Below are 115,343 nucleotides of genomic sequence, written 5' to 3'. Positions count from 1 at the left end.
ATTGGCGTGGGAGCCGGCCCCTTCGTATTCGACTCCTGGGTCCAAGACGATCAGGCCGTCCTGGTGCGGAACCCCGATTACTTCCGTGAGGGCTGCCCGTACCTGGACAGTGTGATCTTCAAGCCAATCATCGATCCCACCCAGCGTTACAACGCCTTCAATGCCGGTGATCTCGACATCGCCTTCGACCGCTTCCCGCAGAACATTGTGGACGCCAAGGAGCGGGGGGTGAACACCGCCACCAGAATCGACAACCACGGCGGCTATTGGATGTTGAACAACCAAAAGGAGCCCTTCAACGTCCGAGCCTGCCGCGCCGCGGTGTCCTACGCCATCGATTACGACACCGTAAACGAGGTCGTGTGGGATGGGATCAACATCATGAACCGCAGCCTCATGAGGCCAGGGTCACCGTGGACCGACCCCGCCCCGGAGGCACAACTGCCGGGCTATGACCCCGATGCCGCCGCGGCCGCCCTCCAAGAGTGCGAGGCCGAACTGGGCGGACCGTTGGACTTCGAGACCTTCTGTACAACCTCCCCGGAAAACGTGCTGCTGACCGAGACGTTCGTGGCCATGTGGGATGCGGTCGGCATCTCGGCAACGGCCAAGTGCGTCGAGGTCGGCGAAATGGTGACCGCGGTGTTCACCGGCGAGGCCGTGGCCAACCCGTGGGCCGTGCCGGTGGGTGACCCCGATTACATGTACGACATGTATTACGGCGACTCCCCCGAGGACGGCGTCTGCGGGGAGGGCATCTCCAGCCGCAACTGGCCGAAGGTCTGCCACCCGGAACTCGACGAGGCGCTGACGGCAGGCCGCCAGGGCCTTACCTTCGAGGACCGCTACGAGGCCTACAGCAGGTTCCAGCGCAAGTTCGCCCAGGAAGTGCCGCTGATCCTCACCACCAAGACCGAGGTCGGCTACTACTGGATCGACGAGGTCTCGGGCGTCTTCCAAACCGAAACCGGCGCCCTCCTCCTCGGCTTCACCGCCAAGGGCTGATTTCACGAACTCTGTCTGTGGTGTGAGGAGGCGGTGACGGCCGTTGCCTCACACCACAGGCCGGCAGAGTTCATGCCGTGGAGGTTGACCTAGGTGAGAACCATCGGGCGAAGCATCATCCGGATCATTCCGGTGCTGGTGATCGTCAGCTTCTTCGCCTCCTCCTTCGTGGAGTTGTTGCCCGGTGATCCTGCCATTCGACTATTGGGCCAGGAGCGAGCACAGGCCCCGGGTGCCCGTGAGCGGGTGACCGAGCAGCTTCGGCTGAACGACAACGTGATCGTCCGCTACGGCAAGTGGCTGGGCGACGTCGCCACCGGTGACCTGGGGGAGTCGGTCAAGACCGAAGGGCTGAAGGTGACCGACACCATCCGTCAGCGCCTGCCCATCACCTTGGAGTTGACCGTGGTGGCCCAGATGCTCGCCCTGCTTCTGGCCATCCCCCTGGGGGTGGTGGCCGCCTATCGGGCGGGCCGTCGACTGGACCGATTCTTGAACTCGGCCTCGTTCGCGGCGATCTCCCTGCCTCAGTTCCTGGTGGGGATCTTGCTGATCTTCGTCCTGTTCAATCAGCTCGACCTGCTCCCTCCCCAGGGATGGGTCCGACTCACGGAATGGGACTGGTGGAATCACATCCGCCGCCTCATCATTCCGGTGGTGGCCTTGTCGCTGACGGAGATCGCGGTGTTCCAGCGCCTTTTGCGGGCCGACATGATGGCCACCCTGCAGAACGACTTTGTGCTCACGGCCCGGGCCAAGGGCATGTCCCCCACCCATGTGCTGTTTCGCCACGCACTGCGACCTTCGTCGTTCTCCCTCATCACGCTGGCCGGGGTCAGCACCGGGCGGCTCATCGGGGGCACGGTGATCATCGAGCAGCTCTTCCAGCTCCCCGGCATCGGGCTGAAGATGATCGATTCCATCACCGGCAACGACCTGGTGGTGTTGCAGGGGCTGGTGCTGGTGGTGGCGGTGGCCTACGTGTTGCTGAATCTCCTGGTGGAGATCGCCTACGCCCTGCTCGATCCGAGGATCCGACGTGGCTGACCCCTCTGCCGTGATGGCCGATCCTGTCGATGCGATCGGTGATGTGGGCGATCCCGAAGGGGCTCGCCGACGCCGCTACGCCGCCGAAGGTGGCATCCGTCTGGCGGTCGGTCTGGTGTTGCTGTTGTTGCAGCTCCTTTTGTGGTACGACAGCAACGCCTGGCTGCAGGTCATTGCCACCCTGGTGGCGTTCTTCGGACTCGTCACTGGTGTCGGCATGCTGATCCGGGCGGCTTTTGGCTCACACACCGATCCGGCCACGTGGATGTCGGTGGCGTGGTTGGCGGTGCTGTTGTTCTTCGTGTTCTTGCAGGTGGCCGGGTTCTTCGACAGCCTGGACGCCGACTTCCAGAACCGGGAGCAACCCCCCAAATTCACCACCGACGAACCACTGGGCACCGATCAGCTCGGCAAGAGCATCCTGACCCAGAGCATCCGGGGTGCCCGGGTGTCGCTGATCGTGGGGTTGGGGGCGGTCACCATCGGATTGATCGTGGGCACGGTGATCGGGCTGACCGCCGGCTTTTTCCGTGGTCCGACTGAAGGGGTGTTCAACATCTTCACCGACGCCCTCTTGGCTTTTCCGGCTCTCATCTTGTTGTTCTCCATCGTGGCCATCTTCGGAGGCAGCGGGGAGGGAACCTGGGAAGTGATGAAGATCACCCTGGCCTTGGCCGTGCTGAGCATTCCCACCGTGGGCCGATTGGCCCGGGCCAACACGCTGACCTTCGCCGCCCGGGAGTTCGTGACCGCGGCCAAGGCGATGGGGGCTTCGAATCGGCGAATCATCTTTCGTGAGATTCTTCCCAACGTCTCGTTGCCCCTGGCCTCCTACGCCTTCATCATCGTGGCGGTGCTGATCGTGGCCGAAGCCTCGCTCAGCTTCCTGGGGGTCGGCATCAACCAGATCACCAGTCCGACGTGGGGCAACATGATCTCCGAGGGTCGTGACCCCAACCTGCTGGAAGAGGCCCCGCACATCGTGTTCGTACCCGGTGTGCTCATGTTCCTCACCGTGCTTTCCCTCAACCGCATCGGCGAAGCCCTCCGCGCCATCTGGGACCCCCGCGAAGCCAAGCTCTAGGGCAGTTCGGCGGCAGCAGCCCTAGAGGGCGCGCCACCTGAGCAGGGTCACGCATATGCAAAAGAGCGGAAAATTATGGAAAGTACATAAGAGTTGAAGTTCTGAGAGCTGAGGAGTAGGGTTGGGGCGTGGAAGCGGTGACTTTCGCCGATCTGGCGCCGCTGGTGGCTCTCGTGCTGGGACCGGTGCTCGCCTTGGCTGTGGCCATGATGCGGTACCAGCACGTCGACAGCGCCAAGATGCGTGACCTCATTGCCGAGTCCAACCAGGAGTTGCGTGACCTCATTGCCCAGTCCAACCAAGAGCTGCACAGGCGTATTGATCGATCTGATCAGGAGCACCGCGAGTCGATTGCCCAGTCCAACCTGGAGTTGCGTGACCTCATTGCCGAGTCCAATCAGGAGTTGCGTGACGTCATCGCCCAGTCCAACCAGGAGCACCGCACGGCAATCGAGCAGGTTCGCACCGAGAGCAACCAGAACTTCAAGGAACTGAGCCGGAGCCTCGGGGATGTGCGAGAGCGTCTTGGTCGCATCGAGGGCCACTTGAGGATCTGGCCACCGCGGGGCGACGGAGACGGCGAGGCCGAAGCAGCCTGACCCCCCTGAACCTCTTATCCCACAATTCCGCCTATCCTCCCGGTGTCGCCTCGGGGGCGACAGCTTGCTCTTGCATGGTGGGGGTGGGCGTTCCTAAGGTGGTCGGACGCATTGGGGCAGTGCGCCTCGATGTCTCACTGATCAGAGGGGGAGAACCCACTATGAGGTCTCGCTGGGTGAAATTGCTGCTGGCGCTGTTGGCGCTGGCTCTGGTTGCCGCCGCTTGCGGCAACGATGACGACGACGGCGGCGTGGTGGCCGGGACGCAGGCTCCCGACGCCACCGATGCACCGGATTCGGGCGGCGGGGACGGCGACGCCGGTGATGCCGGTGATTCCGGTGACTCTGGCGGGACCGGAGACGGGGACGCCGGCGATTCCGGTGATGCCGGCGATTCCGGGGACGGCGATACCGCCGAGCCCGAACCCGATCCCGACCCGGGTGACGACGGGGCCATGATGGGCGGCTGCGAGGCCACCGTCCCGGGCAGCGAGATCACCATGGGCATGTTCTCGGAGACCGCGGGGCTCGACCCCACCGTTTCGTCCGGTTCGGGCACCACCGGGATGATGGAGCTGGCGTCGCTCTACGACGTACTCGTCATCTACGACCAGGTCAACAAGGAGTACGTGCCCCACTTGGCCGAATCGTTCTCGGCCAACGACGACCGCACCGAGTGGTCGCTCACCCTGCGTCCGGGCATCACCTTCCCCGACGGCACCCCGCTGGACACCTCGGTGGTGCAGTTCACCATGGAGCGCTTCCTGCGCGAGGGGGGCCGCAATCAGGGTCGGGCGTACGTGGCCTGGATCGAGGAGTTCGAGATCATCGACGACCTCAACATGGTGTTCCACCTCGACCGGCCATGGGGAACGTTCCCCTACGCGCTGGCCGACGAGACCGGCATGATGGTCAACCCCACAGTGGTCAACGCCATCGGCAACGAAGAGTTCAACCTCAACCCGGTGGACGCCGGCCTCGGCGCCTACAACATCTCCCGCTACGCGCCCGGCGAGGAGATCGTGGTCACCGCCAAGGACGACTACTGGGGCGGACCGGTGTGCGTCGAGACCATCCGCTTCATCCGCATTCCCGGCGCCCCGGCCACCTATGACGCCTTCGTCAACGACGAACTTGAGGTGGCCTTCCTGCGGGAGCCCCGGGTGATCTCCGAGGCTCGGGAGAACGGCGATTCCGAAAACGGCCATGTGTTCCTCCAGAATGCGGGCGGCGTGGTGTTCATCAACAACGGCGTGCGGGGCTCCACCCCGCCCACCACCGATGTGCGCCTGCGGGAGGCCATCGGGCTGGCCGTCGATCCCAACGTGATGGATCAGCGGGCCAATGAGGGGACCGGCAAGCCTGGCTTCTCCCTGCTGTCCACGGAGTCCATCTACTGGGACGACGAGCTGTTCGCCCCGGTGGAGTCCAACCTGGAGCGGGCCCAGGCCCTGGTCCAGGAGGTCAAGGACGAGACGGGCTGGGACGGCAGCATCCGGCTCATTTGCCACAACGCCCCCAGCCGCATCGACTGGGCCATCGCCGCCGAAGCCCTGCTGGAGGCCGCCGGGTTCGACGTGCAGGTGGACAACGACGGCACCATCCAGGACCTGATCGGCGCCGTGTTGGTCAACGCCGACTTCGACTTGGCCTGCTGGGGCTTCAACATCTCCGACGAGACGCCGTTCATTCCGGTGCTGCAATTCCGGTCGGACGCCGCCAACAACCGCATCGGCTATGCCGATCCGAACATGGACGCTGCTTTGGACAAGCTCCAGGTGGCCGTCGGCAACGACGAAATCCAAGCGGCATTGGCGGAGATCTGGGCGGTGTGGCAGCAGAGCTGGCCCAGCGCCATCTACGAGACCATCGAAGAAATGATGATCTGGAAGCCGCATGTGAAGGGCATCATCGGCACCCAGGCCAGCGCGCTGTTGTTCCACGACGCCTACCTGGACCAGAGCTGATTCCTTCTCGTTGTCGGCCCGGCGGGACACGCCCGTCGGGCCGACAACACAAACTGTTGGTCGGGGGTTGATCGGACGTGCTGCGCACCATCGGGCTGAAGCTGGTTCGGCTCGTGCCCGTGCTGTTCATCGTGAGCGCGGCCACGTCCCTGCTCATCGAGCTGGTGCCCGGCGACCCAGTGCTGGCCATCATCGGCATGGAGAGCACCGCCGAGGACTACCAGCGCATTCGCACCGAGCTGGGACTGGACCAGAATGTGGCCAGCCGCTACATCGACTGGTTGGGCGGCATCGTCCAGGGTGACTTCGGAGAGTCGATCACCCGCGCCGGATTCGGCGTGGCCGACCTGCTCAAGCAATCGTTTCCCGTCACCATCCAGATCGCCCTGACCGGCATGCTGATGGCCCTCATCATCTCGGTGCCCATGGGCTCGTGGGCCGCTTACCGGGCCGGCACCCGGTTCGACCGATTCAGTAGCGGTTCGGCCTTCGCCATCATCTCCGTTCCCAGCTTCCTGGCCGGCCTCCTGTTGATATTCCTGTTCGTGTTCCACGTCAGCATCCCCCGCTACGGGGTGCTGGTGTTGGGCCTGGCCTGGGCGTTGTGGCTGCTGGGCCGGGCGGTGCGCAGGCGCAGTGAGGGGGAAGGGCGAGTCTTGCTGCAGGCGGCGGCCGCGCTGGTGGTGGCCGGACTCACGGTCTGGCTGGCCAACAAATGGCCGTCGTTCAACCGCCAGGGCTTCGACCGGTTGACCTCGGATGAAGGGGTGCTGGAGAACCTGCGGGACTCGTTCTTGCCCTCCCTCACCGTGGCCCTCACCGAGATCGCGGTGTTCATGCGGCTGCTGCGAGCCGACATGCAGTCCACTTTGCAGGAGGACTACATCCTGTCGGCCCGGGCCAAGGGCATGCCCCCGGTGCGCATTCTGGCCCGAGACGCCCTGCGACCGTCGTCGTTCTCACTCATCACCCTGGCCGGGGTGGCCTTCGGTCGCCTGATCGGCGGCACCGTCATCGTGGAGTCCATCTTCAACTTGCGGGGTATGGGCAGCCTGATCGTCAACGATGGGGTGAACACCGGGGACTTCCCGGTGGTGCAGGGGGGCGTGCTGGTGCTGGCCACCTTCTACGTGGCGCTGAACGGCATCATCGACATCTCCTACAACTACCTGGATCCGAGGCTGCGCCGTGCCCGCTGACACCCTGCTCGTTCCCGATGACGGCTACGTGGCCGGGGCGGTGATGGACCCGTTGGGTCGCGCCCAGCGCCTCCGTCGGGTGGTGGTCGGTGTGGTCGGCGGGGTGGCCGCCGTGCTCATCGGCCTGATGTGGCTCCACCGGTGGGTGGACGACGTGAACGCGGGCTACCGGGTGGTGCTGACCGCGGGCGGTCTGGTGTTGCTGTTCATCGGGCTGGACAGTGCGGGCAAGCTGAAGTGGGGGCCGCTGTTCGAGACCGGCTTGTGGCTCTCGGTGATCTGGGTGGTGGTGGTGGGCCTGTCGGCGGCTTTGGCCGACTTCCTACCGCTATCGGAGGCCAAGGACGCCTCGGCCACCATCTTCGACGGAACCCTCACGCTCCAGCGGCCCGATCTGTTGTCCGCCCATCCCCTGGGCACCGACCGCCAGGCCCTCGACGTGCTGGGCGGCATCGTGTACGGGGCCCGGGTGTCGTTGCAGGTGAGCGTGTTGGCCGTGGCCATCGGCATCTTGGTGGGGGGCACCATCGGCGTGGTGGCCGGGTTCTTCCGGGGGCGGCTGGACACCGGCATCGGTGTGCTCACCGATTCGCTGTTGGCCTTTCCGCCGCTCATCTTGTTGTTGGCCCTGGCCAGCGTGATGGACCGCAGCCCCCGCAACATGGCCATCGCCTTGGCCGTGTTGGGCATTCCCACCTACATCCGGTTGGCTCGGGTCAACACCATGGTGTTCGCCGAGCGGGAGTTCGTGCTGGCGTCGAGGGCGATGGGATCGACCCGCCGCCGCATCATCTTCAGGGAGTTGGTGCCCAACGTGGCCCTGCCCATCTTCAGCTACGCCTTCATCATCATCGCCGTGCTGATCGTGGCCGAGGCCTCGCTGAGTTTTCTGGGCCTCGGCATCCAGCGACCCGACCCCACGTGGGGCAACATGATCGCCGCCGGTCAGGACGATTTCGACCGCATCCCCCACTTGGTGTTCGCCCCCGGCATTGCCATGTTCCTCACCGTGTTCGCTCTCAATCGGGTGGGTGAGAAGGCCCGAGAACTCTGGGATCCCCGCCAGGCCAAGCTCTAGCGCGGTGTCGGCGGCGACGTTGGCGACGGGTGCCTGGTGGCGGCCCTTTCGCCACGTGGACGATGTGGCCGTCTGCCACGTCGACCTGGCCCCGAATGAAGGTCACGAGGCCCAGGCGTGGGCGTGGCTCGACGACCAGGAGCGGTTCCGGTGCCGGGATTTCGGACATCCCGGTCCTCGTCGGCGGTTCGTGCTGTGCCGGGCCGCGCTGCGGGCCGAGCTGGGCCGCCACTTGGAGGTGGCCAACGACCGCCTGGGGTTCGCCGCCGGTGAGCACGGCAAACCACTGGCCACCGTCGATGGGTCCGCCGCGTTTGCGAGTTTCAATTTGAGCCACAGCGGCCTCCATGGGCTGTTTGCCGTGGCCCCCTTCGGCCAGGTGGGGGTGGACGTCGCAGACCGGGCCCCCCGCCGCAACCTCGACGGCCTGATTCGAGCCATCACCAGCCCCGACGAGCGAGCCGACTTCGAGGGCGGCGACCGGAACGACCGTGAGCACCGTTTCTTCCGCCTTTGGACCCTCAAAGAGGCGTTGATCAAGGCCCACGGAGCAGGCATCTCCTCGGTGGGGCTCGCCAACGTGGAGATTCCCGAGGCCCTGCGCCGGGGCGCAACCGGAGGAATCGCCCAATTCCCCCCGTGTCGGCCAAGCCGATGGCACCTCCACGACCTGGGCACCGTCGACTTTGCCGCCGCGCTGGCCTACGACGCCACGTAGCGCGACCCACTGCATCGGTTGCCCGGCAGGGCCAGGTTCCCTACAGTGTCGGGACCAACTTCCATGAGGGGGACATGACCATGCGTTCACGGCTGATGCACTTGTTGGCGTTGCTGCTGGCCTTTGGCCTGGTGGCCGCGGCATGCAGTAACGACGATGACGGCGGGACCGTTGCCGGTCCCGATGAGGAGGCCACGGCCGCACCGTCGGGGGGCGACGACGGTGGATCCGATCCCGCGCCGGCTGAAGACGACGAGCCCGCCCCGTCGGATGACGACGGTGACGACGGGGACAGCGGAAGTGGCGTGTCGGCCCCGATCGAAGAGGACGAAGACGTGGCCCCCGCCGTTCCCACCGAGGAAGAGCTGGCCGGCGGCTGCGAGGCCACGGTGCCGGGCACCAAGATCAACTACGCGGTGTACTCGCAAAACGCCAGCATGGATCCGACGGCTTCCAGCGGCTCGTTGGTGGGTGGCACCCAGCTCGTGAACGTGTGGGACATCATGATGACCTTCGACCCCGACGCCGGCGTGTACAACCCCCACGTGGCCGAGTCGATGACCCCCAACGACGACTTCACCGAGTGGACCCTGGTGATCCCCTCGGGCGTCACCTTCGGTAACGGCGACACCCTGGTGGCCCAGGACGTGGTCGACTCTATGACGCGCTTCCTGGACGGCCGGGGCAACGGGGTCAACAACACCATTGAGGGGTCGTTGCGCCTCATTGACTTCGAGGCCACCGAGGTGGTCGACGACAACACCGTCGTCTTCCGCCTGATCCAGCCTTGGTCCACCTTCCCGCTGGTGCTGGGCGACGAAGCGGGCATGATCGTCAACCCCCGGGTGATCAACCAACTGCTGGAGGAAGAGGCGGCCAACGCCACCGACGAAACCAGCGCCGAGCGTCTGGTGCGGAACCGGATGGCGGTTTCTCCCGAGTTGATCAACGCGGCCAGCTACGGTCCCTACGAGGTGGCCGAGGTGGAGCCCAACGTGCGCACCGTGCTGCGGGCCCGGGACAACTACTGGGGCGGCCCGGTGTGCATCGAGGAAATCGAGTTCACCTTCCCCGGCAGCTCCACCGCCAACTGGGAGTCGTTCCAGGCCGGTGACTTCAACGCCGCCTTCTTGCGTGATCCCCGGGTGTTCGCCGATGCCCGCGAGGCCGGTGCCGTGCTGAACACGGAAATCCAGAACGGTGGCGGGGTGTTCCTCATCAACAACGGGGTCATCCGGCCCAACGAGGATGGGGAGATGGTACCGGTCGACGTGATCGGCGCCGACCTGCGGATTCGCCGGGCCATCCACCACGCCATCGACCGCCAGGTGATCAACGAACGCGGCTTCGAGGGCGACGGCATCATGACCAACGCTTTGGCCCACGAGGGCACCCTGATGTGGTCCCCCGAACTTCAGGAGTGTGCTGACCAAGAACCGGCCTACGACCCCGACGCGGCGGCCGCCATTGTCGAGGAGGTCAAGGCCGAGACCGGCTGGGACGGCTCGCTGCTCATGGTGTTCACCGATCAGGATCCCTCCCCGGCCATCGGTCAGGCCGTGGAAGGCATGCTGGAGCGGGTCGGCTTCGACGTGACCGCCGAGTACGGCGGCATCACGACGGTGCTGATTCCCCGGGTGATCGTGCAGGCCAGCTTCGAGTTGGCGGGCTGGGGCCTCAACAACGACGGCGCCGTGTGGGTCTCGTCGCTGAACCAGAACTTCCACTCCCAGAGCCGATCCAACCGGATCGGGTTGCGCAACCCCGACATGGACGCCGCCCTGGAGCAGCTCTACCGGGCCGATTCCCTGGAGGATCGGCGGGCGGCGCTGGCCGGTGTCCAGTGCGTGTGGAAGGACATCTTGCCCACCATGATCACGTGGGTGAGCGAGGAAGGACTGGCGCTGGACCCGAACATCAAGGGGGTGCAGCGCTCCATGACCACGCTGTTCCTGTTCGGCAACGCCTACATGGAGAACTGAGCCCAACGGCACCCAGCCCTGAGTCACCAGGCTCTCGAGGAGGAAGAGCACCGTGTTGCGAGCGATCGGCTTGAAGCTGGTCCGGCTCGTGCCGGTGCTCTTCCTCGTTTCCCTGGCCACCTTCTTCATGGTCGACCTGATCCCCGGCGACCCGGCGGCGGCGTCCCTCGGAACTGAGGCCACCCTGGAGGATCTGGAGGCGGTGCGCAAGGCGCTGGGCCTCGACAAGCCCATCACCGAGCGTTACTCCGATTGGCTGAGCGGGGCGGTGACCGGGGACTTGGGGGATTCGCTGCGGCCCCCCCATCAGCCGGTCGCCGAACTGTTGCGAACCAACGCCGGTCCCACCATTCGGTTGGCAGCCATGGCCTTGGGCATGTCCCTGGTCATCTCCGTCTTCTTGGGGGTGTGGTCGGCGCACTCCTCGGGGAAGCGGGCCGACCGCCTGGTGAGCGGAACGATGTTCGGCTTCATCTCGATTCCCCCGTTTCTGGCCGGGTTGTTGTTCATCTTCTTCTTCGTGTTCCGACAGTCGGTTCCCCGGTGGATATGGCTGGTGGTCGTCGGGCTGGTGGCGGTGCGCCTGCTGTACTTGGCGGCGGCTCGATGGTGGGAAGACCGCTCCGACGCCTCCGGCTGGGTGGGGTACGCCGTTGCCGCTCTGGTGGTGACCGGGATCCTGTTGTGGGTCTTCGTCCAGTGGCCCGACTTCCCCCGGACCGCATCGCACCGCTACGACGACGGGTGGCGGGAGCAAATCCGCTCGTTGTTCCTGCCCGCGCTCACCCTGGCCATCACCGAGATCGCGGTTTTCACACGCCTGCTGCGGGCCGACATGCTGTCGACGCTGCAGGAGCAGTTCGTGCTGTCGTCCCGGGCCAAGGGGATGCCCACGTGGCGCATCCTGTTTCGGGATGCGCTGCGGCCATCTTCGTTTTCGCTCATCACCATCGCGGGCATCACCCTTGGCCGGCTCATCGGGGGCACGGTCATCATCGAGACCATCTTCGGCCTGGACGGCCTCGGCAAGCTGATTGTGGCCTTCGGGGTACTGCCCAAGAACTACACCATCGTGCAGGGGGGAGTGCTGGTCTTTGCCGTGGCCTACGTGCTGTTGAACGCGGCCATCGATATCTCCTACCAGTATCTGGATCCCCGAATCAGGCGGGGCCGTGTCTGACCCCCCCGTGCCGGTGGCGGAGGCGTCGGCGGTCGAGCCCGAGATCAGGGCTCGCAGCGCGCAGCCCCGCTCGTTCTGGCTGGCGCCATTTCTGCTGGTCGGCGTGGCCCTCATCTGGGTGGGCACCGCGATGCTCACCGATACCACCGCGGAGATCCGGGTGCTGTTGGTGTTGGCCGGCGTCGTGGGGGCCTACTTCGGGTTGGACGCCCTGTGCCAGCGTCGCTGGGGGGCGGGCTTCGACCTCTCGGCGTGGCTGTCGGGCATTTGGCTGGTGATGATCGCATTGTCGGCCATCACGGTTGCCTGGCTGCCCCTGCCGGAATCCAAGTTGGTTATGAACACCTTCGACGAGGGCCTTCGACAGCGCCCCGATTTGTTCTCCCGTCACCCGCTGGGAACCAACGGTCAGGCGCTCGACATCCTGGGCGGGGTGATGTGGGGGGCGCGCACATCGCTCATCATCAGCCTGGGGGCGGTGGCCATCGGTTTGCTCATCGGTGGGATCATCGGCGTGGCCGCGGGCTACTTCCGCGGGTGGCTGGATTCGGGGGTGGGCATTCTGGCCGATTCCATGCTGGCCTTCCCCCCGCTCATCCTACTGGTGGCGGTGGCCACCATTTTCGACCAGAACCAGTGGACCATGGCCCTGGAGCTGTCCCTGTTGGGTGTTCCCACCTATATCCGCCTGGCCCGGGCCAACACGTTGACGTTCGCGCAGCGGGAGTTCGTGCTGGCCGCCCAGGCCATGGGCTCGGGCAATCGCCGGGTGATCTTCCGGGAGTTGACGCCCAACGTGGCCCTGCCGCTGGTGTCCTACGCCTTCTTGGTGACCGCCGTGCTGATCGTGGCCGAGGCCTCGCTGTCGTTCCTCAACGTGGGCATCCAGCCGCCCGAGCCCACGTGGGGCAACATGATCCGCGGCGGTTTCGAACGGTTCCAGGAGCACCCCCACATCGTGTTCGTGCCCGGCATCGTGATGTTCCTCACTGTGTTCGCCCTCAACCGAATCGGCGACAAAGCCCGCGAACGCTGGGACCCCCGCGACGCCCAAGTCTGACCCTCAGCCAACCTGACGAGCGACTCCTTGGCGGTCGAGTACGGCGTCGGCCCACTCCAGGTGCTCCTGGTCGATGGGGCCTTCCTCAGCTTCCCAGGACGCGATCAGCCCGAGCATCGCCTCACGGCGTTGCTGCCGCATCGCTTCGGTGGCGTCAGCGTCGATTGGCGCGCACATGTTCCGAGAGGCTGAGGCCGTGGCCAGCACGCTTGCGGGCCGCTTCAACTTCAGTATGGTCAGGCGGCTCTGGTAGGTCCGCGCTGGCCTCGGCGAGGAGACCGGCCAACTCGAGGCTCGCTCGGATTTCTTCGCCAAGGCTCGGCGAGGGCGGGGGATCGGACATTGGTCAGGGGAGATTCTGGGTGAGGTGGGTGCGGAATTTCTTGACGTTGGCGATTTTGATGGTTTCGTAGCCGCGGACGAGGTCGGCGGCCTCGGCGATGGCCAGGGCGGGGGCGAGGCCGTCGGGGGTGGTGGCCGGGGCGGTGGCCGTGCGGAGGGCGGCCAGATACTCGTCCGGCAGGGCCCGCTCCACCCGGCGCACGTGGGCCCGGCCGAAGGGGTCGAACGGGGTGCCCCGCAGCTTCTTGCCCTTGGCCAGGAGCACCATGACCGGTCGCCAGCGGCCTGCGTGCAGGGCGATCTTGTTCTTGAAGCCCAGCGCCCGCAGCGCCGGTGGGTGGAGCCGCCAGGCCACCCGGTCGCCCGGTTGGGCCAGGTCGGCCACCGGGGCGTGGCCGTCACCGTCGAGCAGCAAGCGGGCCACCTCGTACTCGTCCTTGTAGGCGGTGAGCTTGAACAGACCGGCGGCCACCGCAGTGGTGAGCGCGGCCGAGCCGGGGTTGACTCGGCGTTCGACGGCGGCGAACTCCTCCACCTGGTCCAGGTACCGCTGGGCCAGCGCCTGGTTCTGGAACCCCACCAGCTCGGCGGCGTACAACGCCAGGCTGTCGGCCAACACCTCGTTCTCCTCGGCGATGTCGACGATCCGCTCGGCCAGATCGGGGGCCAACCCCGCGGGAGGGCCCGACGTCTCATCGGAGTCGGGTTCGGCCTCGGCTGCGGCGGTCTCCGGGTTGCGGCTCGCTTGGGCTGCGGCGGCGGCCTCCACCAGGGCCGGGTCGATGACCCACCACCGACCCCAACGGAAGGCGGACCGGTTCATCTCCACGGCCACCCCGTTGAGTTCGATGGCCACCTCCACCGCTTCGGGGGCGATGGGCAGCAACCCGGCCTGGATGGCCATGCCCACCACGAACACGTTGGCTCCCACGGCGTCGCCCACCAGCGCCTCGGACAGGTCGGTGGCCCCGGCCCAGTGCTGGGCGTCGGGCCGGGTTTCCGCCCGGACACGATCCAACAGCTCCTCGGCGGTGGGCATCGCGATTTCGGGATGGGCGGTCTTCTCTCCCGGCGGGGTCACGTCCAGCGACCCCACCACCGAGGTGCGCTCGGGATGGGCGGCGTTGAGGCCCACCGGCGAGGCGGCCACCAGCAGGTCGAAGGCCAGCAGTAGATCGGCCTGATTGTCGCTCAGCCGGTTGCTGCCCGATTTGGCCCCGTACTTGATGCGGATGTCGCTCACCACCGGACCGGCCTTCTGCGACAGCCCGATCTGGTCCAGTCCGGTCACGTTGGCCCCGTCGATCATGGCCGCGGTGCCGATGAGCTGGCAGGTGGTGACCACCCCGGTGCCGCCGATGCCGGTGATGTGTACGTTGCACTCGCCTTCCAGCATCACCGGCAAGGCGGGCAGCGAGTCGGGGGGCACGGCAACTCCGGAAGGGGGCCCCGCTCCGGCGGACAGAGCCCCCGCCCCGTTGGCCTCACGGGAGCGTCGTCCCCCCACCCGAGCGAGCCCGCTCGACCCCGCACGCCCCGCGGTCCGCAGGGCCCGTCGCCAACGGGTGACGGTCGGCCGGGTCACGGTGACGAAGGCCGGGCAATCCCCCTCCAGGCACGACAGGTCGATGTTGCAACTGTCCTGGTCGATGGTGGTCTTGCGCCCGAACGGGGTGTCGATGGGCTGCACCGACAGGCAGTTGGAGATCTCCGCGCAGTGTCCGCAGCCCTCGCACACCCGGTGGTTGATGGCCACCCGGGTGGGGGCGTCCTCGATGCGGCCCCGCTTGCGATCCCGGCGCAGCTCGGCGGCACACCGCTGGTCGTGGATCAACATGGTGACCCCGGACACCGCGGCCAGCTCCCGTTGCACGTCGGCCAGCTCGGTGCGGTCCCGCACCTCCACCGGGCGGGGCAGGTCCAGGCGGCGGGTGCGGGCCGGGTCGTCGGAGGTGATCACGATGCGGGCCACCCCTTGGGCCAACAGCACCCGGCACACCCGGTCGAGCGGGATCCCCCCGGCGGGATCCTGGCCCCCGGTCATGGCCACCGCCCCGTTCCACAACAGCTTGTAGGTGATGTTGACCCCGGCGGCCACCGCGGCGGTGACCGCCAGTTGCCCAGAGTGGAAGTAGGTGCCGTCGCCCAGGTTCTGCACCAGGTGCGGGGTGTCGACAAAGGGGGAGAGGCCGATCCACTGGGTGCCCTCGCTGCCCATGCAGGTGAGCCCGGTGATGTCGCCGTAGCGCTCCTCGCCGCCCAACAGGATCATGGTGTGACAGCCGATGCCCGCTCCCACCAGGGTGTCGGGGTCGGTGACCGTGCTGCGATTGTGGGGGCACCCCGAGCAGAAGTAGGGCTTGCGGTTGACCGACAGCGGGATGCGTTCGCGGGTGGGCGCCGGCGGGAGGAGCCGGTCCTGCAGGCGCACCAGGCGTTGGCGCAACGGTTTGAGGAGGTCGTCGGCGTGGAGGGCGCCGCTGCTGCTGACCAGCCGGTGATCGTGCTCGTCGAACTCGCCCACCACCAGCGGCCGGTGGGGGGCGTTGTAGAGGGCGTCTTTGACCAGCAGCTCCACGTTGGGGGTCTTCTCCTCGATGACCAGGATCTCCTCGAGGCCGACGGCGAACTCCCGGATGGTCGACGGGTTGAACGGCACCGGCATCCCCATGCGCAACATCCGGATGCCGGCGTCGGCGATGTCGGCGTCGTTGCGCAGCCCCATGATGGACAGGGCCTCCCGCACCTCCCAGTAGGTGATGCCCGAGGAGATGATCCCGATCCAGGCGTCGGGCGAGTCCACCGTGACCCGGTTGAGCCGGTTGAGGGCGGCGTACTCCAGGGCCAGACCGGTGCGGACCTCCACGATCTCCCGTTCGATGTCCAGGGTGTAGGGGGTGAGCAGGCGATGGTCGGGCTGGTGGTGGTAGGGGACACCGTCCAGCAGCGGGATCACCGGCGAGAGCGGCTCGGGGTCGAGGGCCACGTTGGCCGATCCGTCGGCCACGTTGGCCACGATCTTGAGGCCCACCCACAACCCGGTGGTCCGGCTCATGGCCACCGCGTGGCGGCCCAGCTCCAGGGTGTCGGCCGGGTCGCCGGGGTACAGCACCGGGATCTGCAGGTCGGCCAGCACGCCCGCCGAGGTGGACGGCAGGGTGGAGGACTTGGCGTTGGGGTCGTCGCCCACCAACAGGACGGCCCCGCCCACAGGGTGGGCTCCGGCGAACACCCCGTGGCGGATGGCGTCGGACGCCCGATCCACCCCCGGTGCCTTGCCGTACCAGAACCCGACCACCCCGTCATAGCGGGCATCGGGGCGGGAGCCCGCGAATTGGCTGCCCATCACCGCGGTGGCGGCGTACTCCTCGTTGACCGACGGGCGCAACACCACCGGCAGCTCGGGCGCATCCCTGGCCGCTCGGGCGAGGGCGGCGTCGAGACCCCCCAGGGGTGAGCCGGGATAACCGGCGGCAAAAGCCGCCGTGTTCAAGCCGGCCTCCCGGTCGGCCCGGAGCTGCACCAGGGGCAGCCGGGCCATGGCCTGGATACCGGTGAGAAAGACGGTGCCCCGGTCCTTGGTGTAGCGGTCGGAGAGCTGATAGCCGCGGGGGGATTCGATGGTCGTCATCTGCCGCCAGTCTAGGGGTCGGCCTGCGGGCTGATGTCGGGGAGTTGTCGACGGGGCGCCGAGGCCGCTCAGGTGGCCGGGGTCCGGGGGGCGAACACCGGGCGGGTGCCGATGATCTGGTCGGTCTCCAGGCGGGCCAGTTCGTCGTCGTCCAAGCCGAGCAGCCCGCCCAACACCTCGGCGTTGTGCTCGCCCAGGAGGGGGGCGGGACGGGAGAACCAGCGCTCGGGTTGGCGACCGAAGCGCATCGGCAGGGCGGGCAGGCGATGGGTACCCGCCAGCGGATGGTCCACCGCCTCGTAGAAGCCGCGGGCGTTGACCTGGGGATTGCGGTCCCCGCCCCGGCTGATCTCCAACACCGCGGCGGGCACGCCGAACGAGATGAGGCGATCCACCACCTCGGTGGACGACTGCTCGGCGCACCAGCGGCCCAGACGCTCGTCGAGGGCGTGGCGGGCGGCGAACCGATCAACCAAGGCCGCCGAGGCCGACAGCGCCTCCAGCCCCAGCTCGGGCACCGCGTCCAACAACCCCTGCCAGTGCCGGGTGGTCTCCACCGACAGGGCTACGTGCTCACCGTCGGCGCAGGGGTACACCCCTTGGGGGCAGGCGTCGGGGTGATGGTTGGTGTCTCGGGTCATGAGGTGGCCGGTGGCGGAGTACTCCACCACCTGTTCGGCGGCTGCGTTCAGGGCGGTCTCCACCATGGTGGCCTCCACGAAGCTGCCCTGGCCGGTGCGTTGGCGGGCGTGCAGGCCGCAGATGAAGGCGTAGGCGGCGTGCAGACCGGCCAACGGGTCGGACGGGCCTCGGGCCAGTTGGGGGGCGGTGTCTGCGTACCCGCTCAGCCAGCACATGCCGCTCACCTGCTCCATGGTCTGGGCAAAGCCCACCCGGTCGCGCCACGGCCCGTCGAGGCCGAAAGCGGGCATCCGCACCATCACCAGCCGGGGGTTCAGCCGGTGGACGGTGTCCCAGTCCAGCCCGAACTGGTCGATCACCCGAGGGGAGAAGTTCTCCACCAGCCCGTCGGAGACGGCCATGAGGCGGTGCAGCAGGGCCATGCCCTCGGGTCGGGTCAGGTCCAGGGTCACCGACCGCTTGCCCACGTTGGCGTGGTGGAAGGTGGGGCCGAACTCCCACCACAGATCGTCGGCCGGGGTGCGGACGGAGCCGAAGCGCATCCCGTCGGGCCGCTGCACCGATTCGACGTGGATCACGTCGGCCCCCAGGGTGGCCAGCACCAGACCGGCGTAGGGGCCGGCCCAAAAGGCGGTCATGTCCAGCACCCGGACCCCGTCGAGGGGAAAGGCGTCGGGCGAGGCGTCCGGATCGGGGGGCTCACGCCGGGCGTCGGGCGAGTCGGTCGGCTCGTGGGTTGGTGGGGGCGGTTGGGTCCGGGGCCTCGGGCCGGAGGTCGTCTCATCCAGCACCTCGACGTTGTGTTGGCCCAGTCGGGGGGCGGGTCGGAACGGCACCGACGGGTGGGACAGGTTGGCGTAGGGCACCCGGGGCTGGATGAACCCACCTCCGGGGTGGGACACGTACACCCCTCGCTGGGCGAACTGGTCGAGGTCGGGCAGATTGGCCCCGTTGCCGATGGGGGCCACCGGTATGCGCAACAGCACGGCCTGCTCGACAACCTCGGCGGTGGTGCGGGCCGAGGTCCATTCCCGGATGGCCTCGGCGATGGACGCCCCGGCGGCGATGCGCCCACCCATGGTGGACAGTTGGGGGTCGTCGGCCCACTCGGGGTGGCCCACCAGGACAGTGAAGTCGTGCCACTGCTGGCCGGTGAACACGCAGAACCCCACGAAGCCGTCCAAGGTGGGTTCGATCGACGGCACTTCCGGCAGGGCTCGGGTGTCGTACTCACCGGTGAACGACCGCCACAGGGTTTGCACGTTGGTGCAGGTGGGGGTGATGGTCTCCAAGAGCGACAGGTCCACGTGATCGCCCCGTCCGGTGCGCCGGGCCCGGCGCAGGGCCGCGGTGGCGGCCACCGCGGCGGTCACCCCGCCCATCCACTCCCCGATGCGGCCCCCGGCGTTGAACGGGATCCGCCCCGGCCGTCCCCGGGTGGCGGTCGATCCGGCGATGGCCATGAGGGTGAACTCGTTGGCCGGACGACGGCTCCACGGTCCTCCCCGGCCGAAGTTGGACACCGACACCATGGTGGCGTCGGGCCGCCGGTCGGCCAGCGCCTCCCACCCCAAACCCAGGGACTCCAGCCCGCCGGGCTCGGACCGCTCCACCACCAGTTCGGCGGTGGCGTACAGGTCCAACAGCCGGTCGCGCCCGGCCTCGGTGCGGTAGTCCAGCACCACCCCCCGCTTGGTGGTGTTCAGGAACGAGAACAACGGGCCACCGTCGCCCACGGGCGAGAACGACGCCGAATGGCCCCGCAGCGGATCACCGGCGGGCAATTCCACCTTCATCACGTCGGCCCCGGCGTCGGCCAGCAGCTTGGTGGCGTAGCCGCCGGCGATGCCGTGGCTCAGATCCACCACCCGAACCCCGTCCAGCGCCGGTCGCCCAACCATGAAATCGCCACGTTAGCGGCTGACCACCGCCCCGGAGCCCGACGAATGCCCACAAGGGCCGGCGGAGCACTACCGTTCGCGGCCGATGACCGATGCAAGCAATGGTGCCGTGGATCAGCCTCGGATCGAGGCCGCCGTCCGGGAGATTCTGGTCGCCATCGGCGAGGATCCGAGTCGCGACGGCCTGTTGGACACCCCGGCCCGGGTGGCCCGCATGTACGCCGAGATCTGCGAAGGACTGCACCAGGATCCCACCGCCCATCTGACCCGCCAGTTCGAGGCCGACCACGACGAGATGATCCTGGTGCGCGACATCCCCCTCTACTCGCTGTGCGAGCACCACCTCATCCCGTTTCTGGGCAAGGCCCACGTGGGCTACATCCCCAACCAGGACGGCTGCATCACCGGGCTGTCCAAGCTGGCCCGGGTGGTGGAGGGGTATGCCCGGATGCCCCAGGTGCAGGAGCGGCTCACCACCCAGATCGCCGACGCGGTGGAGACGGCCCTCAACCCCCGGGGCGTGCTGGTGGTGGTGGAGGCCGAGCACTTGTGCATGTCGATGCGGGGCATCCGCAAACCGGGGTCCAACACGGTGACCTCAGCGGTGCGGGGCCTGTTCCGCACCGACATCGCCACCCGTGCCGAAGCGATGCGGTTCATCGACCGCCGATGACCGCGGCCTCCGTCGAATTGGCGGCCCACCGCTAGGGCGGCCCGCGTCGGCGGCGGTACGGTGAGACGGTGGAGTCAGCCATGACACGACCGATGGTCATGGGCATCGTCAACGCCACTCCCGACTCCTTCTCCGACGGCAACCGCTACCCGACCCCCGACGCTGCCGTGGCCCGAGGCCTTCAACTCTTCGAGGAGGGGGCGGCCGTGGTGGATGTGGGCGGCGAGTCCACCCGACCGGGTGCCTCCCCGGTGTCGGTGGAGGAGGAACTGGCCCGGGTGGTGGACGTGGTGGCCGGCCTGTCGCCCCACGGCCGGGTCTCCATCGACACCACCAAGCCCGAGGTGGCCCGCGCCGCAGTGGGCGCCGGGGCCGATGTCATCAACGACGTGTCGGCATCGCTGCACGAGGTGGCTGCCGAGTTGGGGGTGACCTGGATCGCAGTACACCGACAGGGCACCCCCGCCACCATGCAGATCGCCCCCCACTACGCCGACGTGGTGGCCGACGTGAGCCAACACCTGGCTGCGGCACTCGAGCGGGCCCGGGCCGCCGGGGTGCCCGACGTGTGGATCGACCCCGGCATCGGTTTCGGCAAGACCACCGAGCACAACCTGGAACTGCTGGCCAACCTGCGACGGCTCACCGGCCTGAGCGCCCCGGTGGTGGTGGGGGCCAGTCGCAAACGCTTCATCGGGGAACTGCACGCCCGCAGCGACGGCCGCGGGAATGGCTCCGAGGGCGACGAGGTGCCCACCTCCGATCGGTTGGAGGGTTCGCTGGCCGCGGCCGCCTGGGCGTTTTCCCAAGGAGCGGCCGTGGTCCGGGCTCACGACGTGGCCGCCACCGTGGGGGCAATGAAGGTGGTGGCGGCGTGAAGGGCAAGTGGGCGGAGGGCATTTGCCCGAGGAACTTCCGCTGGATCATGAAGGGCCGATTGGCCATCTGCGAGCGACCCGGTGGCCGAGGGGAGAGCCATCGCCGGGTTCGGCGCACCGAGGAGATCCTGTGGATTCGCGAGCAGGGCTTCACCCGAATCGTGTCGCTGATCCCCTCCACCCACAACCTGCACAGCTACACCGAACAGAATGTGGCCTGGAGCCACTGGCCCCTGGCCGACAACGAGGACTACCCCACCCGCCTGGGACCGCTGTACACCGAGATGCACGGGCTGTTGAGCCAAGGTGAGAAGCTGTTGGTCCACCGACGGCGGGTGGGCGACGAGGTGTGCGGGTTCATGGCCGGCTATCTGCTGTGGTCGGGCATGGTGGCCACCGAGTCGCAGGCCGTGGTGGTGACCGAGAAGATGACCGAACGTCCGTTCGGGGCGCTGGGGCGTCACATGGTGAACATCTCCGCCGGACTGCCCAAACCGAAGGCTCGACTCCGGTTGGTGGAAGACCCCGAGAAGGCTGACAGCGGCCCGTCCGGAGATGACTGAGCACCGCCGCGCGGGCCGGGCCGGGGAGGAACCGGTGACCACCGGGGATCGCCTGGTGCTGCGGGGCCTTCGGGTCATGGCCCTGTGCGGGGCGCTCCTCGAGGAGCGGGACCGGGTGCAGCCCTTCGAACTGGATGTGGACATCGGGGTGGATCTGGCCCCGGCCGGTCGCTCCGACGAATTGGGCGACACGGTGGACTACGGGAGAGTGGGCGACGCCATCGTGGCCGCGGCCACCGGCGAGCAGTTCACCTTGATGGAGGCCATGGCCCAGCGGGTGGCCGAGGCCTGCTTGGCCGCCGACCGGCGCGCGGGCTGGGTGGCGGTGGAGGTGCGCAAGCTGCGGCCTCCCGTGCCCCACCCGCTGGCCGCCAGCGGTGTCCGCATCACCCGTCACCGTGGCTGACCGGGCGGGCGCCGCCGCGGCCGGCCGAGCCCCGCACCGGCACCGGGGGCCGGCGGTATGACCAGGGCGTTCTTGGGTCTGGGAACCAATTTGGGCGACCGGCTGGGTCATCTGGTGACCGCGGTGGCCGCCATCGAGGACGCCGTGGCCGTCTCGGGGGTGTACGAGACCGACCCGGTGGGGGGTCCCGATCAGGGTCGGTACCTCAACGTGGTGGTCGAGTTGGACACCCGGCGGTCGGCCCGGGAGTTGTTGGCGCAGGGCCAGGCCCTGGAGGCCGACGCCGGGCGAGTGCGGGAGGTGCGGTGGGGTCCCCGTACCCTGGACGTGGATGTGCTCTGGGTGGACGGGGAGACGGTGGACGAGCCCGACCTTGAGGTGCCCCATCCCCGCATGTTCGAGCGGGCGTTCGTGATGGTGCCGCTGGCCGAGCTGGCCCCCGACCTGGCCGGCGGCTGGGCCGGTGATCACGACGGGGTCCGGCGGCTGGGGGACTGGCAAGAGCTGGTGGCTCGGGGCCTGGAGGCGGGATCGTGACCACGCCCTGCGAGCGCCCCGGGGCGGGTCGATGACCGGCGGGACCGACATCGCAGTGGTGGAGCGGGCGGCCGAATTGTGGCAGCACGTCGAGGGAGTGCGGCGGGCCGGCGGATCGGTGGGCCTGGTGCCCACCATGGGGTATCTGCACGAGGGGCATCAGTCGCTGGTGGCCTGTTCGGCCGCCGACAACGACGTGACGGTGGTGAGCATCTTCGTGAACCCCCTGCAGTTCGCCGAGGGGGAGGACTACGGCACTTATCCCCGGGACCTGGACCGGGACCGGGAGCTGTGCGCCGCCGCTGGGGCCGATCTGGTGTTCGCCCCGTCCACCGAGGAGATGTACCCGCAGGCCCCGATCACCTCGGTGGTGGTCCAGGGACTCAACTCGATCCTGGAGGGCCGGTACCGGCCCACCCACTTCGACGGGGTCACCACCGTGGTGGCCAAACTGTTCTCCATGCTGGGGCCGGGTCGGGCGTACTTCGGGGAGAAGGACTACCAGCAGCTTGCCATCGTCCGGCGGATGACCGCCGACTTGTCGCTGCCGGTGGAGGTGGTGGGGTGCCCCACCCTGCGGGCCCCCGACGGGCTGGCCCTGTCCAGCCGAAACGTGTACCTCACCCCTGAGGAGCGACCGGCGGCCACGGTCCTGTGGCGTTCGCTGCAGGCCGGGCGAGACGTGGTGACCGCGGGAAGCCGGGATCCCGACGAGGTGGAGGCGGCCATGGCCGCGGTGGTGGCCGCCGAGCCCCTGGCCACCGCCGACTACACCGCGGTAGTGGACGCCACCACGCTGGCCCGCCCCGAGGTGCTGGCCGGCGAGCTGCGCCTGCTGGTGGCCGCCCGCCTGGGGCGGGCCCGCCTGATCGACAACCTGGGGGTCGACGGTGACCCGGCCTGAGCCCGTTTCGACCACTCCCCCCGAGCGTGACCCCTACGCCGACGGGGTGAGGTCCAGCGTGGATCCACCGGCCTCGGCCGTACATGCCGCGGTGGAACTGGCGTTGGCCGAGGACGTGGGCCACCCGGGCGACCTCACGTCGTTGCTGTTGCCACCGGCCACCATGACGGCCAGGATCGTGGCCCGAGCCGCAGGCAAGCTGGCGGGGCGGGCGTGCGCCACCGAGGTGTTCGCCCAGGTGGACCCGGCGGTGTCGGTGTCGTGGCAGGCCAACGACGGCGACCCGGTGGCGGCCGGCCAAACGCTGGCCACCGTTCGGGGGCCCCAGGCCTCGGTGCTCACCGCCGAGCGCAGCGCCCTCAACTTCCTGAGCCACCTGTCGGGGATCGCCACCGAGGTGGCCCGGTACGTGGCCGCAGCCGCGGCGGCGGGGCCCGCCGGGGCCCGCATCCGCGACACCCGCAAGACCACCCCCGGTTTGCGGCTCCTGGAGAAGGCGGCGGTGCGGGCCGGGGGCGGCCACAACCACCGCATGGGGCTCTCCGACTGGGTCATGTTCAAGGACAACCACCTGGCCGACATGACCATTGCCGACGGGGTGGCCGCCGCCCGACAGCGTTGGCCCGACCGCCCGGTCTACGTGGAGTGCGACCGCATCGACCAGGTGGACGACGCCCTGGCCGCCGGCGCCGACGCCCTGTTGCTCGACAACATGACGCCCGAACAGGTGCGGGCCTGTGTGGCCCGAACCGCCGGGCACGACTGCCTGCTGGAGGTGAGCGGGGGGATCACCCCGGAAACGGTGGCCGAGTACGCCGCCACCGGCGTCCACTACGTGTCGGTGGGCCGCCTCACCAACTCGGCCCCGGCGTTGGACATCGCCCTCGACGTGGACGAAGCTCCCCGCACGGCTTCAATCGCCCCGAGCCGCGATTGAAGCCCATCGGGAGTTCACATGCTGCTGGCGCTCGACATCGGTAACACCCAAACGGTGGTCGGACTGTACGAGGCCGAGCGCGTCGAGGATTGTCGGGCCGCCGACGGGCTGATCGAGCACTGGCGGCTCACCACCGTCCACGAGCGCACCCCCGACGAGGTGGCCGTGCTGCTGCGCAGCCTGCTGGACAGCGTGGGGGTGGACATGGAGGCCGAGCTGACCGGGGTGGCGGTGTGCTCGGGGGTGCCCCGAGTCCGCGAGAGCGTGCGGATGATGGTGGAGCGCTATCTGGAGTTCGAGCCGGTGGTGATCGAGCCCGGCACCCGCAGCGGCATCCCCATCCTCTACGACAACCCCCGGGAGGTGGGCGCCGACCGCATCGCCAACGCGGTGGCGGCCCACCACCTCTACGGGGGTCCCGCCGTGGTGGTGGACTTCGGCACCACCAACAACTTCGACGTGATCTCCGAGGACGGTCAGTTCCTGGGCGGGGCCATCGGACCGGGCATCGAGGTCAGCCTGGACGCCATGGTCGGTCGGGCGGCCGCCTTGGGGCCGGTGGCGCTCACCGAGCCCCGCAGCGTGATCGGCAAGACCACCATGGAGTCGATCCAGTCGGGGGTGATCTACGGCTTCGTGGCCCAGATCGACGGCATGGTGGGCCGCTTCTCGGCCGTGCTCGACGGCGAGGTCGTGGTGGTGGCCACCGGCGGCCTGGCCCATCTGATCGCCCCGCTGTCGGAGACCATCCAGTACACCGAGCCCTACCTGACCCTGCACGGGCTGTGGCTGGTCCACCAGCGCAACCAACGAGACGAGCGGTGACCCCTCCCTACCGCTTCGAGACCACCGCCACCGCCGCCGACTGCCGCCAACGCCACGGCGACATCGAACCGGGCACCGAGACCGGCCAAAAGGTGGTGGTGGCCGGTCGCATCATGCTCCGGCGGGTCCAGGGGCGGCTGGCCTTCGCCACCCTGCAGGACGCCACCGGTCGCATCCAACTGTTCGCCCCGGCCAAGGTCACCCCCGACCACGAGGGGTTCTGCGCCTTGTCGCTGGGGGACTGGGTGGGGGTCACCGGCGAGGTGATGAAGACCCGCACCGGGGAGCTCTCGGTGAGGGTGGAACAGTGGGTGCTCCTGGCCGAGGCCCGGCGGAGCTTCCCCGACAAGTGGCACGGGTTGAGCGACCCCGACACCCGATTTCGCCAACGCTACGTCGACCTGTGGGTGACCGAGGAGGCCCGGGAGACGTTCCGGTTGCGGTCGGAGATGATGGCCCGGACCCGCCGGTGGCTGGAGGACCGGGGGTTCATCGAGGTGGAGACCCCCGTGTTCCACCCGGTACCCGGCGGCGCCCTGGCCCGCCCCTTCGCCACCCACCACAACGCCCTGGACATGGAGCTGTATCTGCGAATCGCCCCCGAGCTGTACCTGAAGCGGCTGGTGGTGGGCGGCCTGGAGCGGGTGTACGAGATCGCCCGGGTGTTCCGCAACGAGGGCCTGTCCACCCGGCACAATCCCGAGTTCACCATGCTGGAGCTCTACTGGGCCTACGCCGACTACGGCGACATCATGGAACTGGTGGAGCAACTGGTGGCCCATCTGGCCGTGACCCTCAAGGGCGACACCACCTTCACCTACGGCGGGCGCCAACTGGACGTGACCCCCCCGTGGCGCCGGGCCCGGCTCACCGATCTATTGGCCGAGCACAGCGGCCTGGAGGTGGACCTTGACACCCCGGTGGCCGAGTTGCGGGCGCACTGCGCCGCCCGGGAGATTCCGGTGGAGGACCGGTGGGGGCCGGGCAAGCTCATTTTGGAGCTGTACGAGAAGACCACCGAGGCCGAGCTGTGGGGGCCGGTGTTCGTGTGCGACTACCCCCAAGAGGTGTCGCCCCTGGCCCGGGAACACCGGGAGCGCCCCGGCTGGGTGGAGCGCTTCGAGGCCATCGTGGCCGGGCGGGAGTTGGCCAACGCCTTCAGCGAACTCACCGATCCCGACGAGCAGCGCCAACGCTTCGAGCAGCAGGCGGCCGACAAGGAGGCGGGCGACGCCGAGGCCATGGCGGTGGACGCCGATTACCTGCGGGCGCTGGAGTTCGGGCTGCCCCCCACCGGCGGCCTGGGCATCGGCATGGACCGCCTGGCCATGCTGTTGGCCGACGCCCCCAGCATCCGCGAGGTGATCCTCTTCCCCACCCTGCGCCCCGAAGCCCCCTGAGTTCCCCACGAGGGCTCGGTTGACGGGATTGGGTGGTCACCACCCGTCGCCGGTGTAGGCCGCTCGCACTGCGGGGTTCGTCCGGATCTCGGCCACCGTTCCCTGGGCGATGATCGTTCCTTGGTCCAGGCAGTACACCCGATCGCAAATGGCGGTGATGAAGGCCAGGTCGTGGTCGATGATCACCACCCCACAGCCGATCCGGGTGGCGATGGCTCGAATCTGTCCCACCATCTGCTGGGATTCCGCCTCCGAGAAGCCCGACGTCGGCTCGTCGAGCAGCAAGAAGCGGGGGCGCGAAACCGCCGCCCGGGCCAGTTCGAGCCGCTTGGACGAGCCGTAGTCGAGACTCCGGGCCCTGGTACCGGCCACGTGGCCGAGCTGATTCAGCTCGAGCATCTCGGCGGCCAGAAGCCGGGCCTGGGCGGCCGAGGCGCCGTGGGCCAAGGCGACGACCTCCACGTTCTCCCGGACGGTCAGGTCCCCGAACAGGCGGAGGTTCTGGAAGGTGCGGGACAGCCCGGCTCGGGACCGCCGGTAAGGGGCCAGGTGGTCCATCGGCCGCCCGCCCACCGCCGTGCGGCCCGCCGCGGTGGGCACCAAGCCGCTCATGACGTTCACCATGGTGGTCTTGCCCGCGCCGTTGGGCCCGATGAGGCCGCATATCTCGCCTCTGGCCACCGCCAGGTGGGCATCGGACAACACCACCAGCTCGTCGATCTTGTAGGTGACGTCGACCATCTCCAGCCGATCCTGGCCGGCGCTGCCCGGCAGCGGGCTCACCGCCGGTCCGGTCGGGTCGCCGGTGGACGGGGATCGGCCCTGGGCCCGATTCCCGTTGAACCGGCGCAACAGGTCGGTGATCTCCCGGTCGTGCAGCAACCCGTTGGGCCGCAGGATCATGAATCCCACCATGGCCAGGCCCAGGCAGATGTCGGTGAGGCCCGGCCGGATCACCACGTCGAAGGGGCCGGGGTCCACGTCGGGCCCCGACAGGGTTCGGGTGCCCTCCATGAGCGCGGTCACCACCACGGTGCCCACCACCGCGCCGGTCACGCTGTTGCGTCCCCCCACCACCAGCATGGTCAGCGTCAACAGGGTGTAGTCGACGAAGAACCGCTCCGGGGACACGGTGCCGGTGAGCCAGACCCGCAAGCATGCGCCCACCGCCACCAGCGCCACGGAAGCCATGAGGGCGGCCATTTGGTGGCGAGCCGGATTGACGCCCAGCGCCCGGGCGGCCAGATCGTCTTCCCGACCGGCTCGGGCCAGCCGACCGAAGCGGGATGATCGGTAGAGGAGGGCCACCACCAGCGCCAGGCCGAAACCGGCGTAGGCGTGGGAGCGGCCGGCCATGGCCGTGCCCGGACGGAAGCTGATCCCGCCGCGATTGCCACCGGTCAACTGCGTCCAGTTGATGGCCACCTCGTAGGCGGCGAACAGCACGGCCAGGGTGATCACGGTGGCGGCGATGTCTCCGGTGGAGGTGCCCGACCGGATCATGCCCAGGCCGACCACGAAGGCCACCACCAGGGCTATTGTCACCGCCACGGCGATGGCCGCGTCGACGGGGAGCGAGGCTTCGGACGCTCCGAACGGGGCGTCGCCGATCAGCCGCTGTTTCCACTCCACGTCCACCGCCAAGACGGCAAAGGCGTAGCCCGCCACTGCGCCGAAGCCCACGTGTCCGAACGACAGGACTCCGGTGTTTCCGATGAACACCTGCATGCCCACCACCACCGTGGCGTTGATCAGCAGCGTGGTGAACAGCGTGTCCCGGGCGGCACCTCCGCCCGCGGTGTAGGCGAATCCCAGGCCGGCCACCGCGGCGAACAACACCGCGGCGCCGACCAAATCGACCAGGGCCTGCCCCGCTCGCCCCGTCCCCGGAGGCGTCCCGGGCCACCCGACTCGCCCACCGGCGGGGCCAAGAGCCGTGTTCATGGTCGGGTCGATGATCCGACCGTCAAGAGGCCCGAGGGTCGGAAGATGAACAGGACGGCCACCGACACGAAGATCACTGCGTTCACCATGCCGTCGGCGCTGTCGGGCAAGTGGGTCACCAGCAGGATTTCGGCCAGGCCCAGCAGGAGGCCTCCGATCACCGCCCCCTGCAGGCGGCCCAGCCCGCCGATGAGGGCGGCCAGCACCCCTTTCAGCATGGGAATGAGACCGGCCGACGGGGCGGCCCGCCCGGTTCTCATCAACAGGAACACCGCGGCGATCCCGGCCAGCAATCCGGCGAGGGCGAACGCCGCCCGGATCACCAGGTTGGAGCGCACGCCCAGCAGCCGGGCGGTGTCGAAGTCCTCGGCCGCGGCCCGGATGGCCATGCCGTACACGGTGCGCTGCAACAGCCAGACCGTGAACCACAAGCCGGCCCCCGCCGCCGCAATGGTGGCCAGGTCGATCACCTCCAGGCGGACGCCGCCCACCGACACGGTGGCGGTGATCCAGCCGGGTCGGGGGAACTGCCTCGATGAGGCCGACACGAACATCACGAACGCGGCCTGCACCACGAAGTGGACGCCGAAGGAGGTCAACAACATGGTGAAGTCGCTGCTGGAACGCACCCAACGGAAGGCCACGAACTCCACCAGCACCGACGCCCCGACGGCGCAGACGACGATGGCCGGTGCCAGCATCCACCAGGATGCGCCGGTGAGGGTGAGGCCGTAGGCCACGTAGGCGCTCACGGTGATCAGCTCCCCGTGGGCGAAGTTCACCATGCGCATGACCCCGAAGATGAGGCCCACACCCAAGGCGATCAGGGCGTACTCGCCGCCCCGGCCCAACCCGTCCACCAACTGCTGGACCAGTTCCGTCACGGCAACGGCCTTTCGACGGGGTTCGCCGGGTCGGTGCCCAGAAACGACTCGAACAGATCGTCCCGGGCGGCGAAGTGCCGGGCCGGTCCCCGGTCGGCGATCCGCCCGGTGCGGATGATGCAGGCCGAGTCGGCGGCGGCCAGGGCCCGCCGGGCGTTTTGCTCGACCACCATCAACGTCATGCCGCTGCGCTTCAGCTCACCGATGAGCTCGAAAACCCGGGTGGCCATCATGGGGGCCAGCCCCAGCGTGGGCTCGTCCATCAAGAGCAGCTCCGGCGACGCCATCAGGGCCCGAGCGATGGCCAACTGCTGGGCCTCGCCGCCCGACAGCACCCCCGCTCGTTGCGAGCGCTTGCGACCCAGCACGTCGAACCGTTCGATCAGCTCGTCGGCCCGGATGCGCCGCAGTCGGCGGGGCAGGAAGCAGGCCCCCATCAGCAGGTTCTCCTCGACCGTCATGGTGGTCAGGATCCGGCGATGCTCGGGTACCAGGGCGATGCCCAGGCGAACCCGCTGCTGGGGGGCCAGCCCGGTGATGTCCCGCCCCCGCCAGCGGACTCGGCCTCCACTCGGAGGGTGCAGCCCGATGATGGCGTGCAGCAGGCTGGTCTTTCCGGCCCCGTTGGGACCGATGAGCGCCACCGTCTCACCGGACCCAACCGACAGGGAGATGCCGTAGAGGGCCCGAATCGGCCCGTAGGAAACCTCGACCGATTCCACGGAGAGCAGCTCGTCGGCCACCGGTCGGTCCCCGTGGCCGTCGGTGTCGATGCCGAAGAGACTGCTGACCGTCACGTTGCCCCCGGCCTACTCGAAAGTCTCGTACACCTCGGCCAGCGAGGGCCCGCCGTCGACCACCTCGTGGACGTACACCGGCGTGTTCGGGGTGCCGCCCCCTCGGTAGGTGAGCACGCCGGTCAGCCCGTCCACGCCGGTGCCCGCGATCATGGCCTCCCCCACGGTGACGGGATCGAGGGAGCCGGTTTCGGTGACCGCTTGGGCGATGACCAGGATCGAGTCGGCGGCCAGCGCGGCGTACGAATCGCTCTCCAGCACCGAGCCCTTGGCCTGCTCGAAGGAGTTCAGGAACCGGACCATGCGGCCGTCGGGCGCGGGGAAAGTGTGTGAGGTGTGGAAGACGCCCTCCACCCCTTCGGTGAAGTAGCCGCCGGTGGCGGTGAAGGCATCGGCCACCAGCATTTCGGACTCGACGCCGGCTTCGGCCAACTGCCCGCCCAGGATGGCCACCTGGAAGGCGATCAGCGCCGAGTAGATCACGTCGGGCTGGGGTTCGAGGGCGGCGATCTCGTTCACCTGGGCGGAGAAGTCGGTGGTCTCCACCGGGACGAAGGGGTAGTCGCCCAGCACGTTGCCGCCGAGGGCTTCGTATTCCTCGGTGAACACCTCCACCAGGTAGCCGAAGTACGGACCGGGGACGCTGAACGTGGCCGCGGTCTGCCATCCCCGATCGAGGGCGAACCGGGCGGCCGCCTTGGCTTGGGCCGTGTCGGTGAACGAGGCCAGCAGGCTGAGCTGCGCGGGATCGGCCAGCAACGGCTCGGTGGACGACACCGAGATCAGCGGCACCTTGCCCGCCGTCACCTGCAGGATGGCCTGGTTCACGTCGAAGAAGGCGGGACCCAAGATGGCGGTGACGTCGTCGTCCAGCAGCTCCTGGGCCACCCGACCCGCGGTCTCGGGGTCGCCTTCGATGTCGCGGATCACCATCTCCACCGGGCGTCCGTCCACCCCGCCGACACAGTTGACCAACTCCACGAAGTACTCCGCCGCCTGGGATCCGGGAATGTCCACGAAGCCCCCGAGTTCGGAGAAGTCGGCGGCGTAGCCGATCCGCAGGGTGTCCCCCTGGGGGGCGGGTGCGCAGTCGTCCAGATCAGCGGCCAGCACCTCGTCCACGTCCAGCGGTCGACCGGTCGACGCCGCCGTCGGCGGGGCCTCGGCCGGGGGTGGGGCCTCGGCCGTCGGCGTGGCCTCCGTCGTCGCCTCGGTCGGTGGGTTGGTGGCCACCGGGGTGGGCGAGCTGGTGTCATCGTCGTCGCCGCAGGCGGCGGCGAGCAGGCACAAGCTCACCAGGATGGGTAGTAGTCGTTTGCCGAACATGGTCAGTCCTTTCCGGGGCTGGGATTGGCAGTCGAGGTGCCGATCAGGAAATCGAGCACCAGTTGGTTGAAGCGGTCCGGGTTCTCCACGAACATGAAGTGGTTGCCCCCTTCGTGGCCACCGATCACCTCGAAGCGGGCACCGGGGGTCTGCCCGGCGGCCCACTTGGTGGCGGTCATGGGCACAAAGGAGGCTTCGCCCGCGATGTAGAGGCTGGGACGGTTGATCCGGGGCAGCACGTCGCGCCAGTCGGCCAGGATGTCGGAGAAGAACTCCCGAGCCGACAGGGGTCCGGGCATTCGCCGGTTCTCCTCCAGGATCCAGGCCTTGTCCTCGGGCGTGATGGATTCGGTCACCATGTGTTCGAGCAACGACGGCATGATCTGCGCCTCGGCGCCGTTGGCCAGACCGTTGAACAACTCGAAGAAGTCGGCTGCGGGCATGGTCGAGCCGTAGTCGGCCACCTGCTCGTCGGTGAAGGCGGGATTGTGCACCGGGTGGGTGCTCATGTCCACGAACACCGCCCGGTCGATCCCGTGGCCGCAGAAGAGGTCGAAGTACGACCACAGCACGCAACAGCCCATGGAGTGGCCCAGCACGTGGGCTCGACCGTCGGCCACGTCGGCGATCAGGGTGTGGAGATCCATGGCGTGGCGGGACATGCGGTAGCCGTGGTCGGGCGCCTCCGAGTTGCCGTGGCCCCGGGGATCGAGGGCCAGCACCCGGAAGTGCGGACGGAAGGCCTCGATCTGGCGTCCGAACAGCGCGGCGGTCTGGTTCCACCCCGGCAGCAGCACCAAGGCCGGCCCGCTCCCGGCTTCGATGTAGTTGAGGCGGACGCCGTCGTTGGTGGTCACTGTTCCCATGGGTTCTCCTCTCGGGGGGTGGGCGGCTCGGTGGCCAGGTGCTCCTGAATGCAGGCCCACAGCCGGTCCAGGTCATGGCGGGTGGTCCAGGTGGCGCCGATGGCCACTCGCAGGTAGGGCCGTCCGTCGATCTCGGAGACGGTCACCAGGAAGCGACCGCTGCTGTTCACGGCTTGGGCCAAGGCCAGCGTGGCTGCGCTCCCGGCGGTGTGGGCGAACGACACCAGGGCGAACGGCGTGGGGGCGATGCGGTGGAGTCGGGGATGGCGGTCGATGCGCTCGGAGAGCTCGGTGGCCCACTGGGTGTGGCGGCGGATGAGGCCCCGGAGTCCCTCGGCGCCGAAGGCTCGGAGCACGAACCAGAGCTTCAAGGCCCGGAAGGGCCGACCCAGGGAGATGTCCCAGTTTCGGTAGTCGATGACGTGGCCCGATCGGGAAGCGTCGTTGTGCAGGTAGGGAGGTTCGATGCCCATGGCCCGGTTGAGCGGCGTGCGGTCGGCCACCCACAACACCGAGCAGTCCAGGTTGGTGGCCAGCCACTTGTGGGGGTTGAAGGTGTAGCTGTGGGCCCGGTCGATCCCGTCGAGATGAACGCGGAACTCCTCGCAGATCATGGCCGATCCGGCGTAGGCCGCATCCACGTGGTGCCAAAGGTGGTTGGCGTCGGCGACGCGTCCGAATTCGCCGATGGGATCGACGGCGGTGGTGCCGGTGGTGCCCAACGCGGAGACCACCACCGCCGGTACCAGGCCCAGGAGACGGTCCCGTTTGATCGCCTCGGTGAGGGCCTCCGGCGTGGCCGCGAAGTGTTGGTCCACCGCCAGCGACCGCACCCGGGTGAAGCCGGCCAGGCGGGCCCCCTTCTCCACCGAGGAGTGGGCCTGACCGGAGGCGTAGACGGTCATCTGCTCCACGTCGGCGCCGGTGCGCCGGCGGCAGTGGTCGCGAGCGGCGATCAGGGCAACCAGGGTCGATGTGGATGCCCCCGAGGTGAGGACGCCCCCACCGGCGGAGGTGGTCTTCCACCGCTGGGGCAAGCCCATCAGGTCGACCAACCAGTCGAGCACGTGGGACTCCAACTCGGTCAGTGCCGGGGATGTGGCCCACATCATCCCCTGCACCCCCAGTCCGGCCGCGGCCAACTCCCCGAGCACCGAGGCGGGGGAGGACATCGCCGGGAACCAGGCGAACCAGCCCGGGTGTTGCCAGTGGGCCAGCCCCGGTCGGATCACGCGGTCGAGGTCGGCCAGCACCGCCGAGAACGGCTCGGGGGCCTCGGGTGCGGCCGCGGGCAGTTCAGCCCGGACCTCGCCGGGGGCTACCGCCGCGCCCACCGGGTGTCGACTGAGATCGGCCAGGTACCGGACAATCCAGTCCACCAGAGCGTGCCCGTTGCGGCGGAACGCCTCGAGATCCAAGGGGTCGGCCGGGGTTTCGGGGAGCAGTTGAGGGGCGATGGCCATCGAATGCCTCGTGTGGTGTGCGGGTGACCCCCATGGCATCCGGCGGGGAGGGGGTGCGCAATCCCCTGGCGGCCCGGCGGCATCCAACACGCGGCCCCCGTTGTCCGCTTTGCGCACAACTTGCCGAGTCGGACCGGATTATCCGTTTTGCGCACAGAGTTCTTGGGTCCGAGCCGGCGTGCGATTAGGTTCACCTCATGCGCACGGGTGCCTGCCTGCAGCAGTACTCCAGCATCGACGCGCAAGCCGAGCAGCTCACCGGGTTCGACCAGCACTACGAGCAAGTCGACTCGGGGGCCTTTTCGGGGGCCTTCATGTCGGTTGACGGCGACCGGGTGGGCGTGTTCATCGAGCGCACCAACCGGGCCCTGCACCAGTACGGGGCCGGTCCCGACGATCAGATCAGCGCGGTCGTGTTGTTGGAGTCCCCCAACGGCACGATGTCCAACGGCGCCCCCTTCGGGGTGGAGGACGTGCTGCTGGTGGGGCCGGGCGGGTCGTACGACGCGGTGGTCGGCCAAGAGGCGGTGCCCGCGGTGTTCAGCCTCTCATTGGCGTTGAGTCCGGCATTGCCGTTGCAGCGGTTGGCCGCCCGGCTTCAGGGCAAGGTGCGGCTGGTGTCCGACAGCGCGCTCAGTCATCGCTTCCGGAGCACCGCGGCCGGGGTGTTGCGGTCGTGGGACGCGTCCCAACAGTCGGCCGAGGTGCCGGTGGAGGTTGTGCAGGGGTTGATGTTGGACCTGCTGACCACCCCGGCGGCCGCGGGGGGCTCCTCGTGTCGCAACCTGGAACTGTTTCGGCGCACCAAGTCCATCATGGTGGACAGCCTGCGGGAGCAGATCGCCATCTCCGAGGTGGCCTCCCGAGCCGGGGTGTCACGCCGCAGCATCGAGCAGGCCTTCCAGGACAGCGTGGGGCTGAGCCCGAGTCGCTTCCGCAAGCTGCTCCGACTCAACAACGCCCGCCGACTGTTGGAGCAGGGAAGCCACCGGGTGACCGAGGCCGCCATGGACAGCGGCTTGTTTCACCTGGGGCGGTTTTCCGCCGAGTACTTCGACCTGTTCGGCGAGCCTCCTTCCCACACCGCCCGCCGCAGCCGCTGATTCCTGCTGGGGGGCCTCGCCTCGGCGTCGGGGGTCGTTCCGAGCGTGGGGAGGTACCGGCGGCGCCGGGGGTCAGCGGTCGCCGAGGGGGACTCGGGCTCGTTCGATGAGGTGGTCGGTGGCCACCTGCAGGGCGGCGGTGGCCGTGGTGGGGGCCAGCGAATTCAAGCTGGCCGACGCCTGGTGGACGTAGTGGCGGGCCACGTCCAGGGCCTCCTCCACCCCGCCGCTGGCCCGCACCAATTGCAGGGCGGAGCGTACGTTGGCGTCGGAGGCCGCCCCGCCCAGAAGCTCCGTCAATTGGGGGCCACACGGCGAGTCCAGGGCCCGGATGACCGGCAGGGTGTAGATCCCCTCGTGCAGATCGTTGCCCGAGGGCTTCCCCAGGTGCTCGTCGGTGGCCACGATGTCCAAGATGTCGTCCACCACCTGGAAGGCCAGGCCGTAGTAGCGGCCGAATTCGGTGAGGGCGTCCACCGTGACCCGATCCAGCCCGCCCACCAGGCCGCCGATCCGACAGGAGGTGGCCAACAAGGAGGCGGTCTTGCCCTCGATGGAGTCGGTGTAGGAGGTCTCGGAGCGGGCCGGGTTGCCGGTGTCCTGCAACTCCCGCACCTGACCCTCGCACAGCTTGCCGATGGTGGCGGCCAGCAGCCCGGCCACCTCGGTCCCCAGCGAGGCGGCCAACTCCGAGGCTCGGGCCAACAGGAAGTCACCCGCCAGGATGGCCCGCAGATTCCCCCACTTGGCGTTCACGCTGGCCACGTTGCGACGCACCTGGGCCTCGTCCATCACGTCGTCGTGGTACAGCGAGCCCAGGTGCACCAACTCCACCGCCACGCCCCCGGTGAGCACGTCGTCGGTGGCCGGTGTGGGCGGATCCTGGCCGATGGCGGCCGCCGCGATCACGAACCCCGGGCGCACCCGTTTGCCCCCGGCCCGGATGAGATGACCGGCCACCTCGGTGAGGAACGGGTCCTGGGTTTGCACCGACGCTTCCAGCCGCAACTCCAGCCGATCCAGGTCGCGCCCCATGGTGGGGACCAAATCGAGGGGGCTGCGAGCCACGATCCCAGCGTAGTGCGGTGATGTCGGTTTTCCCCATCCAGGTCGGGGCCCGCCGGTGCGGGCCGGGGGGTGGGCGAGGCCTTGGGAACGTGGTTTCGGGCGGGGGATGGTTACACTGCCAACTGAACCCACAGTGGGGAGCCTCCGAGGGAGCCCCACCGGGAGAGTGCCTTGGGAGATTGCCGTGTTCGAGAGATTCACTGATCGAGCCCGCCGGGTGGTCGTGCTGGCCCAGGAGGAAGCCCGCCTGCTCCACCACAACTACATCGGCACCGAGCACATCCTTCTGGGCCTGATCCACGAGGGCGAGGGGGTGGCGGCCAAGTCGCTGGAGTCGCTCGGCATCTCCCTGGAGGCGGTGCGCAACCAGGTGGAGGAGATCATCGGCCAGGGCGGCTCGTCACCATCGGGCCACATCCCGTTCACCCCCCGGGCCAAGAAGGTGTTGGAGCTGTCGCTGCGGGAGGCGTTGCAACTCGGCCACAACTACATCGGCACCGAGCACATCCTTCTGGGCCTGATCCGAGAGGGCGAGGGGGTGGCCGCCCAGGTGCTGGTCAAGCTGGGGGCCGATCTGTCACGGGTGCGCCAACAGGTGATCCAGCTCCTGTCGGGATTCGGCGGCCCCCAGGGATCGGGGTCCGGGGAGAAGGCCACCACCTCCCCCGGCGGCAGCGGGGACAGCAGCGCCTCGGGATCGCTGGTGCTCGACCAGTTCGGCCGCAACCTCACCAAGCTGGCCAAGGACAGCGGCCTGGATCCGGTGATCGGTCGCCAGCGGGAGACCGAGCGGGTGATGCAGGTGTTGTCCCGGCGCACCAAGAACAACCCTGTCCTGGTGGGCGAGCCCGGCGTGGGCAAGACCGCCATCGTGGAGGGCTTGGCCCAGAAGATCGCCGCCGACGACGTGCCCGAGACCATCAGCAACAAGCAGCTCTACACCCTGGACCTGGGCGCCCTGGTGGCCGGCTCCCGCTACCGGGGGGACTTCGAGGAGCGGCTCAAGAAGGTGCTGAAGGAGATCAAGACCCGGGGCGACATCATCCTGTTCATTGACGAGCTGCACACCCTGGTGGGGGCCGGAGCCGCCGAAGGGGCCATCGACGCCGCCTCCATCCTCAAGCCCATGCTGGCCCGGGGCGAGTTGCAGACCATCGGGGCCACCACCCTGGATGAGTACCGCAAGCACCTGGAAAAGGACTCGGCGCTGGAGCGCCGGTTCCAGCCGGTGAAGGTGGAAGAGCCCACCATCGCCCACACCATCGAGATCCTCAAAGGGCTGCGGGACCGCTACGAGGCCCACCACCGGGTGACCATCACCGACCAGGCCCTGGTGGCCTCGGCCAACCTGGCCGACCGTTACATCTCCGACCGCCATCTGCCCGACAAGGCCATCGACCTGATCGACGAGGCCGGCTCCCGACTGCGGATCAAGCGGATGAGCACCCCCAGCGACTACAAGGACTTCGAGAACCAGCTCTCCCAGGTGGTCACCCAGAAGAAGAACGCCGTGGAGCAGCAGGACTTCGAGGAGGCCGGGCGGCTGCGCGACAAGGAGAAGGAGCTGCTGGCCGGCAAGGAGCAGATCGAAGAGGAGATCCGGGCCAAGGGCGTGGAGCTGTTCGACGAGGTGGACGAGGAGGCGGTGGCCGAGGTGCTGTCCATCTGGACCGGCATCCCCGTCTACAAGCTCACCGAGGAGGAGACGGCCAAGCTCCTGCGCATGGAGGATGAGCTGCACAAGCGGGTGGTGGGCCAGGAGGACTCCATCAAGGCGGTGTCGCAGGCCATCCGCCGCACCCGGGCCGGGTTGAAGGACCCCAAGCGGCCCAGCGGGTCGTTCATCTTCCTGGGCCCGTCGGGGGTGGGCAAGACCGAGCTGGCCAAGACGCTGGCCGAGTTCTTGTTCGGCGACGAGCAGGCGCTCATCTCCCTGGACATGTCCGAGTACATGGAGAAGCACACCGTCAGCCGGCTGGTGGGCTCGCCGCCCGGCTACGTGGGCTACGAGGAGGGCGGGCAGCTCACCGAGGCGGTCCGCCGCAAGCCCTTCTCGGTGGTGCTGTTCGACGAGATCGAAAAGGCCCACCCCGACGTGTTCAACACCCTCCTGCAGATCCTGGAGGAGGGTCGCCTGACCGACAGCCAGGGCCGGTCGGTGGACTTCCGCAACACCGTGTTGATCATGACCTCCAACCTGGGAACCCAGAGCCTGCGCAAGGCCAACCTCGGCTTCACCAAGGCCGACGAGGCCATCACCTACGAGCGCATGAAGGAGAAGGTCACCGACGCCCTGAAGGACCACTTCCGTCCCGAGTTCCTGAACCGCATCGACGAGGTCATCGTGTTCCACGAGCTGACCCAGGAAGAGGTGACCAGGATCGTCGACCTGATGATCAAGCGCCTGCAGAACCAGCTCGAGGCCCAGGGCATCGGGTTGGAGCTCACCGAGTCGGCCAAGGTGCTGTTGGCCCTGCGGGGTTACGACCCCACCCTGGGGGCCCGACCGCTGCGCCGGGCCATCCAGCGGCTGGTAGAGGATCCCCTCTCCGAGCGGCTGCTGTGGAAGGAGTTCCGGGCCGGGGAGACGATCCTGCTCGACGCCGAGGACGATCCTGACGAGCCGGGCTCGCAGCGGCTCAGCTTCCGGGCGGTCGAGGGCTTCGAGCCGCCACCGGTGGAAGAACTGGCCGGCGCGTAACCAGTGAATCGCAGGCTTCCGCCCTGGCGCACGGCGGTCCTCCTCCTGGCCCTGGTGGTGGGGCTGACCGCCTGTCAGGTGGACATCGAGGTGGGCATCGGCTTCAACGAGGACGGCTCGGGGGTGGTCACCGTGGACGTGGCCCTCGACCAGGAGGCGGCCGCTCTGGCCCCCGACATCACCTCCTCGCTGCTCACCGGCGACATCGAGGACCCGGCCTCGGGGTGGACCTACAACGGCCCCCGCATCGACGGCCAGGGCCGGACCAGCTTCTCCGCGTCCAAGAGCTTTGCCTCGCCTCAGCAGCTTGAGCTGGTGCTGGCCGAGATCTTCGGCTCGCCGGAGGTGTTCCGGGATTTCACCTTCGAGCGGTCCACGTCGTTTGCCCAAACCGACTATGCGGTCGCCGGGGTGGTCGACCTGTCGGACGGCTGGGAGCTGTTGACCGACCCCGAACTCACCGACCGCCTCGGGGGCGAACCCTTCGGGGAGCCGATCGGCGATCCCGCCGCCGCGCTGTCGGGGGTGTCGGTGATCCTGACCCTGGATCTGCCGGTGGGGGCCGAACAGCAGGAGGTGTTGGCCCTGGGGCAAGGGGCAGTGAGCGTGGAGATGACCGCCCAAGAGGAGAGCGGCACCGCGGTGATCCTGCGGTGGGTGGCCTGGGCGGCCTTCGCCCTGGTGGGCCTGTCGGTGTTGATCGCGGTGGCGGGCTACCTGCTGGAGCGACGGGCCCGCGAGCGCCGAACCGACCCCACCATCTCCGAGGAGTCGCCCGTCCGCACCACCGGCCCCTCCCCCGAACAGCCTCCCTCCCGCCGGCTGCGCCAGGTGGTCCTGAACCCGCTGGGGGTGCTGCTCGAACCGGGGGCGGAGCCGGCAGAGTTGCTGGCCTCCTTCGCCGCCCAGCGTGGGTCCGAGGCCGACGAAGAAGAGGCTCAGCGACTCCACCACCAGGCGATTCTGGGCCGTATCTCCCCGGCCGAGCTGTGGACCGGATTGGGACTGGACGACGACCCCGCCGAGCTCACCGAGCAGTTCCTGGCCCAGTACACCGTACGCTCGGGGGCCCGGGACTTCATGGCCGAGATGGCCCGCCGCCGGTTGCCGGTGGCCTGTTTGACCAACGACATCGCCGCATGGTCGTCGGCGTTGCGGGAGCGGCTGGAGATCGTGGGCGTGGACACCTGGATCGTGAGCAGCGACGTGGGGGTGTGCATGCCCGCCCCCGGCATCTACGAGGCCCTGCGCCGGACCACCTCCATCCCCTACGAGAACACCCTGCTGGTGGACGTGAGCGTGGAGCATCTGGACGCCGCCCAGGCCCTGGGCATGTCCACCGCATTGTTGGCCGACGTCCGGCCCCAGGAGGGTGACGCCCCCTCGCACGCGGTGGTCACCAGCTTCTCCGACTTCTTCCGCCGCCGAGCCCGCTCCTGATCGGGGCGGCCTCCCTCAGCCGAGAAGGCGGGCGGCGTCGGCGGCGAAGTAGGTCAAGATCACGTCGGCCCCGGCCCGGCGGATGCCGGTGAGGGTCTCGGCCACCAGCGACTGCTCGTCCAGCCAGCCGGAGGCGGCCGCCGCCTTGATCATCAGGTACTCGCCGCTCACCTGGTAGGCGGCCACCGGCACCACCGAGGCGTCGGCGAACCGGCGCACCACGTCGAGATACGGTCCCGCGGGCTTGACCATCACCATGTCGGCCCCCTCGGCGGTGTCCAGCTCCAGCTCCCGCAGGGCCTCCCGGGCGTTGGCCGGGTCCATCTGGTAGGTCTTCTTGTCCCCCGAGCGGGGGGCCGAGTCGAGGGCGCCCCGGAATGGGCCGAAGAACGACGACGCGTACTTGGCCGTGTAGGCGCAGATGCCCACCTCGGTGTGGCCGTGGTGGTCGAGCGTCTCCCGGATGGCCCCCACCCGGCCGTCCATCATGTCGCTCGGGGCCACGATGTCGGCCCCGGCGTCGGCGTGGGTCAGGGCTTGGCGGCACAGAATGTCCACCGTCTCGTCGTTGATGATGGTGCCGTCGGGGGCCACCACGCCGTCGTGGCCATCGCTGTTGTAGGGGTCGAGGGCCACGTCGGTCATCACCACCGTGGCGGGGCACGCCGCCTTGATGGCCTTGATGGTCTGGGGAATGAGCCCGTCGGGGTTCCAGGCCTCGTCGCCGGTGGGGGTCTTCAGTTCGTCGGGGGCGGCCTCGAACAGCACCACCGACTGCACGCCCAATTCGGCCGCCCGCCGGGTCTCGGCCACCAGGCCGTCCACGCTCCAGCGGTACACGCCGGGCATCGACGCGATGGGTTCGTCGGGACCCCGGTGGACGAACAGGGGGAGCACGAGGTGGGCCGGGCTCAACTCGGTCTCCCGCACCAGGGCCCGGATGGCCGGGGTTCGCCGGTTGCGCCGGGGCCGGGCCGACAGCTCCAAGTGGGGATGTGCCATGGGACCATGCTCCCAGATCGGCGGCGACCGCGCCCCGCCGATGGGGGAGACGGGTGCGCTGCGTTCATGGCACCCCCGCCGGTGGGGTAGAAAAGGGGCGTGCGCATCGAGCTGGCCACGGGGACGACGGCTGAACTGGTCGAGGTGGAGGGGGCCGACCGGGGCCTGGTGCTGATTCCCGACATCATGGGGCTGCGGCCCCTGTTCGACGACCACGTGGCCCGCCTCGCCGGCCAACAGGGCTGGACGGTGTGCGCGCCCCAGATGTTCCCCGGCCAGGAGCAGCTCACCGTGGAGGAGCGGATGTCGGCGGCCGCCGAGCTGGACGACGCCCAGGTGCTGGCCGACGTGGCCGCCGCGGCCGGCGCCACCGGCTGCGCCACCGTGGTGGTGGCCGGGTTCTGCATGGGGGGCATGTACACCCTGAAGGCCGCGGCCACCGGGCGGTACCACCGGGCGGCCGCCTTCTACGGCATGATCCGCCTGCCCGACAACTGGAGGGGCCCCGGCCAGGGTGAACCGCTGGAGATGCTGGCCGCCGGCGACCCCTGTCCGCTGATGGCCGTCATCGGTACCGACGATCCCTTCACCCCCGCCCCCGATGTGGCCGCCCTGGCCGCCACCGGGACGCAGATCGCCTCCTACGAGGGGGCCCAGCACGGTTTCGTCCACGACCCCGATCGGCCCGCCCACCGGCCCGCCGACGCCGCCGACGCTTGGGCCCGGGTCCTGGATTTCCTGGGCCAGTAGGCACGATGGCCGCGCCCCTGTCGGTGTGGACCGTGGTGGTGGCCGCCGGGTCCGGCACCCGGTTCGGGGCGGCCAAGCAGTACGTGGAGCTGGCCGGTGTCCGGGTGGTGGACCGCAGCGTGGCCCACGCCGCCGCGGTGAGCGACGGGGTGGTGGTGGTGGTGCCCCCCGGCGACGTCGAGGCCGAGACGCTGCGTTCCCGGGCCACCGCGGTGGTGGCCGGTGGATCCAGCCGGGCGGCCTCGGTGCGACGGGGATTGGCCGCCGTGCCTGACGATGCGGCCGTGGTCTGCGTCCACGACGCGGCCCGTCCGCTGGCCGACCGCCACGTGTACGAGCGGGTCATCGGCGAGGTGCGGGCCGGGGCGGCCGGGGCGGTGCCGGTGGTGCCGGTCACCGATACCATCCGCCGGGTGGACGGAGGCGTGGTGGATCGCAGCACCCTGCAGGCGGTGCAGACCCCCCAGGCCTTTCGGGCCGAGTTGCTGCGGGCCGCCCACGCCGATGCCGCCGAGGCCACCGACGACGCCGGCCTGCTGGAAGCGGCCGGGCACCCGGTGGTCACCGTGGCCGGCCATCCTCGGAACATCAAGATCACCCACCCCGACGACGTGGCCGCCGCCGAGGCCTGGTTGAGGTCATGACGGGGGATCTGCGAGTGGGTCACGGGTTCGACACCCACCGGTTCGCCGACGACGGGGATCGCCCCTTGATCCTGGGCGGGGTGCGGTTCGAGGGCGCCGCCGGCCTCATCGGGCACAGCGACGGGGATGCGGTGGCCCACGCCGTGGCCGACGCCCTGTTGAGCGCCGCCGGCATGGGCGACATCGGGATGCTGTTCCCCGACACCGACGAGGCCTGGGCCGGGGCCGACAGCATGGGGTTGTTGGGCACGGTGATGGAACGGCTCTCGGGAGCGGGATGGCGGGTGGTGAACGTGGACTGCACGGTGGTGACCGAGGCCCCCAAGATCGCCCCCCGTCGCCCGGAGATGGAGGCCCGTCTCGGCGAGGTGGTCGGCGCTCCGGTGGCGGTGAAGGGCAAGCGGGCCGAGGCCCTGGGCGCACTGGGACGGGGTGAGGGGTTGGCCTGCTGGGCGGTCACGCTGATCGAGCGCCGGTGAGCGCCCGCAAGCGACCACAAGTTCGGGGCGGGCGGCCACCGGGCGGAAACCGACCGAGGGGTCAAGGCTCCCGGCGACCGCCGGGTGGCCCGGGGAAGCCCCGTCGCCAACGGTCGGCGGGCCTGGGCGGAGAGCGGGTGGAGGGCCGCCAGGCGGTACGGGAGCTGCTGGTGGCCGGGATTCGCCCCACCCACGAGGTGGTGATCGCCGCCGGTCAGAACCACTCGGGCATGCTGGCCCAGATCGTGGAGTTGGCGGGCGAGCTGCGGGTGCCCGTCAAGGAGGTGGCCCGATCCAAGTTCGAGGCCATGGCCGTGACCGAAGCCCCCCAAGGGGTGCTGGCCCGGGCCGCACCGCTGGCCGAGCGCGACCTGGACGATCTGGCTCGAGGGGCCCCGGACCGTCCGGCGTTCCTGTTGGTGCTGGACGGGGTCACCGATCCCGGCAACGTGGGGGCCGCCCTGCGCACGGCGGAATGCGCCGGGGTCACCGGGGCGGTGCTGGGCCGACACCGGGCCGCGCACATCACCCCGGCAGCGGCCAAGGCGGCGGCCGGGGCGGTGGAGCACGTGCCCATGGCGGTGGTGCCCGGTGTCCCCAATGCGCTGTCCCGGCTGGGCGAGCTGGGGGTCTGGACGGTGGGGTTGGACGTGTCGGCCCCCACCGCGGTGTACGACATGAACGTGGCCGCCGAGGCGGTGGCCCTGGTGGTGGGCAGCGAAGGCCGGGGGCTGTCGCGCCTGGCCCGCCAACGCTGCGACGTGGTGGTCACCATTCCGTTGGCCGGTCGCCTCAGCTCGCTCAACGCGGCGGCGGCCACCGCCATCGGTTGCTTCGAGGTGGCCCGCCACCGCCCGCGCCCGGCGCCACCCTCATAGGGCTTCACCGAGGGCGTTCAAATGGAGCCCGAGACGGTGCCGAGACTCGGCCCCATCGAGCCCGAGACAGGAATCGAACCTGCGACCGGCTGTTTACAAGACAGCTGCTCTACCGACTGAGCTACTCGGGCGTTGGTCGGAGCACCGGCGAGGCGGCTGGGGCTCTTGGGCAGAGCATACGGGGTCGGTTCGGGGAGGGTGCTTGAATATGGCCCTGGCGTAGGTAACGCTTGTGGCATGGCTCTGACGCAGCGGGATCGCGCGATCTTGGACTTCGAGCGCACGTGGTGGCAGGAAACCGGGTCGAAGGAGGCCGCCATCCGCGAGCGCTTCGAGTTGTCCACCACCCGCTACTACCAGTTGCTGAACGAACTATTGGAGGAGCCGGAGGCCATGGCCTACGACCCCATGGTCGTCCGGCGCCTGCGGCGGCTGCGCGATCGCCGGCGCCGGTCGAAGTTCGGCCAGCCCTCGGTGGGCCGCCAACCGTCCCGTTAGCTCCCGAGAACCAGAGGCACCATGGAGTCGAACCGATCATCCAACAACCAGATGGCCCTCAAGGGCGTGCTCCTGTTGCTGGCCCTGTTTGCCGCCGGGGCGTTCGTTTTGGCCCGGGGCCTGGATGACGACAATTCGGGCTCCGAGGCGACCGCCCCCGCGGTGGAGCCCACGGCGGACGTGGTGGCCACCGCCGATCCGGTGGAGGCCCCGACCGACGCCGGCGACACCTCCGCCACCGTGCCCCCGGTGGTCGTCGATGCCCCGCTGCCCGATCCGGTGACCGACACCACCGCGGAGCCGGTGGTCACCTCGGCCCCCGATGAACTGGAGTGCCGCGATCCGTCCACCATCAGCGTGCTGGTGGCCAACGGCACCGACGTGAGCGGGGCGGCCGGCCGGTTGTCCAGCGAGTTGAATGCCGCCAACTACGTGACGCTGCCTCCGGTGAACGCCAGCCCCCAGACCAGTTCGGCCTTCTACTACCGGGCGGGCTACGAGGTGGATGCCCAGTGCATCGGCGAGCAGCTCGGGGTGGGTTCCGGACCGTTCTTTTTGATGTCCGATCCCCCTCCGGGCGGCATCACCCTCGACACGCTGGGCAACGCCTACGTCCTCATCCTGATCGGACCCGACAGCCTGGCCCAGCGACCTGGCTGAGCCGCCGTGCACATCGTTGCCGCCCCCGACAAGTTCCGGGGCACGGCCACGGCGGCGGAGGTAACCGCCGCCATAGCCCAGGCGGCCCGGCCGGTGGGGGCCACCGTGGACGCCGCTCCCATGGCCGACGGCGGCGAGGGCACCCTGGAGGTGCTGGGCGGGGCCAACCGGATCACCACCGTCACCGGTCCTTTGGGCGATCCGGTGGCGGCCCCGTGGCGCCTGGACCGCCGCACCGCGGTGATCGAGATGGCCCGGGCGTCGGGCCTGGCCCTGGTGGGCGGGGCCGAGAGCAACGATCCCCTGGGGGCCACCACCTACGGCACCGGGGAGTTGATCGAGGCCGCCCTGGAGCGGGGGGCCCGCAGGATCCTGGTGGGGGTGGGGGGCTCGGCCACCACCGACGGTGGCCTGGGCGCGCTGCGGGCGCTGTACCCCACCCAGCGGCTCAAGGGGGTGGACCTGTCGGTGGCGTGCGACGTGACCACCCGCTTCGTGGACGCCGCCGAGGTGTTCGGCCCCCAAAAGGGTGCCGGTCCGGCCCAGGTGGAGCTGCTGCGGCGGCGCTTGCAGCGGCTCGCCCAGGTGTACGCCGAGACGTACGGCATGGAGGTGAGCCCTCTGGAGGGCTCGGGGGCCGCCGGGGGGTTGGCCGGAGGGTTGGCCTGCGTGGGGGCCGAGCTGCGCGGCGGCTTCGAGCTGTTGGCCGAGGAGGTCGACCTCTACGGCCGGATCGAGCAGGCCGATCTGGTGATCACCGGGGAGGGAGCCCTGGACGCCACGTCGGTGGAGGGCAAGGTGGTGGGGGGCGTGTGGGAAATGGCCTCCGTGGCGGGCGTGCCGGTGTTGACGGTGGTGGGCCGGGCCGACCCCGCCGTCTCGTCGACCGGCGGGCCGCTGGTGAGCCTGAGCGAGCGCTTCGGCACCGATCGGGCCATGGCCGACACCACCGGGCTGATCACCCAGGTGGTGTCCGACGTGCTGGCCACCCTGTAGGGGCGCCGGCCCCGCGGGTCGCCGCCTTTCTTCGCGAGGCCACCTCAGGGGCCGTGACGGAAGTAGCCGGGCACCTCGATGAGGGGAGGGCGCTCTTGCATGGTGATCTCGGTGTCGCCGAATCCGGGGCGGCGCAGTGTGATGGCCGTGTTCACCAGGGTGCGGTCGGCCCGGTGCAACGCCGCCTGGAGCACCTCGGTGGCCTGGGAGGAGAGCTCGTGCAGCGGGCGATTGCGGTGGACCCGCACCCCCAGGTCCACCTGGGCGATGGCGTCGGGGCCCGCCAACCGCCACACATCGATCAACAGCCCCATCTCCACCCCGTACCCCTGCACGAACGGCACCCGCTCCAGCAGCTCCCTTCGACCGGCGTACTCCCCGGCCAAGGGCTGCACGATGTGGCCCAACTCGGGGAACAGCAGGGCGATGAGCGGTCGGGCCACCAGCTCGGTGGTGCGGCCCCCGCCTCGCTGGTCGGCCCCCACCGGGCGGTGGTAGAAGCCCTTGCAGTAGCCCACCGACGGGTCGGTGAGCAGCGGCCCGAGCAGCCCCACGATGAAATGGGGGCCGAAGTTGGCCACATCGCTGTCGCACCACACCACGATGTCGCCGGTGGACACGTACAGCGACTTCCACAGCGTCTCGCCCTTGCCCGGCTGGTTGCCCAGGTGGGTCAGCACGTCGGAACAGGCCACCACGGTGGCCCCGGCCGCCTTGGCCACCTCGGCGGTGCGGTCGGTGGAATGGTCGTCCATCACGATCAGCTCGTCCACCAGGCCCGGCGCGTCCATGAGTTCGGCCCGCACCGCGGCCACGATGTTCCCCACCGTGCCCTCCTCGTTGCGGGCGGGCAGACACACCGACACCGTGGTCGACCCCTTGGCGTCCACCAGATCGGCGGCCTCGAAGTCGGCTGCGGAAAAGGAACGCCGTCCGCCCACCATCACCCTCGGTCCCTGAGTCGTCTTTGGCGCTGCACCCGAATAGCATCATGGCCCATGAGCGTGACCGTTCGGATACCGACCACCCTTCGCCCGCTGTCCGGAGGGGCCAGCGAGGTCAGCGTCGAGGGCGCCACCGTGCGTGAGGTGATCGCCTCACTCGACGCCGCTCACCCCGGGTTTCAGGACCGACTGATCGACGAGTCGGGCGGACTCCATCGCTACGTCAACCTGTTCGTGGACGACGACGACGTGCGCTTCGCCGATGGCCTGGCCACCTCGGTTCCCGACGGCCAGACCGTGGCCATCGTGCCCGCGGTGGCGGGCGGCTGATTTCCTCCTCGACGCACCACTTGGGTTTGGCGTTTCCCCGCCTCGTCGGTAACCTTTAGCAGTCTCGTGCTGAGAGTGCTAAACGACCGGCACTCCGCCGAGAGGAATCGCCGATAGTTCACAAGGGAGATTTCGAGGATGCCCAAGATCATCTCATTCGATGAGCAAGCCCGGCGCTCGTTGGAGTCGGGAATGAACCAACTGGCCGACGCCGTGCGGGTCACGCTTGGCCCCAAGGGGCGCAACGTCGTGCTGGAGAAGAAGTGGGGCGCACCCACCATCACCAACGACGGTGTGTCCATCGCCAAGGAAATCGAGTTGGAGGACCCCTACGAGAAGATCGGCGCCGAGCTGGTCAAAGAGGTGGCCAAGAAGACCGATGACGTGGCCGGCGACGGCACCACCACCGCCACCGTGCTGGCCTGGTCGATGGTGCGCGAGGGGCTGCGCAACGTGGCCGCGGGCGCCAACCCCATGTCCATCAAGAAGGGGATCGAGGCCGGCGTGGAAGCGGCCGTGGAGGCCATCCACTCCCAGTCGGTGGACGTGTCCTCCGACAAGGCCCAGATCTCCAACGTGGCCGCCATCTCCGCCGCCGACCCCGAGATCGGCGAGCTGATCTCCGAGGCCATCGACAAGGTGGGCAAGGACGGCGTGGTCACCGTCGAGGAGTCGCAGACCTTCGGCCTGGAGCTGGACTTCACCGAGGGGATGCGGTTCGACAAGGGGTACATCTCCCCCTATTTCGTGACCGACGCCGAGCGGATGGAAGCGGTGCTCGACGAGCCCTACATCCTGTTCGTGGGCTCCAAGGTGACCGCCGTGCGCGACATCGTGCCGGTGTTGGAGAAGGTCATGCAGGCGGGCAAGCCGCTGTTGATCATCGCCGAGGATGTGGAGGGCGAGGCCCTGGCCACCCTGGTGGTGAACAAGATCAGGGGTACCTTCAACTCCACCGCGGTGAAGGCCCCCGGCTTCGGCGACCGTCGCAAGGCCATGCTGCAGGACATGGCCATCCTCACCGCCGGCCAGGTCATCAGCGAGGAGGTGGGTCTCAAGCTGGAGAACACCACCCTCGACCTGTTGGGCCGGGCCCGCAAGGTGGTCATCACCAAGGACGAGACCACCATCGTGGAGGGCGCCGGCGACCGCAGCGACGTGGAGGGTCGGATCTCCCAGATCAAGGGTGAGATCGACAACACCGATTCCGACTACGACCGGGAGAAGCTGCAGGAACGTCTGGCCAAGCTGTCGGGCGGCGTGGCTGTGCTCAAGGTGGGAGCGGCCACCGAGGTGGAGCTCAAGGAGAAGAAGCACCGCATCGAGGACGCGGTGAGCACCACCAAGGCAGCCATCGAAGAAGGCGTGGTGGCAGGCGGCGGCGTCACCCTGCTGCGGGCCCAGAGTGCGGTGGACGCCGCCGCGGCCGGTCTTGCGGATGACGATGAGGCCACCGGTGCCCGCATCGTGGCCAAGGCCCTTGAGGGGCCGTTGTCGCAGATCGCGGTGAACGCCGGCCTCGAGGGCGGCGTGGTCGTGGAACGGGTCCGCAACCTGGAGGGCAACTCCGGGCTCAACGCGGCCACCGGCGACTACGAGGACCTGCTGAGCGCGGGCATCATCGATGCCGCCAAGGTCACCCGTTCGGCGCTGCAGAACGCCGGTTCCATCGCCGCGTTGTTCCTGACCACCGAAGCGGTGATCGCCGACAAGCCCGAGGAGAACGGCGGCATGCCCGGCGGCATGCCCGACATGGACTTCTAGGGTTCTCGGACCCAACCCGACGCTCGCCGACCCGGGGCAGTAGTACGCCCCGGGCCCTGCGCCCCGGCATCCCGGTCGGGGCGTCGGCAGCGGTAGCCTGTGGCATGGCCGAACTGCACCCGGCGTGCGTGCCGCTGGCGTTCCTGCTGGGAACGTGGCGGGGAACCGGTATGGGGGCGTACCCCACCATCGAGGACTTCTCCTACGCCGAGGAGGTCTCGTTCACCCACGTGGGCAAGCCGTTCGTGGCCTACGCCCAGAAGACCACCGACGCCGGCACCGGGGTGCCGGTCCACGCCGAGGCCGGCTACCTGCGGCCCCAGGGTGATGGCCGGGTGGAGCTGGTGGTGGCGCAGCCCTCGGGTATCGCCGAGATCCTGGAGGGCACCGTGGCGGGCTGCGACATCCAACTGGCGTCCACCGCCGTGTTGGGCACGCCCACGGCCAAGCCGGTGACCGCCACCCAGCGGCGCTTCTGGGTCAACGGCGAGGTGTTGTTCTCCTCGCTGGCCATGGCGGCCATGGGGCTGGAACTCCAGCACCATGTGGTCTCGGAAATGTACCGGCGGGCATGACCCGGAGCCGGTCCCGGCGGGTGTTGGTGCGCCACTGGGACGGGAGCCACGAGCACCGGCGCCCCGACGACCTGGTGGTGGAGGAGCCGCTCACCATCCAACTCGACGAGGTGGTGGTCACCACCACCATGCGCACCCCGGGCCACGACTTCGAGTTGGCCGCCGGGTTCTGCTTCACCGAGGGGCTGTTGGGCGACGCCCGGATCACCTCGGTCCGCTACTGCGCCAACGGGCCGGCCGCCGACACCGAGTACAACCTGGTCACGGTGGCCACCGACGGCGCCCCCCCGGCCACCCCTCGCCTCGGCCTCACCACCTCGTCCTGCGGGTTGTGCGGCGCCGAGAGCATCGACGCCCTCCGGGAGCGTCTGCGCCCCCTGTCGCCCAACGGGCCGCCGATGCCCGCCGACGTGCTGGCCGCGGTGCCCGAACGGGTTCGGGCCTTCCAGGAGCTGTTCGGCGCCACCGGAGGCGTGCATGCGGCCGCTGCCTTTGGGGCCGACGGTGAGCCCCGCCTGGTGCGGGAGGACATCGGCCGCCACAACGCGGTCGACAAAGTAGTGGGCCGCCTGCTGTTGGACGGCGAGCTGCCCGCCGAGGGTCGGGGCTTGTTCGTGAGCGGTCGGGCCTCGTTCGAGATGGTGCAGAAGGCTTGGGCGGCCGGGTTCGCCGAGTTGGTGGCGGTCAGCGCCCCGTCGGCGTTGGCGGTGGAGACCGCGGCGGCCGCGGGCTTGTGCTTGACCGGCTTTGTCCGCGATGGTCAACTCAACCGGTACACCCCAGCCGAGCAATAGCCGTCGGGTGTCGACCACGGGGGGCATGTCCCCGAGGGGACGCCTGGCCAAGGGGTGAAAGGAGCCCGCCGTGCGCCCACTGCCCAAGCTGACCCCCGAGAACGAGTTCTTCTGGACATCCGGCGCCGACGGGACTCTGCGGTTCCAGTACTGCGAGGCGTGCGGGCGCTATCTCCATCCGCCCACCGTGGGCTGCCCGGGGTGCGGCCGCCCCCCTGAGGTGAGGGCGGTGTCGGGTCGGGCCACGGTGGCGGGGGTCACCGTCAACCATCAGCCGTGGCTGCCCGACATGGAAATCCCCTACGTGATCGCCGTGGTGGCCCTCGAGGACGACCCGCTGGTGCGGCTGACCACCCTGATCGTGGACGCCGAGCCTGACACCGTGGCCATCGGCCTGCCGGTGGCGGTGCGATTCGAGCAGCACGACGACGTGTGGCTGCCGGTGTTCGCCCCCACCGGGGAACCGGTCGCCGAGGATGCGACTTTTCCCGAGCCCGTCCCGGCCCCGCCCGCCCCCATGGTCCGAACCGAGAAGTTCGAGTCTCAGGTGGCCCTCACCGGGATCGGCATGTCGGAGGTGGGGCGTCGGTTGGGCCGTCCCCCGTTGAGCCTGGCCATCGACGCCTGCCGGGCCGCGGTGGCCGACGCAGGTCTGACCATGGACGACATCGACGGCCTGTCCACTTATCCGGGGGGCGGGGCCAAGGACGGCGGACACTCCGAGGGCGGCATCTATCCGGTGGCCGAGGCCCTGGGCATCGCCCCCACCTGGTTCTGCGGCACGATGGAAACCCCCGGCCAGAGCGGCGCGGTGGTGAACGCCATGTTGGCCGTGGCCGCCGGGCTGTGCCGCCACGTGCTGTGCTTTCGCACCGTGTGGGAGACCACCTCGATCGCCTGGGGCAATCGCCGCAACAGCGGGGTGGACGGGGCCAGGCGGGTGTCGGGTGACATGGAGTGGCGCCTGCCCTACGGGGCCATGTCGGCGGGCAACTGGATTGCGCTCATGGCCAGCCACTACTTCCACCGTTACGGCGCCACCCGGGAGCAACTGGGGTGGATCCCGGTGACGGCCCGAGCGGGGGCGGCCCACAATTCCTACGCCATCTACAAGGCCCCGTTGACCATCGACGACTACCTGGGCGCCCGCATGATCACCACCCCGTTCGGCCTGTTCGACTGCGACGTGCCCTGCGACGGTTCGGTGGCCCTGGTGGTGTCGGCGGTGGACACGGCTTACGACCGCCCCCACCCGCCGGTGTTGGTCGAGGCCGTGGGCACCCAGATGGCCGAGCGGATGTCCTGGGACCAGGGCACGCTGCTCCACGAGCCCATGGTGGACGGACCGTCGGCCCATCTGTGGCAGCGCACCGATCTGGTGCCCGCCGATGTGGACGTGGCCCTGTTGTACGACGGGTTCAGCTTCAACGCCCTGTCGTGGTTGGAGGGGCTGGGATTCTGCGGCCGTGGCGAAGGAGCCGCGTATGTGGAGGGCGGTCATCGGATCGCCCTCGGCGGGGAGCTGCCGCTCAACCCCCACGGCGGGCAGCTCTCGGCCGGCCGGTTGCACGGCTACGGGTTCCTGCACGAGGCGGTGGTGCAACTCCGGGGCCACGGCGGCGGCCGGCAGGTGGCCGATGCCGAGGTGGCGGTGGCCAGCACCGGCGGCGGCCACCCCGGAGGCACCTTCCTGTTCACCCGCGGCTGACGGTCACGAAGACCCATCCGACGAGTTCCTGGCCGGTCGGATCAGCTCGGGCCGGACGGGATGATGCCGTACTCGAGCTTGAGGTCCATGATGCGGACCACCGACTCGTAGACGCGCTCGGCGCTGATGGCCCCGCTGGCCACCGCGTCGAGGAGGGCCTGCTTCACCGCCTCCACCTGGCTGAGGTCGTAGTCGCCGGTTTGGTTGGCGATGAGGATCACATCCACCCCGGCGGCCACCGCCGCGATCACCGCCTGATCCAGGCGGTACCGCTCCACGATGGCGCCCATCTGCATGTCGTCGGACACCACCACCCCGGCAAAGCCCAACTCGTCGCGGAGCAGGCCGGTCATGATGGCCGATGACAGGGTGGCCGGGGAGGCCGAGGCGTCCAGATTCCGGTTGACGATGTGGGCGGTCATCACCACGTCGTCGTAGCCGCCGTCGATCATCATGCGGTAAGGGGCCAACTCCTCCTCCCTGGCGTAGCTGTCGGTCACGTCGGTGACCCCGAGATGGGTGTCGCCCACCGCGCTGCCGTGGCCGGGAAAGTGCTTCAGGGTGGGGATCACCCGGCGTTCCTGCAGGGCGCCCACGAAGGCCTCGGCGTGTTCCACCACCACTATCGGGTCGGCGCTGAACGAGCGTTCGTAGGCCCCGATGGCCGGGCTCTCGGGATGGACGTTGACGTCCACCACCGGCGCCAGGTTCCAGTTGATGCCCAGGTCGTCGAGCTGCACGGCCAACGCCTCGGCGGCCGCCGCGGTGTCGCCCACCGGCCCCTGGCCGAGGGTCTGGGCCGACGGGACCACGGCGGTGAACCCGTATCTCTCCTTCAGCCGGTTCACGAACCCGCCCTCGGCGTCCACGGCCACGAAGTAGGGGATGGCCGCTTGCGACTGCAGGTCGGCGATAAGTCCCCGGAGCTGTTCGGGGGAAACGATGTTGCGGGGCTGCTCGCCCCCGCTGGGCACGTCGTAATCGAACAGGATGACCCCGCCGGGCTTGATCCGGTCGAGTTCGGCGGCGGTGGTGGCGTCGAGCTGGGGGCCACGGAACCCGATGAGCAGAAGCTGGCCCACCGCGTCCTCGAGCGACAGGGCTCGGGCGGCGGCCTCGGCCGGTGTGGGTTCGTGCGGCTCGTCGGTGGGGGGTGCCGGGGTGGGCTCCGGCGTGGGCTCAGGGGTGGCCGGTGCCGTGGCGGGGGGCTCAGGAGCAGTGGGCTCGGCGGTGGCGGTGGGTGCGGGTGGGGCCGACGCAGGCTCGGGGCCGTCGGAAGAGCCACAGGCCGCCGCCAGGAGCAGGGTGGCCCCCAGGAGCAGCGCGCCGAGGGTCAACTTCCCCCACGCGACACGCCCGGAGGTCGTCGCGCACTTGTTGGTGCGGGGTCGGGCGACCTGGTAGGCAAAGACCATGCCAGCGTATCTGATCGTGAATTACCAGGTGGACAACCCCGACCTCTACGGGGAGTACATGGCGGCGTCGGCCCCGGCGCTCGGCGTGGGGGAGAACTGCGAGGTGGTGGCGTTCGACACCGCCTCGGAAGTGATGGAGGGTGACACCGCCGGCCACCAGACGGTGGTGCTCAAGTTCGACACCAAGGAGAAGGCCAAAGAGGTGTGGGCCTCGGAGGCCTATCGGGCCGTGGTGGGCAAGCGCCTGGAGGCCACCAGCCGCCACTTCGCCGTTCTGGTGGACGGATTCGGCTGACCGCCTCCCCGCCTCCGTGAACGCTCCCCGGTCCCCGGTCGAGCCCGCCCAGGGCGTCGGGGTGGTGCACCTGTTCTGTCGGACCACGCCGGTCACCGACGCGGCCGCCGTGGTCCAAGCGGTGGATGCCGCCGTGGCCGACGGCGTGCAGGTGGTGCCGGTGGTGGTGCTGGGCCACAAGGCCGACCTGGCCGTCATGGCGTTGCACGCTGATCTGTGGAAGCTGCGCGACCTGCAGTCGGCGCTGGCCCGGGCCCGGCTGGAGGTGGTGGACTCCTACGTCTCGCTCACCGAGTTGTCGGAGTACGCCGCGGGCCTGCCCGACGACACCAAGCAGGCCCGCCTGTATCCCGAGTTGCCCCCGCCGGGGAAACCGGCGTGGTGCTTCTATCCCATGTCCAAACGGCGCAACGTCGACCAGAACTGGTACGAGCTGGCCTATGAGCAGCGACGGGAGCTGATGTACGAGCACGGGGCCACCGGGAGGACGTTCTCGGGGCGGGTGGTGCAGCTCATCACCGGGTCGACGGGCATCGACGACCACGAGTGGGGCGTGACCCTGTTCTGCACCCGGCCCGACGACCTCAAGGACGTGGTCTACACCATGCGCTACGACACCGCCTCGGCCCGCTACGCCGAGTTCGGCCCCTTCTACACCGGCATGGTGACCTCTATCACCGATGCGGTGTCCCATCTGGCAAAATGATCGGCGGCTGTCCCCACACTGTCACCGCCGCCCCCTACAATGCGATGACGAGTTCCTTGGAGGTCTTGAGGCAATGACTACGGCAACGAACACGGCAAAGGGCAAGACGATGTCCAAGTTCTGGCTGCGGATGCTGGCCGGTCTGGCGGTTCTGGCCCTGGTGGCCACCGCCTGTGGGAACGACGACGACGATCAGCCCGACGGGGCCGATGCCCAGCCCACCGCCGATGCCACGGCCGCGCCCGAACCGGACGAGACCGCCGCCCCCGCTCCCGCGCCGGCTGGTGATGTGGAGTTGGTGATTGGTCGGGTGATGCCGGAGACGGGTGCGTTGGCGTTTTTGGCGCCGCCGATGGTTGAGGGTGCCCGGTTGGCGGTTGAGGATATTCAGGCTGCTGGTGGTGCGGTGTCGTTGTTGACGGGTGATACGGGTACGGATCCTGATGTTGCGGTGGAGGCGGTGAACCGTTTGTTGGGTGAGGGTGCTCATGTGATTGTGGGTGCGGCGGCGTCGGGTATTTCGCAGTCGTTCATTCAGACGTTGTATGACGCGCGGGTGCCGCAGTGTTCGCCGTCGAACACGTCGCCGTCGTTTTCGACGCAGGACAACGCGGGGTATTACTTCCGGACGGTGCCGCCGGATGAGGCGGTGTCGCCGATCATCGCGAATGTGGTGGCTGCTGATGGGGCGACGAATGTGGCGATTGTGGCCCGGGCCGATGATTACGGGAGTGCGTTGGCCGGTTTGATGGAGTCGGGTCTGGATGACTTCGGGGTGGCTTCGCAGGTCATCTTGTATTCGCCGGATGAGACGAGTTTCGATGCGACGTTGGGTGAGGTGTCGGCGATGGGTGCCGATGCGGTGGTGTTGATCTCGTTCAGCGAGGGCGCGCAGATCATCCGGGGTGCGTTGGAGGCGGGGGTTCCTGCGTCGGTGATGTACGGGGCCGATGGTATTTTCGACCCGAATCTGGCTGCTGCGGTGGATCCGTCGGATGCGAATGTGTTGGACGGGATGAAGTTGATCGGCGCGGCCGGTGGTGCGGAGTTCAGCGACCGGTTGGCGGAGATCACCGACGGGAACGTGATTTACGGTGGTCAGGCGTACGACTGTGTGGTGGTGATGGCGTTGGCGGCGTTGGCGGCGGGTTCCACCGACGGCACCGAGATCATCAATCAGGTGCAGGCGGTGACTGGTGGGGGCACCAAGTGCACGACTTATGAGCAGTGCGCCGGGTTGTTGGCCGACGGGGCCGACATCGATTACGACGGGGTGTCGGGTCCGTTGGACCTCGACGCGGTGGGCGACCCCACCTGGGGCCGTTACATCATCGCCCAATTCCAAGACGGCGCCCTGGTACCCATCGACAGCCAAGACGTCAATCTCGGAGCCATGGACGAGGATCCGGGCGACGGCGCCGCTTCGGGTGAGCAGCCGGAGTTGGTGATTGGTCGGGTGATGCCGGAGACGGGTGCGTTGGCGTTTTTGGCGCCGCCGATGGTTGAGGGTGCCCGGTTGGCGGTTGAGGATATTCAGGCTGCTGGTGGTGCGGTGTCGTTGTTGACGGGTGATACGGGTACGGATCCTGATGTTGCGGTGGAGGCGGTGAACCGTTTGTTGGGTGAGGGTGCTCATGTGATTGTGGGTGCGGCGGCGTCGGGTATTTCGCAGTCGTTCATTCAGACGTTGTATGACGCGCGGGTGCCGCAGTGTTCGCCGTCGAACACGTCGCCGTCGTTTTCGACGCAGGACAACGCGGGGTATTACTTCCGGACGGTGCCGCCGGATGAGGCGGTGTCGCCGATCATCGCGAATGTGGTGGCTGCTGATGGGGCGACGAATGTGGCGATTGTGGCCCGGGCCGATGATTACGGGAGTGCGTTGGCCGGTTTGATGGAGTCGGGTCTGGATGACTTCGGGGTGGCTTCGCAGGTCATCTTGTATTCGCCGGATGAGACGAGTTTCGATGCGACGTTGGGTGAGGTGTCGGCGATGGGTGCCGATGCGGTGGTGTTGATCTCGTTCAGCGAGGGCGCGCAGATCATCCGGGGTGCGTTGGAGGCGGGGGTTCCTGCGTCGGTGATGTACGGGGCCGATGGTATTTTCGACCCGAATCTGGCTGCTGCGGTGGATCCGTCGGATGCGAATGTGTTGGACGGGATGAAGTTGATCGGCGCGGCCGGTGGTGCGGAGTTCAGCGACCGGTTGGCGGAGATCACCGACGGGAACGTGATTTACGGTGGTCAGGCGTACGACTGTGTGGTGGTGATGGCGTTGGCGGCGTTGGCGGCGGGTTCCACCGACGGCACCGAGATCATCAATCAGGTGCAGGCGGTGACTGGTGGGGGCACCAAGTGCACGACTTATGAGCAGTGCGCCGGGTTGTTGGCCGACGGGGCCGACATCGATTACGACGGGGTGTCGGGTCCGTTGGACCTCGACGCGGTGGGCGACCCCACCTGGGGCCGTTACATCATCGCCCAATTCCAAGACGGCGCCCTGGTACCCATCGACAGCCAAGACGTGGACCTGGATTCGTAATCCCATCTCGTGGCGCGGGCCGGGCGTCGCCGAAAGCGGCGGCGTCCGGTTTGACGCCGCTGCTCAAGCTCGGGCCAGGGTGCCCAAGTAGAGCTGGATCACCTGAGGATCGCTCAGCAGGTCATCGCCGGTGCCGGTGTGGGCGTTGGTGCCTTGGTCCAGCACGTACCCCCGGTCACAAATCTGCAAGCAGCGTCGGGCGTTCTGCTCCACCACGATCAGCGACACCCCCAGGCCGGTGATGTGGGTGATCCGCTCGAACACCTGGTCCTGATAGGCGGGGGACAGCCCGGCCGAGGGCTCGTCCAACAGCACCACCTTGGGGTCCATCATGAGCGCCCGACCGATGGCCACCATCTGGCGCTCGCCCCCGGAGAGCCCGTCGGCTCGTTGGCTGCTCCGCTCGGCCAACAGGGGAAAGAGCTCGGCGACCTGGGCGAACCGCTCCTCGAACATCTTGGGGGCCTGGAACACCCCCATCTCCAGGTTCTCCCGGATGGACAGCCGGGGGAACACGTTCTGGGTTTGCGGCACGTAGCTGACGCCCTGGGTCACCAGGTCATGGGGGCTCTGGCCGGTGATGTCGTCATCCCCCAGACGAATGGTGCCCGAGCGAACGTCGACCAAGCCGAAGATCGCCTTCAACAGGGTGGATTTGCCCGCCCCGTTGGGGCCGATCACCCCGATGATCTCGTTGGGGAACAGCTCCACCGAGCAGCCGTTCAAGATGTCGATGCCGGGCAGGTAGCCGGCCACCACGTTGTGGGCCTGCAACAAGGAACGGGGGCTGGCGTCGCCGTTCACGCACCGCTCCCCTCGTCCACGGCGTCCGGTCCGGTGACCGGAGGGGCCTCGCCGCCGTTCTGAGTCGCCCGGTCGCGCCGCCCCAGGTAGGCGTCGATCACCACGTCGTCGTGGATGACCTTCCATGGCCCGCCTTCGGCGATCACCTTCCCCTGGGCCAGCACCACCACCCAGTCGCTGATGCCGGTCACCACGTCCATGTCGTGCTCGATGAAAACCACGCTCACCCCGTCGACGGCCAGGGCGGTGACATGGCCCATCAGCGACTGGGCCAGGGCAGGGTTCACCCCGGCCATGGGCTCATCCAGCATGATCAGCTTGGGGTCGGTCATCAGGGCGCGGGCCACCTCCAGCAGCTTGCGCTGGCCTCCCGAGAGGGTGCCGGCCAACTCGTCGCGCATGTGGGCCAGGTTGAACCGATCCAACAGTTGCTCGGCCTTGTGGATGTTGGCCTGCTCCTGGGCCTGCCAGGCCGATCGAAACGGGGCGGCCCACAGCCGCTCGCCCACCTGGTTGGGGGCGCCCAGTAGCACGTTCTGGATGACCGGGAGCTTGGCCAACGACTTGGTGAGCTGGAAGGTGCGGATCATGCCCTGGCGGGCCAGTTGATCGGGGGCGGGCGACGTGACCGGTCGGCCGTCGAAGCTCCACCGACCTCGGTCGGCCCGGTCGAAGCCGGTCAGCAAGTTGAACAGGGTGGTTTTGCCCGCCCCGTTGGGGCCGATCAACGAGGTCACGATGCCCCGCTCGATTTCGAGATGGTCCACGTCCACCGCCACCAGCCCGCCGAAGCTCCGCTGCAGCCCTTCGATCACCAAGATGGGGTCGGGCTTGGCCACTCCCGGCACCGGGTGAACGGTCAAGATGGGCTCCACCTCGGTGTCGGTGGGCGGCGTGATGGTGCTCGGGGGCGCGTCAGGGGGCATCGAGCTGCATTTCCGTTCGGTTGCCGGTGATGCCCTGAGGCCGGAACAACATGAGCAGCACCAAGGTCAAGCCCACCATGCACACGCTGATGATGCCCTCGCTGCCCTCCAGGAAGTTGGCCACGACATCGGGCAGCCAGGCCTCGGCGGTGAGCTGACGCAGGAACGATTCGATCCACTCCCGCAGGAACCAGAACAAGATGGCCCCCAGCACCGGACCCAGATACGTGGCGGCCCCGCCCAACAGCAGGGCGGTGTAGGTGAAGAAGGTCACCTGGGGCCGAAACCCGTTGGGATCGGCGCCCGACGTCTTGATGGCGTCGACCACGCCGGCCAGCCCGCCGAAGAACCCGCCGATGATCAACGCCTGCATCCGGTACAAGAACACGTTCTTGCCCAGGCTGCGGGCCGCGTCCGGCTCCTCCCGGATGGACTTGACCACCCGACCCCAGGGGCTGCGCATGATCAGGAACACCACCAGGCTGGCCAGCGCCACCAGCACCCAACCCACGGTGATCACCCACATCTGCTGGCCGGTGAACGAGAAGGTGCCGAACCCGTAGCGATCCTGGGGTCCGTGAGCGTAGGGATTCAGATCGAAGAACGAACCGGCGTCGAAGCTGATGCTGAGCGGCCCGCCGGTCAGGCCGATGGCGTCGGTGGAGCCGATGAGGATGCGGATGATCTCGGCGGCCGCAATGGTGACGATGGCGAACAGCACCGCCTGCAGCCGCAGGGTGGGAAAGCCCAGGGCCACCGCCAGGGCCACGGCCACCAACAGGCCGACGGGGATCCCCAACCACAGCGACCACCCGAAGGTGGCCACCGAGACGCTGGTGCCGTAGGCCCCGAGCAGCATGAACCCCACCTGGCCGAAGTTGAGCAGCCCGGTGAAGCCGAAGTGGACGTTCAAGCCGGTGGCGGCCAAGGCCAGAATCACCGCCTCGGGTCCGAAGGCCGCTCGGGCGGCGTTGCCGAAGATGATGTCGAACTCCACCTAACCCACCCGTTCCCTCAGGCCGAACAGGCCCTGCGGTCGCACCAGCAGCACCACGATGAGCACCGCCAGCGGGACCACGAACTTGAGTTCGGGCGAGATCCACAGCGTGCTCAGCTCGGTGGACACGCCGATGATGAGCGACCCGACCAGGGCACCGTAGGCGGTGCCCAACCCCCCCAGCTCGACCCCGGCGAAGATCAACAACAAGAGCTGGAAGCCCAGGAAGGGGTCGATGTCGGTGTCGAGCCCCTGGAACACGCCACCCAGCCCGGCCAGGGCGGCCCCCAGGATCCACACCACCAGGATCACCCGGTTGACGTTGATGCCCGACACCGCGGCCAGCTCGGCGTTGTCGGCCACCGCCCGGGTGGCCTTGCCGAATCGCGTCTTCTGGAACATCACCCCGATGGCGATCAGCACCACCACGATCACCCCGATGGTGGCCAGCTCCCGGGGAGTGACCGACCACGGGCCGAACTCCCAGCGGTCCTGCACCTGGTAGTCGGCGTAGGGCAGCGGCTCCGCGCCGAAGAAGAGCTGAATGAGCTGGCGACCGGCCAGCGACATGCCGATGGTGATCACCACGAGCTGGAAGATACCCAGCTTCCGGGCCCGCAGCGGGCGGAACAGCCCCGACTCCAACCCCGCGCCAAGTGTCCCGCAGACCACCAGCGTCAACACCGCGGCCCAGATCAGGTTCAAATCACCCCAGGAGCTGTTGAAGTACCAGGCGATCACCGCCCCGAAGGTGACCAGCTCGCCGTGGGCGAAGTTGACCAACCCGGTGGTGCCGTAGATGAGCGACAGTCCGATGGCGCTCATGGCGATGATCAGCCCGAACTTGAACCCGCTGAACAGGGTCTGGGCGAAACGCTCGCCGAACGGGGTCCCCTGGGGGGCGCCCCCCACGGCAAAGACCACCGCCCGCCGGGGTTGGTCCGGTTCGAGGGTGGCCACCACGGTGGCGTCCTGGCCCTCGCGCAGCGAAAGCCCCTCGGGGAGCGTGTCGGTGGTGATGGTGACCGCGTAGTCGCCCGGTGCGGGCACCACGATCGACCACCGGCCGCTCTCGTCGGTGGTGGCCCGCCCCACTTCGGCGCCGTCGGTGGTGGTGGCCACGATTTCCACGTCGGCGAAGAACTGGTCGAAGCCCAACCGGATGGTTCCCTCCAGCGCTTGGGAGGCGGTGTCAGGGCCGGTGTCGGGCTGGGTGGAAGCCGACGCGGCCCAGGCCAACAGGATGCAGCCCATGAGCCCGAGCACCGCTGCCGTCTTGCCCACGCCGGCTACCTTAGGTTGTGGCGACCACACCTGGCTCGATCCCGAGGGGGCTCTGCATTTCTTCGGCATCGGTTCGGGGGCCACAATGGTGCGGTGGGCGACATGGAGCGTTTGCGGCGCGACCTGGCGGGGCTGGATCGGGTGGTGGTGGCCTTCAGCGGGGGTGTCGATTCGTCGCTGTTGGCCTGGGTGGCCTACGACGAGCTGGGCGACCGGGCCGAGGCGGTCACCGCGGTGTCCCCGTCGCTGGCCCCGGCCGAGAGGCAGGACTGCGCGGCCCTGGCCGGGGAGTTGGGCCTGGTGTGGCGCGAGGTGCACACCCAGGAAATGGAGCGGGCCGCCTACGTGGCCAACGACGGGGACCGCTGCTACTGGTGCAAGGACGCCCTCATGGACGCCTTGGCCCCGGTGGCGGAGGCTCGATCGGCCACCGTGTTGCTGGGTGTGAACACCGACGATCTGGTGGATCACCGACCCGGCCAGAGAGCCGCCGCCGAACGGGGAGCTCGCTTCCCCTTGGTGGATGCCGGATTCTCCAAGGCCGATGTGCGCCAGTGGTCCCGGCGGTACGGGTTGCGCACCTGGGACAAGCCGGCCGCACCCTGTTTGGCCTCCCGGATCCCCTACGGAACTCCGGTGACCCTGGGGGCGCTGGCCTCGGTGGCCGATGCCGAGGCCGCCCTGCGGGCCCTGGGGTTCGGCGAGCTGCGGGTGCGCCACCACGGCACCCTGGCCCGCATCGAGGTGCCCCTCGACCGGTTGGAGGCGGTGGTGGCCCAGCGGGAGGACGTGGTGGCCGCCCTGCATCAGGCCGGGTACCGCGACGTCACCGTCGATCTGCAGGGCCTGCGCTCGGGCAACCTCAACGCCGCCTTGTGAAGGCGACGATTGCTCCCGGTGAGCGGACGCCCGGTGAGCACCGTGGCCTCTGAGCGGCGGCCAAGTTGACGGCGACCCCAGAGGAGCAACTGGCGGCCCATGGGCAAGAGCTAGCTGACGGCATCCGCCGGGCGATGCCCGATTGGGTGGTGGCCGCCGTGCAGCGGCGCCTGGGTGATGTGTCACCGGAGATCCAGCGGGCCGCGCAGGCCGCCGGGCAGGCCGCGGCCGCCGCTGTGGGCGACGAGGTGGCCGACCTGTTGGCCGCCGACATCGATCAGCAGCGGGAGAATCCCCTCGCCGTGGTCCGCCGGGCGGTCCGGTTTCCCACCGAGGTGCTGCGGCAGGCTGGGGTTGCCCCGGTGGCGCGGGACCATTTTGCCGCCACCCGCTTCCCCGAGGACGTCTACGACCTGGCCCCGGCCACCTTTGCCGATCTGCACCCCGATCTGCACCAGCCGGGGCTGGAGTGGGGGGCGGCCAAGGCGTTCGTCCATCGCCGCCGCCGGGCCGCCACCGAGACGCAGTCCCCGTAACCGGAGGGCCGGGGTCCACTAAGCTGGCCCACCAAGAGCCAACTCTGATGGAACCAAGGGTTCATCGAAGGAGGAGACATGGGCGATACCGCATGGGTTCTGGTGTGCGCGGCTTTGGTGATGTTCATGGTGCCGGGCTTGGCGCTGTTCTACGGCGGCATGGTCGGGGCCAAGAACATGCTCAACATGCTGAATATGAACCTCTACTGCCTGGGGGTGGTTCCCATCTTGTGGGTGCTCTTCGGCTACGGGTTCGCCTCCGGTAACTGGAGTTTCCCCCTGTTCGGCGATTTCGACGCCCTATTCCTGGAGGGCCTCGACGACGAGGTGTCCAAGCGGGAGTTCGTGTTCGGGATGACCTTTGCCGTCATCACCCCGGCGCTGATCTCCGGGGCGGTGGCCGCCCGCATGAAGTTCAGCGCCTGGGCCGTCTTCGTCCCGCTGTGGTCGTTCCTGGTGTATTCCCCAGTGGTCTACTGGATCTACGCGGGAGAGGGTTGGATCAAGGAGCTGCCCGCCCACGACTTCGCCGGAGGAACGGCCATCCACATCAACGCCGGCATTGCCGCTCTGGCCCTCGTGATGGTCCTCGGCCCCCGGCGGGGTTGGCCGGCCGACGTGGATCTGCCCCACAACCTGCCGTTCGTGATGTTGGGTGCCGGCATCCTGTGGTTCGGCTGGTTCGGCTTCAACGCCGGGTCGGCCCTGGCTGCCGATGGGGCGGCGGCCCACGCGTTCCTGACGACATTCTTGGCCGCAGCCGCGGGCATGTGCGGCTGGATGGTGATCGAGATCATTCGCGGGGGCAAGCCCACCTCACTGGGCATTGCGTCCGGGGTGGTTGCCGGTCTGGTGGCCATCACCCCGGCCGCCGGGTTCGTGGGCGCCTTGGCGGCCATCGTCATTGGCGCGGCCGCCGGCGTGCTGTGCTTTCTGGCCATCAGCCTCAAGCGACACTTCAACTACGACGACAGCTTGGATGTGGTCGGCGTCCACATGTTCGGCGGCATCATCGGCGGGGTCCTCATCGGATTCTTCGCCGACGCCGGTGCGGTTCCCGGCGGCGACTTCATCAACGGTGTCTTCTTCGGCGGCGGGGAGCTGTTGTTGAACCAGGTCATATCCATCGTGGCGGTGATGGCCTACAGCTTCGTGGTCACCTACGTGATCGCCCGGGTGCTCAAGGCCACCATGGGGCTGCGGGCCACCGTGGAGGAAGAGGTCACCGGCCTTGATCAGACCCAGCACGCCGAGTTGGCCTACAACCACTAGTTGCCCCTGACCAGCAGGCCCGCCGCTCTGCGGCGGTAATGGCGCGGCGGGCCGTGGTCACCGCTCCGACCACCGGCAAGAGCCACTAGGGTCGCGCCCATGGCACCGACGACCGCGGGCAAGCTGAACCGGGAACAGTTTCTGGCCGAGAGCGGCCTGTCGGGCACGGTGTTGTGCCGATCCCTGTCCCGTCACGTGGATGAATGGCTCCAGGCCATCTTCGACGCCGAGGTGGAGGATCACGACGGGGTGGCGCTGGTGGCGGTGGGGGGCTACGGCCGGGCCGAGCTCAGCCCCCAGAGCGACATCGACGTGCAACTGCTGCACCGGGATCGCCTCGACATCAGCGAGATCGCCTCCCGGCTCTGGTATCCGGTGTGGGACGAGGGGCTCAAGTTGGGGCACTCGGTGCGGTCGCCCAAGGAGGCCAAGGAGCTGACCAAGGTCGACCTGGACACCGCCACATCGCTGTTGGAGGCCCGCCACATCGCGGGCGACGAGGCCCTCACCCAGGATCTGATCGACTACACCGCCAACCAGTGGCGGCGTCGGGCCCAGCAGTGGTTGCCGGAAATGGCCACGCGGGTGGCCGACCGCCATGCCCACAGCGGCGAGGTGGCCTTCAAGGTGTCACCCGAACTGAAGGAGGGCCGGGGCGGGTTGCGGGACGTACACGCCCTGCGCTGGGCCGAGGCCGCCGGATTCCCGGTGGACGACGCCGACAAGCGCAAGCTGCGCGACGGCTACGAGGTGCTGCTGGCGGCTCGGGTGGAACTGCACCGGGTGACCGGCCGCCCCGGCGACACCCTGCAACTGGAGGATCAGGACGCGGTGGCCGCTGCGCTGGAGTATGCCGACGCCGACGTGCTGATGGCCGACGTGGCCGCCGCCGGTCGGTCCATATCCTGGATCAGCGACGAGTACTGGTTTAGGTGGCAACAGCCCGAACCGGCCAATGAGCGCCGCCTGCGCCGTAAGCGCACCAGCGCCGCCCCCGCCGAGGCCGCCATCGGCGATGGGGTGTTCGCCGCCGGGGGTCTGGCCGTGCTCGATCCCGAAGCGGACCTCACCGATCCCTGTACCGCCCTGCGCTTTGCCCGAGCGGCGGCCACCCACCAATTGCGCATGGACAGGGAGGGCCTGGATCAGCTCCGGGAACACATGGCCCCCATGCCCGACCCGTGGCCCGACCCCGCCCGCGGGTTGCTGGTGGACCTGTTGTTGGCCGGAAAGGCCGCCCTGCCCGCCATCGAGGCCCTTGACCAGTCGGAACTGTTCGTTCGCATCCTGCCCGAGTGGGAGCCCACCCGCAGCCGGCCTCAACGCAACCCCTACCACCAGTTCACCGTGGATCGGCACCTGTGCGAGGCCGCCGCGTTGGCCGCCGAGCTGGTGGAGCGGGTGGATCGGCCCGACCTGTTGGTGATAGGCGCTTGGCTCCACGACATCGGCAAGGGGTATCCCGGCGACCACACCGAGGTGGGCATGGAGTTGGTGTCCGACATCACCCACCGCATGGGCTTTCCCCCCACTGATGTGGATGTGCTGGTGGCCCTGGTGGAGCATCATCTCCTGCTGCCCGACGTGGCCACCCGGCGCGACTTGGAGGATCCCGACACCATCGCCGAGGTGTCCCGCAAGGTGCGCTCGGTGGACACGCTGCGCCTGTTGGGAGCGCTCACCGAGGCCGATTCCCGGGCCACCGGCCCCTCGGCGTGGAGCAACTGGAAGTCGGGGCTGGTGCAGGAGTTGGTGGCTCGCTGCGCCCACGTGGCCGAGGGGGGCAGCATCGACGAGATCACCTCCCGCTTCCCCACTCCCGAACAGCGCCTCATGATGGAGGTGGGCCGCCGCATCGTGCTGGGCGACGGCGACACCCTGACGGTGCTCGCCCCCGACCGCCACGGCATGTTCTCCCGGGTGGCCGGCGTGTTGGCCCTCAACGGCCTGCGGGTGCTGTTGGCCGCGGCCCATTCCGAGTACGGGATGGCCTTGGAGCGGTTCCAGGTGGAGAGCATCCTGGGGTTGCCCATCGACTGGCCCCAGGTCACCGGCCACGTCGAGCAGGCTCTGGCTGGCCGGTTGGCCATCGAGGCCCGGCTCACCGAGCGCATCAACGCCTACGGGACGGCCATCAACGAATCGTCCCCGCCGGTGGTGCCCCCCAAGCTGACCGTGGACAACGAGCTGTCGTCCACCGCCACCATCGTGGAGTTGGCCACCAAGTCCCGCGTCGGCCTGCTCAGCCGGGTGACCAGTGCCCTGTCCCAGCTCGATCTCGACATCTTGAGCGCCAAGGTGCAGGACTTGGGCGGCGACGTGGTCCACGCCTACTACCTCCGTGACGCCCAGGGCGAGAAGGTGACCGACCCCGACTACATCAGCGAGATCAAGCGGGCGCTGAACCATGCCATCGACAGTTGCACCATACGGGGATGAATGACCGGCGCTTTTGGCCGCCACCGGAAGGGTCGTTCCGGCGGCCCCGACCATGACCGATAGCAGCGAGCCTGCGCCGATGGCGGGCCACGACGACTTGCGGCGGTGGTCGGAGACCCTGGCCGGCATCGCCCGCACCGGACTGGCCTTCACGGAGAACCGCTACGAGCAGGAGCGTTTCGAGGAGGTGCTGCACGTGGCCGCCGACATCGCGGCCACCCTGAGCGCCGGGTGGACGCCCGACCGGTTCGTGGCCGAGTGGATGAAGTCGGTGGGCGACGGGGTGCCCGGTTACGTGACCCCCAAGGTGGCCGTGGGCGCGGTGGTGGGCAACGACGACGGGGAGATCCTGCTGGTGCAGCGGGCCGACTCGGGGGTGTGGCTGTATCCCACCGGCTGGGCCGATGTGGGCTACTCCCCGTCGGAGATCGTGGTGAAGGAGGTGGCCGAGGAGACCGGCATCGCGTGCGAGGTGGAGCGGCCCATCGCCATCCACGACGGCCTGCGCCGGGGGTTCACCACCGTGCCCATGTACTCCCTGGTGTTTCTGTGCCGGGCGGTGGGCGGTGAGCTGACCCCCCACCCCCTGGAATGCCGAGCCGTGGGGTTCTACGGACCGGACAACCTGCCCGAGGGCATGCGCAACAGCGAGTGGTGGTTGACCCACGCCTTCGCCGCCATTCGCGGCGACCCCGTCGAGTTCCTCTTCGATCCCCCCCGCACCCCACCCTGGCGCCCCTGATTCTTCATTTTCGGAGTATGGGGTTGGTTTGGGGTGGGGGTGGGGTGTTGGTGGTTCCGTGGGTGGGGAAGGGGTCGGGTGGGGGGTGGGTGTGCCACCGGTTGGTGTGGGGGTTGTGGGTGACGGTCCAGTGGTGGTCGTGGATGTTGTGGTGGCAGTCGTTGCAGACGAGTGCGAGGTTGGCGAGGTCGGTGGGGCCGCCTTCGGACCAGAATTTGATGTGGTGGGCGAAGCATCGGTGGGCGGTGGTGCCGCATCCGATGCAGTGTTGGTCCCGGTAGGTGAGGGCGGCTCGTTGGGTGGTGGTGGCGGTGCGGCGTTTGCGGCCGAGGTTCATTTCTTGGGTGGCGGCCCGGTACACGCCGGGCAGGATGTCGGCGTCACACGCCAACCGGACCAGTTCGGCGGCGGGGATGGGGGTCCCGTCGGAGAGGCGGGCGTCGGTGAGTTGTTGGTTGACGACGTCGTAGTCGGCGACGACCAACAGGGCGGTGCCTGCTGTTTTGCCTTTTTCGGGTTCGAGGATCAACTCGGCCAACGCGTCGGCCGTGCGCTGTTGGGAACTGCGCCGGGCTTTGGGGTCTTCTTGGTTCCACAGTTCACGTACTTTGGCGGCCAACACGGTGTCGATGTGGGCCCCGGTGATCGGGTCGAACTCTGCGGAGAGCACGAACATGCCGGACTCGGGTCGGGTGAACACCCGGGCACTGCGCTTCTGGAGTCTGTGTTCGTGGAGGGCGTGGCCGTCGTCACCGGAGGCTTCGTGTTGGTGGCGGGCCATGGTCCGGGCGAACGTGTCGTAGTCCTGGTGGGTGGCTGCTTGCACCATCAACGACTCGTCGATCGGCCCCTCGGATGCGGCCCGGGCGATCAACCGGGCGTGACCGGCGGGTATCACCCCGGCACCCAACGCGTCGGAAGTGGCAGCCAGCCCGGCGAGGCGCCCTGCGGTTTCCACCTCGGTGCGGGCGGCCCGCTTCGACGACCGGGTTTCCTGCCGGGCGATCCTGCCTGCTTCCACCGGACTGTGACGACGAGCCAACTCGGCCAACGTCTGTGCCTTCATGGCCGACAAACAAGACTCCGCCCGCCCGATCACCCCCAACCGGTCCCGCAACCGGTCATCGGACAACGAACCCACGTCCACCGGCACCGGCCACACCACCGCCCCGGCGCCTCTGGGGGTGGCCTCTGAAGTGCTCCCAACAGTTCTGCTCACGACCCCTCCTCCCCGAAGACGGCCCCCGGACCAACCGGGCTGAATAACACTGATGTCATTCTACCGGCCCCGGTGACACAACCCAACCGAACATCGGTCCTCCCCGACCCACCGGTCGGCACAAAACCCCAGGTCACAACCCCAAAATCCATGCCCCCACCCTACCCACCACCAGTGACAACATCCCCCTGCCCCACCAGAAGAAGAGGTCCATCCCCACACGACCGGACCGGGTAATCCGTGCCGAGCACTGGGTCAGTCAGATGCTGCGAGTAACCGGCCGGCTCATGGCGCCCCTTCGTGGGCCCGCACGGCCGCGGCGACCGCCCCGGTACTTGGATTGCCTCCCCACTTGCTGGAGCCTGAGGAATGCCCTCAGGCTTGAGCACTGCCGCACGCAGGTCGCGGACATTCCGGGGCCCCGAGACCACCACCCCCATGCGCCAGCCGATCTCAACCCGCGCCGTCCCAGCCCGGCAAAGAAACAGCCCCAACCAGGTGGTTGGGGCCGTCAGGCCGAGGCTGCTCACCTCGGTGGGGTTCGCTCAGAATAACACGACGGCCACCACCGGTCGGTCGCTGACATGACAACCAGCCATCATGGCTGATCCGTCGCGACAACCGGTGGTGTGTTGGGGCTGTCCGGGGGGGTCCCAGCCACCCACACCCCCCACGACAACGCGAATTTCGATGAGCGCAGAACGCGACAACCAGCGGGCGCTCACAGACCCACCCCCCGTTCACTGAGCAGCAGAACTCTGTTGCGGGGCTGAGGCGCGGGAGTTGTCACCGGGCGTCTGTAGGGTGGCGCTTTCACTCGGGCTCGGAAGCGCCCCTCAAATGCCCCAGGAGACTTCATCCAGATGTTGCGGTCAGGATCGAGGTCTACTCTCGAACCCGGAGTTGGAGACTCATGATGCAGCCTAGGACGTGCAGGGAAGCAGTCATGGAGGCGATGAGCCTTCTTGAGGGCCAGCACGGCCCACAGGTGTTTGCGGTCGAAGAAATCGTCCGGGAGGTTGAGTCGAACTGGTCCCGTTGGAAGTCGTCCACGATCAGGAACCACGTATGCAGTCACATGGTGCGCGGAGTATCAAGCTACGGATGGGCAGACCTCGAGCGAATTGGGCGGGGGCAGTACCGCAGGGCAGCCCTGGATCCAACTGCTGGGTCGGTGGGCGGGACTGAGGCGGGAGGCTCGGCACCATTTCGGCTGTCAGCGTCCGGCCGTCGAGGGTCCAGACCGGTGATTCAGGATGGGGCGAAGCTCCTCGATGAGGTGTTGGCGGGCGCCGGCTACCGCTCGGTCGAGGCTGCGGTGGCTGCCCATACGATCTTCCTCGATCCTGCAACAGTGGAACAGTCCGAGGGCAAGGCGATCTTCCCCGTGGTGCGCGACGCAACCAGGCGCGATGAGATCGCCGAACTGCCGCCCCATGGGACCGTGCTCTACGACGACAACACCACACCGACTCGTGTGTTCTTGTGGGCGGCACAGCGTAAGAAGGGGCCGGACGTGCAGTTCAACCACGTCTGGCCGACCTCAAAGGATCCTCACTCCTACACGGCCCTGTGGAACGTGTGTTGCACCCCGGCTTTCCTCGCCAAGACCACCGACACGCATCCTGTGGTCCGCGACATGATCAGGTACCGATCCTGGGACCTCTACGGGATGATCCCAGATGGCGAGGGCGCCCCCCTGAAGCCAGAAGGCTACGACGAGCTGGTTTGGGCCGACGCCCCGCCTGCCGTTGAGAACCTTGAAGAGCTCTTCCGCAAGCGGCTTGCGTCGGCACCCAAGAGCAGGCCTGCTCGCGCCGCTCGGGTTATCGGCTGGGCCTTCTCCGACGGCCCGGACCCCGAAATCCGGTGAGGTGCCGGGCGGCAGAAACGTGTCGCGTGGCAGGGAGCGCGCAAGCTGTCACCGGGCGTCTGTATGGTGGCGCTCTCACTCGGGCTCGGAAGCGCCCCCCAAATACCCCAGGAGACGTAACTCAGGTGTTACGGTCAGAATCAGATGGCCTCGAACGTGTTGTTGACGGAGTTGGACGACGCCCGCCGCAGGGCGGGGCTGTCGAAGTCCGAGTTGGCCCGGCTGGCCGGCACGCAGCCCGCATCGGTCCGGCGGCTGCTTTCCGGCAACGGTCACAACCCGCAGATTTCCACCCTGGCCGCTCTGGCCGATGTGCTGGGACACGAAATCCGGGTGTTGCCCAAGTCGAGGGAAGAGTTGGCTGCGGCGGCCGAGCCGAAGCCAGGGGCCTTGCCAGTGGCCGACGATCTTCGCTTGCTGGAGGGAGGGCCGTTCTCCACGGTCCTCGCTGATCCACCCTGGCGGTTCATGAACCGCACCGGCAAGGTCGCCCCCGAGCATCGGCGGCTCTCCCGGTACGACACGATGACCACTGCCGAGATTCGGGCCCTTCCCCTTCCGGAGATCGTGTCCGACAAGGCACACCTCTATCTGTGGGTGCCGAACGCGCTGATAGCCGACGGGCTGCAGGTGATGGAGTCCTGGGGCTTCACCTACAAGTCGAACATCGTGTGGGCCAAGCGACGCAAGGACGGTGGGCCCGACGGTAGAGGAGTCGGGTTCTACTTCCGTAACGTCACCGAGCTGATCTTGTTCGGGGTCCGGGGCAGCATGAGAACCCTGGCACCCGGCCGCAGCCAGGTGAACATGATCGAAACCCGCAAGCGGGAGCATTCGCGCAAGCCCGATGAGCAATATGAGATCATTGAAGGCTGTTCCCCTGGCCCCTACCTGGAAATGTTCGCCCGCTACCCAAGAGCAGGCTGGGTCTCCTGGGGCCTTGAAGCTGAAGAGGGCGTCACCCCAAGAGGCCAGACCTACCCTGCCTATCGCTGAGCAATCGAGCCTCCATAATTTCACTCGCTTCCAACAGGTGGCATGAGGCCAAACGCCTCTCTACGCATTTCCTCATAGATTGGCTTGGCTTCTTCCCAACTAGCAAAAGTGTCACGCCACGACGCTCTCAGTGTTTCAGCTTCATCCAATTTCGCCCGGACTCTCTCGGCCAGCTCGATGCCTTGGATGCGTTCGGGCAGAATGCCTATGAGCAGAAGCGGACACTCGCCACCGCCACCGAGGTTGACTCTGGGGATCAGTTTGTCCCAGTGGGTGGTGGATCCACCGTACTTGAACCCACCATCCTTGCTCTGTATGACGCCCGAAATGAGGTCTTGAAGACCTCTACCTCGGGTGACAACGACCCCGACGGCGATTGCCCCCTCGTGGTGAAGTGCTTGGAAGTTGATGAGGTCACGATCGAAGAAGGGATCCTTGTTGTTCCATTCCATCTCTACCGCGATGCCAGGAAGTGGCTGCTCCAGGGATCCGAGGCCGAACATATCGATCTCATGGCTCCTTACTTTCGACACAGGTGTCAGGTTGCCTTCGAATCCAATTGCCTTTTCGATGGAGATTTTCTGCTTACCCCAGATTCTGGTGTCTTGCTCGAGTTGAGTAGCCAGAGACTCATCGAACCGCTTCACGAAGACAGTTCTTCCACCCCCGCCCCTTCTAAGTTCATCGAGAGTGGGATTGAATTGCTCCAGTGCCCTTCTCAGGTCGTGAAATCGGTTGGGAAAGGCCTCCTTGAGAATGACATCGGCGTGGCGGGTTGCCTTGTAGTCGTAGCCGGGGGGTAGGCCGCTGACGGTGATGTCCCGGACCTGTCCGGCGAGGTCTGCTGGGGCTTGGGCTGTGTCGTCTTCGTTGCTCTGGTTGTCGGGCACGGGGGGAGGTCAGGTGGGTTGGTCGCGGAGGAATTGTTCGATTTGGTGGACGAGTTCGTCGGGGTCGGTGGAGCTCATGTCGTCCATCTCGTCGGATTCCTCGGCCTGTTGGTCGTAGGCGCTCTCCAGTTGGGCGATGTAGTCGGAGGTCTCGTCGGCTTGGGCGGCCAACTCGGACACGTGACGTTCGTAGCTTTCGGCCATTTCCTCCAGCTCGGAAGTTTCGGGTGAGATGTCGAGCAGCGTCCCCAGCCTGCGTATGAGGGCCAGCGAGGCCTTGGGAGAGGGGATCTCCGAGGCGTAGCCCGGCACCGCCGCCCACAGCGAGGCGGTGTGCAGTCCCGCTCGGGAACAGGCGTTGTGGAGCACTCCCACGATGCCGGTGGGTCCCTCGTAGGCCGACGGTGTGAGCCCCAGTTGTTCGGCCACGGCCGGATTGTCGCTGCTGCCGTAGATGGGGGTGGGTCGGGTGTGGGGTACGTCGGCCAGCAAGGCCCCGACGGTGACCACCATGGGGCTGTCGAGCCGTCGGGCCATCTCCACGATCTGTTGGCTGAAGGTCCGCCACTTGAGTTGCGGCTCCGTGCCCACCAGCAAGGCAACCTCGGTGTCGTCGCCGTCGGCGGTTTCGACGCCGGGGATGGTGGCGGCCAGCAGGTCGTTGCTGGGCCAGATGAGCGAGCGGGTGCCGTCGTCGTTGAGTTGGAGCTGGGGGCGGGTGTCGGCGAAGTCGTAGAAGGGTTCGGGATCCAGCGTGGCCAGATCGCTGGTCTCCCAACGTGCGGCCAGCCACGCCAAGGCCCCCGAGGCGGCGTCGCCCGCATCGTTCCACCCGGTGAACGCGGCCACCAGGGCCGGTCGCCCGCCGGGTGTCCCTCGTAGCCAGGTGGTCAACGGCACCCGCCCAAACTATCGCCCCCCGCCCCGGTTCTCCTTCTTGGACTCAGCGGCATCGGGTGACGTGTTCTGGGTGAATGCCGACGAGCCTCCGGGTCGGTAGTCTCCCGCCATGGCGGTTGAGGTCACCGAGGCCACCGAGGTCAACACCGAGCTGGAGGAGGCCTTCCGGCGACTGACCCCGCAGTTGTCGTCGTCCAACCCCCCGCCGTCGGCTGAGGCCCTGGGCGAGATTGTCGCCTCGGACGCCACCCGGCTGTTGGTGGCCCGCTCCGGCAACGGCGACATCGTTGGCAGCCTGACCCTGGTGGTGGTGCGCATCCCCACCGGGTTGCGGGCCATCATCGAGGACGTGGTGGTGGACGAGAGCCACCGCGGCCTGGGCGTGGGCCGCGCCCTCAACGAGGTGGCGTTGGAGATGGCACAACGAGCCGGCGCAGTGACCGTGGACCTCACCTCCCGCCCCTCGAGGGAAGCCGCCAACCGCCTCTATCTGCGCCTCGGCTTCGAGGTTCGCGACACCAACGTCTACCGCTACACCCTGTAGCGACCCTGTAGCCCTGTAGCAACAGGGTCGGCGACTACGCGCCGTTGCCGTTGACGCTGACGGGCACCTCATTGGGGAAATGGCAGGCCACGTAGTGGTCGGGGGCGATCTCCCGGAGTTCCGGCTCCTCGGTGGAGCACAAGTCCTGCACCTTCTCGCACCGGGTGCGGAACCGACATCCCGACGGCGGGTTGATGGGCGACGGCAGCTCGCCGGTGATCTGGCGGTCGGACACCGGCTGGTCGGGGTCGGGCTCGGGAATGGAGGCCAGCAGCACGTCGGTGTAGGGGTGGGCGGGATGGGCGTAGAGGGTGTCGGGGCCGGCCACCTCGCACACCTTGCCCAGATACATCACCACCACCCGGTCGGACACGTTCTTGACCACGGCCAGGTCGTGGGCGATGAACACCAGCGTCAGCCCGTAACGGTCCTTCATCTCCTCCAGCAGGTTGAGGATCTGGGCCTGCACCGATACGTCGAGGGCCGACACCGGCTCGTCGCAGATGATCACCTTGGGGTCGAGCACCAGGGCCCGGGCGATGCAGATGCGCTGGCACTGGCCCCCGGAGAACTGGTGGGGCCGCCGGTCGGACACCACCTCGGGGTCGAGCCCCACGGCGTCGAGCACCTCGTTCACCTTCTGGGACGACTGGGCACCGCTGTCGTTGTGCCAGATCGACAAGCCCTCGGCCACGATGTCCTTCACCTTGCGCCGGGGATTCAGCGACGAAATCGGGTCCTGGAAGATCATCTGCATCCGGGTGCGGGTCCGGCGCAGGTCCTCCTTGGACAGATCGGTCATCTCCACCCCGTCGAAGCGCACCGATCCCGACGTGGGGGACGGCAACTGCATCATGGCCCGACCGGTGGTGGACTTGCCGCAGCCCGACTCGCCCACCACGCCCAGGGTCTCGCCCTCCAGGATGTCGAAGCTGATGCCCGACACGGCGTGGACCACCGCTCGTCTACCGGCGGGGAACTCCACCACCAGGTCCTCCACCGACACCAGGGCCTGATCGCCCCTCATGTGGGCCTTGCCTGTTCCAGCCATTGCTGAGTCCTCCTCGATTGGGTGCTTGCCGCGCTAGGACACCGCGGCGGCGGTCAGGTCCAAGCCCGCGGCGGTGATCCCGGACTCCTGGTTGGCGGCCAGCGCCTGGGCGTTCTCCGTCGACCCCACCGGGTAGAAGCAGGCCTGGCGGTGGCCGGTCTGGCCGGTGTCGAACAGCTCCGGCTCCTCGGTGAGGCACCGCTCCTGCGCATAACGGCACCGGGGGGCGAACCGGCAGCCCACCAGCTCCAGCACCATGTCGGGCGGGCGGCCGCTGATGGCGTCGAGGCGGGTGTGGCTCTGGTGCTCCACCCGGGGGATCGACTTGAACAGTGCCTCGGTGTAGGGGTGGTTCATGTGGTGGAACAGCGTGGTGGTGTCGGCCGTCTCCACCATCTTCCCGGCGTACATCACCCCGATGCGCCGGGCCCGGCCGGCCACCACGCCGAGGTCGTGGGTGATGAGGATCATGGCCATGCCCAGCTCGTCCTGCAGCGAGCCCAAAAGGTCGAGGATCTGCTTTTGCACGGTCACGTCCAGCGCGGTGGTGGGCTCGTCGGCGATCAGCAGCTTGGGGTTGCAGGCCAAGGCAATGGCGATGGTGACCCGCTGGCGCATCCCGCCGGACAACTGGTGGGGATACTCCCGGAGCCGCTTGCGGGGCTCGGGGATGCCCACCTGCACCATCAGCTCCAGCGCCCGGTCCATGGCCTCCTGCTTGGAGGCCCCGAGGTGGTAGCGGATCGACTCGGTGATCTGCACCCCCACCTTCTTGACCGGGTTGAGCGAGGTCATCGGGTCCTGGAAGATCATGGCCATCTGGGTACCCCAGAAGTGCTTGGCCTCGCTGCGGCTCAGGTTGCGGGTGTCCTTGCCGTCGAAGAACACCTCGGAGCCGTCGGGCACGATGGCGTTGCTGGTCAAGATGTTCATGATCGACCGCACCAGCACCGACTTGCCCGACCCCGACTCGCCCACGATGCCGATGGTCTCTCCCTTGTCCAACGAGAAGCTCACCCCGTCGACCGCCTTGAGGATTCCCCTGGGCGTGTCGAAATAGGTGCGGAGGTTCTCCACCTCCAGCAGCGGACGCTCAGCTTCCACGGCTCTCCCCCCGTTGTTCTCCGACCGACCCGGGGCGGCGGGCCTCGGTGGCGCCGCCTCCCGGTCGTGTCGATGCCGACCTGGTTGTGGCCGACATGGTAAGCGAATCTTGGCGCCGCCGGGAATCCCGAGACGGTTGGCGGCCGGCGGGGGGCTGATTGCGGCGGCGGCCGGGCAGATCACCGATGCCGCCGAAGATCCCCAACAGCCCGTACTTGCGCCGAATCTGGGCCCGAACCGACAGGGGTCGGCCGAACTCGTCGAGCACCTCGTCGGGCTGGTCGCCGGGATCCTCCTTGTCGCGGTCGTACGCGATCACCGTGGTACCCGCCAGCCAATCCGACACCGTGCGGCGACGGCGGTCGAAGGCCACCGGCAAGTAGGTGGCGGCGTTCACCACCAGCCCGCCGAACAGCACCGGCGGCACCGCCCACGACGCCCCGCCCACCAGCCAGCGGAGCGCACACCGGCCCAGCCCGAGATGGCTGCCGTCGGCGGTGCGCACCGCCCGGAGGTTCATGAGGTCCATGGCCGGGGTCTGCCCCTCGTTCCAGCGCAGGAACACCATGGTGTAGACGAAGTGGAAGAACACGTACACCAGCACGGCGGCCGACGCCCGCCCCCAGGGGTCGGGCTGCCAGCGGGTGGACACGTCGTCCATGAACCACAGCAACTGGATCACCGTGAGCATCCACTGAATGAAGAACACGGTGATGGCGTCGATGAGCCGGGCCAGCGCCCGCCGCCACACCGCGGCCACCGGGAAGGGCAGCCCGCCGGGGCCCGCCACCAGCATTTCTCCCCCCGAGCGCGCCGTCACCGGTGTCGTGGTCACAACAGCTCTTCGACCAGCTCCGAGGGCCGGGCGATCACCGCCCGGTCACCCCGCACCACCACCGGGCGCTGCATCAGCTTGGGGTGCTCCAGCAACAGGTCGATCACCGCATCGGCCTCCTGATAGTCGTCGATGTCCAGCCCGAGTTGCTTGAAGTGGTTGTCGCGCCGAACCAGCTCGGAGGGTTCGTTGGGCAGCATCTCCAGGAACCGCTCCAGGTCGGACCGGCTGAGGGGGGTGTCCAGGTACTTGATGACGTCGAACTCGACGCCGCGCGCCTCGAGAATCTCCAGCGCGCCCCGGGACTTGCCTCAACCAGGGTTGTGATACACGGCGATCTCAGCCATGGCGAGATGCTACCCCACCCCCGCCCGGCACGGTGCGGGCCGCCGAAGGCCGGGCCTGCCGACCCCGTGCGGGGTGGGATGGGGGTGGGTGAGGAGGCCTAGGATGGGGCGATGGCACATGACGTGGTGATCTCCGGTGGTTTGATCGTGGACGGGACGGGGGGTGAGCCGTTCGTGGGCGACGTGGCCATCGACGGGGACCGCATCTCCGGGGTGTACGCCGGGGGCAACCCCGACCTCCGGGCCGACGAGATCATCGACGCCGACGGCCTGGTGGTGACGCCGGGCTTCGTGGACTGCCACACCCACTACGACGGCCAGGTGACCTGGGACCCGGTGCTGGAGCCGTCGGCCCACCACGGGGTGACCACCGTGATGATGGGCAACTGCGGGGTGGGGTTCGCCCCGGTGCGACCCGGCACCGAGGAGTGGCTCATCCAGCTCATGGAGGGGGTGGAGGACATCCCCGGCGCCGCCCTTTCGGAGGGCATCACCTGGGAGTGGGAGACCTTCCCCGAGTACCTCGACGCCCTGGAGCGCAAGCCCTTGTCGATGGACATCGGCTGCCAGGTGCCCCACGGCGCCGTGCGGGCCTACGTGATGGGGGAGCGGGGCGCCCGCAACGAACCGGCCAACCCCGAGGACATCGCCCAGATGCGCGAGATCGTGGCCGACGCCCTGCGGGCCGGGGCCTTCGGCTTCTCCACGTCGCGCACCATCGCCCACAAAGCCATCGACGGCGAACCGGTGCCCGGCACTTTCGCCGCCGAGGACGAGTTGTTCGGCATCGGCGAGGCCCTGGCCGAGGTGGGCCACGGCCTGTACGAGCTGGCCCCCGCCGGCGTGGTCGGCGAGGACCTGGCCGCCCCGGCCAAGGAGGTCGACTGGATGCGCCGCCTGTCGGCCGCCACCGGCCGCCCGGTCACCTTCGCCCTGGTGCAGATCGACGCCGCCCCCGGGATGTGGCGGGAGATCATGGATCTGTCGGCCGACGCCGCCGCCGAGGGCGCCCAACTCCACCCCCAGGTGGCCCCCCGCTGCAACGGCGTGCTCATCGGGCTGCAGACCAACCACGCCTTCAGCAGCCGCCCCAGCTTCGCCGAGATCGCCGAGCTGCCCCTGGCCGAGCTGGTGGCCGAACTCCGCCGACCCGAGCGCAAGGCGGCCATCCTGGCCGAGTCGAGTTCGTTCACCAACCCGTTCGCCGAGTACATGGGCACCCAGCTTCAACGCATCTATGTGCTGGGCGACCCGCCCGACTACGAGCCCGGCCCGGAGCGGTCGGTGGCCGCCATCGCCGAGGCCCAGGGGCGCGACACCGAAGACCTGCTGTACGAACTCCTGCTGGAGGACGACGGGCGGGCCCTGTTGTTGTTCCCGTTCCTCAACTACAGCGACGGCAACGCCGATGCCGTGCGGGAGATGTTCCTGCACCCCTCGGGGGTGTCGGGGCTGTCCGACGGCGGTGCCCACTGCGGGGCCATCTGCGACGCCTCCATGCCCACCTGGCTGCTCACCTTCTGGGCCCGCGACCGCCGGCGGGGCGAGCGGCTTCCGCTGGAGTACGTGGTGCAGAAGCAGTCCCGTGACACCGCTCGGCTGTTCGGCCTGACCGACCGGGGCACCCTGGAGCCGGGCATGAAGGCCGACCTGAACATCATCGACCACGACCGGCTCACGCTGCACCCGCCGAAGTTGGTGGCCGACCTGCCCGCCGGCGGACAGCGGTTCGACCAGCAGGCCACCGGGTACGTGGCCACCATGGTGAGCGGCGTGGTGACCCGCCGCCACGGGGTGTCCACCGGGGCCACTCCCGGCAAGCTGCTCCGGGCCGGGGCCACCAACGGCCACTAACCGGCAACCAGTAGTCGACAACCAGCCGTCAACGGCGACAAACTAGGCCCACCAAGGGCCAATCCGGACAACGGGCCGGACAAGGGGGAGGTAGTGCTGTGCTGGACAAGGTGATTGCCAATGGCACCGTGGTGGACGGGACCGGGGCCGACCGGTTCACCGGCCACATCGGCATCAAGGACGGCAAGGTGGCCGTGGTGGACCGCAGCGGCGGCCCGGCCCCCGAAGCGGCCACCACCATCGACGCCGACGGCCTGGTGGTGACACCGGGCTTCGTGGACTGCCACACCCACTACGACGGCCAGGTGACCTGGGACGAGAAGCTCCAGCCGTCGTCGGGCCACGGGGTGACCACCGTGGTCATGGGCAACTGCGGGGTGGGGTTCGCCCCGGTGCGGCCCGGCACCGAGGAATGGCTCATCCAGCTCATGGAAGGGGTGGAGGACATCCCCGGCGCCGCCCTGTCGGAGGGCATCTCGTGGGGGTGGGAGACCTTCCCCGAGTATCTGGACGTGCTCGACGAGCGCCGCCTGTCCATCGACGTGGCCACCCAGGTGGCCCACGGGGCGGTGCGGGGCTACGTGATGGGCGAGCGGGGGGCCCGCAACGAGCCCGCCACCCCCGCCGACATCGAGGCCATGTACGCCATAAGCCGGGAGGCCCTGGAGGCCGGGGCGCTGGGGGTGTCCACCTCCCGCACGCTGGGCCACCGGGCCATCGACGGCGAGCCGGTGCCGGGCACGTTCGCCGCCGAGGACGAGCTGTTCGGGCTGGGCCGGGCCCTGGCCGACGCCGGGGCCGGGGTGTTCGAGCTGGCCCCCGCCGGAGCCGCCGGGCTCGACTTGGTGGCCCCGCCCAAGGAAATGGACTGGATGCGGCGGCTGTCGGCCCGCTTCGACGTGCCGGTGTCGTTCGCCCTCCTGCAGGTGGACGGGGCCCCCGACCTGTGGCGGGAGATGATGGACGAGTCCCTGCGGGCCACCGACGAGGGCGCCCGGGTGTATCCCCAGATCGCCGGCCGCCCGTTCGGGATGCTGATCGGCCTGCAGACCAATCACGCCTTCGCCAAGCGCCCGAACTTCGTCTCCCGGGCCCACCTGCCCTTCGACGAGCTGGTGGCCGAACTCCGCACCCCGGCGGTCCGCCAGGCCATCCTGGCCGAAGACGACCTGCCGCCCAACCCCAACGTGCTGTTCGACCAGATGCCCGCCCTGGTGGCCAGGATGCTCCACCGGCTGTACGTGATCGGCGATCCGCCCGACTACGAGCCCACCGGTGACCGCACGGTGGCGGCTCTGGCCGAGGCTCGGGGCGTGGAACCCATGGAGATGCTCTACGACCTGTGCCTGGAGGACGACGGCCACGCCCTGATGATGCTGCCCATGTTCAACTACTTCGAGGAGAACCACGACGTCATTCGCGAGCAGCTCCTGCATCCCGCCGGGGTGTCGGGCCTGTCCGACGGGGGCGCCCACTGCGGCATGATCTGCGACGCCTCCATCCCCACCTTCATGCTCACCCACTGGACCCGCGACCGCAGCCGGGGCGAGCAACTCCCCCTGGAGTGGGTGGTGAAGAAGCAGACCCACGACACCGCCGCCCTGTACGGGCTGGGCGACCGGGGCACCCTGGAGGTGGGCAAGCGGGCCGACGTGAACGTGATCGACCACCAGGCGTTGACCCTGCGCTCGCCGAGGGTGGTCCACGACCTGCCCGCCGGGGGTCGCCGCCTCGACCAGGAAGCCGTGGGCTACGTGGCCACCCTGGTGGCCGGGGAGGTCACCCGCAGCCACGGCTCCGACACCGGCGCCCGCCCCGGACGCCTGGTGCGCGGCGCTCGATGACCAAGGCCGCCCCCGCACCAGACCTCGACCGGTACCGATGAGCCCGGCCGCCACCACCAAGGCCGCCCCCACCAAGGCACCAGAGTTCGATCGGTACCGCCTCCGGGCGGGCGACGGCGCGGGTCTCCCGGCCCGGTTGCCCAAGGGCCGCTACCTGGAGGAGGAGTTCGCCGCCCTGGAGCGGCGGCGGCTGTGGCCCGCCACCTGGCAGCTCGCCTGTTTGACCACCGACGTGGCCGAGCCCGGCGACTGGTGCGAGTACCGCATCGGCGACCAGAGCTATCTGGTGGTGCGCGACCACGACGGCGAGTTACGGGCCTTCCACAACGCCTGTCGCCACCGGGGGTTCCGGTTGTGCGAGGGCAAGGGCCACGCCGACGAGCTGCGCTGCGGCTTCCACGACTGGTGCTACGGCCTCGACGGCTCCCTGCGAGAGGTGGTGTACCGCAAGAACTTCGGCGTGATCGCCAACGACGACCTGTCGCTGGCCCCCGTGCGGCTGGGGGTGTGGCACCAGATGGTGTTCATCAACCCCACGCCCGACGGCCCCGACCTGGAGGAGTTCCTCGACCCGGTGCCGTCCACCCTGGCCCCGTTCAAGCTGGACGAACGAACCCTCACCGCCTCGTGGACCATTCCGCTGGCCGGCAACTGGAAGACCACGGTGGACGCCTTCAACGAGGCCTACCACGTGGAGGGCCTGCACCCCGGGCTGCGGGGGTTCATGGACGCCCTCAACACCACCTACGAACTGTGGGACCGGGGCCACTCCATGATGAAGATCCCCCTGGGGGTCGGATCGCCCCGGTTCCCCGACGCCGACCAGGCCCAGGTGGCCCAGGCCTTCGTGGACAACTACAGCTCCATGCTGGGGATGGCGCCGGGCGACCACCCCGACCTGGACGGCCGCAGCGCCCGGGACTGGGCGGTGGACAAGGTGCGCGGTCGGGCGGCCGCCGAAGGGGTGGACTTCACCCACTACAACGACGAGCAGATCCTCGACGACTACCACTACCTGGTATTCCCCAACGTGGTGTTGAACGTGCACAGCGACCTGTTCACCATCTTCCGGGCCCGCCCCGGCGACCACCCCGGACGCTCCCACTTCGACTTCTGGTTGTTCCACCGATTGGGATCGCACAACGGCGCCGGCCCGCCCCCGGAGATGATCGAGTTCCCCGAGGGCACGGTCATCGCCGAGGTGGTGAACCAGGACCTCGACGGCATCGGCCGGGTGCAGGCCGGCATGGCCTCCGACGGCATCGACGAGCTGGTGTTGGGCGACTTCGACTGCCGCCTGGTGAACATGCACGCCGAACTCGACCGGGTGCTGGCCCACCCCGTCTCCTCGTAGCCGCCGAACCGCGTCCACCACCCCGTCTCCTCGGGGTAGCCGGACAGGGCCAACCCAGCCGAACCCAGCCGCAGGCGGGCGAGAGGCCTCTTGATTCCGGGCCTCGCCATCAGCAAGAATCGGGGGTTTATTCCTCAAGGCCGTGCCGTCGAGACGTGGCCCTCGTCGGCGTCGCCGGAGAGCTTCGGAGGTGCCCCATGTCCGACGTGGTCAGAGCAGCCATCGTGCAGGTCGCCTGGACCGGCGACCAGGAGTCGATGATCGACCAGCACGAGAAGTACACGGCCGAGGCGGCGGCTGCGGGCACCCAGGTCATGTGCTTCCAGGAGCTGTTCTACGGCCCCTATTTCTGCCAAGTGCAGGAGGCCGAGTACTACCGCTACGCCGAGGCCATTCCCGACGGCCCCACCACCAAGCGATTCCAGGAGATCGCCGCCCGCCACGGCATGGTGATGGTGCTGCCCATGTACGAGGAGGAGCAGCCGGGCATCCTCTACAACACCGCGGCGGTGATCGACGCCGACGGCACCTACCTGGGCAAGTACCGCAAGACCCACATCCCCCAGGTGAAGGGCTTCTGGGAGAAGTTCTACTTCCGCCCCGGCAACCTGGGCTACCCGGTGTTCGACACTGCGGTGGGCCGGGTCGGCGTGTACATCTGCTACGACCGCCATTTCCCCGAGGGGTGGCGGGCGCTCGGGCTCAACGGCGCCCAGGTCGTGTTCAACCCCTCGGCCACCAGCCGGGGCCTGTCGGCCTACCTGTGGCAGCTCGAACAGACGGCGTCGGCCGCGGCCAACATGTACTTCGTGGGGGCCATCAACCGGGTGGGCGTGGAGCCGTTGGGCGACAACGACTTCTACGGCACCTCGTACTTCGCCAACCCCCGCGGCCAGTTCGTGGATGATCCGGCCTCGGACCAGAACGAGGAGCTGGTGATCCGCGACCTGGACTTCGCCATGATCGACGAGGTCCGGGCCCAGTGGGCCTTCTACCGCGACCGCCGCCCCGATATGTACGGCCCGCTCACCGAGGCCTAGGCCCCCTCCCGTGACCACCAACGCCGACCTGCACCAGCGCTACCGGGCGGTGCTGCCCTCCTACCTGAAGCCGCTCTACGCCGATCCCATCAGCATCGACCGGGGACAGGGGGGCTACGTGTGGGACGTGGAGGGCAACCGCTTCCTGGACTTCTTCGGCGGCGTGCTCACCACCATGGTGGGGCACAACAACCCGGCGGTCACCGAGGCCATCCAACACCAGGCCGCCAAGGTGCTGCACACCTCCACGCTCTACCTCAGCGAGCCCATGATCGAACTGGCCGAGGAGATCGCCGCCATCAGCGGCATCCCCGACGCCCGGGTCTTCTTCACCACCTCGGGGTCGGAGGCCAACGACACCGCCATGTTGTTGGCTACCAGCTACCGCAACTCCAACGAAGTGCTGGCCATGCGCAACAGCTACCACGGCCGCTCGTTCACCGCCCAGGCCATCACCTCGCACTCGTCGTGGCTGTCCACCGCCCTGTCGGGGTTGTCGGTGAACTTCGTCCACGGGGCCTACCGGCTGCGCAGCCCCTTCCGCCACCTCGACGACGACGAGTTCACCGAGGCCTGCACCGACGACCTCCGCCAGATCATCGACATGGCGACCACCGGCGACGTGGCCTGCCTCATCGCCGAGCCCATCCAGGGGGTGGGCGGCTTCGCCACGCCCCCCGACGGCTTCTTCGGGTCGCTGCACAAAGTGCTGGCCAACCGGGGCATCCTGTTCGTGAGCGACGAGGTGCAAACCGGCTGGGGGCGCACCGGCGAGCACTTCTGGGGCTACCAGGCCCACGACATCGTGCCCGACATGTTGACCTTCGCCAAGGGGGTGGGCAACGGGATCACGCTGGCGGGCATCGTGGCCCGGGCCGAGATCATGGACACCATCACCAAGCTGAGCTTCTCCACCTTCGGCGGCAACCCGCTGTCCACCGCGGCCGGGCTGGCCACCCTGCGCTACGTACGCGACAACGACCTGCAGGGCAACGCCCGGCGCATGGGCGGGCGACTCCGCGACGCCCTGGCCCCGGTGGTGGACCGCACGCCGTGGATCGCCGAGTTGCGGGGCCGGGGGCTCATGCAGGCCATCGAGATGGTGGTGCCCGGCGGCATCGAGCCCGACGCCGACCGGGCGGGCCGGATACTGGAGGGCTGCAAACAGCGGGGCCTGTTGGTGGGCAAGGGCGGCCTGTACGGCAACGCCATCCGCATCACCCCCATGCTGGACGTGAGCGAGGCCGAGATCGACGAAGGGGTGGCCGCCCTGGTGGACACCATCGCCGAGATCGACGGTCGGGAATGACGGCGAGTTCGACAGGGAGGCAAGCACCATGACCACGCTGATCAAGAACGGAACGGTGGTGAGTTCCACCGGGGCCGACCCCGCCGAGGTGCTGATCGACGGTGAGGTCATCGCCGGGGTGCTGCAACCGGGATCGGCATTGGCGGTGGCTGCCGAGGGCGGGGCCGACCGGGTGATCGACGCCACCGGCAAGCTGGTGGTCCCCGGCGGGGTGGACGTCCACACCCACATGGAGCTGCCGTTCGGGGGCACCGTGGCCTCCGACGACTTCGAGACCGGCACCCGGGCGGCCGCCTGGGGGGGCACCACCACCATCGTGGACTTCGCCACCCAGAGCTACGGCCTCGACGTGCGGGAGTGCTTCGACGCCCGCATGGAGCAGGCCGAGGGTCGCTGCGCCATCGACTACGGCTTCCACATGATCATCGGCGACGTCACCGACGCCGCCCTCAAGGAGATGGACCTGCTGGTGAACGAGGGGGTCACCAGCTTCAAGCTGTTCATGGCCTACCCCGGCGTCTTCTACAGCGACGACGGCCAGATCCTGCGGGCCATGCAGCAGTGCGCGGGCAACGGCGGGCTGTTGATGATGCACGCCGAGAACGGCATCGCCATCGACGTGTTGGCCCAGCAGGCCTTCGAGCGGGGCGAGACCGACCCGGTGAACCACGGCTACGTGCGCCGGGCCGAGTTCGAGTCGGAGGCCACCCACCGGGCCATCCAGTTGGCCAAGGTGGGCGCCGCCCCCCTCTACATCGTGCACCTGTCGGCCAAGCAGGCCCTCGAGCAGGTGGCCATCGCCCGCAACGACGGGGCCAACGTGTTCGCCGAGACCTGCCCCCAGTACCTGTACTTCAGCCTGGAGGAGCACCTCGACCAGGGTTGGGACGGCGCCGCTTACGTGTGCTCCACCCCCATCCGGCCCCGCCACGAGCACCATCAGAACGAACTGTGGAAGGGCCTGCGCACCAACGACCTGGCGGTGGTGTCCACCGATCACTGCCCGTTCTGCATGAAGGAGCAAAAGGAGTTGGGCGTGGACGACTTCCGGGCCATTCCCAACGGCATCGGCGGGGTGGAGCACCGGATGGACATGATCTACCAGGGGGTGGTCACCGGGGAGATCACCCTGCCCCGGTGGGTGGAGCTGTGCTCGACCACCCCGGCGCGCATGATGGGCCTCTACCCCCGCAAGGGGGCCATCCAACCGGGGGCCGACGCCGACGTGGTGATCTACGACCCGGCGGCCACCTGGACCATCAGCGTGGAGAACCACCACATGAACATCGACCACTCGGCCTACGAGGGGTTCGAGGTCACCGGCCACGTGGACACCGTGCTGTCCCGAGGCCAGGTCATCATCGACAACGACCGGTACCTGGGCGCCATGGGCGACGGCCGGTACCTGCGCCGGGGCCTCAGCTCGTACCTCATCTGAGCCCAGGGGCGTCTACAGGAGGAACGCATGCAAGAGATTCACCACTTGATCGACGGCCGGCCGGTGGCCGGGGCATCGGGGCGCACCTCGGCGGTCTACAACCCGGCCACCGGGCAACAGACCGGCGAGGTGCCGTTGGCCTCGGCCGACGAGGTGGACGCCGCGGTGGCCTCGGCCCGGGCCGCCTTCGAGGACTGGGGGGCCACGTCGATTGCCCGACGCACCGCTTTGATGTTCGCCTTCCGCAACCTGGTGGTGGACAATGCCGACGAGATCGCCACCCGCCTGACCGCCGAGCACGGCAAAGTCCACAGCGACGCCCGCGGCGAAGTGGCCCGGGCCGTGGAGAACATCGAGTTCGCCTGTGGGCTGGCCGAGCACCTCAAGGGCAGCCACAACGAGGCCGCCTCCACCGGGGTCGACGTCTACTCGGTGCGCCGCCCCCTCGGGGTGGTGGCGGGCATCACCCCGTTCAACTTCCCGGCCATGGTGCCGCTGTGGATGGTGCCCAACGCCGTCGTTTGCGGCAACACGTTCGTGCTCAAGCCCTCCGAGCGCGACCCGTCGGCCCCGCTGTTCATCGCCGAGCTGTTCGGCGAGGCGGGCTTCCCCCCCGGCGTGCTCAACGTGGTCCACGGCGACAAGGTGGCGGTGGATCGGCTGCTGGCCCATCCCGACGTGAAGGCGGCCGGCTTCGTGGGCTCCACCCCCATCGCCCGGTACGTGTACGCCACCGGCACCGCCCACGGCAAGCGGGTGCAGGCCCTGGGCGGGGCCAAGAACCACATGGTGGTGCTGCCCGATGCCGACATCGAGTTGGCCGCCGACTCGGCGGTGTCGGCCGCCTACGGATCCGCCGGGGAGCGGTGCATGGCCATCTCGGTGGTGGCCGCCGTGGGTGACGTGGCCGACCCCTTGGTGGAGGCCATCAAGGTGCGCATGGAGAAGCTGGTCATCGGCGACGGTACCGACCCGGCCTCCGACATGGGGCCGCTCATCACCGCCGAGCACCGGGACCGGGTGGCGGGCTACGTCGGCGGGGCCGCCGATCAGGGGGCCACCGTGGTGGTGGACGGCCGCCGCGCCCGCTTCGACGGCGGCGGCTTCTTCCTGGGGGTGTCGCTGCTCGATCACGTGACCCCCGCCATGGACGCCTACCGGGACGAGATCTTCGGCCCGGTGCTGTGCGTGGTGCGCTGCGACACCTACGGCGAGGCGGTGGGGCTGATCGCCGACAACCCGTGGGGCAACGGGGCCGCCATCTTCACCCGCGACGGTGGGGCGGCCCGCCAGTTCCAAGAGGACGCCGACGCGGGCATGGTGGGCATCAACGTGCCCATTCCGGTCCCGGTGGGCTACCACTCCTTCGGCGGGTGGAAGGACTCCCTGTTCGGCGACACCACCATGTACGGCCCCGAGGGGATCCGCTTCTACACCCGGCCCAAGGTGATCACCTCCCGCTGGCCCGATCCGGCCACCAGCGCGGTCGACCTGGGATTTCCGACCAATGAGTGAACGGGGGCCGAGCCGACCCGGCCACGGCCCGGCGAGGGGGTAACCATGGACTTCGGCGTCGTTTTGCAGACCGACCCCCCGGCGTGGCGGGTGGTGGACCTGGCCCGGCGGGCCGAGTCGCTGGGCTTCTCCTACGGCTGGACGTTCGACAGCCACGTGCTGTGGCAGGAGCCCTTCGTGGTCTACAGCCAGATGCTGTCGGCCACCAACCGCATGGTGGTGGGTCCGATGGTCACCAACCCCGGCACCCGCGACTGGACGGTCACCGGGTCGCTGTTTGCCACCCTCAACGACATGTTCGGCAACCGCACGGTGTGCGGCATCGGCCGGGGCGACTCGGCGTTGCGGGTCATCGGTCGTCCGCCCTGCAACCTGGCCACCCTGCGGGAGGCCATGGGGGTGATCAAGGACCTGGCCGAGGGGCGCACCGCCACCTACAACGGCACCGAGCAGCAATTCCCCTGGGCCCGGGCCTCGGAACTCAAGGTGCTGATGGCCGCCTACGGACCCAAGGCGCTGCAGTTGTGCGGGAGCGAGACCGACGGCTTCATCCTGCAGTTGGCCGACCCGGCCATTGCCGAGTGGACCATCGCCGCCGTGCGCCGGGCCGCCGCCGACGCGGGCCGCGACCCCGACAGCCTCTACATCTGCGTGGCCGCCCCGGCCTACGTAGGCCCCGACGTGGCCCACCAGCGGGAGCAGTGCCGCTGGTTCGGTGGGATGGTGGGCAACCACGTGGCCGATCTGGTGGCCCGCTACGGCGACCAGGGCGCCGGCGTGCCCCAGGCCCTCACCGACTACATCGCGGGCCGCCAGGGCTACGACTATTCCGGCCACGGCAAGGCGGGCCACGACCACACCGATTTCGTGCCCGACGAGATCATCGACCGCTTCTGCCTCCTCGGCGACGAGCAGTCCCATCTGGCCCGGCTCCGGGAGCTGGAGTCCCTGGGGGTGGACCAGTTCGCCATCTACCTGATGCACGACCAGAAGGACGAGACCCTCAACGCCTACGGTCAGCGGATCATCCCCGCCATGAACGGCTAGGACCAGCCCCCGATGCCGACCGCCGAGCCTGCCGTCGACCCGACCACCGACGCTGCCGCCGACCCTGCCACCCACGCCTCTGTGGGCCACGGCGATCCCCTGGTGCGTGACCACCTCATGCGGCAGCGGGCGGCCCAACAGGATCGCCGCGACGTCATGGGCCGGGTGGTACGCCGGACGGTCACCTTCGTGGTCTTCTTGGCCCTGCTCGCCGGGCTCTACACCGGGTACAAAGCGGTCGGTCAGGCCATCGACGACGACCAGAAGGACTGGCCGGTGGTGGGGTCGATGCTGCCCCGTTCCAACGATCTGAACATGCCGCCACTGGGTGAGATCATCGGCCAGTTCGGCGAGGTCCCCGGGGGCCGCGACCGCATCTACGTGCTCATCCTGTTCGACGAGGCGTTGTTCACCCTGCGGGAGGCCTTCGCCGGCTTCGTAGTGGGCCTGGTGATCGGCATGGCCATCGCCTTGGTCTTGGCCCAATGGCGACGTCTCGAGGAGGGGCTCCTCCCGTTCGTGATCGCCAGCCAGACCATCCCGCTCATCGCCATCGCCCCCATCGTGGTGATCTGGGGGCGCAAGAACTTCGATGTCTTCCCGTGGGAGTGGCAGGACTGGATGTCGGTCTCGGTCATCGCCACCTACCTGACCTTCTTCCCGGTGGCGGTGAACGGACTGCGGGGCCTGCAGTCGCCGCGCCCCGAAAACGCCGAGCTGATGGCCTCCTACGCCGCCAACTGGGGCCAGACGCTGTGGCGTCTCCGCCTGCCCGCCTCCTTGCCCTACCTGTTCGCCGCCCTCAAGATCGCAGCGACGGCCAGCATTGTGGGGGCCATCGTGGGGGAGATCTCCGCCGGAGTGGAGGGTGGCCTCGGTCGGCGGATCCTGCGGGAGGCGTTCAACTACACCACCGGTCCCGACCGCTTGTTCGCCAGCGTGCTGGGGGCCGCCGCTTTGGGGATCTTCGTGTTCCTGGTGGTCAGCGCGGCCGAGCGCGTGGTGGTGGGCCGTCACGGCGAAGGGTCGATCTCATGAGCGAGCAACCCCCGGTGGACGAGGTGGCCGCCCCGACCGCGCCGGATCCTGCCGATGACGCCGGGCCCTCGCTGGTGATCGACATCCAGGGGGTCACCAAGGTGTTCAACCCGGGCCGGGCCAATCAGGTGGACGCCCTGGCCGAGATCGATCTGGCGGTGGCCCCTGGGGAGTTCGTCACCCTCATCGGCCCGTCGGGGTGCGGCAAGAGCACCCTGTTGCGGTTGATCGCCTCGCTGGTGGCCCCCACCTCGGGGTCGGTGCTGGTCAACGCCAAGCCCGCCGAGCAGGCCCGCCTCGACCGGGACTACGGCATGGCCTTCCAGACCGCCGGGCTGTTCGACTGGCGCAGCGTGGTCAAGAACATCGAGTTGCCCCTGGAGCTGATGGGTTGGTCCAAGTCCGATCGCCGCCGGCGGGCCACCGAGATGCTGGAGTTGGTGAAGCTCGGGGAGTTCGCCGGCCACCATCCGTCGGAGTTGTCCGGCGGCATGCAACAGCGGGTGGCCATTGCCCGGGCGCTGGCGTTTCGCCCGTCGTTGTTGCTGATGGACGAGCCGTTCGGGGCCCTCGACGAGATGACCCGCGAGCACATGCAGGACGAACTCCTGCGCATCTGGACGGAGACCGGGACCACGTTGGTGTTCGTCACCCACTCCATTCCCGAAGCGGTGTACCTGTCCACCCGGGTGGTGGTGATGTCACCTCGTCCGGGCCGGATCGCGGCCACCATCCCCGTCGACCTCGGCGAACGCAGCGCCGCCACCCGTGACGACCCCGCCTTCTTCGCCAAGGTCACCGAAGTGCGCACCGCCCTGCGAGAAGAAGAAGCATGAGCGCGCCCGAGCGCCTCTTGGCTCCCTTCGTGACCGGGGTGGTGATCTTCGGTCTGTGGGAGGCGGTGCTGCGTTGGACCGACCCCGACGGGTTCGTGCTGCCCGCACCGAGCGAGATCGTGGGCGCGCTCATCCACAACTGGGACGTGGTGTACCGGGGGGCCCGCATCACCGGCTTCGTGGTGGTCACCGGTCTGGTGGCCGGCGTGGTGCTCGGTGCGGTGGCCGCCCTGTTGGTCACCCGGTTCCGCACCGCCAATGAGACCATCACCCCCCTGGCGGTGGCGGTCAACGCCATCCCCATCATCGCCTTGGCCCCGATCCTCAACAACTGGCTCGGGGTCACCTCCCCCCGCTCCAATCAGGCCATCGTGGTGGCGCTGGTGTTCTTCCCCATCTTCATCAACACCACCCGGGGGCTCACCCAGGTGGACCGCAGCCAGATCGAGCTCATGGAGTCGTACGCCGCCGGGCGCTTTCGCATCACCCGGGAGGTGCGGATTCCCAACGCCCTGCCCTACTTCTTCACCGCCCTCAAGCTGGCCACCTCGCTGGCGGTGATCGCCGCCATCGTGGCCGAGTACTTCGGCGGTCGCCAGGACGCCCTGGGCCCGTTGATCACCCAATCGGCGGGCCTCACCCGCTACGACGACGCCTGGGCCGCGGTGCTGGCGGGCACCGGCATCGGCGCCGTGCTGTACGTGGTGGTCACGGTGCTGGAACGGGTGGCGATGCCGTGGCACGCACTCATCCGCTCCCGAGGTGACCGCCCCTAGTCGACCAACAACCAAGACCGCGGCTTGCCGTCCGGCAAATCGCTCTCCAGAAAGGAATGATCTCCGGATCAGTGGTGAACCATGAAAGCAAACAGGATGCGCAAAGGGCCCAAAGGGACCGTGTGGCGGCTGCTGGCCGTGCTGGTCGTGTTCGGCCTGGTACTGGCCGGATGCGGCAACGACGACGATGACAGCGCCCCCGAGCCCGATCCCACGGCCGCACCGTCCACCCCGGAGCCCACCGAGGCCCCCGCACCGGCCACCGAGGAGTCCGAGGAACTCCGTGAGGTCTCGTTGCAGCTCCAGTGGGTGCCCCAGTCGCAGTTCGCCGGCTACTTTGCGGCCCGTGACCTGGGCTTCTACGAGGATGTGGGCCTGGAGGTGACCATCATCGACGGCGGTGTCGACATCGTGCCCGCCACGGTGCTCGACTCCGGGGGGGCCGACTTCGCCATTTCCTGGGTGCCACGGGGGCTCGTGCCCCGCGAGGAGGGGTTGGACATCACCAACATCGCCCAGGTGTTCCAGCGCAGCGGTACCCTGCAGGTGTCCTTCGCCGACGCGGGCATCAATGGTCCGGCCGATTTGGCGGGCAAGAACGTGGGCAACTGGGGCTTCGGCAACGAGTTCGAGCTCTTCGCCGGGCTGGTCAGCGTGGGCCTGGATCCCCAGTCCGACGTCACCTTGGTGCAGCAGGACTTCAACATGACGGCGCTCATCAACGGCGACATCGACGCCGCCCAGGCCATGACCTACAACGAGTATGCCCTGGTGTTGGAGACCATCAACCCCGAGACCGGCGAGTTGTTCCAGCCCGAGGACCTGACCGTCATCGACTGGAACGACGTGGGCACGGCCATGCTGCAGGACGCCATCTGGGCCGACGCCGACCGGTTGGCGGACGACCCCGAATACCGCGACACGGCGGTGCGCTTCGTGGAAGCGTCGCTGCGGGGCTGGATCCACTGCCGCGACAACTTCCAGGAGTGCGTCGACGTGGTGGTGAACGCCTCCCCGCCGTTCGGTGGGCCCGCCCACCAGGCGTGGATGATGAACGAGATCAACGCCCTCATCTGGCCGTCCCCCGGCGGGGTGGGCGTGATGGACCAGGCCCTCTACGACCAGACGGTGGAGGTGGCCACCTCCCAGGGCATCCTGGCGGCCGCGCCCGACGACGGTGCCTTCCGCACCGACATCGCCGAGGAGGCGGTGGCCAACCTGGTGGCCGCGGGCTACGACGTGTACGGCAACGACTTCGCCCGTCGCACCGTGGAGCTCACCGAGGGCGGCAATTAGCCCCGCCAACCCGCCGTGGCCATTGGCCCCGGCAACTGACCATGGCAGCCAGCCGTGGCGGGCAGAATTTCACCGTGGACGGGCGAACCGACCGTCGCCTGTCGCTAACGTCTTGGTGAGACCTGCCCCCACGGCGGCTTGCCCGCACGACCCGGCCCCACGGCCCGTCCCGATAGAAGGAGGATGCTCATGCTGAGGTTCGTCGAGGAGATCATGCTCCTTTTGTTGCGCGACGACGACGGGAAGTTCATCAGCATCCCCCAGTCGTCCATGGACCGGGCAGTGGCCGGAGCGGTGCTGATGGAGCTGGCCATGGAGAACCGCATCGACACCGACCTGGAGAACCTGATGCTGGTGGATGCCACCCCGCTGGGCGACAGCCTGTTGGATCCGGCCCTGGCCATGATCGCCGAGGGCGAGGAGAGCGACGCCCGCCATTGGGTGGAGCAGCTCGCCCGGCAAGGGCCGCAAATCCGGGAAGAGGCCCTGGTACGGCTGGTGGACAAGGGCATCCTCGAGCGTGAGGACGACCGCTTCTTGTGGGTGTTCCGGTCGCGCCGGTATCCCCTGGTGGACGGCGAGGCCGAGCGGGAGGTCAAGCTGCGGATCATGGGGGTGCTGTTCAGCGACGACATCCCCAGCCCCCGCGACGTGGTCATCATCTGCTTGGCCCACGCCTGCGGGATCTTCGGGGAGATTTTGTCCAAGCGGGAGCTGGAGCAGGCCGGCGCCCGCATCGACCAGGTGCGCAAGCTCGACCTGATCGGCCAGGCCATGGCCCAGTCCATCCAGGACTTCGAGGTCTGGATGGCCAGCGCAGCCGTGCAAGGCCGTGGGTTTTTCTAGGAGGTGTCCGACATGACGCAATGGCAGGTGGAACCCATCGGCGGGGTGCTCGGCGCCCGCGTCGGCAACATCGACCTGCGAGAACCGCGGGACCCGGACGCCCAGGACGAGCTGTACAGGCTGCTGTTGGAGCATCTGGTGTTGGTCTTTCCCGACCAGGCCATCGACGACGACCAGCAGATGGCCCTCTTGGCCCCCTGGGGGCGGCCCTACATCCACCCCATCGGCCGGGTGGCCGGGGCGTTGGAGGCCAAGGTGGAGCGCATCGTCGACGACGAGGCCCATCCGCCCTACCAGGACAAATGGCACACCGACGTCACCTGGGATCCCGACGCCCCCATCGTGGGCAGCCTGCGGGCCGTGGACATGCCTCCCCGCGGGGGCGACACCATGTTCGCCAGCATGTACGCCGCCTACGACGGCCTGTCCGAGGCCCTGGCGGAACGGCTGGAGGGCCTGGTGGCCTGGCACGACATGGGGCCGGGTCAGGCGTTCATCTCCAAGGCGGGCGGCGAGCTGGTGGACCGCACCCGGGAGCAGTACCCCGGCGTCGAGCGTCCGGTGATCGCCGTGCATCCCGACACCGGGCGCCGCCATCTCAACGTCAACCAGAACTTCACCAGCCACCTGGTGGGGTTCGACCGGGCCGAGAGTGACGCCATCTTGGACATGCTCTATGAGCACGCCACCCAGCCCAACTACACCATCCGCTACGAGTGGACCGAGGGCGACGTCATCGTGTGGGACGAGCGTTGCACCCAGCACTTCGCGGTGGCCGACCACTATCCGCAGCGCCGGGAGATGGCCCGCCTGACCGTGGCCGCCCCCGCCTGAGGGCGGCCGGCGGGGAGGGCCCACCATGAGCATGTACGAGGGAACGCCGCTGGCCGGCAAGGTGGCGTTGGTCACCGGGGCCAGCCGGGGGATCGGCAAGGGGTGCGCCCTGGAGCTGGGCGCGGCCGGGGCGACGGTGTACGTCACCGGTCGCACCACCGACGCGGGCCAGCACCCCCTGCCCGGCACGGTGGGGGCCACCGCGGCGGAGATCACCGAGGCCGGGGGCACGGCGGTGGCGGTGGCCTGTGACCACCGTGACGACGACGCCGTGAGGGCCGTGTTCGACCGGATCGCCGCCGAGTGCGGTCGCCTCGACGTGGTGGTGAACAACGCCTTCGCCATTCCCGACGAGCTGACCTCGGGCCTGCCGTTCTGGGAGGTGCCCCTGTCCAACTGGGACGACATGATGGACGTGGGCACCCGGTCGGCCTACGTGGCCTCGGTGCTGGCCGCCCCGGTGATGATCGGCCAGGGCGACGGGCTGATCGCCAACATCAGCTCCTCGGGGGCGGCCGAGTACGCCTGGCACGTGGCCTACGGGGTGGGCAAGTGCGCCCTCGACCGGATGACCGCCGACTGCGCCCGGGAGCTGGCCGACACCGGGGTGTCGATGGTGTCGGTGTGGCCCGGCTTTGTGCGCACCGAGCGGATCGACGTGGCGGTGGCGTCGGGGATGGAGCTGCCCCCGAGTCTCGACGTGGGCGCCGCCGAGTCCCCCCGGTTCACCGGGCGGGCGGTGACCGCCCTGGCCGTTGACCCCGACCGGGCCCAGTACACGGGCCAGGCCGTGGCCGCCCGCACCCTGGCCGACGCCTACGGCTTCACCGACACCGACGGCCGCCTCCCCCCCGGCCCCCTCCACAACCGCACCGAGTGAGGCCAAACGAATGAGCGCAACCGCATGAAGCCAACCCCAGGGGAGAGCCGGCGATGAGTGGGGCGGCGGTGGTGCCGTTCGCCATCGAGGTGGGCGACGAGGTGATCGACGATCTGCACCACCGCCTGGACGCCACCCGGTGGTTCGAGCCGCTGCCCGGCGCGGGCTGGAACGAGGGGATCGACCTGGACTACCTGCGGGAGCTGTGCCGCCGGTGGCGCCACGAGTTCGACTGGCGGGCCGTGGAGGCCCGGCTCAACCGGTTCCCCCAGTACACCACCGAGATCGACGGCCAGAACATCCACTTCGTCCACGCCCGCAGCCGCAACCCCGAGGCCCAGCCCCTGGTTATCCACCACGGCTGGCCGGGGTCGTTCACCGAATTCGCCAAGGTGATCGACCCGCTGCGCCAGCACTTCCACGTGGTGTGCCCGTCGCTGCCCGGCTACGGCTTCTCCGGGCCCACCTCGGATCCGGGGTGGACGCCCAAGCGCATGGCCGCCGCCGCTCTCGAGTTGATGAGCCGCTTGGGCTACGAGCGGTTCGGGGCCCAGGGGGGTGACTGGGGCTCGACGGTGTCGTCCCAGATGGCCCTGCAGGCCCCCGAGCGGCTGGTGGGCATCCACCTGAACCTGTTGATCGTGCCGGAGCCCCCGCCGGGGGCGGTGCGCGACCTCAACGACGAGGAGCGGGCCCACCGGGTGGACGCCGGGGCCCGCAACCGGGTGGAGCGGGGCTACCGGGAACAGCAGGCCACCCGCCCCCAAACCCTGTCGGTGGGGCTCAACGACTCCCCGGCCGGGCTGGCCGCCTGGATCGTGGAGAAGTTCAAGGCCTGGAGCGACATCGGCCCCGACGGGAGCCCCGACGAGTGCTTCACCACCGAGGACCTGTTGACCAACGTGATGGTCTACTGGGTGACCGGCACCATCGCCTCGGCCAACCGCCTCTACTACGAGACCCGCACCGGAGGCCGGGGTGCCGCCGCCCCCGACCGCCGCGTGGAGGTGCCCACCGCGTACGCCCGCTTCCCCGGCGACGGCATCTTCCCGGCCCGGCCCTGGGCCGAGTACTGGTACAACATCGTCCGCTGGACCGAGATGCCCCGCGGCGGCCACTTCGCCGCCCTCGACGCCCCCGACCTGTTCACCGCCGACGTGGTCGAGTTCTTCTCGTCCCTGCGCTGACCTGTCATCGCCGCCGCGCCAACCCGCCTGCCTTGGGAAAGCCGGCGGGGGTGTGGTGGACTGGATTTCGTGGCTGCCCTGCATGACGTGGACTACACCCTCGAGTACCCCTACACCCGCACCACCGGACCGGTCATCGGACCGTTTCTGACCGGCCTGCGCGACGGCAAGATCCTGGGCCAGCGGTGCGGCGACCGGGTGCTGTGCCCGCCGATGGAGTTCGACCCCGACACTTTCGCCACCCTGGAGCCCGACCTGGTGGAGGTGGGCCCCGGCGGGGAGGTGGTGAACTGGACGTGGGTGGCCGAGCCCTCGGCCCGCCACCCCTTCGACGAGCCTTTCGCCTTCGCCTTCGTCAAGCTGGACGGGGCCGACACGCCCCTGCTTCACGCGGTGGACACCGGCGGTGACCCCGACGCCCTGAGCACCGGCATGCGGGTGGCCGCCCAGTTCCGGTCCGAACGCCACGGCAGCATCACCGACGTCTACTTCGTGCCCGAGGCCCAAGCCGTCCCCCAGACCATCGAGCCCGGCGACGACCCGGTGACCATCACCGAGCACCTCATCAGCCTGCGCATCAACGAGCCCCTTTACCCCCATAGGGCCCGCTTCGCCCAAGGGTTGCTCGACGGCAAGATCATCGGCCAGCGCAGCCCGGTGTCGGGCAAGGTGTACGTGCCCAGTCGGGGCTTCGACAACATGTCCCGGGTGCTGATGGGCCCGGACGACGAGGTGGAGGTGGCCGATGTGGGCACGGTGGTGGCCTTCACCGAGCTCAACCCGGTGCAGTACTACGGCCAGACCGAGACCGAGCCCTACGTACGCTGCTCCATCCTGTTCGACGGGGCCGACCAGCCGGTCATCGGCATCGACATCCGTGACATCCCGGTGACCGACATGCGGGTGGGGATGCGAATGCGGTGTGTGTGGCGGGATCCCGAGGACCGCTCGGTGGGCGACATCGACAACCGCTACGGCACCATCCCCGAGACGGTGTACGTGCGCTTCGAGCCCACCGGCGAGCCCGACGTACCCGCCGAGCAGCTCAAGGAGCACTCATGGTAAGCCTGGCCGAGGACGTGGCCATCGTCGCGTTCGAGCAGACCCCCTCCTACGCCCAGTTCGACAACAGCGAGCCCGCCATGATCATGTCGTGCGTGAACTCGGTGATCGAGCAGGTGGGCATGGATCGCCACGACATCGACTTCACCATCGCCGGGAGCTGCGACTACCTGTCGGGCATGCCCTTCGCCTTCGTGATGAACATCGACGCGGTGGGGGCGTGGCCGCCGGTGTACGAGAGCCACGTGGAGATGGACGGCGCCTGGGCCCTGTTCGAGGGGTTCGTGCGGCTGCAGTCGGGCGACATCGACACCGTGTTGGTGTCGGGGTCGGGCAAGTGCTCGCCGGGCAGCTACCGGGAGGGGTTCTCGCTGCAGACCGACCCCTACGTTCACGCCCCCCTCGGCCTCGACCCCCAGACCCAGGCCGGATTCCAGGCCCGGGCCCTCATCGAAGCGGGCAAGGCCACCGAGCGGGACTTCGCCGAGGTGGTCTCGCGCAGCCTGGCCAACGCCGCCGACAACCCCTACGCCCAACTCAGCGGCCACCGGTCGCCCGACGAGCTGCTGGCCGAGCCCTATGTGCAGGATCCCCTGCGCCGCCACGACTGCCCGCCGGTGAGCGACGGGGCCGCGGCCATGATCATCGCCCGGGCCGACAAGGCTCGGGAGTTGTGCGACAACCCGGTGTGGATCCGGGCCATCGACCACCGCATCGAATCGCACCACCCCACGCTGCGCGACCTCACCGACTCCCCGTCGGTTCGCACCGCGGCCGAGCGGGTGGGGCTGCACGACGGCCCGGTGGACGCCGCCGAGCTCACCGTGACCTTCAGCCCCGAGGAGATCATCCTGCGCAATGCCCTCGGCCTGGGCGACCACACGGTGGTGAACCGCTCGGGCGGCCCGCTCACCGGCAGCCCGTTCATGGCCGTCGGTCTGACTCGGGTGATCGAGTTGGCCCGGCTCATTACCGACGGCGGGGCCCGGCGGGGGGTGGCGCACGCCTCCAGTGGCCCGGTGTTGCAGCAGAACCTGATCTGCGTGCTGGAAGGAGAAAGCTGATGGCGCCTCGACCCTGTGCGGTGCTCGGTGTGGGCCAAACCAAGTACAAGCGCCGCCGTGACGATCTGACCCTGGACGGACTGGTGCGGGAGGCCGCCTTCCGGGCCCTGGAGGACGCCGGGGCCGGCCTCGACGACATCGACGCCATCGTGTTGGGCAAGGCCCCCGACGCCCTCGAAGGGGTGATGATGCCCCTGTTGAGCCTGTGCGATGCCCTGGGTGCGGTGGGCAAGCCCATCCACCGGGTCCACACCGCCGGGTCGGTGGGGGCGTCCACCGCCATCTCGGCGGCCAACCTGGTGGAGTCGGGCCTGTACGACACGGTGTTGACCGTGGCCTACGAGAAGCAGTCGGAGGGCAACGCCACCTGGGCCCTGTCGGGGGGCAAGAGCGGTGGCCAGGGTGCCGGCGGGTCGTTCGCCCCCTGGATCCGCAACTACATCGCCCGGTCCAAGGCGCCCGAGCACATCGGCTGGCAGGTGGCGGTGAAAGACCGCTTGAACGCCCTGAAGAACCCCTACGCCCACCTCCATCTGCCCGACATCTCGGTGGAGAAGGTGCGGGAGTCGCCCATGTTGTGGGATCCGTTGCACTTCTTGGAGTCGTGCCCGTCGTCGGACGGGGCCGCCGCCATGGTGCTGGGCAACGACGACATCGTCCGCAAGTCGGGCCGCACCCCGGCGTGGGTCATCGCCCACGCCAAGCGCACCGAGTTCGGTCAGTTCCCCGGGCGCGACACCGTGCGACCCCAGGCCGGGGTGGACTGCTCAGCGGCCCTGTACGCCAAGGCGGGCATCACCAATCCCCGGGAGCAGATCGATTGCGCGGAGCTGTACGTGCCCTTCTCGTGGTACGAGCCCATGTGGCTGGAGGGTCACGACATCGCCGCCGAGGGCGAGGGGTGGAAGATGACCGACGCGGGCGACACCGAGCTGGGGGGGTCGTTCCCGGTGAACATGTCGGGCGGGGTGTTGTCGTCCAACCCCATCGGGGCGTCGGGCATGATCCGCTGTCTGGAGGCGGCCAACCAGGTGCGGGGCACCGCCGGTGAGTACCAAGTGGAGGGGGCCCGTACCGCCATCGGCCACGCCTACGGGGGCGCCGCCCAGTACTTCGCCATGTGGATCGTGGCCTCCGAGCTGAACCCGGGGTTCTAGATGGCCGCCGAGGCCATGGCCGAGGGACGGGTGGTGGTGATCACCGGGGCCGCCCGCGGGCTGGGGCGGGCCCACGCCCTGGAGTTCGCGGCCCACGGGGCCCGGGTGCTGGTGAACGACCTGGGGGTGGACCGCGACGGCTCCGGTGGGGCGTCCGCGCCCGCTCAAGAGGTGGTGGCCGAGATTCGGGCCTTGGGGGGTGAGGCCGAGGCCAACGCCGCCGACGTGGCCGACTGGGACCAGGCCGAGGCCATGGTCGCCCAAGCCGTGGAGCGGTGGGGTCGCCTCGACACGCTGGTGTGCAACGCCGGGTTCCTGCGGGATCGGATGCTGGCCAACATGAGCGAGTCGGAGTGGGACGCCATCATGCGGGTCCATCTGAAGGGGCACTTCGCCCCGGCCCGCCACGCCATCGCCCACTGGCGGGATCGGTCGAAGGCGGGCGAGGACGTGGCCGGGCGGGTCGTCAACACCAGTTCCGGGGCGGGGCTATTGGGTTCCATCGGCCAAGGCAACTACGCCGCCGCCAAGGCCGGGGTGGCCGCCCTCACCATTCAGCAGGCCGCCGAGTGGGGGCGCTACGGGGTGATGGTGAACGGCATCGCCCCCGACGCCCGCACCCGCATGACCGCAGGCATCATGTACGAGGCCGAGGCCCCCGAGGGATGGGACGACAAGGATCCGGCCAACGCCTCACCGCTGGTGGTGTGGCTGGGGTCGGACGCCTGCGACGTGACCGGCCGGGTGTTCGAGGTGGCCGGGGGCGCCCTCAACGTGTGCGACGGCTGGCAGCACGGCCACGTGGTGGACATCGGCCGCAAGTTCACGGTGGCCGAGGCGGGCGACGCCGTCCACGCCTCCATCGCCGAGTCTCCGGCACCCGCCCCCGTCTACGGCGCGACCTGATCAGGAGGGAATGTCGCGGAAGGCCACGCCCTTGTCCACCCGGATGTCGGGGGGTAGGCCCAGCACCTTCTCGCCGATGGTGTTGCGCTGGATGTTGTCGGTGCCGCCCCCGATGCGCACCGACCACTGGCCCAGAAACTCCTGCTGCCAGCGGCCCTTGTCGTGGGCGTCGTCGCCGCTCAGCATCCCCGTCGCCCCGTTCATGGCCATCACCAGGTCGCCCATCAGCCCGCTGTGCAGGGAGATGGCCAGCTTCATGGTGGAACTCTCCGGGCCGGGCGGTTCCCCCCGACTCGAAGCGGTGCGCACCCGGTAGCCCTGGTAGCGCAGGACCTCCATGCGGGTGTAGGCCTTGGCCAGTTCCTGGCGGATCACCGGGTCGCGGTCGCAGCCGGTGTCACGGGCCAGCTTCACCAGTTGGTCGATGCCGGTGCGCCCGGTGCTGCCCCCGATGGCGGTGCGCTCGTTGGCCAAAGTGGTCATGATCGGCCCCCACCCGGCGTTCACCTCGCCCAGGATGTTCTCGTGGGGGATGCGCACGTCCGACAGGAACACCTCGTTGAAGTGGGCGGCGCCGGTGATCTGCACCAGGGGGCGCACCTCGATGCCCGGGGTGCGCATGTCCAACAGGAAGTAGGTGATGCCCCGGTGCTTGGGCTGGTCGGGGTCGGTGCGGGTTAACAGGATGCCCCAGTCGCTGAACTGGGCGCCCGACGTCCACACCTTCTGGCCGTTGATCACCCACTCGTCGCCGTCTCGCACCGCAGTGGTGCGCAGCCCGCCGAGGTCGGATCCGGCGACGGGCTCCGAGAAGAGCTGGCACCACACCTCGTCGCCCTTCAACATGGCGGGCAGGTAGCGCTCCTTTTGGGCGTCGGTGCCGTGGGCGATGATGGTGGGGCCGGTCATGCCGATGCCCACGGCGAACACTCCGGTGGCCGACACCCGGCGGGCCTCCTCGTCCTTGAAGATGCCGTCGTGGATGCCGCTCAGGCCCTTGCCGCCGTACTCGGTGGGCCAGGTGATCGATCCCCAGCCTCCGTCGTACTTGGTGCGCTGCCAGGCCTTGCACCGGGCCACGTAGGCCTTCTCCACCTCGGGGTCGGTGATGGTGGTGGCGTTCTGGTCACGGGGGCCGCCGCCGTCGGGGGGCATGTTGGCGTCCAGCCAGTCGATGCACTCGGCCCGGAAGGCGGCCTCTTCGGGGGTCTCGTCGAAGTCCATGTGCTGTTGATGGTAGCCAGGGGTCTCCCGCTGGGCCTATCGGGCGGACGGGGTGGCTCGTTGGTGCTTGCGTTCGGGGCCGACGGGGCCAAGGTGGTTCAATGGCCGGGTGAAGTTCTCCATGATTTTCGAAGCCCAGATGGCCGACCCTTCCCGGGAGTTCGAGCAGCAGGTGATCCGCGACTGCGTGGATCAGGCGGTGCTGGCCGAGGAGGTGGGTTTCGACCGGGTGTGGGCGGTGGAGCACCACTGCCTCAAGTGGTACGCCCACATGAGCGCTCCGGAGATCTTCTTGACGTGGGTGGCGGCCCGCACTTCCCGCATCCGCATCGGGCACGGGGTGGTGTGCATGCCCTTCGGCTACAACCACCCGTTGCGGGCGGCGGAGCGCATCGCCATGCTGGATGTGTTGTCGGGGGGCCGCCTGGACGTGGGGGCCGGTCGGGGGGCCACCCTCCAGGAGATGTCGGCGTTCGGGGTTCGCCCCGAGGACACGTACGCCCAGGTGGAGGAGTCGCTGCGGATCATCGCCAACTGCTGGCGGGACGAGGAGTTCGAGTGGGAGGGGCTGTTGGACATCTCGCCCCATCCCATTCTGCCCCGGCCGGTGCAGGACCCCCATCCGCCGTTGTATCTGGCCTGCACCAAGGTGGACACCGTGAAGCTGGCCGCCGAGTTGGGCATCGGGGCGCTGGTGCTGGGGTTCGCCGGGGCCGACGAGATACGGCTGATGAAGGAGACCTACGACGAGGCCATCGCCACCCGCTCGGGGGAGCGGTTCGTGAGCGACCACCCCAACGACTGGTTCTCGGCGTTGTGCCCCACCACCATCCTCGATGACCGGGAGGAGGCCTTCCGCATCGGGGCCAGGGGCCAGCGGTTCTTCGCCGAGGCCATCATGCACTGGAACCTGGGCACGCCCCCGCCGAGGGCCGGCTCAGCCGACGAGGACACCGCGGCGGCCATCGACGAGGCGGTGGGCAACGTCCACGCCAAGATCAGCGAGATGAACATCCCGCTCAGCCCCAACGCCACCAGCACGTTCAACATCGAGCACGCCTACGGGAACTACGAGGACGCCATCCGCTACGTGAGCGAGCTGGAGGCCATCGGCTGCGACGAGATCATGTGCATGATCCAAATGGGCACCATCCCCCAAGAGGTCATGCTCGAAACCATCCGCCAATTCGGCCACCACGTCATCCCCCACTTCCGAGCCCCCCACCTCACCCCGGCCTAGCCGAGAGGAGTGGCTGGGGCCCCTCCCTTCCCAGTGGTCCCGCCGGTACAGTTGTGTTCGTGACTCGTCGCGACACCATTCTCGGGGTCCATCGGAGTGCCATTGTCGACGCCGCCCGGCGCCACAACGCCACCTCCATCGCCCTCGTCGGGTCAACCGCTCGCGGCGACGACACCGAGCGAAGCGACTGCGACTTCCTGGCCGACTTCGCTCCGGGTACCTCCTATTTCGACCTGTCCGACCTCGCCGCCGAACTGCAGACCCTCCTCGGCTGCAACATCGACGTCATCCCCACCGAAGGCCTGAAGCACCAGCGCCACCAACGCATCCTCCAAGACGCCATCCCCCTGTGACTTGGCTCCGCGACCGCGTCGACGGTCAGGTCCTGGTTTAGGCCGGTAGCAGAAGGGCCAGGACTGCACCCACCCGGGCGCCTTCCCCACTTCGCCCGAGTCGTCGCCAACACTCCACCGCCGTTCGCGCCAGCCAGAGCAGTGCCACGGCATCGCCAAGCACGAGCAAGCACCGCCTAAAGCTCTCTGACCTGGGGATTTGCAATTTTTCTCTGAGATGTCCACGAAACTGTCACCACCCCGTGCAATCCTTTGGGGCACCAATTCGGTGTCATGAACCCGACAAGGAGGACCAATGACCGAACTGACCTATGAGAAGCTCCGGGAAGCCGTGGCGGGTGGATCCGTCGCGTTGCGGTCTCGGACCGATCTGCAGCCGGCCGATGGGCCGGGCGGAAAGGTGTTCCCACCCACCTATGCCGTCAACAGCGGCAACAAATATGCCTTAGAGGAACGCCAAGTGGGTGATCGCGTGGTCACCACCGTCCTGTTGGACTCTGTGGCCTCACAGGCAAACCGAGCAGAACTCAGCCTGCGCCTTGGGTGGGAGGCAGGAGAGCTGAAGTTCCCCGTCCCCTTCGTGGACTTCACGAGCCCTGATGGAGAATTTGACGATGTCGGCAAGTTGACCGTCCTGGATGCACCCCACCGCATTGCCGATGCCATATTTCGGGACAGCCTTCTGGATGGCACATTGTTCCGGCTGTCGGAGATCGGCCGGGCCATCACGGAGGCGCAACCGCGCAACGCAACTGCCATGTTCCGACATGCACCGACCGCTCTACTGTTTGGGCAATGGGACTCCACTGGGCCCAAAGGGGGGCTGGGTTCGAAGTTCCAGCGGGCGTATGTGTCAGAGATCGTCGGTCACGATGCCGTGATTGGAAAGAAGGTAGGTGGCCGCATGGACCCCCTTCAGATTGTAGCGAAGTCAGCGACCATTTATGAGCATCAAGATCAGGGTCAACAGTGGACTCTGAACATGGACGAAGCTGCTAAGGATGAATCTGGCAAGGGCAAGGTCAAGCCAAGGGTCAAGGGTGACGAGGGCCGACCATCAGAGATCATCCACGGTAATATAGCTCCAACCATCGATGCAGACGCTGGCGGCATCACGATTTCTCGCGCGGTCCAGACCACCGTGGTCTCTCTCGCCGCGCTGCGCAAGCTGAGTTTTCCTGGCCACAGTCGAGAAGCTGAGGTCGCTGCTCGGGCAGCGGTTGCCGCGCTGGGGGTCGCCGCCATCGCATACCTGCACGAAATGGACCATGACCTCCGTTCCCGTTGCCTGCTGATCCCCGAGCACGCTCTGCGCCTCGAGCTCGTCGGTAGAGACGGATCAGCCGCTGAAGGTGTCGACATCAGCCGCGAAGGGGCAGCCGCGATCCTGACTGAGGCTGCCGAATCAACTGCTGCAATGGGTCTGGCCTGGGAGGCTGATGAAATCAAATTGCATCCGGCCCCCAAGCTGTTGAAACTGCTTCGGCGCAGCCGGGAGCTGTCCGCACGAGAGACCCCGGGTGAGTGACTCATGCTCGCCGTAGAGGTCAACTTTCTCACCGGGCGGTACTTCGCCACCGCCTACAATGATCGCCAAGCTGGTGAATGGCCGCTACATCCAGCGAGGTTCTTCTCGTCGTTGGCAGCAAATTGGGCTGAAGGCGGCAAAGATGAAGCGGAGCGCAGTGTTTTGGAATGGTTGGAAGCTCTGCCGCCACCAGGCATCGTTGCCTCCGACGCTGTACCCCGTCGAGTAGTGAGCTTCTTCGTGCCAGTCAATGATGCCCGAATCATAAGTGGGTCGGTATACGAAGGGCGTGCGAGGAAAATCGAAGACCTCGCAACCACCCTTGAAGACCAGTTAGAAGAGTCCCTAGGAGAGCTGACCAGGCCCATAGAGCGAACCCGCGACAAGTTTCATGAGGCACAAGATGTAGAAGATCTAGTTTCTGCTGTGGGAAGAATGTCAGAAAGATCATCGGATGCTGCTCTAAGGGTGCTACCCGAATACCGTGGCAAGCAGGAGCGGTACTTTCCCTCAGTAACCCCTTCTGAGGCCCGCACTATCCTTGTGTGGAAGAATGTCACAATTTCCAAAGAGAGTCACTCCATTTTGGACAATCTGGTGAGTCGGGTCACCCGTATTGGACATTCATCATCGCTAGTGTCCTGCCGCATTGTCAATGGTGTCTCTGAGCCCAACTATCGAGCTGGATCAGGGACACACACACTTCGGTGTACTGGTCCAGGCCAGTTGGTTGAATTGGAAAAGAGACACCTCCAACACCAAGGCATCAGCCCCAGAGCCTTGCCGTTTGTAGCGGTTCGCTACAGTGAATCCACTCTTGATGACGGAACGGGCATACCGCATGTAAGTGCAGACACGAAGGGCGACTGGATCGTCTTTGAGTGTGTGCAGGGGTCACGGAGGCTGCCTTCAACTCGAGCAGTAGACATAGCCACAACCATGCGGGCTGCCATCATGTCCCACACGGAAGACCCAATTCCTGAAGGGCTGAGTGGTCATCAATCTAACGGTGATCCGACTCGGATGCCCCATGTAGCCTTCCTGCCCTTGCCGTACGTTGGCTTCGAGCACGCAGATGGCCGCGTCATGGGAATTGCAGTGTCCTTGCCGTTGGCGCTTCCTGATGACAGTCGCCAGGCAGTTCTGAGGGCAATGGGACACTGGGAGGCTGAAACCGAATCGGACTTGACACTCAGGATGGGCAGGGGAGGTCACCTGCAGGTGAGGCGATGTATCGGCCCGATCGACCTTGTCACCATCCGGCCGGGGCAATGGCATAAGCCAGCTCGCCGGTGGCTATCTGCGACACCGATTGCACTGCCCACTCATCCGGGGCTCCTGAACAGGGGGAGCGTGAACGCCCGGGCCAAGGCTTGGGAGCGGGCGGAGAATGCCGTAGTCACCTCTTGCCGACATGTAGGCTTGCCGGAGCCCACCCATGTTGATCTCTCGTTCCAATCGGCGCTACGGGGAGGGCGACCTTCTTCCGAGTTTCCCACTTTTGAGCAGCGAGATAGGGACGGCAGGCCAGCACCTCGTCGGCTCTTGCATGCAGCCATCACTTTTGATCGGCCTATCGCGGGGCCCCTGATGCTGGGTGCTGGGCGTTTCCTGGGCCTTGGCCTGATGCGACCAATAGGGGACGTCGAAGAGGCTGCGGGGACTGGGGAGTCTCATGAGTGACCTGGGCGCGGCAGACTTCGCCTCCTATTTCGAAGCCGTCCACGGGCATGAACCCTTCCCATGGCAACGGCGTCTCACTTTGGAGGTCCTCGATAGGGGCCGCTGGCCCGATGTCATCGACCTTCCTACAGGCACGGGAAAGACGGCGGTTCTGGACACCGCGGTGTTCTCCCTGGCGGTTCGGCCGGAGCTCTTTCCCCGTCGGATAGTCTTCGTTATCGACCGCAGGATTGTCGTCGATCAAGTCTGCCAGAGGGCAGAGAAGATTCGACAGGAAATCAGTACAGCATCGTCATCCAGTCCAACTCTGATGAGGGTACGGGAGCGGTTGGAGGCACTCAGCGGTGATGCTCCCCTGGGTGTCGTGGCCCTACGTGGCGGCATACCGATCGACGGCGAATGGGCCCGCCGTCCGGACCAACCGTGGGTGATGGTCTCCACGGTGGACCAATTTGGCTCCCGCCTCCTATTCCGGGGCTATGGAGTCAGCCCACGCATGCGGCCGGTTCAGGCTGGTCTCTCAGGCAATGACTGCCTGGTCATTCTTGACGAAGTTCACTTGAGCCGGGCCTTTTCGCAGACGCTGCGTGAAGTGCAGCAGCAGCACGTGGGGGAGTCCCTACCAAAGAGATTCCATACTGTGGAAATGTCGGCAACACCGACCAACTCAATTGGAAGTCGGTTTGAGCTGTCCAGCAGCGACCTGGAGCAGTCCGAGGAACTCCATCGCCGTGTTCATGCTGCCAAGGCTGCCACCCTGGTCGAGGCCAAGAGCAAACAACCTCACGAGGCAATCCCTACACAGGTTAAAAAGATACTGAAGTCACTGGCATCAGATCGTCGTGGTAACATACAAAGCGTAGGTGTAATCGTGAATCGAGTGCACACGGCTCGCGAGACTCACCGAGCGCTTGTTGATGCAGGCTATTCTTCCTACTTGCTTACCGGTCGGATGCGCTCACTTGACAAGGTTCGGGCATTGGATGAGATAGCAGAATTGGTTGACCCCGACACTTCAGCGACCAGCGAGGACTTATCTGTTGTAGTAGCTACCCAGGCAATAGAGGTGGGAGCGGACTTCAGCTTCGATGCTCTCATCACCGAAGTGGCACCTCTCGATAGTCTACGCCAGCGATTCGGTCGGCTTGACCGCCGTGGTACATTGGCGGAAAGTACAGGGGAAGCAGCCAAGGGTTGGATCATTGGTGTCAAGGCTACACTGAACCCAAAGCAAACAGATCCTGTGTACGGCCACAGTGCTCGCAAGACCTGGGAGCGGCTGCAGGAAGTAGCCAACGATGGCGTCATAGACTTCACGCCATGGCAGGCCATACCCTACCAGTTTGCAAGGGATTGCTTTGCCGAGGACAAACAGGCACCATTGCTCTTAAGGACTTACATGGATGCTTGGGTACAGACAGGCCCTGAACCAATTGTGCAGCCTGCTGTTGATTGGTTTCTCCATGGTATCGACACTGACGCGCAGAATGCGGAAGTCTACCTGGTGTGGCGATACGACCGAACGCAAGAAGTCCTGAAGGAAGTGCCTCTTCGACCTACTGAATTTCTGCCTGTGCCTATTGGGGCAGCAAAGTCTTGGTTAGGAAGGGTGGAAGAGGAGGTTCCAGTAGCAGATATCGGCACTAGCAGCATGGAAGAGTCGCATCTTGAGGGTGACCAGGGGGAGGACTGGGCCCGGTGGCGTGGGCATGCTGAGTGCCCAGAGGCGATAACTCTCGCTGAGATTCAGCCAGGCGACATTCTTATAGTGGATCCCAAGAGGGGCGGCTTGTCAGAGGGAACTTGGGATCCTACTTCCAGTGAAACAGTTGCAGACCTGGGCGATGAAGCGCAAGCCTCCTACGACCGACGCATCACTCTCCGTCTTGATCCCCCAAATACACTGCCTGCTACTTGGCCCTCACCACCTCGTCCAAATGAAGAAGCCGATCCTGAGGAATCACTTTCAGCACGGATAGACCAGTGGCTTCAAGAAGTCCAGGTGACTCAAGACCTGGCTAGGTGGCAATCTCAGGCTATTTCCCAGTTGCAAGAAGGCCATGAAGCCATATTCAATGAAGCACGCAACTACTACATATTAGCCGCGGGTAGAATAGACCCTTCCACACTAGATGCTTCAGATCAATCTTCTTCCTTCACTGGTAGAGGAGTATCTTTGCGAAAACACTTGAAGGGGGTAGGCAAACGAAGCGAAGATTATGGGCATAGGATCGGATTGGGGGCTGAATTATGCTCAGACCTCCGGCTAGCAGCAGAACTGCACGACCTGGGGAAAGTGGACAGTCGCTTCCAGCGGCAGTTGGTCGGGGGGGATGTAGTAGCGCTCGCCATGCAGGAGGAGCCCCTGGCGAAGTCTCTACCAGGGGCTCGTCCCACTGGTGCAGAGTGGCCACCAGTGCGTCACGAGATCATGAGCGTCGTGCTGGCGCAATCGAACGTTGCCGTGCTCCAGTCTGCACATGATCCTGACCTCGTCTTGCATTTGGTAGCGTCTCACCATGGCTGGGCCCGACCTCTGCCGCCGATCCGATCGGATGACGCTCCTCAAGTGCTCCGTTTCGACCATGATGGGATTCCCATGGAGGCCAGCACGGACCTCCAAGACGGCCATGTGGCGCTGGAGATGACAGACCGCTTCTGGCGATTGGTGGAACGCTACGGGTATCACGGCCTCGCATGGCTGGAGGCCATTTTGCGACTGGCGGATCATCAACAGAGTGCAGCGGAGACTACATCATGAGTGGCACCCACCTGCCTGGGCTGGAAGCGACCAATCCGTTGGGCTTCTTTGCCGCGCTCGGCATCCAGGTAGCCTTTGCCCAGGCCCCCTCCTGCCCTCGTCTTTGGTGGACCGACGGCGTAGTGCCGCATGCCATGGTGGATGTGGAGTCGTCGGTCGAAGCCATTGCCGAGCAAGTCATCGAGGTCCTACCTATATGGCAAGAGAGTCCTGCAATCGCTCACGGTCTGGAGCCTGTTCATGACGTCAAATTCCAGCCTTGTGAAATGAGGCGGTACCTGCAGAAAGCTAGGGCTGCTGGCCTTCTAGGCACTTTGGCTGGTGCACTGGTAGCAGAGGGAAGTGTGGACAACAGCGGAAAGGCAAAGCCTTCCCCTCTGTACTTCACCAGCGGAAACCAACTCTTTCTCAAGGTGATTGACGACCTTATTGCTAAGGTAACGTATGAGGACATCGTCGCAGGCTTGGCAGGTCCATGGCCTTACACAAGCACGCTGCCGACACTCATGTGGGATGTGGTAGATGACCGAAATTATGCTCTCTTGGCAAGCGATCCCTCTCCCCAGACCAAGAAGAATAGGAAGAGAACGAACCCTGGCCCAGAATGCCTGGCACTTCTCGGGATGAGCAGATACCCTGTCTTCGGCAGCAGGGGTCGAACTCTCACACAAGGTACGTCGGGGGGATGGAAGAAGGGGGCCTTTAGCTGGCCCGTTTGGACAGCCCCGGCGACTCGTGCAGCAGTGGCCTCAATCCTGGCTCATGCATCCGGCACCAAGGAACAGTTGCGCAGCCGCACCCAGTGGTTGGGTGCGTGGGGGGTGCAGAAGGTACTGCAGGCACCGATCCGGCGCACGGATCAGGGGGGTTATGGCAGTTTCGGGCCCCACGACGTAATCTGGGAGCATGAGTGAAGTCCCAGACCTCGTGCCCGCACGCATGGTCAACGAGTTCGAGTACTGTAAGCGGTTGTTTTTCCTAGAGTGGGTCCAGGCTAGATTCGAGGATAATCCCGACACCGTGGAAGGACGGTACATTCACCGAGCCGTAGATGCTGGTGGAGGCCTCATGGCCGGATCCGATGAGGAGAAGCCAGTACGGAAAGCTCGCTCGGTGACAGTGAGTTCAGAGGCTCTGGGAATCATTGCGAAGGCAGATATTGTCGAAGGCAGAGGGAATGAAATCAGGCCAGTAGAAGTAAAGCGAGGCCGACCACCAAAGCATGGGCCAGCGTGGTCACCAGAGCTTGTACAACTGTGTGCTATAGGTCTCATACTACGAGATAACGGATACAAGTGCTCCGAGGGCGAGATCTACTTTGCAGAGTCCAGAGAACGAGTGCGGGTGGAATTTGACGACAAGCTAGTAGAGCAGACATTATCTCTTTTGGAGGAGTTGCGCTTGGTCGCAGCCCAGACCGATCCGCCTCCACCTCTGATTCATAGCACGAAGTGCCCCCGGTGTTCGCTGGTAGGAATCTGCTTGCCCGACGAGACCAACTACGCTTCCAGCCGCTCCGACAAGCCTCCACGCAGACTAACACCCAGAGACTCCGCTGCTCGACCACTCTATCTCACCGAGCAAGGAACAAGAGTTGGCATCAGAAAGGGTCGTGTTACAGTGACTCAGAAGCAGGATACTCTGCAGGAAGTGAGATTGATAGATGTCTCCCAGGTGTCCCTATATGGTAATGTACAAGTAAGCTCTCAAGCAATGCGGGCCATGTTTGAACGAGAGATACCGGTCTGCTGGTTCTCCTACGGTGGTTGGTTTCAAGGCATGGCGCAGGGTCTGCCATCAAAACATGTGGAATTGCGGAGACGCCAGGTTGGAATTGCTGCTCAAGCAGGTCTGCCTATTGCAAAGAAGATGATTTCAGGTAAGATACGAAACTGCCGTACATTGCTAAGGCGTAACTCCCGAGACGATGTCAAGCCAACACTAGCTCAACTGAAGAGCGCAGTGGGAACCACAGACGTTGCAGACTCTATTGAGTCCTTGTTGGGAGTTGAAGGTGCTGCAGCTCGGAGCTATTTTGCATCTTTCAGTTCCATGCTGAAGGATGACGGCCTGGGGACTTTTGAATTCACAAAGAGACACCGACGCCCTCCTACTGACCCGATCAACTGCCTGCTCTCGTATGCATATTCTCTACTGACGAAGGACCTGACAGCCACTACCCTGGCAATCGGGTTTGATCCATATATTGGTGTGTATCATAAGTCACGGTTTGGTCGCCCTGCCCTGGCTCTGGATCTTGCAGAGGAGTTTCGGCCACTTATCGCTGATTCAGTGGTTGTCAATGTGATCAACAACGGGGAGATCCAGGAATCGGGATTCCTCCGCCGAGCCCAGGGTGTCGCCCTAACACAGGATGCGAGGCGCTCACTGATATCTGCCTATGAAAGACGGTTGGAGCAGGAGGTAACTCATCCAGTGTATGGCTACAAGATTACCTACCGGAGGGTGCTGGAAGTCCAGGCCCGTATGTTGGGGGCACATCTGCTGGGGGAAATACCGGAGTACATCCCTTTCGTGACGAGGTGAAGCATGGCTAGGGGACGAAAGCGGTACGTGGTTGCCTATGACATCCATGACCCTCGGAGGTTGAGGAAAGTTCACAAGACCATGGTTGGCTATGGGTGGGCAATGCAGTTCAGTGTGTTCGTCTGCGATCTGGATGCAATAGAACTTCTGGAGATGAAGAGAGAGCTGGGCGAGGTCATTCACCACGGTGAAGACTCGGTTGCTATGATCGACGTCGGTGATCCAGAGCAGAGGGGCAGGGAGTGCTTTCAGTTCATGGGTGTGTCGACCCCGCTACCGACAAGTGGGCCGGTCATCCTGTGATGCGAGCGCTGAGGTCAGACCATCCACGCTAGGGAGCGCTCGAACCCTTGCTACCACAAGGGAAATGACGTACCTTGACAACTGAAGAGAACCCAAATTGTGCTTCCAATTCATGACCGCTCGAATCACCGTGCAAAGCCCCAGGTGAGGGGCCTCGGCTGACGAGAGCGGTTCCGGGGGGTCTTGTACCCCCCCTTCATTGAAGTAAGAATCAAGCGCAGATCACGTTGGGCGACACGCTGCGTTCCGGGGGGTCTTGTACCCCCCCTTCATTGAAGTGCGATTTAGCGCGATGACTATATAGGTCAATTCGCGTTCCGGGGGGTCTTGTACCCCCCCTTCATTGAAGTTTTGGCACGGTGCGCCTCGTCGTATACAGCTACGTCGTTCCGGGGGGTCTTGTACCCCCCCTTCATTGAAGTAGGAGGGTGGCGGCCCGGACGAGTTCGGGGGCGGGGTTCCGGGGGGTCTTGTACCCCCCCTTCATTGAAGTGTGTAATGGGCTGGCCGTGTGAGCTTTCCGCCCATGTTCCGGGGGGTCTTGTACCCCCCCTTCATTGAAGTCCGGCCTCGCATCATCAGCACGACCTTCTGGGCGGCGGTTCCGGGGGGTCTTGTACCCCCCCTTCATTGAAGTCGTGTGCCGCGTGCTGACCGTTTTGAGGAAGCCATGTTCCGGGGGGTCTTGTACCCCCCCTTCATTGAAGCGCGGTGACTACGTTGGTGTCGGCCCACCGCACCTGGGTTCCGGGGGGTCTTGTACCCCCCCTTCATTGAAGCCCGGCGACCTTGACCTTGGCGTCTGTCCATCGGAAGGTTCCGGGGGGTCTTGTACCCCCCCTTCATTGAAGCGCGAATGCTTTCCACACGGTTTGTTGGAGGCGTGCCCGGTTCCGGGGGGTCTTGTACCCCCCCTTCATTGAAGCCGATTCCTTGGCGTCGAGAGTCCGGGGCAGGGCCTCGGTTCCGGGGGGTCTTGTACCCCCCCTTCATTGAAGCCTGACGCTTGACCCGGCTTGACGCTTTCATGTCTCGGTTCCGGGGGGTCTTGTACCCCCCCTTCATTGAAGCATTCGACCTACGTTGATGCCGAGTCTTCGGCAAGGCAGTTCCGGGGGGTCTTGTACCCCCCCTTCATTGAAGCGGTCCGATGATGGCGAAGGGTGGTTCGCGTACCCTTGGTTCCGGGGGGTCTTGTACCCCCCCTTCATTGAAGCCTGTTTCAGGCGGTGCAGCCAGCCAGGTGCCTGCTGGTCCCGGGGGCGAGAGCTAATTCCCATGTGCCCGAGTGGGTCTATGATCTTTGCATGCCCAACACGCAGGTGGGAGACGATTCTGAACACGTTTACTGGACATGGCTCCTTCGGGCAAAGAGGGGCGGTCCGTCGTCACAGGAGCAACTCAGCGAGCAGCCTACCGAAATGGCTTCACAGCCGACCGTCGAAGAGGTGTTCGAGCGCATTGAGGGCCAGAATCTGGGGCAAGTGAGCGGTGAGGATGTCGTAGCTGCCCTAGATGCCGAGCGTGCTCGTCGTTGACGCCTCGGTACTGATGCCGAGGACTCTCGCCGCCCACTCTGGCCTCAGGGGTTAACCAGAGAAGTACTTGGCCATGACAGCGTCGAGGGCACCCGGTGGATCGGGTGCGAATGCTTGATTGTCGCGGGCGGTTGCGACATGTTCCCTCATCTGGGTGACCCAGTCGGGCTCAACACTGAAGAAGTCGATCAACGATCGGTGGGAGATCACCTGATTGGCAATGTTGCGTCCCCCGTTGGTGGCTGCTCGCCAGGGCTCCTCGGTGTGGGTGGATCGGATGAGTTCCCTGCCCGTCAGGTGTCCGAGTCGGCTGATGACATTGACGGTAATGTTGCGAACGCTCTCGGGCAGCGTGCTGCCTTGGGCACTTGAACGGTTTGTCTTGCTGGTCGCCCCGTGTTTCCGGTCACGCCAGAGCGAAACAACGACGGGACCCAGTTCCCAGGCTTCGATAGCGTCGTGGAAGGCTGGTCGGCCTTCCCAGGCCAAGTGGTAACCCTGCACGTAGTACAGGAGCTTGTGCAGCTTGGTCTCGCCGACTCCCGGCAGACGCCGTTCGATTTCCGCTGCGACGTCGCCAGCAAAGGCGATGCCCACCTCGTCCATGGCCCTCCCTCCAACGTGAAGTCAACCTCAGTGTATCTAGCCCTGGTGACGGTAGGTGCACCTACGCCATCCCTTCGTCACCACCGGTGCATCTGCCGTGCGCCTGTAAGACCAGCAACGGCACGACGTGTGGCAGGCCCCTCCTGATCCGCACGGTGTCGCCGTGGCCAGCGGTGCTTGTGGTCATGGTGTCGGGCGGGTTTCTGGGCGTCGGCGGAAAGGGCGGTTGAGGTCCTTCGTTACTCCGTGGGCCCAGGAGGTGGACATGCCGAGGGCTTGTCCGACTTCTTGCAGGGTCAGTCTTTGGTGTCGCAATCGGATGGCCTCGGCGGCTCCTCAGTTTCTGATCCCACTTGCTGACGACTGCGTCAATCCTCCCCAGTAGCCCCTCCGCGTCGTCACAAGACGCCTCCGCTGCCGATGAGAAGAGCGACACCCACGGGTCGAGCGATTCCGCATGAGCCGCCGTTCCCGCTTCACCCTTGAACCGAGAAGTGATGAGGGCATTGATGTAGCCGTCCCGGTTGAGAGCGAGGATGGCGCTGATCGGGGGCGTCGTGAAGCGGGTGATTCCCCCCTGGCGGAGGATCGTCTGCACCAGCGCTCGGCCTGTTTCCCCGTTTCCGTCGCGAAAGGGGTGAATCGACTCGAACTGAACGTGGGCGACAGCAGCAGCAATCACCGGGTGGTGGCTGGTCGTGTCGATGTACTCGAGAAGATCCTCCAGGAGCCCCGGTACTTCCTCAGCCGGGGCAGCGACATAGGCCGGAGGGGGATAGCCACCCAGCACACCGCCGATGTGAACCCAGCTCGGTCGCAGGTGCCCACCCAATTCCGGGCTGGGTGTGTGGCTCATCAACACATCGTGGATGGCGAGGAGCCCGAGAAGCGAGATCACCTCGCCGATTCTCGAACTCCCTGATGGTCGCCTCCACGGCGTGGGCGGCGACCTCCCAATGTGGCAGGACGCTCAAGCCAGGGATGCACAGGGGATCGGGATGGTACGCCGTGAAACTCCCGACGGGATACTCGAGCCTGCGGGCAGCGCTCCTGGACACCGGGGGCAGACCACTCTTCGGTGCATGGTGGATGGTGCAGCGGCCTACCGACCCATGGTACCCGTGCCATAAGTGAGAAGAATGAAAAGGGTGTTCCCACGTGGCCGGTCTTCGGGATCTCGGCAACACCAAGCTACGAGTTCAGTGACCGTGAGCATTGATGGCGATCTTTGACGAGGTGTCTGCATGACGCACAAGGTGTCCGCATGACGCACTACCTGTCCGCATGACGCACAAGGTGTTCGCACGACGCACAAGGTGTCCGCACGACGCACTACCTGTCCGCATGACGCACAAGGTGTCCGCATTAGGGACGAGGTGGGAGAGATGTGACGATACCCTCACACGGCACTCATGCAACGGTTCCCTCACAAACCGAGCATGACACGATTCTGCTGCTAGCCGGAGTGGTCGGGGCCGGCGCGTTGGATGTGGAAGCGCACCAGGCAGC

The 115,343-nt window shown here is 67.6% G+C and carries 103 protein-coding genes, 1 tRNA gene, 1 pseudogene and 1 CRISPR repeat array (2 of these 106 running past the window's edge); of the genes and pseudogenes, 76 read left to right on the top strand and 29 right to left on the bottom strand.

The window, feature by feature from the left end; all coding sequences use genetic code 11:
• The 11 genes from ACOQPQ_RS08740 to ACOQPQ_RS08690 form a co-directional block, all read left to right on the top strand.
• Positions 1-1,005, top strand: the 3' portion of a protein-coding gene (locus ACOQPQ_RS08740; protein ID WP_420639057.1) for an ABC transporter substrate-binding protein. The gene continues 834 nt to the left of window position 1, outside the view; the window shows 1,005 of its 1,839 coding nt (coding positions 835-1,839); the start codon falls outside the window, past its left edge; it ends in the stop codon at positions 1,003-1,005.
• Positions 1,006-1,098: 93 nt separating this feature from the next.
• Positions 1,099-2,052, top strand: a complete 954-nt coding sequence (locus ACOQPQ_RS08735) for an ABC transporter permease (protein WP_420639056.1) — start codon at positions 1,099-1,101, stop codon at positions 2,050-2,052.
• Entirely contained in the window at positions 2,045-3,136 is a 1,092-nt protein-coding gene (locus ACOQPQ_RS08730; protein ID WP_420639055.1) for an ABC transporter permease, read from the top strand. Before ACOQPQ_RS08735 ends, ACOQPQ_RS08730 begins: the two co-directional genes overlap by 8 nt.
• Positions 3,137-3,264: 128 nt before the next feature.
• Positions 3,265-3,735, top strand: coding sequence for a hypothetical protein (locus ACOQPQ_RS08725; RefSeq protein ID WP_420639054.1), 471 nt, complete (start codon positions 3,265-3,267; stop codon positions 3,733-3,735).
• Positions 3,736-3,911: 176 nt separating this feature from the next.
• On the top strand, positions 3,912-5,702 hold the full coding sequence (locus ACOQPQ_RS08720; protein WP_420639053.1) for an ABC transporter substrate-binding protein: 1,791 nt from the start codon (positions 3,912-3,914) through the stop codon (positions 5,700-5,702).
• 77 nt (positions 5,703-5,779) lie between these two features.
• Positions 5,780-6,901, top strand: a complete 1,122-nt coding sequence (locus ACOQPQ_RS08715) for an ABC transporter permease (protein WP_420639052.1) — start codon at positions 5,780-5,782, stop codon at positions 6,899-6,901.
• Positions 6,891-7,979, top strand: coding sequence for an ABC transporter permease (locus ACOQPQ_RS08710; protein ID WP_420639051.1), 1,089 nt, complete (start codon positions 6,891-6,893; stop codon positions 7,977-7,979). The genes ACOQPQ_RS08715 and ACOQPQ_RS08710 overlap by 11 nt, the downstream gene beginning before the upstream one ends.
• 4 nt (positions 7,980-7,983) lie before the next feature.
• The gene (locus ACOQPQ_RS08705) at positions 7,984-8,697 is read left to right on the top strand and encodes a 4'-phosphopantetheinyl transferase family protein (protein WP_420639050.1); all 714 of its coding nucleotides are present in this window, start codon (positions 7,984-7,986) and stop codon (positions 8,695-8,697) included.
• A 74-nt stretch (positions 8,698-8,771) separates the two neighbouring features.
• On the top strand, positions 8,772-10,679 hold the full coding sequence (locus ACOQPQ_RS08700) for an ABC transporter substrate-binding protein (protein ID WP_420639049.1): 1,908 nt from the start codon (positions 8,772-8,774) through the stop codon (positions 10,677-10,679).
• 52 nt (positions 10,680-10,731) lie between these two features.
• Entirely contained in the window at positions 10,732-11,859 is a 1,128-nt protein-coding gene (locus ACOQPQ_RS08695) for an ABC transporter permease (protein WP_420639048.1), read from the top strand.
• On the top strand, positions 11,852-12,919 hold the full coding sequence (locus ACOQPQ_RS08690) for an ABC transporter permease (RefSeq protein WP_420639047.1): 1,068 nt from the start codon (positions 11,852-11,854) through the stop codon (positions 12,917-12,919). Before ACOQPQ_RS08695 ends, ACOQPQ_RS08690 begins: the two co-directional genes overlap by 8 nt.
• 3 nt (positions 12,920-12,922) lie before the next feature.
• Here the strand turns inward: ACOQPQ_RS08690 and ACOQPQ_RS08685 are convergent, their stop codons facing one another.
• The 3 genes from ACOQPQ_RS08685 to ACOQPQ_RS08675 form a co-directional block, all read right to left on the bottom strand.
• Positions 12,923-13,096 (bottom strand): hypothetical protein, encoded by a 174-nt coding sequence (locus tag ACOQPQ_RS08685; RefSeq protein WP_420639046.1) that lies wholly within the window; start codon positions 13,094-13,096, stop codon positions 12,923-12,925.
• Between the two features lie 169 nt (positions 13,097-13,265).
• A complete protein-coding gene (locus tag ACOQPQ_RS08680; RefSeq protein WP_420639045.1) occupies positions 13,266-16,892 on the bottom strand; it encodes an indolepyruvate ferredoxin oxidoreductase family protein in 3,627 nt (1,208 codons plus the stop codon).
• A 68-nt stretch (positions 16,893-16,960) separates the two neighbouring features.
• Positions 16,961-19,435 (bottom strand): CaiB/BaiF CoA transferase family protein, encoded by a 2,475-nt coding sequence (locus ACOQPQ_RS08675; RefSeq protein ID WP_420639044.1) that lies wholly within the window; start codon positions 19,433-19,435, stop codon positions 16,961-16,963.
• 85 nt (positions 19,436-19,520) lie between these two features.
• On the opposite strand from ACOQPQ_RS08675, the gene folE reads away from it, so the two are divergent.
• The 9 genes from folE to lysS all read left to right on the top strand — a co-directional run bounded on the left by folE (position 19,521) and on the right by lysS (position 26,558).
• Positions 19,521-20,108 (top strand): GTP cyclohydrolase I FolE, encoded by a 588-nt coding sequence (folE, locus tag ACOQPQ_RS08670; RefSeq protein WP_420639043.1) that lies wholly within the window; start codon positions 19,521-19,523, stop codon positions 20,106-20,108.
• An 80-nt stretch (positions 20,109-20,188) separates the two neighbouring features.
• The gene (folP, locus tag ACOQPQ_RS08665) at positions 20,189-20,986 is read left to right on the top strand and encodes a dihydropteroate synthase (RefSeq protein ID WP_420639042.1); all 798 of its coding nucleotides are present in this window, start codon (positions 20,189-20,191) and stop codon (positions 20,984-20,986) included.
• On the top strand, positions 20,983-21,549 hold the full coding sequence (locus ACOQPQ_RS08660; protein WP_420639041.1) for a hypothetical protein: 567 nt from the start codon (positions 20,983-20,985) through the stop codon (positions 21,547-21,549). Before folP ends, ACOQPQ_RS08660 begins: the two co-directional genes overlap by 4 nt.
• Positions 21,542-21,955 (top strand): dihydroneopterin aldolase, encoded by a 414-nt coding sequence (gene folB / locus ACOQPQ_RS08655; protein WP_420639040.1) that lies wholly within the window; start codon positions 21,542-21,544, stop codon positions 21,953-21,955. Before ACOQPQ_RS08660 ends, folB begins: the two co-directional genes overlap by 8 nt.
• A 57-nt stretch (positions 21,956-22,012) precedes the next feature.
• Positions 22,013-22,492 carry a 2-amino-4-hydroxy-6-hydroxymethyldihydropteridine diphosphokinase gene (gene folK, locus ACOQPQ_RS08650; protein WP_420639039.1) on the top strand — a complete coding sequence of 160 codons (480 nt, stop codon included), beginning with the start codon at positions 22,013-22,015 and terminating at the stop codon, positions 22,490-22,492.
• A gap of 31 nt (positions 22,493-22,523) precedes the next feature.
• Positions 22,524-23,396, top strand: coding sequence for a pantoate--beta-alanine ligase (panC, locus tag ACOQPQ_RS08645; protein WP_420639038.1), 873 nt, complete (start codon positions 22,524-22,526; stop codon positions 23,394-23,396).
• Entirely contained in the window at positions 23,383-24,333 is a 951-nt protein-coding gene (gene nadC / locus ACOQPQ_RS08640; RefSeq protein WP_420639037.1) for a carboxylating nicotinate-nucleotide diphosphorylase, read from the top strand. The genes panC and nadC overlap by 14 nt, the downstream gene beginning before the upstream one ends.
• An 18-nt stretch (positions 24,334-24,351) precedes the next feature.
• Entirely contained in the window at positions 24,352-25,158 is an 807-nt protein-coding gene (locus ACOQPQ_RS08635) for a type III pantothenate kinase (protein ID WP_420639036.1), read from the top strand.
• The gene (gene lysS, locus ACOQPQ_RS08630) at positions 25,119-26,558 is read left to right on the top strand and encodes a lysine--tRNA ligase (RefSeq protein ID WP_420639035.1); all 1,440 of its coding nucleotides are present in this window, start codon (positions 25,119-25,121) and stop codon (positions 26,556-26,558) included. The genes ACOQPQ_RS08635 and lysS overlap by 40 nt, the downstream gene beginning before the upstream one ends.
• Positions 26,559-26,594: 36 nt before the next feature.
• Here the strand turns inward: lysS and ACOQPQ_RS08625 are convergent, their stop codons facing one another.
• The 6 genes from ACOQPQ_RS08625 to ACOQPQ_RS08600 are packed head-to-tail and all read right to left on the bottom strand — an operon-like array spanning position 26,595 to position 33,838.
• A complete protein-coding gene (locus ACOQPQ_RS08625) occupies positions 26,595-28,502 on the bottom strand; it encodes an ATP-binding cassette domain-containing protein (RefSeq protein ID WP_420639034.1) in 1,908 nt (635 codons plus the stop codon).
• Complete coding sequence (locus ACOQPQ_RS08620) at positions 28,499-29,386, bottom strand: branched-chain amino acid ABC transporter permease (protein ID WP_420639033.1); 888 nt, start codon at positions 29,384-29,386, stop codon at positions 28,499-28,501. Before ACOQPQ_RS08620 ends, ACOQPQ_RS08625 begins: the two co-directional genes overlap by 4 nt.
• Entirely contained in the window at positions 29,383-30,183 is an 801-nt protein-coding gene (locus ACOQPQ_RS08615; RefSeq protein ID WP_420639032.1) for an ABC transporter ATP-binding protein, read from the bottom strand. The genes ACOQPQ_RS08620 and ACOQPQ_RS08615 overlap by 4 nt, the downstream gene beginning before the upstream one ends.
• Before the next feature lie 12 nt (positions 30,184-30,195).
• On the bottom strand, positions 30,196-31,509 hold the full coding sequence (locus tag ACOQPQ_RS08610) for an ABC transporter substrate-binding protein (protein ID WP_420639031.1): 1,314 nt from the start codon (positions 31,507-31,509) through the stop codon (positions 30,196-30,198).
• A 2-nt stretch (positions 31,510-31,511) separates the two neighbouring features.
• Positions 31,512-32,375 (bottom strand): alpha/beta fold hydrolase, encoded by an 864-nt coding sequence (locus ACOQPQ_RS08605; protein WP_420639030.1) that lies wholly within the window; start codon positions 32,373-32,375, stop codon positions 31,512-31,514.
• The gene (locus tag ACOQPQ_RS08600) at positions 32,363-33,838 is read right to left on the bottom strand and encodes a pyridoxal phosphate-dependent decarboxylase family protein (RefSeq protein WP_420639029.1); all 1,476 of its coding nucleotides are present in this window, start codon (positions 33,836-33,838) and stop codon (positions 32,363-32,365) included. Before ACOQPQ_RS08600 ends, ACOQPQ_RS08605 begins: the two co-directional genes overlap by 13 nt.
• A gap of 197 nt (positions 33,839-34,035) precedes the next feature.
• Here ACOQPQ_RS08600 and ACOQPQ_RS08595 point away from each other — a divergent pair, with 197 nt between their 5' ends.
• Positions 34,036-34,941, top strand: coding sequence for a helix-turn-helix domain-containing protein (locus tag ACOQPQ_RS08595; protein ID WP_420639028.1), 906 nt, complete (start codon positions 34,036-34,038; stop codon positions 34,939-34,941).
• Positions 34,942-35,013: 72 nt separating this feature from the next.
• On the opposite strand, the gene ACOQPQ_RS08590 is transcribed toward ACOQPQ_RS08595, so the two are convergent.
• Entirely contained in the window at positions 35,014-36,009 is a 996-nt protein-coding gene (locus ACOQPQ_RS08590; RefSeq protein ID WP_420639027.1) for a polyprenyl synthetase family protein, read from the bottom strand.
• Between the two features lie 184 nt (positions 36,010-36,193).
• Here ACOQPQ_RS08590 and ACOQPQ_RS08585 point away from each other — a divergent pair, with 184 nt between their 5' ends.
• On the top strand, positions 36,194-38,710 hold the full coding sequence (locus ACOQPQ_RS08585; RefSeq protein WP_420639026.1) for an ATP-dependent Clp protease ATP-binding subunit: 2,517 nt from the start codon (positions 36,194-36,196) through the stop codon (positions 38,708-38,710).
• Positions 38,711-38,713: 3 nt separating this feature from the next.
• Positions 38,714-40,150 (top strand): hypothetical protein, encoded by a 1,437-nt coding sequence (locus ACOQPQ_RS08580; protein ID WP_420639025.1) that lies wholly within the window; start codon positions 38,714-38,716, stop codon positions 40,148-40,150.
• A 15-nt stretch (positions 40,151-40,165) separates the two neighbouring features.
• On the opposite strand, the gene hemB is transcribed toward ACOQPQ_RS08580, so the two are convergent.
• Positions 40,166-41,152, bottom strand: coding sequence for a porphobilinogen synthase (gene hemB, locus ACOQPQ_RS08575; RefSeq protein WP_420639024.1), 987 nt, complete (start codon positions 41,150-41,152; stop codon positions 40,166-40,168).
• Between the two features lie 99 nt (positions 41,153-41,251).
• On the opposite strand from hemB, the gene ACOQPQ_RS08570 reads away from it, so the two are divergent.
• From ACOQPQ_RS08570 to rlmB, 4 genes are all read left to right on the top strand, one after another.
• Positions 41,252-41,902, top strand: coding sequence for a dienelactone hydrolase family protein (locus ACOQPQ_RS08570; protein ID WP_420639023.1), 651 nt, complete (start codon positions 41,252-41,254; stop codon positions 41,900-41,902).
• 5 nt (positions 41,903-41,907) lie between these two features.
• Positions 41,908-42,546 (top strand): 2-C-methyl-D-erythritol 4-phosphate cytidylyltransferase, encoded by a 639-nt coding sequence (gene ispD / locus ACOQPQ_RS08565; protein ID WP_420639022.1) that lies wholly within the window; start codon positions 41,908-41,910, stop codon positions 42,544-42,546.
• 8 nt (positions 42,547-42,554) lie between these two features.
• Positions 42,555-43,025 carry a 2-C-methyl-D-erythritol 2,4-cyclodiphosphate synthase gene (ispF, locus tag ACOQPQ_RS08560; RefSeq protein ID WP_420640381.1) on the top strand — a complete coding sequence of 157 codons (471 nt, stop codon included), beginning with the start codon at positions 42,555-42,557 and terminating at the stop codon, positions 43,023-43,025.
• Positions 43,026-43,162: 137 nt separating this feature from the next.
• Complete coding sequence (rlmB, locus tag ACOQPQ_RS08555) at positions 43,163-43,903, top strand: 23S rRNA (guanosine(2251)-2'-O)-methyltransferase RlmB (protein WP_420639021.1); 741 nt, start codon at positions 43,163-43,165, stop codon at positions 43,901-43,903.
• Positions 43,904-43,961: 58 nt separating this feature from the next.
• On the opposite strand, the gene ACOQPQ_RS08550 is transcribed toward rlmB, so the two are convergent.
• Positions 43,962-44,034, bottom strand: a tRNA-Thr gene (locus tag ACOQPQ_RS08550).
• Positions 44,035-44,140: 106 nt separating this feature from the next.
• On the opposite strand from ACOQPQ_RS08550, the gene ACOQPQ_RS08545 reads away from it, so the two are divergent.
• From ACOQPQ_RS08545 to ACOQPQ_RS08535, 3 genes are read left to right on the top strand one after another with little or no spacing between them, the layout of a single operon-like run.
• A complete protein-coding gene (locus tag ACOQPQ_RS08545; protein ID WP_420639020.1) occupies positions 44,141-44,401 on the top strand; it encodes a DUF3263 domain-containing protein in 261 nt (86 codons plus the stop codon).
• 21 nt (positions 44,402-44,422) lie between these two features.
• Complete coding sequence (locus ACOQPQ_RS08540) at positions 44,423-45,061, top strand: LytR C-terminal domain-containing protein (protein ID WP_420639019.1); 639 nt, start codon at positions 44,423-44,425, stop codon at positions 45,059-45,061.
• A 6-nt stretch (positions 45,062-45,067) separates the two neighbouring features.
• On the top strand, positions 45,068-46,057 hold the full coding sequence (locus ACOQPQ_RS08535) for a glycerate kinase (RefSeq protein WP_420639018.1): 990 nt from the start codon (positions 45,068-45,070) through the stop codon (positions 46,055-46,057).
• 44 nt (positions 46,058-46,101) lie between these two features.
• Here ACOQPQ_RS08535 and ACOQPQ_RS08530 read toward each other — a convergent pair whose 3' ends face one another.
• A complete protein-coding gene (locus ACOQPQ_RS08530) occupies positions 46,102-47,001 on the bottom strand; it encodes a glucosyl-3-phosphoglycerate synthase (RefSeq protein WP_420639017.1) in 900 nt (299 codons plus the stop codon).
• Between the two features lie 54 nt (positions 47,002-47,055).
• Here ACOQPQ_RS08530 and ACOQPQ_RS08525 point away from each other — a divergent pair, with 54 nt between their 5' ends.
• The 5 genes from ACOQPQ_RS08525 to ACOQPQ_RS08505 all read left to right on the top strand — a co-directional run bounded on the left by ACOQPQ_RS08525 (position 47,056) and on the right by ACOQPQ_RS08505 (position 52,172).
• Positions 47,056-47,331 carry a ubiquitin-like small modifier protein 1 gene (locus ACOQPQ_RS08525; protein WP_420639016.1) on the top strand — a complete coding sequence of 92 codons (276 nt, stop codon included), beginning with the start codon at positions 47,056-47,058 and terminating at the stop codon, positions 47,329-47,331.
• A 138-nt stretch (positions 47,332-47,469) separates the two neighbouring features.
• Entirely contained in the window at positions 47,470-49,095 is a 1,626-nt protein-coding gene (gene groL / locus ACOQPQ_RS08520; RefSeq protein ID WP_420639015.1) for a chaperonin GroEL, read from the top strand.
• A gap of 104 nt (positions 49,096-49,199) precedes the next feature.
• Positions 49,200-49,670: an FABP family protein gene (locus tag ACOQPQ_RS08515; protein ID WP_420639014.1), complete on the top strand. Its 471-nt coding sequence runs from the start codon at positions 49,200-49,202 to the stop codon at positions 49,668-49,670.
• Positions 49,667-50,464 (top strand): formate dehydrogenase accessory sulfurtransferase FdhD, encoded by a 798-nt coding sequence (locus ACOQPQ_RS08510; protein ID WP_420639013.1) that lies wholly within the window; start codon positions 49,667-49,669, stop codon positions 50,462-50,464. Before ACOQPQ_RS08515 ends, ACOQPQ_RS08510 begins: the two co-directional genes overlap by 4 nt.
• 70 nt (positions 50,465-50,534) lie before the next feature.
• Positions 50,535-52,172: a thiolase C-terminal domain-containing protein gene (locus ACOQPQ_RS08505; RefSeq protein ID WP_420639012.1), complete on the top strand. Its 1,638-nt coding sequence runs from the start codon at positions 50,535-50,537 to the stop codon at positions 52,170-52,172.
• A gap of 41 nt (positions 52,173-52,213) precedes the next feature.
• Here the strand turns inward: ACOQPQ_RS08505 and ACOQPQ_RS08500 are convergent, their stop codons facing one another.
• Complete coding sequence (locus ACOQPQ_RS08500; RefSeq protein WP_420639011.1) at positions 52,214-53,587, bottom strand: glycoside hydrolase family 3 protein; 1,374 nt, start codon at positions 53,585-53,587, stop codon at positions 52,214-52,216.
• Between ACOQPQ_RS08500 and ACOQPQ_RS08495 the strand changes: the two genes are divergently transcribed.
• The 3 genes from ACOQPQ_RS08495 (at position 53,586) to ACOQPQ_RS08485 (ending at position 57,130) form a co-directional block, all read left to right on the top strand.
• A complete protein-coding gene (locus ACOQPQ_RS08495) occupies positions 53,586-53,882 on the top strand; it encodes a DUF1330 domain-containing protein (RefSeq protein WP_420639010.1) in 297 nt (98 codons plus the stop codon). The two genes, ACOQPQ_RS08500 and ACOQPQ_RS08495, sit on opposite strands and share 2 nt — an antisense overlap.
• Before the next feature lie 16 nt (positions 53,883-53,898).
• The gene (locus tag ACOQPQ_RS08490) at positions 53,899-54,588 is read left to right on the top strand and encodes a chlorite dismutase family protein (protein WP_420639009.1); all 690 of its coding nucleotides are present in this window, start codon (positions 53,899-53,901) and stop codon (positions 54,586-54,588) included.
• 109 nt (positions 54,589-54,697) lie between these two features.
• Positions 54,698-57,130, top strand: coding sequence for an ABC transporter substrate-binding protein (locus ACOQPQ_RS08485; RefSeq protein WP_420639008.1), 2,433 nt, complete (start codon positions 54,698-54,700; stop codon positions 57,128-57,130).
• 63 nt (positions 57,131-57,193) lie between these two features.
• Here ACOQPQ_RS08485 and ACOQPQ_RS08480 read toward each other — a convergent pair whose 3' ends face one another.
• From ACOQPQ_RS08480 to ACOQPQ_RS08465, 4 genes are read right to left on the bottom strand one after another with little or no spacing between them, the layout of a single operon-like run.
• A complete protein-coding gene (locus tag ACOQPQ_RS08480; RefSeq protein ID WP_420639007.1) occupies positions 57,194-57,934 on the bottom strand; it encodes an ABC transporter ATP-binding protein in 741 nt (246 codons plus the stop codon).
• Positions 57,931-58,860 (bottom strand): ABC transporter ATP-binding protein, encoded by a 930-nt coding sequence (locus ACOQPQ_RS08475; protein WP_420639006.1) that lies wholly within the window; start codon positions 58,858-58,860, stop codon positions 57,931-57,933. The genes ACOQPQ_RS08480 and ACOQPQ_RS08475 overlap by 4 nt, the downstream gene beginning before the upstream one ends.
• Positions 58,850-59,857: a branched-chain amino acid ABC transporter permease gene (locus tag ACOQPQ_RS08470; protein ID WP_420639005.1), complete on the bottom strand. Its 1,008-nt coding sequence runs from the start codon at positions 59,855-59,857 to the stop codon at positions 58,850-58,852. The genes ACOQPQ_RS08475 and ACOQPQ_RS08470 overlap by 11 nt, the downstream gene beginning before the upstream one ends.
• On the bottom strand, positions 59,858-61,141 hold the full coding sequence (locus ACOQPQ_RS08465; RefSeq protein WP_420639004.1) for a branched-chain amino acid ABC transporter permease: 1,284 nt from the start codon (positions 61,139-61,141) through the stop codon (positions 59,858-59,860).
• A 102-nt stretch (positions 61,142-61,243) separates the two neighbouring features.
• On the opposite strand from ACOQPQ_RS08465, the gene larE reads away from it, so the two are divergent.
• The 5 genes from larE (at position 61,244) to ACOQPQ_RS08440 (ending at position 67,009) form a co-directional block, all read left to right on the top strand.
• Positions 61,244-62,020: an ATP-dependent sacrificial sulfur transferase LarE gene (gene larE, locus ACOQPQ_RS08460; RefSeq protein WP_420640380.1), complete on the top strand. Its 777-nt coding sequence runs from the start codon at positions 61,244-61,246 to the stop codon at positions 62,018-62,020.
• A 134-nt stretch (positions 62,021-62,154) separates the two neighbouring features.
• Positions 62,155-62,556, top strand: a complete 402-nt coding sequence (locus ACOQPQ_RS08455) for a hypothetical protein (protein WP_420639003.1) — start codon at positions 62,155-62,157, stop codon at positions 62,554-62,556.
• Positions 62,557-62,634: 78 nt separating this feature from the next.
• Positions 62,635-63,828: an ammonium transporter gene (locus ACOQPQ_RS08450; protein WP_420639002.1), complete on the top strand. Its 1,194-nt coding sequence runs from the start codon at positions 62,635-62,637 to the stop codon at positions 63,826-63,828.
• Positions 63,829-63,927: 99 nt separating this feature from the next.
• Positions 63,928-66,267: a [protein-PII] uridylyltransferase gene (locus tag ACOQPQ_RS08445; RefSeq protein ID WP_420639001.1), complete on the top strand. Its 2,340-nt coding sequence runs from the start codon at positions 63,928-63,930 to the stop codon at positions 66,265-66,267.
• 52 nt (positions 66,268-66,319) lie between these two features.
• Positions 66,320-67,009: an NUDIX hydrolase N-terminal domain-containing protein gene (locus ACOQPQ_RS08440; protein WP_420639000.1), complete on the top strand. Its 690-nt coding sequence runs from the start codon at positions 66,320-66,322 to the stop codon at positions 67,007-67,009.
• Between the two features lie 4 nt (positions 67,010-67,013).
• On the opposite strand, the gene ACOQPQ_RS08435 is transcribed toward ACOQPQ_RS08440, so the two are convergent.
• Positions 67,014-68,228: a DUF222 domain-containing protein gene (locus tag ACOQPQ_RS08435; protein ID WP_420638999.1), complete on the bottom strand. Its 1,215-nt coding sequence runs from the start codon at positions 68,226-68,228 to the stop codon at positions 67,014-67,016.
• Between the two features lie 1,246 nt (positions 68,229-69,474).
• On the opposite strand from ACOQPQ_RS08435, the gene ACOQPQ_RS08430 reads away from it, so the two are divergent.
• From ACOQPQ_RS08430 to ACOQPQ_RS08420, 3 genes and pseudogenes are all read left to right on the top strand, one after another.
• The gene (locus ACOQPQ_RS08430; RefSeq protein WP_420638998.1) at positions 69,475-70,101 is read left to right on the top strand and encodes a hypothetical protein; all 627 of its coding nucleotides are present in this window, start codon (positions 69,475-69,477) and stop codon (positions 70,099-70,101) included.
• A gap of 144 nt (positions 70,102-70,245) precedes the next feature.
• Positions 70,246-70,410 (top strand): annotated as a pseudogene (locus tag ACOQPQ_RS08425) (helix-turn-helix domain-containing protein); the annotation flags it as partial.
• Positions 70,411-70,497: 87 nt separating this feature from the next.
• Positions 70,498-71,097 (top strand): MT-A70 family methyltransferase, encoded by a 600-nt coding sequence (locus ACOQPQ_RS08420; protein ID WP_420640379.1) that lies wholly within the window; start codon positions 70,498-70,500, stop codon positions 71,095-71,097.
• Positions 71,098-71,117: 20 nt separating this feature from the next.
• Here the strand turns inward: ACOQPQ_RS08420 and ACOQPQ_RS08415 are convergent, their stop codons facing one another.
• Entirely contained in the window at positions 71,118-71,987 is an 870-nt protein-coding gene (locus tag ACOQPQ_RS08415; RefSeq protein WP_420638997.1) for a BglII/BstYI family type II restriction endonuclease, read from the bottom strand.
• A gap of 9 nt (positions 71,988-71,996) precedes the next feature.
• On the bottom strand, positions 71,997-72,887 hold the full coding sequence (locus ACOQPQ_RS08410) for a PAC2 family protein (protein WP_420638996.1): 891 nt from the start codon (positions 72,885-72,887) through the stop codon (positions 71,997-71,999).
• A 109-nt stretch (positions 72,888-72,996) separates the two neighbouring features.
• On the opposite strand from ACOQPQ_RS08410, the gene ACOQPQ_RS08405 reads away from it, so the two are divergent.
• Positions 72,997-73,431, top strand: a complete 435-nt coding sequence (locus ACOQPQ_RS08405) for a GNAT family N-acetyltransferase (protein ID WP_420638995.1) — start codon at positions 72,997-72,999, stop codon at positions 73,429-73,431.
• A 34-nt stretch (positions 73,432-73,465) separates the two neighbouring features.
• On the opposite strand, the gene ACOQPQ_RS08400 is transcribed toward ACOQPQ_RS08405, so the two are convergent.
• From ACOQPQ_RS08400 to ACOQPQ_RS08385, 4 genes are read right to left on the bottom strand one after another with little or no spacing between them, the layout of a single operon-like run.
• Positions 73,466-74,482, bottom strand: a complete 1,017-nt coding sequence (locus ACOQPQ_RS08400) for an ABC transporter ATP-binding protein (protein WP_420638994.1) — start codon at positions 74,480-74,482, stop codon at positions 73,466-73,468.
• A gap of 33 nt (positions 74,483-74,515) precedes the next feature.
• Positions 74,516-75,586 (bottom strand): ABC transporter ATP-binding protein, encoded by a 1,071-nt coding sequence (locus ACOQPQ_RS08395; RefSeq protein ID WP_420638993.1) that lies wholly within the window; start codon positions 75,584-75,586, stop codon positions 74,516-74,518.
• Positions 75,576-76,421, bottom strand: a complete 846-nt coding sequence (locus ACOQPQ_RS08390) for an RDD family protein (RefSeq protein WP_420638992.1) — start codon at positions 76,419-76,421, stop codon at positions 75,576-75,578. The genes ACOQPQ_RS08395 and ACOQPQ_RS08390 overlap by 11 nt, the downstream gene beginning before the upstream one ends.
• Positions 76,418-76,621 (bottom strand): ArsC/Spx/MgsR family protein, encoded by a 204-nt coding sequence (locus ACOQPQ_RS08385; RefSeq protein ID WP_420638991.1) that lies wholly within the window; start codon positions 76,619-76,621, stop codon positions 76,418-76,420. Before ACOQPQ_RS08385 ends, ACOQPQ_RS08390 begins: the two co-directional genes overlap by 4 nt.
• A 258-nt stretch (positions 76,622-76,879) precedes the next feature.
• Between ACOQPQ_RS08385 and ACOQPQ_RS08380 the strand changes: the two genes are divergently transcribed.
• From ACOQPQ_RS08380 to ACOQPQ_RS08285, 20 genes are all read left to right on the top strand, one after another.
• Positions 76,880-78,622, top strand: coding sequence for an N-acyl-D-amino-acid deacylase family protein (locus tag ACOQPQ_RS08380; RefSeq protein ID WP_420638990.1), 1,743 nt, complete (start codon positions 76,880-76,882; stop codon positions 78,620-78,622).
• Positions 78,623-78,720: 98 nt separating this feature from the next.
• The gene (locus ACOQPQ_RS08375) at positions 78,721-80,466 is read left to right on the top strand and encodes an N-acyl-D-amino-acid deacylase family protein (protein ID WP_420638989.1); all 1,746 of its coding nucleotides are present in this window, start codon (positions 78,721-78,723) and stop codon (positions 80,464-80,466) included.
• A 37-nt stretch (positions 80,467-80,503) separates the two neighbouring features.
• Positions 80,504-81,820 (top strand): aromatic ring-hydroxylating oxygenase subunit alpha, encoded by a 1,317-nt coding sequence (locus ACOQPQ_RS08370; RefSeq protein ID WP_420638988.1) that lies wholly within the window; start codon positions 80,504-80,506, stop codon positions 81,818-81,820.
• A 197-nt stretch (positions 81,821-82,017) separates the two neighbouring features.
• Positions 82,018-82,860: a nitrilase-related carbon-nitrogen hydrolase gene (locus ACOQPQ_RS08365; protein ID WP_420638987.1), complete on the top strand. Its 843-nt coding sequence runs from the start codon at positions 82,018-82,020 to the stop codon at positions 82,858-82,860.
• 10 nt (positions 82,861-82,870) lie between these two features.
• Positions 82,871-84,169 (top strand): aspartate aminotransferase family protein, encoded by a 1,299-nt coding sequence (locus tag ACOQPQ_RS08360; RefSeq protein ID WP_420638986.1) that lies wholly within the window; start codon positions 82,871-82,873, stop codon positions 84,167-84,169.
• A gap of 28 nt (positions 84,170-84,197) precedes the next feature.
• Positions 84,198-85,607, top strand: a complete 1,410-nt coding sequence (gene hydA / locus ACOQPQ_RS08355; protein ID WP_420638985.1) for a dihydropyrimidinase — start codon at positions 84,198-84,200, stop codon at positions 85,605-85,607.
• Between the two features lie 27 nt (positions 85,608-85,634).
• Positions 85,635-87,122 carry a CoA-acylating methylmalonate-semialdehyde dehydrogenase gene (locus tag ACOQPQ_RS08350; RefSeq protein ID WP_420638984.1) on the top strand — a complete coding sequence of 496 codons (1,488 nt, stop codon included), beginning with the start codon at positions 85,635-85,637 and terminating at the stop codon, positions 87,120-87,122.
• Positions 87,123-87,167: 45 nt separating this feature from the next.
• On the top strand, positions 87,168-88,169 hold the full coding sequence (locus ACOQPQ_RS08345; RefSeq protein ID WP_420638983.1) for a TIGR03842 family LLM class F420-dependent oxidoreductase: 1,002 nt from the start codon (positions 87,168-87,170) through the stop codon (positions 88,167-88,169).
• A 12-nt stretch (positions 88,170-88,181) separates the two neighbouring features.
• Positions 88,182-89,207 carry an ABC transporter permease gene (locus tag ACOQPQ_RS08340; protein ID WP_420638982.1) on the top strand — a complete coding sequence of 342 codons (1,026 nt, stop codon included), beginning with the start codon at positions 88,182-88,184 and terminating at the stop codon, positions 89,205-89,207.
• Positions 89,204-90,043, top strand: a complete 840-nt coding sequence (locus tag ACOQPQ_RS08335; RefSeq protein ID WP_420638981.1) for an ABC transporter ATP-binding protein — start codon at positions 89,204-89,206, stop codon at positions 90,041-90,043. The genes ACOQPQ_RS08340 and ACOQPQ_RS08335 overlap by 4 nt, the downstream gene beginning before the upstream one ends.
• Entirely contained in the window at positions 90,040-90,819 is a 780-nt protein-coding gene (locus ACOQPQ_RS08330; protein ID WP_420638980.1) for an ABC transporter permease, read from the top strand. The genes ACOQPQ_RS08335 and ACOQPQ_RS08330 overlap by 4 nt, the downstream gene beginning before the upstream one ends.
• An 81-nt stretch (positions 90,820-90,900) precedes the next feature.
• Positions 90,901-92,115: an ABC transporter substrate-binding protein gene (locus tag ACOQPQ_RS08325; RefSeq protein ID WP_420638979.1), complete on the top strand. Its 1,215-nt coding sequence runs from the start codon at positions 90,901-90,903 to the stop codon at positions 92,113-92,115.
• Between the two features lie 189 nt (positions 92,116-92,304).
• Positions 92,305-92,961 (top strand): GOLPH3/VPS74 family protein, encoded by a 657-nt coding sequence (locus ACOQPQ_RS08320; RefSeq protein ID WP_420638978.1) that lies wholly within the window; start codon positions 92,305-92,307, stop codon positions 92,959-92,961.
• 12 nt (positions 92,962-92,973) lie between these two features.
• Positions 92,974-93,795, top strand: a complete 822-nt coding sequence (locus ACOQPQ_RS08315) for a TauD/TfdA dioxygenase family protein (RefSeq protein WP_420638977.1) — start codon at positions 92,974-92,976, stop codon at positions 93,793-93,795.
• A 25-nt stretch (positions 93,796-93,820) separates the two neighbouring features.
• On the top strand, positions 93,821-94,675 hold the full coding sequence (locus ACOQPQ_RS08310; protein WP_420638976.1) for an SDR family NAD(P)-dependent oxidoreductase: 855 nt from the start codon (positions 93,821-93,823) through the stop codon (positions 94,673-94,675).
• Positions 94,676-94,728: 53 nt separating this feature from the next.
• Positions 94,729-95,862 (top strand): epoxide hydrolase family protein, encoded by a 1,134-nt coding sequence (locus ACOQPQ_RS08305; protein WP_420638975.1) that lies wholly within the window; start codon positions 94,729-94,731, stop codon positions 95,860-95,862.
• A gap of 69 nt (positions 95,863-95,931) precedes the next feature.
• Positions 95,932-96,927: a Zn-ribbon domain-containing OB-fold protein gene (locus ACOQPQ_RS08300; RefSeq protein WP_420638974.1), complete on the top strand. Its 996-nt coding sequence runs from the start codon at positions 95,932-95,934 to the stop codon at positions 96,925-96,927.
• The gene (locus ACOQPQ_RS08295; RefSeq protein ID WP_420638973.1) at positions 96,921-97,988 is read left to right on the top strand and encodes a lipid-transfer protein; all 1,068 of its coding nucleotides are present in this window, start codon (positions 96,921-96,923) and stop codon (positions 97,986-97,988) included. The genes ACOQPQ_RS08300 and ACOQPQ_RS08295 overlap by 7 nt, the downstream gene beginning before the upstream one ends.
• Positions 97,988-99,145 (top strand): thiolase domain-containing protein, encoded by a 1,158-nt coding sequence (locus ACOQPQ_RS08290; protein WP_420638972.1) that lies wholly within the window; start codon positions 97,988-97,990, stop codon positions 99,143-99,145. Before ACOQPQ_RS08295 ends, ACOQPQ_RS08290 begins: the two co-directional genes overlap by 1 nt.
• Positions 99,146-100,051, top strand: coding sequence for an SDR family oxidoreductase (locus ACOQPQ_RS08285; protein ID WP_420638971.1), 906 nt, complete (start codon positions 99,146-99,148; stop codon positions 100,049-100,051).
• Here ACOQPQ_RS08285 and ACOQPQ_RS08280 read toward each other — a convergent pair whose 3' ends face one another.
• The gene (locus ACOQPQ_RS08280) at positions 100,052-101,275 is read right to left on the bottom strand and encodes an acyl-CoA dehydrogenase family protein (RefSeq protein WP_420638970.1); all 1,224 of its coding nucleotides are present in this window, start codon (positions 101,273-101,275) and stop codon (positions 100,052-100,054) included.
• 109 nt (positions 101,276-101,384) lie between these two features.
• Between ACOQPQ_RS08280 and ACOQPQ_RS08275 the strand changes: the two genes are divergently transcribed.
• The 9 genes from ACOQPQ_RS08275 (at position 101,385) to ACOQPQ_RS08235 (ending at position 113,228) form a co-directional block, all read left to right on the top strand.
• Positions 101,385-102,515 carry an LLM class flavin-dependent oxidoreductase gene (locus ACOQPQ_RS08275; protein ID WP_420638969.1) on the top strand — a complete coding sequence of 377 codons (1,131 nt, stop codon included), beginning with the start codon at positions 101,385-101,387 and terminating at the stop codon, positions 102,513-102,515.
• Positions 102,516-102,574: 59 nt separating this feature from the next.
• Positions 102,575-102,868 carry a nucleotidyltransferase family protein gene (locus ACOQPQ_RS08270; protein ID WP_420638968.1) on the top strand — a complete coding sequence of 98 codons (294 nt, stop codon included), beginning with the start codon at positions 102,575-102,577 and terminating at the stop codon, positions 102,866-102,868.
• A 295-nt stretch (positions 102,869-103,163) separates the two neighbouring features.
• Positions 103,164-104,396: a type I-G CRISPR-associated RAMP protein Csb1/Cas7g gene (cas7g, locus tag ACOQPQ_RS08265; protein ID WP_420638967.1), complete on the top strand. Its 1,233-nt coding sequence runs from the start codon at positions 103,164-103,166 to the stop codon at positions 104,394-104,396.
• A gap of 3 nt (positions 104,397-104,399) precedes the next feature.
• The gene (gene csb2 / locus ACOQPQ_RS08260) at positions 104,400-106,079 is read left to right on the top strand and encodes a type I-G CRISPR-associated protein Csb2 (RefSeq protein WP_420638966.1); all 1,680 of its coding nucleotides are present in this window, start codon (positions 104,400-104,402) and stop codon (positions 106,077-106,079) included.
• Complete coding sequence (gene cas3g / locus ACOQPQ_RS08255; protein WP_420638965.1) at positions 106,072-108,840, top strand: type I-G CRISPR-associated helicase/endonuclease Cas3g; 2,769 nt, start codon at positions 106,072-106,074, stop codon at positions 108,838-108,840. Before csb2 ends, cas3g begins: the two co-directional genes overlap by 8 nt.
• The gene (locus tag ACOQPQ_RS08250; protein ID WP_420638964.1) at positions 108,837-109,754 is read left to right on the top strand and encodes a type I-G CRISPR-associated protein, Cas3-extension family; all 918 of its coding nucleotides are present in this window, start codon (positions 108,837-108,839) and stop codon (positions 109,752-109,754) included. The genes cas3g and ACOQPQ_RS08250 overlap by 4 nt, the downstream gene beginning before the upstream one ends.
• Positions 109,747-111,387 (top strand): CRISPR-associated endonuclease Cas4g/Cas1g, encoded by a 1,641-nt coding sequence (cas4g/cas1g, locus tag ACOQPQ_RS08245; protein WP_420638963.1) that lies wholly within the window; start codon positions 109,747-109,749, stop codon positions 111,385-111,387. The genes ACOQPQ_RS08250 and cas4g/cas1g overlap by 8 nt, the downstream gene beginning before the upstream one ends.
• 3 nt (positions 111,388-111,390) lie before the next feature.
• On the top strand, positions 111,391-111,690 hold the full coding sequence (cas2, locus tag ACOQPQ_RS08240; RefSeq protein ID WP_420638962.1) for a CRISPR-associated endonuclease Cas2: 300 nt from the start codon (positions 111,391-111,393) through the stop codon (positions 111,688-111,690).
• 170 nt (positions 111,691-111,860) lie between these two features.
• A CRISPR array of direct repeats spans positions 111,861-112,907; the repeat unit is 36 nt; unit sequence GTTCCGGGGGGTCTTGTACCCCCCCTTCATTGAAGC.
• A gap of 90 nt (positions 112,908-112,997) precedes the next feature.
• Positions 112,998-113,228, top strand: coding sequence for a hypothetical protein (locus ACOQPQ_RS08235; RefSeq protein ID WP_420638961.1), 231 nt, complete (start codon positions 112,998-113,000; stop codon positions 113,226-113,228).
• Between the two features lie 51 nt (positions 113,229-113,279).
• Here the strand turns inward: ACOQPQ_RS08235 and ACOQPQ_RS08230 are convergent, their stop codons facing one another.
• The 3 genes from ACOQPQ_RS08230 to ACOQPQ_RS08220 form a co-directional block, all read right to left on the bottom strand.
• A complete protein-coding gene (locus tag ACOQPQ_RS08230; RefSeq protein ID WP_420638960.1) occupies positions 113,280-113,834 on the bottom strand; it encodes a Panacea domain-containing protein in 555 nt (184 codons plus the stop codon).
• A 61-nt stretch (positions 113,835-113,895) separates the two neighbouring features.
• Complete coding sequence (locus ACOQPQ_RS08225; protein ID WP_420638959.1) at positions 113,896-114,732, bottom strand: Fic family protein; 837 nt, start codon at positions 114,730-114,732, stop codon at positions 113,896-113,898.
• Between the two features lie 558 nt (positions 114,733-115,290).
• Positions 115,291-115,343, bottom strand: partial view of a PPOX class F420-dependent oxidoreductase gene (locus ACOQPQ_RS08220; RefSeq protein ID WP_420638958.1) — the 3' end only. Its footprint extends 355 nt past the window's final position; the window shows 53 of its 408 coding nt (coding positions 356-408); its start codon lies off the right edge, out of view; the stop codon is at positions 115,291-115,293.

The sequence above is a fragment of the Candidatus Poriferisocius sp. genome (genome assembly GCF_965219775.1).
GTDB lineage: Bacteria > Actinomycetota > Acidimicrobiia > Acidimicrobiales > Bin134 > Poriferisocius.
Note: the sequence above shows the minus strand (reverse complement) of the source record. Positions and strands in the feature narration are given on the sequence as shown.

Bases quoted from the DNA above. Each gene is read 5' to 3' on its own strand.
- ACOQPQ_RS08380 (WP_420638990.1), top strand. From the start codon at position 76,880: ATGGCACATGACGTGGTGATCTCCGGTGGTTTGATCGTGGACGGGACG.
- ACOQPQ_RS08525 (WP_420639016.1), top strand. From the start codon at position 47,056: ATGAGCGTGACCGTTCGGATACCGACCACCCTTCGCCCGCTGTCCGGA.
- ACOQPQ_RS08450 (WP_420639002.1), top strand. From the start codon at position 62,635: ATGGGCGATACCGCATGGGTTCTGGTGTGCGCGGCTTTGGTGATGTTC.
- ACOQPQ_RS08680 (WP_420639045.1), bottom strand. From the start codon at position 16,892: ATGACGACCATCGAATCCCCCCGCGGCTATCAGCTCTCCGACCGCTAC.
- ACOQPQ_RS08370 (WP_420638988.1), top strand. From the start codon at position 80,504: ATGAGCCCGGCCGCCACCACCAAGGCCGCCCCCACCAAGGCACCAGAG.
- ACOQPQ_RS08280 (WP_420638970.1), bottom strand. From the start codon at position 101,275: ATGGACTTCGACGAGACCCCCGAAGAGGCCGCCTTCCGGGCCGAGTGC.
- folB (WP_420639040.1), top strand. From the start codon at position 21,542: ATGACTGAGCACCGCCGCGCGGGCCGGGCCGGGGAGGAACCGGTGACC.
- ispD (WP_420639022.1), top strand. From the start codon at position 41,908: ATGGCCGCGCCCCTGTCGGTGTGGACCGTGGTGGTGGCCGCCGGGTCC.
- cas2 (WP_420638962.1), top strand. From the start codon at position 111,391: ATGGCTAGGGGACGAAAGCGGTACGTGGTTGCCTATGACATCCATGAC.
- ACOQPQ_RS08545 (WP_420639020.1), top strand. From the start codon at position 44,141: ATGGCTCTGACGCAGCGGGATCGCGCGATCTTGGACTTCGAGCGCACG.
- ACOQPQ_RS08600 (WP_420639029.1), bottom strand. From the start codon at position 33,838: ATGGCCATCGCCCCTCAACTGCTCCCCGAAACCCCGGCCGACCCCTTG.
- ACOQPQ_RS08685 (WP_420639046.1), bottom strand. From the start codon at position 13,096: ATGTGCGCGCCAATCGACGCTGACGCCACCGAAGCGATGCGGCAGCAA.
- cas3g (WP_420638965.1), top strand. From the start codon at position 106,072: ATGAGTGACCTGGGCGCGGCAGACTTCGCCTCCTATTTCGAAGCCGTC.
- ACOQPQ_RS08625 (WP_420639034.1), bottom strand. From the start codon at position 28,502: ATGAACACGGCTCTTGGCCCCGCCGGTGGGCGAGTCGGGTGGCCCGGG.
- ACOQPQ_RS08320 (WP_420638978.1), top strand. From the start codon at position 92,305: ATGCTGAGGTTCGTCGAGGAGATCATGCTCCTTTTGTTGCGCGACGAC.
- ACOQPQ_RS08635 (WP_420639036.1), top strand. From the start codon at position 24,352: ATGCTGCTGGCGCTCGACATCGGTAACACCCAAACGGTGGTCGGACTG.
- ACOQPQ_RS08230 (WP_420638960.1), bottom strand. From the start codon at position 113,834: ATGGACGAGGTGGGCATCGCCTTTGCTGGCGACGTCGCAGCGGAAATC.
- ACOQPQ_RS08295 (WP_420638973.1), top strand. From the start codon at position 96,921: ATGGTAAGCCTGGCCGAGGACGTGGCCATCGTCGCGTTCGAGCAGACC.
- ACOQPQ_RS08325 (WP_420638979.1), top strand. From the start codon at position 90,901: ATGAAAGCAAACAGGATGCGCAAAGGGCCCAAAGGGACCGTGTGGCGG.
- ACOQPQ_RS08345 (WP_420638983.1), top strand. From the start codon at position 87,168: ATGGACTTCGGCGTCGTTTTGCAGACCGACCCCCCGGCGTGGCGGGTG.
- ACOQPQ_RS08515 (WP_420639014.1), top strand. From the start codon at position 49,200: ATGGCCGAACTGCACCCGGCGTGCGTGCCGCTGGCGTTCCTGCTGGGA.
- ACOQPQ_RS08400 (WP_420638994.1), bottom strand. From the start codon at position 74,482: ATGGCTGGAACAGGCAAGGCCCACATGAGGGGCGATCAGGCCCTGGTG.
- ACOQPQ_RS08510 (WP_420639013.1), top strand. From the start codon at position 49,667: ATGACCCGGAGCCGGTCCCGGCGGGTGTTGGTGCGCCACTGGGACGGG.
- csb2 (WP_420638966.1), top strand. From the start codon at position 104,400: ATGCTCGCCGTAGAGGTCAACTTTCTCACCGGGCGGTACTTCGCCACC.
- ACOQPQ_RS08405 (WP_420638995.1), top strand. From the start codon at position 72,997: ATGGCGGTTGAGGTCACCGAGGCCACCGAGGTCAACACCGAGCTGGAG.
- ACOQPQ_RS08365 (WP_420638987.1), top strand. From the start codon at position 82,018: ATGTCCGACGTGGTCAGAGCAGCCATCGTGCAGGTCGCCTGGACCGGC.
- ACOQPQ_RS08700 (WP_420639049.1), top strand. From the start codon at position 8,772: ATGACCATGCGTTCACGGCTGATGCACTTGTTGGCGTTGCTGCTGGCC.
- folE (WP_420639043.1), top strand. From the start codon at position 19,521: ATGACCGATGCAAGCAATGGTGCCGTGGATCAGCCTCGGATCGAGGCC.
- ACOQPQ_RS08235 (WP_420638961.1), top strand. From the start codon at position 112,998: ATGCCCAACACGCAGGTGGGAGACGATTCTGAACACGTTTACTGGACA.
- larE (WP_420640380.1), top strand. From the start codon at position 61,244: ATGGAGCGTTTGCGGCGCGACCTGGCGGGGCTGGATCGGGTGGTGGTG.
- cas7g (WP_420638967.1), top strand. From the start codon at position 103,164: ATGACCGAACTGACCTATGAGAAGCTCCGGGAAGCCGTGGCGGGTGGA.
- folP (WP_420639042.1), top strand. From the start codon at position 20,189: ATGACACGACCGATGGTCATGGGCATCGTCAACGCCACTCCCGACTCC.
- cas4g/cas1g (WP_420638963.1), top strand. From the start codon at position 109,747: ATGAGTGAAGTCCCAGACCTCGTGCCCGCACGCATGGTCAACGAGTTC.
- ACOQPQ_RS08605 (WP_420639030.1), bottom strand. From the start codon at position 32,375: ATGGGAACAGTGACCACCAACGACGGCGTCCGCCTCAACTACATCGAA.
- hemB (WP_420639024.1), bottom strand. From the start codon at position 41,152: ATGGCACATCCCCACTTGGAGCTGTCGGCCCGGCCCCGGCGCAACCGG.
- ACOQPQ_RS08530 (WP_420639017.1), bottom strand. From the start codon at position 47,001: ATGGTGGGCGGACGGCGTTCCTTTTCCGCAGCCGACTTCGAGGCCGCC.
- ACOQPQ_RS08290 (WP_420638972.1), top strand. From the start codon at position 97,988: ATGGCGCCTCGACCCTGTGCGGTGCTCGGTGTGGGCCAAACCAAGTAC.
- ACOQPQ_RS08350 (WP_420638984.1), top strand. From the start codon at position 85,635: ATGCAAGAGATTCACCACTTGATCGACGGCCGGCCGGTGGCCGGGGCA.
- hydA (WP_420638985.1), top strand. From the start codon at position 84,198: ATGACCACGCTGATCAAGAACGGAACGGTGGTGAGTTCCACCGGGGCC.
- ACOQPQ_RS08250 (WP_420638964.1), top strand. From the start codon at position 108,837: ATGAGTGGCACCCACCTGCCTGGGCTGGAAGCGACCAATCCGTTGGGC.
- groL (WP_420639015.1), top strand. From the start codon at position 47,470: ATGCCCAAGATCATCTCATTCGATGAGCAAGCCCGGCGCTCGTTGGAG.
- ACOQPQ_RS08675 (WP_420639044.1), bottom strand. From the start codon at position 19,435: ATGGTTGGGCGACCGGCGCTGGACGGGGTTCGGGTGGTGGATCTGAGC.
- ACOQPQ_RS08285 (WP_420638971.1), top strand. From the start codon at position 99,146: ATGGCCGCCGAGGCCATGGCCGAGGGACGGGTGGTGGTGATCACCGGG.
- ACOQPQ_RS08475 (WP_420639006.1), bottom strand. From the start codon at position 58,860: ATGCCCCCTGACGCGCCCCCGAGCACCATCACGCCGCCCACCGACACC.
- ACOQPQ_RS08500 (WP_420639011.1), bottom strand. From the start codon at position 53,587: ATGGTCTTTGCCTACCAGGTCGCCCGACCCCGCACCAACAAGTGCGCG.
- ACOQPQ_RS08610 (WP_420639031.1), bottom strand. From the start codon at position 31,509: ATGTTCGGCAAACGACTACTACCCATCCTGGTGAGCTTGTGCCTGCTC.
- ACOQPQ_RS08440 (WP_420639000.1), top strand. From the start codon at position 66,320: ATGACCGATAGCAGCGAGCCTGCGCCGATGGCGGGCCACGACGACTTG.
- ACOQPQ_RS08330 (WP_420638980.1), top strand. From the start codon at position 90,040: ATGAGCGCGCCCGAGCGCCTCTTGGCTCCCTTCGTGACCGGGGTGGTG.
- ACOQPQ_RS08485 (WP_420639008.1), top strand. From the start codon at position 54,698: ATGTCCAAGTTCTGGCTGCGGATGCTGGCCGGTCTGGCGGTTCTGGCC.
- ACOQPQ_RS08495 (WP_420639010.1), top strand. From the start codon at position 53,586: ATGCCAGCGTATCTGATCGTGAATTACCAGGTGGACAACCCCGACCTC.
- ACOQPQ_RS08305 (WP_420638975.1), top strand. From the start codon at position 94,729: ATGAGTGGGGCGGCGGTGGTGCCGTTCGCCATCGAGGTGGGCGACGAG.
- ACOQPQ_RS08340 (WP_420638982.1), top strand. From the start codon at position 88,182: ATGCCGACCGCCGAGCCTGCCGTCGACCCGACCACCGACGCTGCCGCC.
- ACOQPQ_RS08445 (WP_420639001.1), top strand. From the start codon at position 63,928: ATGGCACCGACGACCGCGGGCAAGCTGAACCGGGAACAGTTTCTGGCC.
- ACOQPQ_RS08385 (WP_420638991.1), bottom strand. From the start codon at position 76,621: ATGCTGCCCAACGAACCCTCCGAGCTGGTTCGGCGCGACAACCACTTC.
- ACOQPQ_RS08540 (WP_420639019.1), top strand. From the start codon at position 44,423: ATGGAGTCGAACCGATCATCCAACAACCAGATGGCCCTCAAGGGCGTG.
- ACOQPQ_RS08455 (WP_420639003.1), top strand. From the start codon at position 62,155: ATGCCCGATTGGGTGGTGGCCGCCGTGCAGCGGCGCCTGGGTGATGTG.
- ACOQPQ_RS08310 (WP_420638976.1), top strand. From the start codon at position 93,821: ATGAGCATGTACGAGGGAACGCCGCTGGCCGGCAAGGTGGCGTTGGTC.
- panC (WP_420639038.1), top strand. From the start codon at position 22,524: ATGACCGGCGGGACCGACATCGCAGTGGTGGAGCGGGCGGCCGAATTG.
- folK (WP_420639039.1), top strand. From the start codon at position 22,013: ATGACCAGGGCGTTCTTGGGTCTGGGAACCAATTTGGGCGACCGGCTG.
- ACOQPQ_RS08595 (WP_420639028.1), top strand. From the start codon at position 34,036: ATGCGCACGGGTGCCTGCCTGCAGCAGTACTCCAGCATCGACGCGCAA.
- ACOQPQ_RS08335 (WP_420638981.1), top strand. From the start codon at position 89,204: ATGAGCGAGCAACCCCCGGTGGACGAGGTGGCCGCCCCGACCGCGCCG.
- ACOQPQ_RS08315 (WP_420638977.1), top strand. From the start codon at position 92,974: ATGACGCAATGGCAGGTGGAACCCATCGGCGGGGTGCTCGGCGCCCGC.